At 67.7% G+C, this 91480-nt stretch carries 89 protein-coding genes, 1 tRNA gene, 1 pseudogene and 1 riboswitch; of the genes and pseudogenes, 39 read left to right on the top strand and 52 right to left on the bottom strand.

What is annotated here, in order from left to right; genetic code table 11:
* Positions 1-1102, top strand: a pseudogene (locus ACCC97_RS09750) (excinuclease ABC subunit A); the annotation flags it as partial.
* A gap of 36 nt (positions 1103-1138) precedes the next feature.
* Here ACCC97_RS09750 and ACCC97_RS09745 read toward each other — a convergent pair.
* From ACCC97_RS09745 to gabT, 7 genes are read right to left on the bottom strand one after another with little or no spacing between them, the layout of a single operon-like run.
* Positions 1139-2617, bottom strand: coding sequence for an NAD-dependent succinate-semialdehyde dehydrogenase (locus ACCC97_RS09745; protein WP_413332518.1), 1479 nt, complete (start codon positions 2615-2617; stop codon positions 1139-1141).
* A 37-nt stretch (positions 2618-2654) separates the two neighbouring features.
* Entirely contained in the window at positions 2655-3614 is a 960-nt protein-coding gene (gene speB, locus ACCC97_RS09740) for an agmatinase (protein ID WP_413332516.1), read from the bottom strand.
* A gap of 14 nt (positions 3615-3628) precedes the next feature.
* Positions 3629-4447, bottom strand: a complete 819-nt coding sequence (locus ACCC97_RS09735; RefSeq protein ID WP_007827888.1) for an ABC transporter permease — start codon at positions 4445-4447, stop codon at positions 3629-3631.
* A gap of 22 nt (positions 4448-4469) precedes the next feature.
* Positions 4470-5693 (bottom strand): ABC transporter permease, encoded by a 1224-nt coding sequence (locus ACCC97_RS09730; protein WP_413332513.1) that lies wholly within the window; start codon positions 5691-5693, stop codon positions 4470-4472.
* A gap of 54 nt (positions 5694-5747) precedes the next feature.
* Positions 5748-6776 (bottom strand): ABC transporter substrate-binding protein, encoded by a 1029-nt coding sequence (locus ACCC97_RS09725; RefSeq protein WP_007827892.1) that lies wholly within the window; start codon positions 6774-6776, stop codon positions 5748-5750.
* Between the two features lie 55 nt (positions 6777-6831).
* Positions 6832-7926 (bottom strand): ABC transporter ATP-binding protein, encoded by a 1095-nt coding sequence (locus ACCC97_RS09720; protein WP_007827894.1) that lies wholly within the window; start codon positions 7924-7926, stop codon positions 6832-6834.
* A 27-nt stretch (positions 7927-7953) separates the two neighbouring features.
* Entirely contained in the window at positions 7954-9246 is a 1293-nt protein-coding gene (gene gabT / locus ACCC97_RS09715) for a 4-aminobutyrate--2-oxoglutarate transaminase (RefSeq protein WP_007827897.1), read from the bottom strand.
* Between the two features lie 163 nt (positions 9247-9409).
* Here gabT and ACCC97_RS09710 point away from each other — a divergent pair, with 163 nt between their 5' ends.
* The 4 genes from ACCC97_RS09710 to ACCC97_RS09695 all read left to right on the top strand — a co-directional run bounded on the left by ACCC97_RS09710 (position 9410) and on the right by ACCC97_RS09695 (position 14158).
* Positions 9410-10822, top strand: a complete 1413-nt coding sequence (locus ACCC97_RS09710) for a PLP-dependent aminotransferase family protein (RefSeq protein ID WP_007827899.1) — start codon at positions 9410-9412, stop codon at positions 10820-10822.
* Positions 10823-10957: 135 nt separating this feature from the next.
* On the top strand, positions 10958-12007 hold the full coding sequence (locus ACCC97_RS09705; RefSeq protein WP_007827902.1) for an ornithine cyclodeaminase: 1050 nt from the start codon (positions 10958-10960) through the stop codon (positions 12005-12007).
* A gap of 7 nt (positions 12008-12014) precedes the next feature.
* Complete coding sequence (locus ACCC97_RS09700; protein WP_042672556.1) at positions 12015-13055, top strand: histone deacetylase family protein; 1041 nt, start codon at positions 12015-12017, stop codon at positions 13053-13055.
* Between the two features lie 128 nt (positions 13056-13183).
* Positions 13184-14158: a Bug family tripartite tricarboxylate transporter substrate binding protein gene (locus ACCC97_RS09695; RefSeq protein WP_007827906.1), complete on the top strand. Its 975-nt coding sequence runs from the start codon at positions 13184-13186 to the stop codon at positions 14156-14158.
* A gap of 36 nt (positions 14159-14194) precedes the next feature.
* On the opposite strand, the gene ACCC97_RS09690 is transcribed toward ACCC97_RS09695, so the two are convergent.
* On the bottom strand, positions 14195-15043 hold the full coding sequence (locus tag ACCC97_RS09690; RefSeq protein WP_413332509.1) for an HAD-IIB family hydrolase: 849 nt from the start codon (positions 15041-15043) through the stop codon (positions 14195-14197).
* A 94-nt stretch (positions 15044-15137) separates the two neighbouring features.
* Here ACCC97_RS09690 and ACCC97_RS09685 point away from each other — a divergent pair, with 94 nt between their 5' ends.
* From ACCC97_RS09685 to ACCC97_RS09675, 3 genes are read left to right on the top strand one after another with little or no spacing between them, the layout of a single operon-like run.
* A complete protein-coding gene (locus ACCC97_RS09685; protein ID WP_007827910.1) occupies positions 15138-16133 on the top strand; it encodes an ATP-binding cassette domain-containing protein in 996 nt (331 codons plus the stop codon).
* 8 nt (positions 16134-16141) lie between these two features.
* Positions 16142-16978, top strand: coding sequence for an ABC transporter permease (locus tag ACCC97_RS09680; protein WP_413332520.1), 837 nt, complete (start codon positions 16142-16144; stop codon positions 16976-16978).
* Position 16979: 1 nt separating this feature from the next.
* On the top strand, positions 16980-17783 hold the full coding sequence (locus ACCC97_RS09675) for an ABC transporter permease (protein WP_413332507.1): 804 nt from the start codon (positions 16980-16982) through the stop codon (positions 17781-17783).
* A gap of 9 nt (positions 17784-17792) precedes the next feature.
* Here ACCC97_RS09675 and ACCC97_RS09670 read toward each other — a convergent pair whose 3' ends face one another.
* From ACCC97_RS09670 to phaP, 3 genes are all read right to left on the bottom strand, one after another.
* Positions 17793-19466: a peptide chain release factor 3 gene (locus ACCC97_RS09670; RefSeq protein WP_042672558.1), complete on the bottom strand. Its 1674-nt coding sequence runs from the start codon at positions 19464-19466 to the stop codon at positions 17793-17795.
* A 111-nt stretch (positions 19467-19577) separates the two neighbouring features.
* On the bottom strand, positions 19578-21512 hold the full coding sequence (locus ACCC97_RS09665; protein WP_413332506.1) for a trypsin-like serine protease: 1935 nt from the start codon (positions 21510-21512) through the stop codon (positions 19578-19580).
* Between the two features lie 231 nt (positions 21513-21743).
* Complete coding sequence (gene phaP / locus ACCC97_RS09660) at positions 21744-22235, bottom strand: TIGR01841 family phasin (protein ID WP_007827921.1); 492 nt, start codon at positions 22233-22235, stop codon at positions 21744-21746.
* 197 nt (positions 22236-22432) lie between these two features.
* A riboswitch (S-adenosyl-L-homocysteine riboswitch) is annotated at positions 22433-22501 on the top strand.
* A gap of 65 nt (positions 22502-22566) precedes the next feature.
* Here phaP and ahcY point away from each other — a divergent pair.
* The 4 genes from ahcY (at position 22567) to ACCC97_RS09640 (ending at position 26329) form a co-directional block, all read left to right on the top strand.
* Positions 22567-24006, top strand: a complete 1440-nt coding sequence (gene ahcY / locus ACCC97_RS09655) for an adenosylhomocysteinase (protein WP_007827922.1) — start codon at positions 22567-22569, stop codon at positions 24004-24006.
* Between the two features lie 10 nt (positions 24007-24016).
* Positions 24017-24811, top strand: coding sequence for a TlyA family RNA methyltransferase (locus tag ACCC97_RS09650; RefSeq protein WP_007827924.1), 795 nt, complete (start codon positions 24017-24019; stop codon positions 24809-24811).
* Between the two features lie 10 nt (positions 24812-24821).
* Positions 24822-25646, top strand: coding sequence for a methylenetetrahydrofolate reductase [NAD(P)H] (metF, locus tag ACCC97_RS09645; protein ID WP_056595584.1), 825 nt, complete (start codon positions 24822-24824; stop codon positions 25644-25646).
* A 62-nt stretch (positions 25647-25708) separates the two neighbouring features.
* Positions 25709-26329 (top strand): septal ring lytic transglycosylase RlpA family protein, encoded by a 621-nt coding sequence (locus ACCC97_RS09640; protein WP_413332502.1) that lies wholly within the window; start codon positions 25709-25711, stop codon positions 26327-26329.
* Positions 26330-26341: 12 nt separating this feature from the next.
* On the opposite strand, the gene ACCC97_RS09635 is transcribed toward ACCC97_RS09640, so the two are convergent.
* Positions 26342-27292 (bottom strand): 23S rRNA (adenine(2030)-N(6))-methyltransferase RlmJ, encoded by a 951-nt coding sequence (locus tag ACCC97_RS09635; protein ID WP_007827944.1) that lies wholly within the window; start codon positions 27290-27292, stop codon positions 26342-26344.
* Between the two features lie 197 nt (positions 27293-27489).
* On the opposite strand from ACCC97_RS09635, the gene rplM reads away from it, so the two are divergent.
* The 4 genes from rplM (at position 27490) to mdtD (ending at position 30412) form a co-directional block, all read left to right on the top strand.
* On the top strand, positions 27490-27921 hold the full coding sequence (gene rplM / locus ACCC97_RS09630; RefSeq protein ID WP_007827946.1) for a 50S ribosomal protein L13: 432 nt from the start codon (positions 27490-27492) through the stop codon (positions 27919-27921).
* Between the two features lie 12 nt (positions 27922-27933).
* A complete protein-coding gene (gene rpsI, locus ACCC97_RS09625) occupies positions 27934-28326 on the top strand; it encodes a 30S ribosomal protein S9 (protein WP_007827948.1) in 393 nt (130 codons plus the stop codon).
* A gap of 215 nt (positions 28327-28541) precedes the next feature.
* Entirely contained in the window at positions 28542-28907 is a 366-nt protein-coding gene (erpA, locus tag ACCC97_RS09620) for an iron-sulfur cluster insertion protein ErpA (protein WP_007827949.1), read from the top strand.
* Between the two features lie 80 nt (positions 28908-28987).
* On the top strand, positions 28988-30412 hold the full coding sequence (mdtD, locus tag ACCC97_RS09615; RefSeq protein ID WP_413332500.1) for a multidrug transporter subunit MdtD: 1425 nt from the start codon (positions 28988-28990) through the stop codon (positions 30410-30412).
* A 6-nt stretch (positions 30413-30418) separates the two neighbouring features.
* Here the strand turns inward: mdtD and ACCC97_RS09610 are convergent, their stop codons facing one another.
* Together ACCC97_RS09610 and ACCC97_RS09605 are read right to left on the bottom strand one after the other, a co-directional pair.
* Positions 30419-31543 carry an anhydro-N-acetylmuramic acid kinase gene (locus ACCC97_RS09610; protein WP_007827953.1) on the bottom strand — a complete coding sequence of 375 codons (1125 nt, stop codon included), beginning with the start codon at positions 31541-31543 and terminating at the stop codon, positions 30419-30421.
* A 44-nt stretch (positions 31544-31587) separates the two neighbouring features.
* A complete protein-coding gene (locus ACCC97_RS09605) occupies positions 31588-32934 on the bottom strand; it encodes a M23 family metallopeptidase (RefSeq protein ID WP_007827955.1) in 1347 nt (448 codons plus the stop codon).
* 184 nt (positions 32935-33118) lie between these two features.
* On the opposite strand from ACCC97_RS09605, the gene tyrS reads away from it, so the two are divergent.
* Complete coding sequence (gene tyrS, locus ACCC97_RS09600) at positions 33119-34327, top strand: tyrosine--tRNA ligase (protein ID WP_007827958.1); 1209 nt, start codon at positions 33119-33121, stop codon at positions 34325-34327.
* A gap of 8 nt (positions 34328-34335) precedes the next feature.
* Here tyrS and ACCC97_RS09595 read toward each other — a convergent pair whose 3' ends face one another.
* Both ACCC97_RS09595 and ACCC97_RS09590 read right to left on the bottom strand, forming a co-directional pair.
* The gene (locus ACCC97_RS09595; protein WP_007827959.1) at positions 34336-34956 is read right to left on the bottom strand and encodes an OmpA family protein; all 621 of its coding nucleotides are present in this window, start codon (positions 34954-34956) and stop codon (positions 34336-34338) included.
* Positions 34953-35501: a FecR domain-containing protein gene (locus ACCC97_RS09590; protein WP_413332497.1), complete on the bottom strand. Its 549-nt coding sequence runs from the start codon at positions 35499-35501 to the stop codon at positions 34953-34955. Before ACCC97_RS09590 ends, ACCC97_RS09595 begins: the two co-directional genes overlap by 4 nt.
* A gap of 152 nt (positions 35502-35653) precedes the next feature.
* Between ACCC97_RS09590 and ACCC97_RS09585 the strand changes: the two genes are divergently transcribed.
* A complete protein-coding gene (locus ACCC97_RS09585) occupies positions 35654-36571 on the top strand; it encodes a cation diffusion facilitator family transporter (RefSeq protein WP_007827964.1) in 918 nt (305 codons plus the stop codon).
* A complete protein-coding gene (dtd, locus tag ACCC97_RS09580; RefSeq protein ID WP_007827966.1) occupies positions 36568-37011 on the top strand; it encodes a D-aminoacyl-tRNA deacylase in 444 nt (147 codons plus the stop codon). The genes ACCC97_RS09585 and dtd overlap by 4 nt, the downstream gene beginning before the upstream one ends.
* 10 nt (positions 37012-37021) lie before the next feature.
* Here the strand turns inward: dtd and ybeY are convergent, their stop codons facing one another.
* Positions 37022-37489 carry an rRNA maturation RNase YbeY gene (ybeY, locus tag ACCC97_RS09575; protein ID WP_007827968.1) on the bottom strand — a complete coding sequence of 156 codons (468 nt, stop codon included), beginning with the start codon at positions 37487-37489 and terminating at the stop codon, positions 37022-37024.
* Between the two features lies 1 nt (position 37490).
* Positions 37491-38438 (bottom strand): PhoH family protein, encoded by a 948-nt coding sequence (locus tag ACCC97_RS09570; RefSeq protein ID WP_042672571.1) that lies wholly within the window; start codon positions 38436-38438, stop codon positions 37491-37493.
* Between the two features lie 29 nt (positions 38439-38467).
* On the opposite strand from ACCC97_RS09570, the gene ruvA reads away from it, so the two are divergent.
* Positions 38468-39040 (top strand): Holliday junction branch migration protein RuvA, encoded by a 573-nt coding sequence (ruvA, locus tag ACCC97_RS09565; RefSeq protein WP_007827972.1) that lies wholly within the window; start codon positions 38468-38470, stop codon positions 39038-39040.
* A gap of 87 nt (positions 39041-39127) precedes the next feature.
* Here ruvA and ACCC97_RS09560 read toward each other — a convergent pair whose 3' ends face one another.
* From ACCC97_RS09560 to ACCC97_RS09530, 7 genes are all read right to left on the bottom strand, one after another.
* On the bottom strand, positions 39128-39715 hold the full coding sequence (locus tag ACCC97_RS09560) for a YdeI/OmpD-associated family protein (protein WP_007827974.1): 588 nt from the start codon (positions 39713-39715) through the stop codon (positions 39128-39130).
* Positions 39712-40668 carry a phosphatidate cytidylyltransferase gene (locus ACCC97_RS09555; protein WP_007827976.1) on the bottom strand — a complete coding sequence of 319 codons (957 nt, stop codon included), beginning with the start codon at positions 40666-40668 and terminating at the stop codon, positions 39712-39714. Before ACCC97_RS09555 ends, ACCC97_RS09560 begins: the two co-directional genes overlap by 4 nt.
* The gene (locus ACCC97_RS09550) at positions 40665-41375 is read right to left on the bottom strand and encodes a lysophospholipid acyltransferase family protein (protein ID WP_007827978.1); all 711 of its coding nucleotides are present in this window, start codon (positions 41373-41375) and stop codon (positions 40665-40667) included. The genes ACCC97_RS09555 and ACCC97_RS09550 overlap by 4 nt, the downstream gene beginning before the upstream one ends.
* 124 nt (positions 41376-41499) lie before the next feature.
* The gene (locus tag ACCC97_RS09545) at positions 41500-41946 is read right to left on the bottom strand and encodes a hypothetical protein (protein ID WP_413314847.1); all 447 of its coding nucleotides are present in this window, start codon (positions 41944-41946) and stop codon (positions 41500-41502) included.
* Entirely contained in the window at positions 41936-43285 is a 1350-nt protein-coding gene (locus ACCC97_RS09540) for a phosphatase PAP2/dual specificity phosphatase family protein (RefSeq protein WP_007827982.1), read from the bottom strand. Before ACCC97_RS09540 ends, ACCC97_RS09545 begins: the two co-directional genes overlap by 11 nt.
* Entirely contained in the window at positions 43282-45048 is a 1767-nt protein-coding gene (locus ACCC97_RS09535) for a bifunctional alpha/beta hydrolase/class I SAM-dependent methyltransferase (protein ID WP_007827983.1), read from the bottom strand. Before ACCC97_RS09535 ends, ACCC97_RS09540 begins: the two co-directional genes overlap by 4 nt.
* A 32-nt stretch (positions 45049-45080) precedes the next feature.
* Positions 45081-45698 (bottom strand): CDP-alcohol phosphatidyltransferase family protein, encoded by a 618-nt coding sequence (locus ACCC97_RS09530; RefSeq protein WP_007827985.1) that lies wholly within the window; start codon positions 45696-45698, stop codon positions 45081-45083.
* Between the two features lie 99 nt (positions 45699-45797).
* On the opposite strand from ACCC97_RS09530, the gene ruvB reads away from it, so the two are divergent.
* The 3 genes from ruvB to ACCC97_RS09515 all read left to right on the top strand — a co-directional run bounded on the left by ruvB (position 45798) and on the right by ACCC97_RS09515 (position 48830).
* The gene (ruvB, locus tag ACCC97_RS09525) at positions 45798-46862 is read left to right on the top strand and encodes a Holliday junction branch migration DNA helicase RuvB (protein WP_042672563.1); all 1065 of its coding nucleotides are present in this window, start codon (positions 45798-45800) and stop codon (positions 46860-46862) included.
* A gap of 5 nt (positions 46863-46867) precedes the next feature.
* Positions 46868-47836, top strand: a complete 969-nt coding sequence (gene dmeF, locus ACCC97_RS09520; protein WP_413332493.1) for a CDF family Co(II)/Ni(II) efflux transporter DmeF — start codon at positions 46868-46870, stop codon at positions 47834-47836.
* A gap of 124 nt (positions 47837-47960) precedes the next feature.
* Entirely contained in the window at positions 47961-48830 is an 870-nt protein-coding gene (locus ACCC97_RS09515) for a UDP-2,3-diacylglucosamine diphosphatase (protein ID WP_413314841.1), read from the top strand.
* 9 nt (positions 48831-48839) lie between these two features.
* Here ACCC97_RS09515 and ACCC97_RS09510 read toward each other — a convergent pair whose 3' ends face one another.
* Complete coding sequence (locus tag ACCC97_RS09510; RefSeq protein WP_413332492.1) at positions 48840-49076, bottom strand: hypothetical protein; 237 nt, start codon at positions 49074-49076, stop codon at positions 48840-48842.
* Between the two features lie 255 nt (positions 49077-49331).
* Here ACCC97_RS09510 and ACCC97_RS09505 point away from each other — a divergent pair, with 255 nt between their 5' ends.
* The gene (locus ACCC97_RS09505; protein WP_413332490.1) at positions 49332-50444 is read left to right on the top strand and encodes a CaiB/BaiF CoA transferase family protein; all 1113 of its coding nucleotides are present in this window, start codon (positions 49332-49334) and stop codon (positions 50442-50444) included.
* A gap of 34 nt (positions 50445-50478) precedes the next feature.
* Positions 50479-51627 (top strand): acyl-CoA dehydrogenase family protein, encoded by a 1149-nt coding sequence (locus tag ACCC97_RS09500; protein WP_413332488.1) that lies wholly within the window; start codon positions 50479-50481, stop codon positions 51625-51627.
* Between the two features lie 9 nt (positions 51628-51636).
* On the opposite strand, the gene ACCC97_RS09495 is transcribed toward ACCC97_RS09500, so the two are convergent.
* From ACCC97_RS09495 to ACCC97_RS09480, 4 genes are all read right to left on the bottom strand, one after another.
* On the bottom strand, positions 51637-52014 hold the full coding sequence (locus ACCC97_RS09495) for a hypothetical protein (protein ID WP_056595518.1): 378 nt from the start codon (positions 52012-52014) through the stop codon (positions 51637-51639).
* A gap of 73 nt (positions 52015-52087) precedes the next feature.
* On the bottom strand, positions 52088-52876 hold the full coding sequence (locus tag ACCC97_RS09490; protein ID WP_413314837.1) for an AP2 domain-containing protein: 789 nt from the start codon (positions 52874-52876) through the stop codon (positions 52088-52090).
* A gap of 155 nt (positions 52877-53031) precedes the next feature.
* Entirely contained in the window at positions 53032-53838 is an 807-nt protein-coding gene (locus ACCC97_RS09485) for an AP2 domain-containing protein (protein WP_413332486.1), read from the bottom strand.
* A 210-nt stretch (positions 53839-54048) separates the two neighbouring features.
* Positions 54049-56718 (bottom strand): LuxR C-terminal-related transcriptional regulator, encoded by a 2670-nt coding sequence (locus ACCC97_RS09480; protein ID WP_413332484.1) that lies wholly within the window; start codon positions 56716-56718, stop codon positions 54049-54051.
* A gap of 102 nt (positions 56719-56820) precedes the next feature.
* Here ACCC97_RS09480 and ACCC97_RS09475 point away from each other — a divergent pair, with 102 nt between their 5' ends.
* Together ACCC97_RS09475 and ACCC97_RS09470 are read left to right on the top strand one after the other, a co-directional pair.
* On the top strand, positions 56821-57603 hold the full coding sequence (locus ACCC97_RS09475; protein ID WP_007828886.1) for an SDR family NAD(P)-dependent oxidoreductase: 783 nt from the start codon (positions 56821-56823) through the stop codon (positions 57601-57603).
* 32 nt (positions 57604-57635) lie between these two features.
* Positions 57636-58814 (top strand): acetyl-CoA C-acetyltransferase, encoded by a 1179-nt coding sequence (locus ACCC97_RS09470; RefSeq protein ID WP_413332481.1) that lies wholly within the window; start codon positions 57636-57638, stop codon positions 58812-58814.
* Positions 58815-58845: 31 nt separating this feature from the next.
* Here ACCC97_RS09470 and ACCC97_RS09465 read toward each other — a convergent pair whose 3' ends face one another.
* From ACCC97_RS09465 to ACCC97_RS09445, 5 genes are all read right to left on the bottom strand, one after another.
* Complete coding sequence (locus ACCC97_RS09465) at positions 58846-59871, bottom strand: serine hydrolase domain-containing protein (protein WP_413332479.1); 1026 nt, start codon at positions 59869-59871, stop codon at positions 58846-58848.
* A gap of 108 nt (positions 59872-59979) precedes the next feature.
* Positions 59980-60819: a dienelactone hydrolase family protein gene (locus ACCC97_RS09460; RefSeq protein WP_413314831.1), complete on the bottom strand. Its 840-nt coding sequence runs from the start codon at positions 60817-60819 to the stop codon at positions 59980-59982.
* Between the two features lie 54 nt (positions 60820-60873).
* Positions 60874-61023 carry a hypothetical protein gene (locus tag ACCC97_RS09455; protein ID WP_413332477.1) on the bottom strand — a complete coding sequence of 50 codons (150 nt, stop codon included), beginning with the start codon at positions 61021-61023 and terminating at the stop codon, positions 60874-60876.
* A 235-nt stretch (positions 61024-61258) separates the two neighbouring features.
* A complete protein-coding gene (locus ACCC97_RS09450) occupies positions 61259-62053 on the bottom strand; it encodes a phosphodiesterase (RefSeq protein WP_007828896.1) in 795 nt (264 codons plus the stop codon).
* Between the two features lie 57 nt (positions 62054-62110).
* Positions 62111-62782, bottom strand: coding sequence for a nitroreductase (locus ACCC97_RS09445; RefSeq protein WP_007828897.1), 672 nt, complete (start codon positions 62780-62782; stop codon positions 62111-62113).
* A 123-nt stretch (positions 62783-62905) separates the two neighbouring features.
* Between ACCC97_RS09445 and ACCC97_RS09440 the strand changes: the two genes are divergently transcribed.
* Complete coding sequence (locus tag ACCC97_RS09440; RefSeq protein ID WP_413332475.1) at positions 62906-64546, top strand: 3-(methylthio)propionyl-CoA ligase; 1641 nt, start codon at positions 62906-62908, stop codon at positions 64544-64546.
* A 361-nt stretch (positions 64547-64907) separates the two neighbouring features.
* On the opposite strand, the gene ACCC97_RS09435 is transcribed toward ACCC97_RS09440, so the two are convergent.
* The 3 genes from ACCC97_RS09435 to ACCC97_RS09425 form a co-directional block, all read right to left on the bottom strand.
* Positions 64908-65354 carry a hypothetical protein gene (locus ACCC97_RS09435; protein ID WP_413332473.1) on the bottom strand — a complete coding sequence of 149 codons (447 nt, stop codon included), beginning with the start codon at positions 65352-65354 and terminating at the stop codon, positions 64908-64910.
* A gap of 399 nt (positions 65355-65753) precedes the next feature.
* Positions 65754-65830 (bottom strand) — tRNA-Met (locus ACCC97_RS09430).
* Between the two features lie 54 nt (positions 65831-65884).
* Complete coding sequence (locus ACCC97_RS09425) at positions 65885-67399, bottom strand: VWA domain-containing protein (RefSeq protein WP_413332471.1); 1515 nt, start codon at positions 67397-67399, stop codon at positions 65885-65887.
* Positions 67400-67534: 135 nt separating this feature from the next.
* Between ACCC97_RS09425 and ACCC97_RS09420 the strand changes: the two genes are divergently transcribed.
* The gene (locus ACCC97_RS09420; RefSeq protein ID WP_413332470.1) at positions 67535-68200 is read left to right on the top strand and encodes a sigma-70 family RNA polymerase sigma factor; all 666 of its coding nucleotides are present in this window, start codon (positions 67535-67537) and stop codon (positions 68198-68200) included.
* On the top strand, positions 68197-69399 hold the full coding sequence (locus tag ACCC97_RS09415; protein WP_413332468.1) for a hypothetical protein: 1203 nt from the start codon (positions 68197-68199) through the stop codon (positions 69397-69399). The genes ACCC97_RS09420 and ACCC97_RS09415 overlap by 4 nt, the downstream gene beginning before the upstream one ends.
* 21 nt (positions 69400-69420) lie before the next feature.
* Here ACCC97_RS09415 and ACCC97_RS09410 read toward each other — a convergent pair whose 3' ends face one another.
* From ACCC97_RS09410 to ACCC97_RS09395, 4 genes are all read right to left on the bottom strand, one after another.
* Positions 69421-70200 carry an enoyl-CoA hydratase gene (locus ACCC97_RS09410; RefSeq protein WP_413332466.1) on the bottom strand — a complete coding sequence of 260 codons (780 nt, stop codon included), beginning with the start codon at positions 70198-70200 and terminating at the stop codon, positions 69421-69423.
* 106 nt (positions 70201-70306) lie between these two features.
* The gene (locus ACCC97_RS09405) at positions 70307-72133 is read right to left on the bottom strand and encodes a M61 family metallopeptidase (protein ID WP_413332465.1); all 1827 of its coding nucleotides are present in this window, start codon (positions 72131-72133) and stop codon (positions 70307-70309) included.
* A complete protein-coding gene (locus tag ACCC97_RS09400) occupies positions 72133-72855 on the bottom strand; it encodes a DsbC family protein (RefSeq protein WP_007828910.1) in 723 nt (240 codons plus the stop codon). Before ACCC97_RS09400 ends, ACCC97_RS09405 begins: the two co-directional genes overlap by 1 nt.
* A gap of 40 nt (positions 72856-72895) precedes the next feature.
* Positions 72896-74023, bottom strand: a complete 1128-nt coding sequence (locus ACCC97_RS09395) for an FAD-dependent monooxygenase (protein ID WP_007828912.1) — start codon at positions 74021-74023, stop codon at positions 72896-72898.
* A 117-nt stretch (positions 74024-74140) separates the two neighbouring features.
* Here ACCC97_RS09395 and ACCC97_RS09390 point away from each other — a divergent pair, with 117 nt between their 5' ends.
* Positions 74141-75022 carry an MOSC domain-containing protein gene (locus ACCC97_RS09390; RefSeq protein ID WP_413332463.1) on the top strand — a complete coding sequence of 294 codons (882 nt, stop codon included), beginning with the start codon at positions 74141-74143 and terminating at the stop codon, positions 75020-75022.
* 22 nt (positions 75023-75044) lie between these two features.
* On the opposite strand, the gene rbsD is transcribed toward ACCC97_RS09390, so the two are convergent.
* The 6 genes from rbsD to ACCC97_RS09360 all read right to left on the bottom strand — a co-directional run bounded on the left by rbsD (position 75045) and on the right by ACCC97_RS09360 (position 81196).
* Positions 75045-75446 (bottom strand): D-ribose pyranase, encoded by a 402-nt coding sequence (gene rbsD / locus ACCC97_RS09385; RefSeq protein ID WP_007828915.1) that lies wholly within the window; start codon positions 75444-75446, stop codon positions 75045-75047.
* Positions 75443-76408: a ribokinase gene (rbsK, locus tag ACCC97_RS09380; RefSeq protein ID WP_413332461.1), complete on the bottom strand. Its 966-nt coding sequence runs from the start codon at positions 76406-76408 to the stop codon at positions 75443-75445. The genes rbsD and rbsK overlap by 4 nt, the downstream gene beginning before the upstream one ends.
* Positions 76405-77502, bottom strand: coding sequence for a LacI family DNA-binding transcriptional regulator (locus ACCC97_RS09375; protein WP_007828917.1), 1098 nt, complete (start codon positions 77500-77502; stop codon positions 76405-76407). Before ACCC97_RS09375 ends, rbsK begins: the two co-directional genes overlap by 4 nt.
* A gap of 36 nt (positions 77503-77538) precedes the next feature.
* Positions 77539-78534 (bottom strand): ABC transporter permease, encoded by a 996-nt coding sequence (locus tag ACCC97_RS09370; RefSeq protein ID WP_007828919.1) that lies wholly within the window; start codon positions 78532-78534, stop codon positions 77539-77541.
* Positions 78531-80126: a sugar ABC transporter ATP-binding protein gene (locus ACCC97_RS09365; RefSeq protein ID WP_413332459.1), complete on the bottom strand. Its 1596-nt coding sequence runs from the start codon at positions 80124-80126 to the stop codon at positions 78531-78533. The genes ACCC97_RS09370 and ACCC97_RS09365 overlap by 4 nt, the downstream gene beginning before the upstream one ends.
* Before the next feature lie 125 nt (positions 80127-80251).
* Complete coding sequence (locus tag ACCC97_RS09360; RefSeq protein ID WP_007838312.1) at positions 80252-81196, bottom strand: sugar ABC transporter substrate-binding protein; 945 nt, start codon at positions 81194-81196, stop codon at positions 80252-80254.
* Positions 81197-81404: 208 nt separating this feature from the next.
* Between ACCC97_RS09360 and ychF the strand changes: the two genes are divergently transcribed.
* Entirely contained in the window at positions 81405-82496 is a 1092-nt protein-coding gene (gene ychF / locus ACCC97_RS09355) for a redox-regulated ATPase YchF (RefSeq protein WP_007838310.1), read from the top strand.
* A gap of 187 nt (positions 82497-82683) precedes the next feature.
* Complete coding sequence (locus tag ACCC97_RS09350) at positions 82684-83358, top strand: glutathione S-transferase (RefSeq protein ID WP_007838308.1); 675 nt, start codon at positions 82684-82686, stop codon at positions 83356-83358.
* On the opposite strand, the gene ACCC97_RS09345 is transcribed toward ACCC97_RS09350, so the two are convergent.
* On the bottom strand, positions 83359-83823 hold the full coding sequence (locus ACCC97_RS09345) for a YqaA family protein (protein ID WP_007838306.1): 465 nt from the start codon (positions 83821-83823) through the stop codon (positions 83359-83361).
* Between the two features lie 175 nt (positions 83824-83998).
* Here ACCC97_RS09345 and dusB point away from each other — a divergent pair, with 175 nt between their 5' ends.
* The 3 genes from dusB to purH are packed head-to-tail and all read left to right on the top strand — an operon-like array spanning position 83999 to position 86965.
* Positions 83999-85063 carry a tRNA dihydrouridine synthase DusB gene (gene dusB, locus ACCC97_RS09340; RefSeq protein ID WP_056595435.1) on the top strand — a complete coding sequence of 355 codons (1065 nt, stop codon included), beginning with the start codon at positions 83999-84001 and terminating at the stop codon, positions 85061-85063.
* A 17-nt stretch (positions 85064-85080) separates the two neighbouring features.
* Positions 85081-85317 carry a Fis family transcriptional regulator gene (locus ACCC97_RS09335; protein WP_007838304.1) on the top strand — a complete coding sequence of 79 codons (237 nt, stop codon included), beginning with the start codon at positions 85081-85083 and terminating at the stop codon, positions 85315-85317.
* A 16-nt stretch (positions 85318-85333) separates the two neighbouring features.
* On the top strand, positions 85334-86965 hold the full coding sequence (purH, locus tag ACCC97_RS09330; RefSeq protein WP_413332456.1) for a bifunctional phosphoribosylaminoimidazolecarboxamide formyltransferase/IMP cyclohydrolase: 1632 nt from the start codon (positions 85334-85336) through the stop codon (positions 86963-86965).
* A 207-nt stretch (positions 86966-87172) separates the two neighbouring features.
* On the opposite strand, the gene ACCC97_RS09325 is transcribed toward purH, so the two are convergent.
* The 3 genes from ACCC97_RS09325 to thiD all read right to left on the bottom strand — a co-directional run bounded on the left by ACCC97_RS09325 (position 87173) and on the right by thiD (position 90192).
* Complete coding sequence (locus tag ACCC97_RS09325) at positions 87173-87646, bottom strand: hypothetical protein (protein ID WP_007838392.1); 474 nt, start codon at positions 87644-87646, stop codon at positions 87173-87175.
* A 169-nt stretch (positions 87647-87815) separates the two neighbouring features.
* Positions 87816-89102 (bottom strand): glutamate-1-semialdehyde 2,1-aminomutase, encoded by a 1287-nt coding sequence (gene hemL / locus ACCC97_RS09320; RefSeq protein ID WP_007838394.1) that lies wholly within the window; start codon positions 89100-89102, stop codon positions 87816-87818.
* 127 nt (positions 89103-89229) lie between these two features.
* On the bottom strand, positions 89230-90192 hold the full coding sequence (thiD, locus tag ACCC97_RS09315; RefSeq protein WP_007838396.1) for a bifunctional hydroxymethylpyrimidine kinase/phosphomethylpyrimidine kinase: 963 nt from the start codon (positions 90190-90192) through the stop codon (positions 89230-89232).
* A gap of 111 nt (positions 90193-90303) precedes the next feature.
* Between thiD and ACCC97_RS09310 the strand changes: the two genes are divergently transcribed.
* The 3 genes from ACCC97_RS09310 (at position 90304) to ACCC97_RS09300 (ending at position 91322) form a co-directional block, all read left to right on the top strand.
* Positions 90304-90474, top strand: a complete 171-nt coding sequence (locus ACCC97_RS09310; protein WP_007838397.1) for a rubredoxin — start codon at positions 90304-90306, stop codon at positions 90472-90474.
* An 84-nt stretch (positions 90475-90558) separates the two neighbouring features.
* Positions 90559-90957 carry a response regulator gene (locus ACCC97_RS09305; protein WP_007838399.1) on the top strand — a complete coding sequence of 133 codons (399 nt, stop codon included), beginning with the start codon at positions 90559-90561 and terminating at the stop codon, positions 90955-90957.
* A complete protein-coding gene (locus tag ACCC97_RS09300; protein ID WP_007838401.1) occupies positions 90957-91322 on the top strand; it encodes a response regulator in 366 nt (121 codons plus the stop codon). Before ACCC97_RS09305 ends, ACCC97_RS09300 begins: the two co-directional genes overlap by 1 nt.
* The last annotated feature ends 158 nt before the right edge of the window (positions 91323-91480 follow it).

The following is a 91480-nucleotide window of genomic DNA, read 5'->3' as shown; positions in this document are numbered from 1 at the left end:
CCACCCCAACCCTCCCCCGGGAGGGGAGGGAGCCAATGCCAATGCATGGCTCACCGTGCACGGCGCCGACCTGCACAACCTGCAGGACGTGACGGCCACGCTGCCACTGCACCGCCTCGTGGTGGTCACCGGCGTGAGCGGCTCGGGCAAGTCGACGCTGGCGCGCGACGTGCTGCTGGCCAGCGTGCATGCCATCGTGGTCCAGCGCATGACCAAGGCCGGCCGCGACGCCGATGCCGCGGGCAAGCGCCCGGCCTGGTCCGGCTGCGACCGCGTCGAGGGCTACGAGTCCATCGACCGCGTGCTCGAGGTCGACCAGACCCCCATCGGCAAGACGCCGCGCAGCTGCCCGGCCACCTACATCGGCTTCTGGGACACCATCCGCAAGCTGTTCGCCGACACGCTCGAAGCCAAGGCGCGCGGCTACGGCCCGGCACGCTTCAGCTTCAACACCGGCGAAGGCCGCTGCCCCGGCTGCGAGGGCGCGGGCGTGCGCACCATCGAGATGAGCTTCCTGCCCGACGTGAAGGTGCCCTGCGAGGTGTGCCACGGCGCGCGCTTCAACCCCGAGACACTGGCCGTGAGCTGGCGCGGCAAGAGCATCGGCGAGGTGCTGCAGATGGAGGTGGACGAGGCGGTCGAGTTCTTCGCGGCCATGCCCAACATCAGCCACCCGCTGCAGCTTCTGAAGGACGTGGGGCTCGGCTACCTCACGCTGGGGCAGCCTTCGCCCACGCTTTCGGGCGGCGAGGCGCAGCGCATCAAGCTGGTGACCGAGCTCAGCAAGGTGCGCGACGACGTCACCCGCCGCGGCCAGAAGGCGCCGCACACGCTGTACGTGCTCGACGAGCCGACCGTGGGCCTGCACATGGCCGACGTCGAGAAGCTGATCCACGTGCTGCACCGGCTGGTGAACGGCGGCCACAGCGTGGTGGTGATCGAGCACGACCTCGACCTGATCGCCGAGGCCGACTGGATCCTTGACCTCGGGCCCGAAGGCGGCAACGCGGGCGGGCGCATCGTCGCGGCGGCGCCGCCCGAAGAGGTGGTGCGGCTTGGCACGCACACCGGGGTGGCCCTGGCGCCGGTGCTGGCGCGATAGCGGGCAGGGGGGGCCGACCCCGCCCTTCCTTGCTTCTTATTTCTGGATATCGCCCAGGCAGAGGTACTTGATCTCCACGTAGTCGTCCATGCCGTGGTGCGAGCCCTCGCGCCCCAGGCCCGACTGCTTCACGCCGCCGAACGGCACATGCTCGGTGGCGATCACGCCGGCGTTGATGCCGACCATGCCGTATTCCAGCGCTTCCGCCACGCGGAAGATCCGGCCCACGTCGCGGGTGTAGAAGTAGCTCGCGAGGCCGAACTCGGTGTTGTTCGCCGCATCGATGCCGTCCTGCTCGGTCTTGAATCGGAACACGGGTGCGAAGGGACCGAAGGTTTCTTCGCGCGCGCACAGCATGTCGGAGGTGGCTTCGGCAACCACGGTCGGCTCGAAGAACTGGCCCTGCATCCGGTGGCCGCCCGCGAGCACCTTGCCGCCCTTGGCGACGGCGTCGTCGACGTGGCGCTGCACCTTGTCGAGGGCCGCATCCTCGATCAGCGGACCCTGTACCACGCCGTCCTCGAAGCCGTTGCCGACCTTGAGCGCCTTGACCTTGGCCGCGAACTTCTCGACGAAGGCGTCGTAGATGCCGTCCTGCACATACAGCCGGTTCGCGCAAACGCAGGTCTGGCCGGCATTGCGGTACTTGCTGGCCATCGCGCCATCGACTGCCGAGTCCACGTCCGCATCGTCGAACACCAGGAAGGGCGCGTTGCCGCCGAGTTCGAGCGACAGCTTCTTGACCGTCGGCGCGCACTGGCTCATCAGGATGCGGCCCACTTCGGTGGAACCGGTGAAGCTCAGGTGGCGCACGACGTCGCTCTCGCACAGCGCCTTGCCGATCGCGATGCTGTTGGCGCTGTCGGCCGTGAGCACGTTGAGCACACCCGCTGGAATGCCCGCGCGCATCGCCAGCTCGGCCGCAGCCAGTGCGGTGAGCGGCGTGAGTTCGGCCGGCTTGATGACCACCGTGCAGCCTGCGGCCAGCGCTGGTGCCACCTTGCGGGTGATCATCGCGAGCGGAAAATTCCACGGCGTGATGGCCGCGCACACGCCGATGGCCTGCTTCATCACCAGCAGGCGGCGGTTGTTGTCGAACTGCGGCAGCACCTCGCCGTTCACGCGCTTGGCCTCTTCGGCGAACCACTCGACGAAGCTGGCGGCGTAGGCGACCTCGCCCTTGGCCTCGGCGAAGGGCTTGCCCTGCTCGGCGGTCATGAGGCGGCCGAGGTCTTCGGTGTTGGCGGTCAGCAGGTCGAACCATTTGCGCAGCACGATGCTGCGCTCCTTGCCGGTCTTGCCGCGCCAGGCGGCGAGCGCCTTGTCGGCAGCGGCAATGGCGAACTCGGCGTCCGCGCGCGTGAGGTTGGCCACGTCGACGAGCTTCAGGCCGGTGGCCGGGTCGTTCACGTCGAAGCGGCTGGCGCCCTTTGTCCATTCGCCGGCGATCAGCGCATCGGTCTTGAGCAGGGTCGGGTCGTTCAGCAGCGAGAGAGGGGAAGTCTTCGTGTCCATGGTGTCGTGTTGTCCTGGGAGAAATGAGTAGCCGGTGTCAGCGGAAAGGTACACCGGGGAGTACGCAGAGCATTTCGTAAAGGAGGTTGGCCCCGAGCAGCGCAGTGTTTCCACTCGTGTCGTAGGGCGGACTGACCTCCACCAGATCGGCGCCCACCACGTTCAACCCGCGGCAGCCGCGCACGATCTCCAATGCCTGCGGCACGGTGAGCCCGCCGATCTCCGGAGTGCCAGTGCCGCCAGCAAACGAAGGATCGATGCCGTCGATGTCGAAGCTGATATAGACCGGCTGAGTCGGCCCGATGCGCTCGCGCACCTGCGCCATCAGCGGCGCGAGCGACTGGTACCAGACCTCGTGCGCCTGCACCACCGTGAAGCCTTGCTCGCGCGGCCAGTCGAAATCGTCCGCCGCATAGCCGGTGCCGCGCAGGCCGATCTGCCAGACCTTGTCGCAGGCCAGCAGGCCCTCCTCGACGGCGCGCCGGAACGGCGTGCCGTGCGCGATGCGCTCGCCGAACATGTCGTCGTTCACGTCCGCATGCGCATCGACGTGCACCAGCGCGACCGGGCCGTGCTTGCGCGCCACCGCGCGCAGGATCGGCAGTGCGATGGTGTGGTCGCCGCCCAGCGTCAGCGGCGCGCAGCCGGCGGCCAGTACCGAGTCGTAGAAGGTCGAAATGATGTCGATCGACTTTTCGAGCGAATAGGTGTTGATCGGCACGTCGCCCAGGTCGGCCACGTTCAGCCGGTCGAAAGGCGCCGCGCCGGTGGCCATGTTGTAGGGGCGCAGCAGCGCCGATTCGGCGCGGATCTGGCGCGGCCCGAAGCGTGCACCCGGACGGTTGGAAGTGCCGATGTCCAGCGGCACGCCGATGAACGCCGCGTCCAGCCCCTCCGGCGAAGTTGCGGCCGGCAGCCGCATCATCGTGCCGGGGCCGGCGAAGCGCGGCATGGTGTTGCCGCCGAGCGGCTGGTTCGGTGTCGTGGTGATCGGCATCGTGTGGAGCGGGTTCAGCGCCGCCGGCCGCGCAGCCATTCGAGCGCGAGCAGCAGCGTGGTGGTGAAGATGATCAGCAGCGTCGCCACGGCGGCGATGGTGGGCGAGATGTTCTCGCGGATGCCGGTGAACATCTGGCGCGGCAGCGTGACCTGGTCGGGCCCCGCGAGGAACAGCGTGACCACCACTTCGTCGAACGAGGTGGCGAAGGCGAACAGTGCGCCCGAGATCACGCCCGGCGCAATCACCGGCAGCGTGACGCGCATGAAAGTCCTGAACGGTGTCTCGCCCAGGCTCAGCGATGCGCGCACCAGGTTCTGGTTGAAGCCGGCCAGCGTGGCGAGCACCGTGGTCAGCACGAAAGGTGCGCCCAGCGCCGCATGCACCACGATCAGCCCAAGGTAGGTGTCGGCCAGGCCGAGCGGCGCGAAGTAGAGGTACGTGGCGACGCCCACCACCACGATCGGCACCACCATCGGCGAAATCAGCACGCTCATGAGCAGGCCCTTGAAGGCGAAGCTCGTGCGCGACAACCCCACCGCCGCCAGCGTGCCCAGCACGGTGGCCAGCACCGTGGCGGCCGGCGCGACGATGAAGCTGTTGCGCGCCGCACGCGCCCACTCGGGCGATTCGAAGAGGTTGCGATACCACCGCAGCGACCAGCCCGGGATCGGGTAGGCCAGGAACGAACTGTCGGAGAACGACAGCGGAATCACCACCAGGATCGGCGCCAGCAGGAAGGCTAGCACCGCGACGCAGCCGGCGCGCACCAGCCACCAGCCGAGCTTGTCGGCGAAGGTGGCATAGGCCGGGAATTGGGGAAGCTTGAACATGTTCGTCTGTCTTTCGTGCGGCTCATCCGAGGCTCAGCTCGGCCTTGCCGATGCGGCGGTAGACGGCATAGAGCACCAGCGTGGCCACCAGCAGCACGGCGCCCAGCGCGCACGCCATGCCCCAGTTGATTTCCACGTTGGTGTAGCGCGCGATGTAGTAGCTCAGCATCTGGTCGTCCGCGCCGCCGAGCAGCGCCGGCGTCACGTAGTAGCCGATCGCCAGGATGAAGACCAGCAGCGCGCCGGCGCCGATGCCCGGATAGGTCTGCGGCACGTACACGCGGAAGAAGGCCGCCAGCGGCGAGCTGCCCAGCGAGACGGCTGCGCGCAGGTAGGTGGGCGGCACGCTCTTCATGACGCTGTAGAGCGGCAGGATCATGAAGGGCAGCAGGATGTGCACCATCGCGATGATCACGCCGGTGCGGTTGAACAGCAGCGCCAGCGGATGGTCGGTCAGGCCGATGCCCATGAGGCCCCGGTTGACCAGCCCCTCGGACTGCAGCAGCACGATCCAGGCAGCCACGCGCACCAGGATGGAAGTCCAGAACGGCACCAGCACCAGGATCATCAGCACGTTGGCCTTGCGCGCCGGCAGCGTCGACAGCCACCACGCCAGCGGATAGGCCAGCAGCAGGCAGAAGAAGGTGACGACGGCGCTGATCTGGAAGGTGCGCAGCAGGATGCCGGCAAAGGCGCGCTGGTCGGCGGGCATGCGCTCGATCTCGCCGGCCACGTCGCGCCGCAGGTCGACCGAGGCGAGCAGGTAGTCGGGCGTCCAGCGCGAGCCGTTCTTGGCGATCGCCTGCCAGTACGGCGCCTCGCCCCAGCGCGGGTCGAGCTCCAGCATGCGCGCCTTGACTTCTTCCGGCGTGCCGGCGATCGGCAGCGCCCGGAAGGTGCCCATCACCAGCGAGCGGGCGCCTGCAATCTCGGTGTTGAGGCGGCGCGCCAGGGCGCCCGCGTCGGAGCTGTCGGGCAGCTGGGCGAGATCGGCTGCTATGGCCGCAAAGGCCGCTGGCGCGGGCGCCTCCTTGCGGTTCCAGCCGTCGAGCGCACGCACGGTGCGCGGCAGCGCGTTGGCCACCTCGGGGTTCTCGACCGCGCGCTGCAGCAGCGCCACGATGGGCACCAGCAAGGTCAGCAGCAGGAACACCAGCAGCGGCACCGTGAGCGCAAAGGCGCGCCATTTGCGGCGGGCTTCGGCGCGCCCCAGCGCACGCCGAAGCTCGCCGGGCGGAGCCTGCATCGAAACCTGGGGGACAGACGTTGCCGCGTGCATGGCCTTCTTCGCGCCGCTCGTTTACTGCGTGGCCCAGGACGCGAAGCGCTTCTCGAGCGCCTCGCCCTGGTCGGCCCAGAAGCCGACGCTGAACTGCAGTGCATCCTTGGCGTTGGCCGCCGAGGTCGGCAGGTCGGCGAGCACCTTGGGGCTGAGCGAGGCCAGCGCCTTGGTGTTGGTGGGGCCGTAGGCGATGCTCTGGGCATAGACCGCCTGGTTGGCCGGCTGCATCGTGAACTGGATGTATTTCAGCGAGGCTTCCTTGTTCGGGGCGCCCTTCGGGATCACCAGGTAGTCGAGGTCGTAGATGCCGCCCGGCCAGTAGATCTTGAGGTCGCGGCCTTCGCGGTTGGCCGCGTCGATGCGGCCGTTGTACACCGTGGTCAGCACCACGTCACCGGCCACCAGGAACTGCGGCGGCTGCGCACCGGCTTCCCACCACTGGATGTTGGGCTTCAGCTCGGTGAGCTTCTTGAACGCGCGGTCGGCGCCTTCCTTGGTGGCGAGCACCTTGTACACGTCGGCCGGCTTCACGCCGTCGGCCATGAGCGCGAACTCGAGGTTGTAGCGCGCGCCCTTGCGCATGCCGCGCTTGCCGGGGATCTTCTTCACGTCCCAGAAGTCGGCCCAGCTGGTGGGCGCGGTCTTGAGCTTCTCGCCGTTGTAGGCCATCACGGTCGACCACACGAACAGGCCCACGCCGCAGTCGGTGACCGCGGCCGGCAGGAAGTCGGCCTTGCTGCCGATCTTCGAATAGTCGAGCTTCTCGAACAGGCCCTCGTCGCAGCCGCGCACCGCGTCGGGCGATTCGACTTCGACCACGTCCCAGGTGACCTTCTTCGTTTCGACCATGGCCTTGATCTTGGCCTGTTCGCCGTTGTATTCGACCGGGATGATCTTGGTGCCGGTCTTCTCGTAGGGCTCGTAATAGGCCTTCTTCTGGGCATTGGCGTTGGCGCCGCCGAAGTTGACCACGGTGAGCTGCTGCTGGGCGAGGGCCGGCAGCGCGAAGCTGGCGGCGACGATGCAGGCGAGGAATGTCTTTTTCATGATGGAAATCTTCCTGGGTGATGAAAGGAAACGAGGGAACAACAACGGACCGGGATCAGGGGGCATAGATGCGCGCGTGCGCGGTGGGGAATTCGAGCACCACCGCTTCGCCGGCCCGCGGCGCAGCGGCGCCGTCGAGGCCGTCCAGCGGCAGCTTCACGGTGGCTTCGGTCTGGCCGCCGCCGACGCTGCACAAGAGCCGCAGATGGTCGCCGTAGTAGATGACGCGCGCCACCTCGGCGGCGAGCATGTTGGTGCCCTGCGTCTCCGGCCGGCGGTGCAGCACCACGCGCTCGGGGCGGATGCAGGCCTCCACGGCCGCACCCGCGGCCGCGCCGCCGACGTTGAGCCCGCGCAGCACGCGGCCGTCGGGCAGCTTCATCTCGGCGTGCTCGCCGCCGCGGTCCAGCTGGCCCCTGAGCACGGTGCTGTCGCCGACGAAGCCGGCCACGAAGCGGTTGGATGGCGTCTCGTAGAGCCGGTCGACCGTGTCCAACTGCTGGATCACGCCTTCGTTGAACACTGCCACGCGGTCGCTCATGGTGAGCGCCTCGCCCTGGTCGTGCGTCACGTAGACGAAGGTCACGCCGAGCTGGCGGTGCAGGTCCTTGAGCTCGAGCTGCATGTGCTCGCGCAGCTGCTTGTCGAGCGCGCCGAGCGGCTCGTCCATCAGCACCAGCTGCGGCTCGAACACCAGCGCGCGCGCCAGCGCCACGCGCTGCTGCTGGCCGCCCGAGAGCTGGCCGGGCAGGCGGTCGGTCATGCCGCGCAGCTGCACCATGTCGAGCGCGCGCTGCACGCGGCGCTGCTGCTCGTCTTTCGAAACCTTGCGCACGGTGAGCGGGTAGGCCACGTTCTGGCCCACGCTCAGGTGCGGAAACAGCGCGTAGTTCTGGAAGACCATGCCGAAGTTGCGCTTGTGCGGCGGCGTGCGGGTGATCGGCTTGCCGTCGAGCAGGATCTCGCCCGAGGTCGGCGACTCGAAGCCCGCCAGCATCATCAGCGTGGTGGTCTTGCCCGACCCCGAAGGCCCGAGCAGGCTCAGGAACTCGCCGCGGTGGATGTCCAGGTCGAGCTGGCGCACCACCAGGTGTTCGCCGTCGTAGGTCTTCTGGACGCGCTGGAAGCGCACCAAGGGTTCTGCTGTCATGGAGGATTCCGGGAAAGGATCGGTCGATCAGCGCAGCGCGGCGAAGCTGTCCGCGAGAAGCGCCAGGCCTTCGTCCACAAGCAAGTCGGATGCCGTGAGCGGCACCAGTACACGAATTACATTGCCGTAGGTGCCGCATGACAGCAGGATTAACCCGCGCCGCGCCGCCTCCGCGACCACCTGGCGGGTCAGTGCGGCATCGGGCCGCGCGGTATCGCCCTGCTCGAACAGCTCGATGGCCACCATGGCGCCGAGCCCGCGCACGTCACCAATGGCCGGCTCGCCGGCCGCGATGCGGCGCAGGCCGGCCGTGAGCCGTTCGCCCAGCGCCCGGCTGCGCGCGAGCAGTTGCTCGTCGTCGAACACCTTGAGCACCGCGAGTGCCGCGGCACAGCCGATGGGGCTGCCGGCATAGGTGCCGCCCAGGCCGCCAGGCGCGGGAGCGTCCATCACCTCGGCGCGGCCCACCACGCCGGAGATCGGGAAGCCGCCCGCCATCGACTTGGCGGTGGTGATCAGGTCGGGCGCCACGGGCCACTGCTCGCTGGCGAACCAGGTGCCGGTGCGGCCCGCGCCGGTCTGCACCTCGTCGGCAATGATGAGGATGCCGTGGCGGTCCGCCAGCGCGCGCAGGCCTTCGACGAAGTCGTTGGGCGCCACGTAGAAGCCGCCCTCGCCCTGCACCGGCTCCAGGATGAAGGCCGCCACGCGCTCGGGCTCGATGTCGTTCTTGAACAGCAGCTCGACCGAGTGCAGGGCGTCGTCCACGCTCACGCCGTGCAGCGCGTTCGGGTACAGCGCATGGAACACCTCGCCCGGGAAGGGGCCGAAGCCGATCTTGTAGGGGGCGACCTTGCCGGTCAGGCCGAGCGTCATCATCGTGCGGCCGTGGTAGCCGCCCGTGAATGCGATGACGCCGGGGCGCCGGGTGTGGGCGCGGGCGATCTTGACCGCGTTCTCCACCGCCTCGGCACCGGTGCTCAGGAAGATCGACTTCTTCGCGAACGCGCCCGGCGCCAGTGCGTTCAGGCGCTCGGCCAGCTCCACATAGGGCTCGTAGGCCACCACCTGGAAGCAGGTGTGCGAATAGAGATCGACCTGCGCCTTCACGGCGGCACTGATCTCCGGGTGGCAGTGGCCGGTGTTGAGCACCGCGATGCCGCCGGCGAAGTCGATGTAGCGGCGGCCCTCGACGTCCCACAGTTCAGCGTTGGCGGCGCGGGCGACGAAGATTTCATGGGCCTGGCCCACACCGCGGGCGACGGCCGCGCTGCGGCGGGCCATGAGGGCGGCATTGCTGAGATTGGGTTCGCGTTGCATGGTACGACCTGTGCTTTGAAGGAGGAATGCCGGCACTCTAGGTCGCGCGAATCGATCCAGCCATGTACACCGGAAGTGATCGCCCGGAAGACTGTACTGGTCTTGTATCCTGTACATACTTTCCTCAATATGGTGCAGCCCGGACTGCCGGAGACGCCCCCCGATGCTCATTCTTCGCCCCGAACAGCCGACGCCGCTGGTAAGCCAGATCGTGGAAGGGCTGCGCGGACTGATCGGCTCCCAGAAGCTCAAGGCCGACAGCAAGCTGCCGTCGATCCGCGCCTTTGCCGCGGCGCACGGCGTCAGTGTTTTCACGGTGGTCGAGGCCTATGACCGGCTGGTGGCCCAGGGCCTGCTGGTCTCTCGCGCCAACGCGGGTTTCTTCGTCAAGCGGCGCAGCGACGAGAGCGCCGCCGGCGCGGCCAGCACGCCCCGCCCGGACCCCCGCTTCGACGCCCGCTGGTACCTTCAGCAGATCTTCGAAAACCGCAACCTGCCGCTCAAGCCCGGCTGCGGCTGGCTGCCGCACGACTGGCTGTTCGAGGACGGCATGCGCCGCAGCCTGCGCCACCTCGCCTCCGAAGGTACCGACATCGGCGGCTACGGCCTGCCCTTCGGCCACATGGCGCTGCGCATGGCGACGGCCGAGGCGCTGTCGGAGCAGCAGATCGTGGTCGATGCCGCCCAGGTCCTGCTGACCCAGGGCTCCAGCCAGGCCCTTGACCTGGTCGCGCGCCGGCTGCTCAAGCCGGGCGATGCGGTGCTGGTGGACGACCCCGGCTATCCGAACCTGATGTTCATGCTGCGCTTCCTGGGCGTGGAGATCATCGGCGTGCCGCGCATCCCTTCGGGCTACGACATGCCCGCGCTCGAGGCGCTGCTCGCTCAGCACCGGCCCAAGGCCTTCTTCACCCAGCCCCGGCTGCAGAGCCCGACCTGCTCGATGGCTTCGCTGCCGCAGCTGGTGCAATTGCTGCAGCTGGCCCAGGCGCACGACTTCACGCTGGTCGAGAACGACATCTACGCCGAGATGGACGCGTCGATGCGCCCCTCGCTCGCCAGCCTGGGGCAGCTGCGCCGCGTGGTCTACGTGGGCAGCTATTCGAAGACCATCTCGCCGAACATCCGCGTGGGCTACGTGGTCGCGCAGCCGGAGCTGCTCGATGAGCTGGCGCAGCTCAAGATGGTCTCGGGCCTCACCTCCTCCGACATCACCGAGCGCCTGGCCTTCGGCACCGTCACCGACGGCCGCTGGCGCAAGCATCTCAAGGCGCTGCGCGACCGCCTCGCGCAGGCGCAGGGCAGCGTCGCGAGGCGGCTGGACGCGCTGGGCTTCGAGCTGTTCCATGAGGCCGCGGCCGGCATGTACCTGTGGGCCCGGCACCCCGACATCGCCGACAGCTCCGAGCTCTCGCGGCGCGCCGCGGCCGAGGGAATCATGCTCGGCCCGGGCCAGCTGTTCCTGGTCAATCCGCATCCCACCGGCTGGCTGCGCTTCAACGTGGCCTTCAGCGAGGACGAGCGGCTCTGGCGCTTCCTGGAGCGCAGCATCGAAGAACAGCGCAGGTACGACTGACGTCGCTCGCAATGTCGCGCAAGCAGGCGCACAATGGCTTCAACCCTTGGCGCAGGCGCATCCTGAACCAGCCATGGTGGAGTAAACATGTGAGGGGATGAAGCGCCGCGGCAGGGCTACGCAAGGAGCCATGCCATGACCCGCTTCATCGATGTTCACAGCCTGGTCCGCCTGGTGGACGAGACCGGCGTTCCGCAGTTCCTCACGGCCCTGGCCGACGCGTTGCGCGACGATTTCCTGCGGTGGCGCGAGTTCGACAAGAAGGCCCGCGTGGCCAGCCATTCGCACCTCGGCGTGATCGAGCTCATGCCGGTGGCCGACGACGGCGCCTATGCCTTCAAGTACGTCAATGGGCATCCGAACAACACCCAGCTCGGGCTGCCGACCGTCATGGCCTTCGGCGTGCTGGCGGAAGTCGACACGGGCTACCCGGTGCTGCTTTCCGAACTCACGCTCACCACCGCATTGCGCACGGCCGCCACCTCGGCCATGGCCGCCCAGGCATTGGCGCGGCCCGGTTCGCGCAGCCTCGCGCTGATCGGCAACGGCTCGCAGAGCGAGTTCCAGGCGCTGGCCTTCCATGCGCTGCTGGGCATCGAGCAAGTGCGCGTGTACGACACCGATCCGCACGCCACCGACAAGCTGGTGCGGCACCTGTCGGCGTGCACGCCGCTGGACATCGTGCGCGCGGGCTCCGTGGCGGATGCCGTGCGCGGCGCCGACATCGTCACCACCGTCACCGCCTGCCAGGGGCGCGCGACCGTGCTCACGCCCGACATGATCGAGCCGGGCATGCACATCAATGCGGTGGGCGGCGATTCGCCCGGCAAGACCGAGCTGCACCCCGACGTGCTGTACAAGGCGCGCGTGTTCGTCGAGTACGAGCCGCAGACCCGCGTGGAGGGCGAGATCCAGCAGGTGGGGGCCGACTTTCCGGTGCACGAGCTGTGGCGCGTGCTGCTCGGCGAAGTGCCCGGCCGCGAAACTCCCACACAGGTCACGCTGTTCGACTCGGTCGGCTTCGCGCTGGAAGACTACACGGCGCTTCGCTACATACAGCGCCTCGCCACCGAGCGCGGCATCGGCCAGCAGATCGCGCTGGTGCCCGAGCTCGACGACCCGAAGGACCTGTTCGGCCTCACGGCCTCGGGCCGGCGCCGGGCGGTGCTGCGGCGTGCGGCATGATGGCGGCATGCTCACGATCTACAACGACCAGCACGTTCTTCACCAGGGCAGAGTCGAAATGTTCCGCGGCGAACTCGTGCCGTGCTTCGAGGTTCCGGCCCGCGTCGACCATGTGAAACACGAGCTGGAGCGCCGCCGCCTCGGCGCGCTGCAGGCGCCCGATGCCTTCGACGAGGCGCTGCTGGCCAAGGTGCATGCGCCGCGTTACCTGGACTTCATCGCGCATGCGTGGGATGAGTGGGTGGCGCTCGACCCGTCCAACGTGTCGCGCGATGCGCTGCCCTCGTACTGGCCCACGCGCGGCATGCGCACCGATGTGCTGCCGAAGAGCTTTCCGGCGCGCATGGGGCTGTTCTCGTTCGATGCCGGCACGCCGCTGATGGCGGGCAGCTGGGCCGCGGCGCGCCATGGCGCGGCCTGCGCGTGGACCGCGGCGCAGCGCGTCGTTGGCGGCGAGCGCGCCGCCTTCGCGCTCACGCGGCCGCCGGGCCACCATGCGGGCGCCGATTTCTTCGGCGGCTACTGCTTTCTCAACAACGCCGCGGTCGCGGCGCAGGCGCTGCGCGATGCGGGCGTCGAGCGCGTGGCCGTGCTCGACGTGGACTACCACCACGGCAACGGCACCCAGGCCATCTTCTACGAGCGCAGCGACGTGCATTTCGCCAGCCTGCACGGAGATCCGCTGACCGACTATCCGTACTACCTGGGCCATGCCGACGAGCGCGGCGCGGGGAGGGGCGAGGGCTTCAACCATAACCTGCCGCTGCCGCGCGGCACGGACTTCTCGGCGTGGCGCGCGGCGCTGAAGACCGCGCTCGAGCGCATCGCGGCGGTGAAGGCCGGCGCGCTCGTGCTCTCGCTCGGCGTCGACACCTTCGAGGGCGACCCGGTCGCGGGCTTCAGGCTCGGGAGCGACGACTACCTGCGCATGGGCGAAGACCTCGCGCGCGCGGGCCTGCCCACGGTGTTCGTCTTCGAGGGCGGCTATGCGGTGGCCGAGGTGGGCATCAACGCCGTCAACGTGCTCGAAGGCTTCGAGCAGGCGTAGCTGACGCGCGGGCGTCTCGGATGTGACGATGGCCCGGGTTTCCCCGTGGAAATCAGGGGAGCCCCGATTGCCTTCGCCAACGGGGCAAGGCCCAATTGGCGGTTTCAAAGTCAGGACCCCCGTCAGCCATGCTCCGCCGCTCCACCTTCCTCCGTACCGCCGCCACGCTCGCTGCCTGCAGCCTCGCCTTTCCGATAGCGGCCTTCGCGCAGGGCTTTCCCACCAAGCCCATCAAGCTGATCGTCGCGTTTCCGGCCGGCGGCCCGACCGACATCACCATGCGCCAGCTCGCCGACAACGCGAGCAAGATCCTCGGCCAGCCGGTGATCGTCGACAACAAGCCCGGCGCCGCCGGCACGCTGCCCGCGCAGGCGCTGCAGACCTCGCAGCCCGACGGCTACACCGTCGCGCAGATCCCGCTGGGCGTGTTCCGCATGGGCTACACCACCAAGATCAACTGGGATCCGCTCAAGGACATCACGTACGTCATCAACGTCACGGGCTATGCCTTCGGCATCGTCGTGCCTGCCAACAGCCCCTTCAAGACCTGGGCCGACTTTGTCGCCTACGCCAAGGCCAACCCCGGCAAGCTGACGTACGGCTCCACCGGCAACCTCACCAGCCCGCACCTGACCACCGAGATCGTCGCGCAGAAGGCCGGCATCGAGCTGCAGCACGTGCCCTACAAGGGCAGCGCCGACCTGATGCTCGCGGTGGTCAGTGGTCAGCTCATGGCTGCCGCCGACAGCACCGGCTTCGCGCCGCAGGTCGAGGCCGGCAAGCTGCGCGTGCTGAACACCTGGGGCGAGAAGCGCCTCGCGAAGTTCCCCGACGCGCCGACGCTGAAGGAACTTGGCTACGACGTGGTGCAGAACTCGCCCTTCGGCATCGGCGCCCCCAAGGGCACGCCACCCGAAGTGGTGAAGAAGCTGCACGACGCGTTCAAGCAGGCGATGGAAGAGCCGAGCTACGTAGCGGCGCTGGGGCGCTACGACATGCTGCCTAACTACATGAGTTCGGCGCAGTACACCAAGTTTGCGCAGGACACGGTGGTGCGGGAGAAGGTGGTGATCGAGAAGCTGGGGTTGGCCAAGGAGAAGTAAGCCTGCGGCTTTCATCCAGATTGCCCGTCGGCCCGGTCAGCCAGTGTCGAGGCCAGGGCGCGCCAAGATGATCGCGCGCGCTGCTTCGGCAAACCCCGCACCGCGCTCGCCCTGCGTCACATAGCGCGGCAGGTGTTCCAGCTGCGGCACGAAGCGCGCCACGTTCGCCACGCCGATGCTGTGCGCGAAGGTGCGGAACATCAACTGGTCGTTGGTGGAGTCGCCCACGTAGGCCCAGCGGTCCATCTCGTCGTCGAGGGCGCGGCCCCACAGCTCACGCGTGATCCAGCGCGCGCCTTCGAGCTTGTCGTTGTCGCCATACCAGCCGTTGATGTGGATGCTGCTCACGGTGGCGTGCATACCCTCGCCGCGCATCAACGCCACCACCTGCGCGATCGTCGCGTCGCTCAGCTGCACGAACTCGCTGTGGTCGATGGCGATGTCGGTCTCGCGCCCCGGCGAGTCGGTGGCGCGCCCAACGCCCGGGATCTCGCGTTCGATGCGCGCCAGCACGGCCTGCATGCGCGCGAAGTTGGCGGCGCGCGTGGCGGCGTCCTGCTGGTAGCGCTTCTCGACGCGGCCGTCGGCCGAGGGCAGCAGCGCCACAGCGCCGTTCTCCGCCACGATGGCGTCGATGGGCCAGGTGTTGACGAAGGGCAGGCTCCAGCCCACCGGCCGGCCGGTGATCGCCACGACGCAAAGGCCCGCGGCCTTGAGGTCGCCCAGCGCCTGCAGCGCATCGGGCGTGATCGCGCCTTCGTGGGTCAGTGTGTCGTCGATGTCGGTGAAGACGCCCACGAGTGCGCTGCGCGCGGCCGCCGGCCACTGGGCCAGCGGCAGCAGGTGATGGGGCGGGGAGGGCAAGGGAGGCGACTGCGATGGCATGGCGTGCATCTTTTGGGGAGTCGGTGATCGTAGCGGCGCTTTCGTGTAGCATCCCGCCCCCTGCCGCGCCATCGAGGCCGGAGCGGCGCCTTCCATGCCTCACATCCTCGTCGACCACCTCCGCAAGACCTATCGAATCTCCGAGCGCGATCCCGGCGTGATGGGCGCACTGCGCGGGCTCGTGCAGCGCCGGCACCGCACGGTGGAGGCGCTGTCGGGCGTGTCGTTCGCGCTGGAGAGGGGCGAGCTGCTGGGCTTCATCGGGCCGAACGGCGCGGGCAAGTCGACCACCATCAAGATCCTCGCGGGCATCCTGCGGCCCGACGGCGGGCGCGTGGAGATCGACGGCCGCGATCCCTTCGCCGACCGCGAGCGCCACGTGGCGCGCATCGGCGTGGTCTTCGGTCAGCGCACCCAGCTGTGGTGGGACCTGCCCGTGGGCGACGGCTTCGACCTGCTGCGCGACATCTACCGCGTCGACCCGCAGCGCTACCGCCGCACGCGCGACGAACTGGTCGCGCTGCTGCACCTGGAACGCGTGCTCGACCAGCCGGTGCGGCAGCTCTCGCTGGGCCAGCGCATGCGCGCGGAGATCGCTGCGGCGCTGCTGCACGAGCCCGACATCCTGTTCCTCGACGAGCCGACCATCGGGCTCGATGCACCGTCGAAGCTGGCGGTGCGCGACTTCGTGCGCCGCGCCAACCGCGAGCGCGGCACCACCGTGCTGCTGACGACGCACGACATGCACGACATCGAGGCGCTGGCCCGGCGCGTGATCATCATCGGCCACGGCCGCGTGCTGGCCGACAGCCCGGTCGAGGCGCTGCGCGCGCAGGTGATGGCGGAGCGGCGGCTGGTGGTCGACTTCGCGCAGGACGTCGAGCTGCCCGAACGGGTGGCCGGCGCGAGGATGCATTCGCGCGACGGGCAGACACTGGTGCTGGACTTCGATCCGGCCGTGACCACGGCGCCCGCGCTGATCGCGCGCATCGCGGCCACGCATGCGGTGGAGGACATCCGCCTTGAAGGCCTGGCGATCGAGGCCGTCATCGCACGCTTTTATGCGATGCATGGGGCGGCCGAAGCGTGATGATGCCGATGCCCGTGCGCGAACTGGTGCGCCCCTACGTCGCGGCCTTCGCGTCTCGCTTCCTGCAGATGCTGCAGTACCGCACGGCGGCGCTCGCGGGCTTCGGCACGCAGTGCTGGTGGGGCGGCATCAAGGTGATGGTGCTGGCGGCCTTCTACGGCGGCGCGTCGATGGCCGGCACGCCGATGTCGCTCGCGCAGGCGATCACCTACAGCTGGCTCTCGCAGGGCTTGCTCGTGCTGGTGCCGTGGCTCGGCGACCCGGAGGTGGCGCAGGCCGTGCGCACCGGCGCTGTGGCTTACGACCGGCTGCGGCCGGTGGATGCCTATGCGCTGTGGTTCGTGCGCAGCGCGGGTTGGATTGCGGCCCGCGTGCTGCCGCGCGTGGCGCTGATGGCCGCCTTCGCGGCCGTCGCGCTGCCGCTGGCCGGATTGGGCGATTGGGCCTGGCAGCCGCCGGCGAGCCTTGCCGCCGCGGTCGCGTTCCTCGCATCGGCCGTCCTCGCACTGTTGCTGTCGACCGCGATGGTGATGCTGCTCAACATCGCGACGGTCGCGGCGCTCAACGAGCGAGGCATCAACGCACTGGCGGGCCCGGTCGTCATCGTGTTCTCGGGCAACCTGCTGCCGCTGGTGCTGCTGCCTGACGCCTGGCAGGCAGCGCTGCTGATGCAACCCTTCGCCGGCGTGGTCGACATTCCCGCGCGGCTCTACTTCGGGCTGATGAGCGGACCGCATGCGCTGGCCGGGCTCGGACTGCAGTGCTTCTGGATCGCGGTGCTGGTCGCGCTGGGCCATGCCGCCATGGACCGCACGATGCGCAGGCTGGAAGTGCAGGGCGGCTGACATGGGGTCCATCGCGCTTCTTGCTCGCCTTGTGAAGGCTTCGCTCGGCGGCCAGGCGCGCTACCCGGCCTCGGCGCTGATGCTGACGCTGGGGCAGTTCCTCGGCACCGGCATCGAGGTCATCGCGGTGTGGGCGCTGTTCCACCGCTTCGGCGAAGTGCAGGGCTGGCGCCTCGGGGAAGTGGCGCTGTTCTACGGGCTCGTGAACTGCATGTTCGCGGTGGCCGACGCGCTGGGCCGCGGCTTCGACACGCTGGGCACCGAGTTCCTTCGCACCGGCGCCTTCGACCGGCTGCTGCTGCGCCCGCGCCCGGTCGCGTTGCAACTGATGGGGCACGACTTCCGCATCAGCCGCGCGGGCCGGCTGTTGCAGGGCGGCCTCGTGCTGGCGTTCGCGACGGTGCAGGCGGACATCGGCTGGACGCCGGCCGCAGTGGGCATCGGATTGTTCGCGCTGGCCGGCGGCGTGGCGCTGTTCCTCGGCATCCTGGTGCTGCAGGGCACGCTGTCGTTCTGGACCGTGGAGAGCCTGGAGATCGCCAATGTGCTGACCTACGGCGGCGTGCAGGCGGCGCAATACCCGCTGGCGCTCTATGCGCAGTGGTTCCGCCGCGTGCTGACCTTCATCGTGCCGCTGGCCTGCGTCGCGTACTACCCGGCGCTCGCGATCCTCGGTAAGCCCGACCCGCTGGGCGCGCCGGCCTGGGTGGGCATGGCGTCGCCGCTCGCCGGTTTCGTGTTCCTGGCGGCGGCATTCGGCGCATGGCGCATCGGGCTGCGCCACTACGCCTCGACCGGCAGCTAGCTCGCCGGTTCAGCCCGCCTTCTGCAGCGCCAAACCCGCGTGCTCGCGCAGCGGATGGAAGTGGATCTTCGGAAAGCGCTCCTGCGCCAGCCGCACGTCGTAAGGCGAGGTGCACAGGAAGGCCAGCGTGTCCGCCGCATCCTTGGCCATGCGCACCGGATAGGCGTTGACGAACTCGCGCAACTCGGCCGGCGTGTCGGCCGTGATCCAGCGCGCGCCCGTGTACTGGCAGCCTTCGAGCCGCACGTCGGCGTCGTACTCGGCCTTCAGGCGGTGCTGCACCACTTCGAACTGCAGCTGCCCCACGGCACCCAGCAGCATCGGCCCGCCGACCTCGGGGCGGAACACCTGGATCGCACCTTCCTCGCCGAGCTGGGCCAGGCCCTGCTGTAGCTGCTTGGTGCGCAGCGGGTTCTTGAGGATCACGGTCATGAACAGCTCGGGCGCGAAGAAGGGCAGCCCGGTGAACTGCAGGCTCGCGCCGTCGGTGATGGTGTCGCCCAACTGCACGCCGCCGTGGGTGGTGAAGCCCACGATGTCGCCCGCGTAGGCCTCTTCGACCGCCTCGCGGCGCTGGCTCATGAAGGTCACGACGCTGGTCGGGCGCAGTTCCTTGGCCGTGCGCTGCACCTTGAGCTTCATGCCCGGCGTGTACTTGCCCGAGGCCATGCGCACGAAGGCGATGCGGTCACGGTGGTTGGCGTCCATGTTGGCCTGCACCTTGAAGACCACGCCCGCGAAATCCTTGTCCTCGGGCTGGATCTCCTTCACCACCGGCTGGCGGTTGACCATCGTGGTGCTGGTGCGTGACTGCGGCGAGGGCGCGAGGTCGACCAGCGCGTCGAGCACTTCCATCACGCCGAAGTTGTTCACGCCGGAGCCGAAGAACACCGGCGTCTGCTTGCCGGCCAGGAAGGCTTCGCGGTCCCAGGTCGGCGAGGCGCCGGTGGCCAGCTCCATGCTTTCCATGGCGTGCTCGAAGTCGGCGCCGAAGCGCTTGACCAGCGTGTCGCGCTCGCTCAGTGGAATGGTCTCGAAGTCCTGCGGCAGCCGCTCGCTGCCCGACTCGAACACCGTCATCGCCTGCGTGCGCAGGTTCATGATCCCGCGGAAAGACTTGCCCTGGCCGACTGGCCAGGTCATCGGCACGCAGGGCATGCCGAGCTCGCGCTCCACTTCGTCGAGGATGTCGAGCGGCTCGCGCACTTCGCGGTCCATCTTGTTGACGAAGGTGATGATGGGCGTGTCGCGCTGGCGGCAGACCTCGATCAGCCGGCGCGTCTGCGCTTCCACGCCGTTGGCGGCGTCGATCACCATCAGGGCCGAATCGACGGCCGTCAGCACGCGGTAGGTGTCTTCGGAGAAGTCCTTGTGGCCGGGCGTGTCGAGCAGGTTGATCACATGGTCGCGGTACAGCATCTGCATGACCGACGAGGCCACCGAGATGCCGCGCTGCTTTTCGATTTCCATCCAGTCGGAGGTCGCATGGCGCGAGGCCTTGCGCGCCTTCACCGAGCCGGCGATCTGGATCGCGCCGGAGAAAAGCAGCAGCTTTTCGGTCAGCGTGGTCTTGCCGGCATCAGGGTGGGAAATGATCGCGAAGGTGCGGCGGCGGCGGGTTTCGGCTAGGAAGGGGGATGACACGGGAACTCCAGGGAACCCGCGATTTTCGCAGATGTGCATCTGCCAGCGGCGAGCCCGTGCTGGATTCCCAGCTCAAGGCCTGCCGTGGCAGTGAATTTCATGATCGAACACCCGATCCGGTGGTGCCGCGTAGCCGCGGCGCTACATGGATCAGAGGTTCGTCCAACCGAAATACGCAACCCCTTCGTAGGTGTACATCGGAAGATTCTGCTGGACGCTGTCCCGCTCGCTTGCGTTGATTGTGTAGAAGTGAGTTTGGACCTTCGTCTGGTAGAACCGGAACATCGGGGTGGCACCGCCGGTCTGCGAGGTGTTGGCGTACCAGGCCACGCCCTCGTACGAATACCAGGGCATGGTGGCCTGCACATTGGCGCGCTCCTGCTCGCTCATCGTGTAGAAGTGCGCGCCAGTGCGCGTGTTGTAGAACCTATAAACCGGGCTGGTGCCTGCTGCTGCAGCACCAAACGCGAAGAAGGCAGGGCCTTCGTAGTTGTACCCATGCAGCCTTGTGATGACGAGGTCGCGCTCCGGCACGTTGGAGGTATAGAAGTGCGCGCCTGTTCCAGTGTTGTAGAAGCGGTAGATGGCCGTGCGCACCGTCGTGGAAGGTGCGTTGAGCCACGGCTGCAGCGCGGCGTTGAAGGGGAGATCGAAGCGCCCGTAGAAGTCATACCCGCCGGGCTGGCTGCACGAAGACGCTCCGCCCAACAATTGCCCGACGAGATAGTCTTTGCCATTGAGTCTCCGGAACAGCCCCGACCCGCTGCTGCCGCCCTCGGTCACGCCCCGATTCCATCTCACTGCCAGAAACTTGGCGTTGCTTCCGGTTGAAGAAGAGCAGTTTGAACTTGTACAAGCCGCAGTTCCGAGATAGTCGCCTTCACTGTACTTCTGCAAATCGCCTCTAGGGTGATGCACGCCATAGACGCCCTGAATGCCGTCAAATGAACTGGGGTCGAAGGGGCTTGAACCGGCAAACAGCGCACCGGCCGGCGGTTGCGAATTCAGCCGCATGAAGGACGTGTCGGTCGTCGGCTCCGCATAGAGCAGCGTGGCGCCGGAGGTCATGGCGGTCAGCGCAGGGCTGACCTGGGTGCTGTTGCAGCTGGCGGACTTGTAGGACCAGTAGGTGTAGAGAGTCGATGCGACCGTCTGGTTGGAAATGCAATGGTTTGCGCTCAGGAAATATGGCGTGCCGGTCGACATGCGGTCGTTGAGCAAGGTGCCGGTGCATACATAGTTGCTCCCGTTGTCGATGAAGTCCATCAACGCAACGGACTTGCTGAGGGTGTCGTATTGGGAGGCACAGGTAACGTCCTGATTGCATGAGCCGGCTTCACCCACTTTCTCAAGTGAGTCCTGCTTGGTGATGTCGATGGAAACATGCGACAGCATGGGCACCGCCACCTTGACCGCTTCGAGCACGGCGTTGGGTGGGGCCTCGATCTCGACGGTGAGGGCTTCACCGCCCATGTTGGGCGACCAATAGGTGCGCGCGTTGTCGCTCGAATCGCCTGCATCGAGATTGCGCTGAATGACCGTGAGGATTTCCTGCGCGGATACCTCGTAGATCTTTGGGCTCGCGTCGCCGTAGAAGCGCACCATGGTGCCCGGGGGAAGGCTCTCGACACGCAGGCCGATGCGAACACCTTTCGCATTCGGTGATGCGAATCGCAAAGCGGCCACTTTGCCTCCCCGTTCCGAAGGCGTCCAGCTCATCATGCTGGACACCGCCTGGACGTTCGCAGTTTCAGCGATCCGGCGTGCAACACCGACCTTGGTTGGAGTGCCAAAGATCGCGGGGGCCGACTTCTGGAGAACGGCGCTCTCTGGCGGAAGTGCTGGCAGAACCACATGCCGTGGCGTCGGGGCACGCCCCACGGGACGATCCTTGAAGGGGCTGACGTCGGTTGCCGCGAGTTCCGGCGACTGCACCCTCGACTCGATCAGTACGGGGGCAGCGCTGGCGGGAGGGCTCGGCTCCGCAGTCTTGACTGCCGTTTCGGTGCCCGACACCGCGGCGGATGGAACAGATCCACCGCCGCTGCCTGATCCTCCACATGCGGTCAGCAGAACTGACAACATGACCGTGCTCAAACTTATTCCGACGCTTGCGCGCATACCTTGCCTCCCTGGACGTTACGTATTGACACGCAATTGTCCGGTAAGGCAAGGCCTTTCTTTAAAATTCGCCGTGCGTCTGCTGTGCAAATGACGCGGAAATGCGAAATTCCGCCACAAATCAGCGCATGGATTGCCCGATCAGGTGGCGTTGTCTAAAAAGAATCAAAACTAAATAATTACTACGCCAAGTTTCTATTTGCGCTGGAGCATCTTGGTTACCTCGTCCACATTGGCCTGGATGCGCTGGCGCACCAGCTCGAAGGCATCGGCCTGCGACTTGGCGGCGAGATTGGCCAGTTCCTTGATGTCGTCGATGGCGCGCTGGAACGATTGGCGCCCGAGTTCGTCGAGCTTGGCGAGGTTGGCCTTGGCATCCTTGCCGGGCATTTCCTTGGCGGCCGTCTGCCACTCGGCGATGGCGCTCTTGATCATTTCCGTCTGCCGCTGCACCACGGTCTGCAGGCCCTGGTAGGACTTCTCATTTGCCTGCATCAGCGCCTGGAGGTCCTTTTGCCCGCTTTCGAGCAGCTTGCTCGCGCCACCGGTCAGGTTGAGGTCCTGCAGGCGGTCGGTCATGGCCTTGAGGTTCTTCAGTGGGTTGAGCATCTCGGCGGCATTGGGGGCCTCCTTGGTGCTGCTGCTGGCAGTGGTCTTCTTCGCGGCGGCTTTCTTGGCAGTGGCCATGGGCGCTATCTCCTGGTGTCGTGTGAACGGTAAGGGGTGACAAGGACCGGTGCCACGATACGCCGGGCGGGCATCGCAGAGGGGCCCGTCCGGAAAATTTGCCTGCGGGATTTCCCTTGGTCGTGGCGAAACTTGCCTTCCGGCATGCGGGATACCCGCGCGGTTGGCTGGCCCTGTTGCCCCCGTCTACAATCCGCCGTTCCGAGGAGCGTTGCAGCGCCGTCAGGCGTGAGGCTCGGACCACATCGCAACCACGCTCACCCGCTGTTCTCGCGGTGAGTCTTTCCCCGTAGGCAGTGGCATCTTTCAAACCAGTTTTGTTGGAGTTCCCATGAGCGCCGTTCTCAAGCCCACCCCCGTTTCGACCGCCGACCAGGCGATTGCCGACCTGTCCCTCGCTGCCTGGGGCCGCAAGGAAATCAAGATCGCGGAAACCGAGATGCCCGGCCTGATGGCCATCCGCGAGGAGTTCTCGAAGGCACAGCCACTCAAGGGCGCGCGCATCACGGGCTCGCTGCACATGACCATCCAGACGGCCGTGCTGATCGAGACCCTGCAAGCCCTGGGCGCGACCGTTCGCTGGGCCTCGTGCAACATCTTCTCGACGCAGGACCACGCCGCCGCGGCCATCGCCGCTGCGGGCACGCCGGTGTTCGCCATCAAGGGCGAGTCGCTGAAGGACTACTGGGACTACACCCACGCCATCTTCGACTTCGGCCCCAAGGGCTCGAAGGGCGAAGGTCCGAACATGATCCTGGACGACGGCGGCGACGCCACGCTGCTGATGCACCTGGGCCAGCGCGCCGAGAAGGACCTGGGCGTGCTCGCCAACCCGACCAGCGAGGAAGAGCGCATCCTGTTCGCCGCCATCAAGGCCAAGCTGGCCGCGGACGACACCTGGTACACCCGCAAGTCGGCCGAGATCATCGGCGTGACCGAAGAGACGACCACCGGCGTGCACCGCCTGAACGAGATGAGCGCCAAGGGCACGCTGCTGTTCCGCGCCATCAACGTGAACGACTCGGTCACCAAGAGCAAGTTCGACAACCTGTACGGTTGCCGCGAATCGCTGGTCGACGGCATCAAGCGCGCGACCGATGTGATGATCGCCGGCAAGGTGGCCTGCGTGGCCGGCTACGGCGACGTGGGCAAGGGCTCGGCACAAGCGCTGCGCGCGCTGTCGGCGCAGGTGTGGGTGACCGAGATCGACCCGATCAACGCGCTGCAGGCCGCGATGGAAGGCTACAAGGTCGTGACGATGGAATACGCCGCCGACAAGGCCGACATCTTCGTGACCACCACCGGCAACAAGGACGTCATCACGCATGACACGATGGTCAAGATGAAGGACCAGGCCATCGTCTGCAACATCGGCCACTTCGACAACGAGATCGACGTCGCGTCGATCGAGAAGTACGAATGGGAAGAGATCAAGCCGCAGGTCGACCACATCACCTTCCCGGACGGCAAGAAGATCATCCTGCTGGCCAAGGGCCGCCTCGTGAACCTGGGCTGCGGCACGGGCCACCCGAGCTTCGTGATGTCGTCGTCGTTCGCGAACCAGACCATCGCCCAGATCGAGCTGTTCACCAAGCCCGACGCCTACCAGGCCGGCAAGGTCTACGTGCTGCCGAAGCACCTCGACGAGAAGGTCGCGCGCCTGCACCTGAAGAAGGTCGGTGCCATGCTCACCGAGCTGACGGACGCACAGGCCGCCTACATCGGCGTGAGCAAGAACGGTCCGTACAAGCCGGACACGTACCGCTACTGATCGACAGCGCATGCGCGCCGATCAACTGTTGGTAGAGCGCGGCCTGGCCGCGTCGCGTTCGCAGGCTGTGCGGCTCATCGCCGGCGGCTTGCGCTGGCGCGACGCGGGCACCAGCGACGCGTGGCGTTCCGTCGCCAAAAACAAGGACGACGTGCCCGAATCGGCCGAGCTCGAGCTGGTCGATGCGGCCGAGGCCCGGTATGTGTCGCGCGGCGGGCTCAAGCTCGAAGGCGCGCTCGCCGTGAGCGGTGTCGATCCCTCCGGCAAAGTGTGTCTCGACGTGGGCCAGTCGACCGGCGGTTTCACCGACTGCCTGCTGCAGCGCGGCGCCGCCAAAGTGGTCGGCGTGGATGTCGGCCACGGGCAGCTGCATGCGAAGCTGCGCGAGGACGAACGCGTGGTCCCCATCGAAGGCGTCAATGCGCGCGCGCTCTCGGCTGACGACTTGCAGGAAGAGGGCGGGGAACCATTCGATCCACGCTTCGACCTGATCGTCGGCGACCTGTCGTTCATCTCGCTCACGCTGGTGCTGCCGGCGGTCGTCGAGTTCCTGGCCGACGACGGCCACCTGCTGATGTTGGTGAAACCGCAGTTCGAGCTGCAGCCCGGCCAGGTCGGCAAGGGCGGCATCGTGCGCGACGAGTCGATGTACGCGGTGGTCGAGAAGCGCTTGCACGATGCCTGCAAGGCGCTGGGCCTGCGGGTGCTGCAATGGTTCGACAGCCCGATCGCCGGGGGCGACGGCAACCGCGAGTTTTTCATTCACGCCGTTCGCGCTGTTCACGGCGCTAACGACGGTTCCTAAGGAGACGCAGGTGCGCCTTCCGTTGAGTTTCGAATTCTTCCCGACCAAGACGCCCGAGGGCGCGGTCAAGCTGCGCGCCGCGCGCCAGCAGCTGTATGTGCGCAAGCCGCAGTTCTGCTCGGTCACGTACGGCGCGGGCGGTTCCACGCACCAGGGCACTTTCGGTGCGGTGCAGGAGATCCTGTCCGAAGGTGTGGACGCTGCGAGCCACTTCTCGTGCATCGGCGCCACCCGCGCCACGGTGCGCGAGCAACTCGCCGAACTCAAGGCCATGGGCGTCAAGCGCCTCGTGGCCCTGCGCGGTGACCTGCCGAGCGGCTATGGCATGGGCGGCGAGTTCCTGTACGCGAGCGACCTCGTTGCCTTCATCCGCGAAGAGACCGGCCGCGACTTCCACATCGAGGTGGCTTGCTACCCCGAGGTCCATCCGCAGGCACGCTCGCCCGAAGCCGACCTGCAGGCCTTTGCCACGAAGGTGAAGGCGGGCGCCGACTCTGCGATCACGCAGTACTTCTTCAGCCCCGAGGCCTACTTCCGCTTCGTCGACGACGTGCGCAAGCTGGGGCTCGACACGCCGATCGTGCCGGGCATCATGCCGATCACGAGCTCGACGCAGCTCATGCGTTTTTCCGACGCCTGCGGCGCCGAGATTCCGCGCTGGGTCCGTTTGCGGCTGCAGGGCTTCGGCGACGACACGGCGTCGATCAAGGCCTTCGGTCTCGACGTGGTCACCGACCTGTGCGCGCGTCTGCAGGAAGGCGGCGCGCCGGCGCTGCACTTCTACACGATGAACCAGTCGGCGGCCACGCTGGCTGTGCTGGAGCGCCTCGATTGAGTGGGCGCGCGGGGCTTCGTGCAGCGCTCGTCGCTGCGACCTGCGTTCTCGCGGGTTGCGCCATGCCACCTGCGACCGACGCCGAAGGCGGGGCGTCGGCGAAGCTGACGCCCTTGCCTCGCGCCATCGCGGTGCCTCCGGGCGCGGCGGCGCGTTCGAGCGTGCCGTCGGTGCGCTATGACCTTGCGGTGTCCGGCACGGGCGAACTGCCGCCGGACGACGGCGTGCCCGGCGATGAGGGCACGCGGGAAATCTTCGAGCGCGGCGGTGCCTCCTGGTACGGCATTCAATTCCATCAGCGCAAGACCGCCAGCGGCGAGCGCTTCGACATGGCAGCCATGACGGCGGCCCACAAGACCCTGCCCTTCAACACGCGCGTGTGCGTGCGCAGCCTCGTCAACGGCAGCGAGGTGCTGGTGCGCATCAACGACCGCGGGCCGTACGCGGCAGGTCGCGTGATCGACCTGAGCCGCGCGGCGGCCGACCGCATCGGCCTGACGAGCATGGGCATCAAGCAGGTGGCGTTGACGGTCGTCGATCGCGAGGGGATGCGTTGCGGCGGATTGCCGGTGGAGGCGGGCGACGTGCTGGCGTCCGCAACAGTACCGGCTGCGCCGCAACGGGCGAGGTCGCCGGCGCCCGCACGCCGCAAGGCGGTCGTGCCGCCCCGCCGCCGGAGATAGGGGCCGGAAGGCTCAGCCGCCCGAATCGAGCGAGAAGGCGGCGTGCCGGTCTTGTGCCAGGCGCTCCGCCAACTGCGGCAGGGCGGCCGCCAGCAGCGGCTTCAGCGTGTACGGCGGGTTGATCAGGAACATGCCGCTGGCCGGCAGCCCCGGCCGGTGCGTTTCGCCCGATGCGTCCGTCGTGATCTTGCTGGACTTGACCGTCAGCGTGGCGTGCAGCCAGGACTTGCCGGCTTTCGTCGCCATGGTCTTGAGCCGGCGCGGCAGGTCGTGCGCCTCGGGGCGCGGAATGATCGGATACCAGACCGCGTAGGTGCCGGTGGCGAAACGCTTGAGCGCCTCGGCCGCGAAGTCGAGCACGCGGCCGTAGTCGGTCTTCATCTCGTAGCTCGGGTCCATCAGCACCAGCGCGCGGCGCGAGGGCGGCGGCAGGAACTTGGTGGCGCTGCCGAAGCCGTCTTCGTTCAACACGGCGATCTGGCGGCCGGCCTCGAGCTGGGCGATGTTGGCGCTCAGCGCGCGGCCGTCGGTCGGGTGCAGCTCGAACAGCTTGAGCCTGTCGTGGTCGCGCAGCAGGTGCTGCACGATGAATGGCGAGCCGGGATAGACGCGGGCTCCGCCGTTGGGGTTGAAGTCGTGAATCACTTCCAGGTAGCGCGCAATGGCGTCGGCGACTGGAATTTCGGCTTCAGGTGCTACTTTTTTGGTAGCGGACTTCGCGGCGGGGGCTGGCGCATCGGGTATTTTCTTGCCCGAAAGAAGCCGCAGGATGCCGTCGGCCGCTTCACCGCTGGTGCCGGCGTAGTCGCCGTCGAGCCGGTACAGGCCGGCGCCGGCGTGAGTGTCGACGACCGTCAGGGCCGCCTCTTTTTCAAGCAGATGGTCGAGCGTGGCAATCAGCACCGTGTGCTTGAGCACGTCGGCGTGGTTGCCGGCATGGAAGGCGTGGCGGTAACTGAACATAGGGGGAGGATGGTAACGGTGTTGGGCCCTGCATATGCAAATTTGCCAGCACAGGGCCATTCTTTATATAATCGCGGGCTTCGCAGCGTTTTTGTGGCCCCGCGGCGAGGACTTTAAACCCGCCTAAGAGATTCCCGTCAGAGGAACGCCGACCGTGGAAAAGGGCCCGCCAAACCCTCTTTTCAAGAGAAAAACTCATGACCAAAACGTTCAGCGCCAAGCCCGCTGACGTGACGCACGAGTGGTTTGTGATTGACGCGACCGACAAGGTCCTCGGACGAGTAGCCAGCGAAGTTGCTCTCCGTTTGCGCGGCAAACACAAGGCCATTTACACGCCTCACGTCGATACCGGTGACTTCATCGTCATCATCAACGCCGCGCAACTGCGCGTCACCGGCGCCAAGTCGATCGACAAGGTGTACTACCGTCACTCGGGCTACCCGGGCGGTATCACGGCGACGAACTTCCGCGACATGCAGAACAAGCACCCGGGCCGCGCCCTGGAAAAGGCTGTCAAGGGCATGCTGCCCAAGGGCCCGCTCGGTTACGCGATGATCAAGAAACTCAAGGTGTACGGTGGCGCTGAGCACCCGCATACCGCCCAACAGCCCAAAGTGCTGGAACTGTAAGGAGCCTTGAGAATGATTGGTGAATGGAACAATGGCACCGGCCGTCGCAAATCCAGCGTCGCCCGCGTGTTTCTGAAAAAAGGCACCGGCAAGATCACGGTCAACGGCAAGGACATCCAAGAGTTCTTCGGCCGCGAAACCTCGATCATGATCGCCAAGCAGCCGCTGGCGCTGACCAACAACCTCGAAGCTTTCGACGTGATGGTCAACGTGAACGGTGGCGGCGAATCGGGTCAAGCCGGCGCCACGCGCCACGGCATCACCCGTGCGCTGATCGACTACGACGCGACGCTCAAGCCCGTGCTGAGCCAAGCCGGCTTCGTGACGCGCGACGCGCGTGAAGTCGAGCGTAAGAAGGTCGGTCTGCACTCCGCCCGTCGTCGCAAGCAGTTCAGCAAGCGCTGATCTGTTCACTGCGAACACAAAGCCGCCTTCGGGCGGCTTTTTCGTTACCGGGGCCGCCTTCGGGTGCCTTTTCGCTGGAGCTGCCCCTTGGTGCGGGGGGCGTCCGACCCCACTTGCATTGGGGTGCACGCCACACCCGGCCTGCCGGGAATGCGGCATTGCAGTAGCATTCGTTTCATTGGCCGCATGTCCGGCCCCCTAGGAGTTATCACCCCATGAGCGCCGTTGCCGAAAACATCCAGACCCAGATGCCCGAGCCGATCGTCTTCACCGACAGCGCGGCCGCCAAGGTCGCCGACCTGATCGCCGAAGAGGGCAATCCCGACCTGAAGCTGCGCGTGTTCGTGCAGGGCGGCGGCTGCTCCGGCTTTCAGTACGGTTTCACCTTCGATGAAATCACCAACGAAGACGACACCACCATGACCAAGAACGGCGTCTCGCTGCTGATCGACGCCATGAGCTACCAGTACCTGGTCGGCGCCGAGATCGACTACAAGGAAGACCTGCAGGGTGCCCAGTTCGTGATCAAGAACCCGAATGCCACCAGCACTTGCGGCTGTGGATCGAGCTTCTCGGCCTGATGCCTGGATGCTGCTGACCCAGCTTCCCCCCAAAAGCCGCCTCCGGGCGGCTTTTTAGTTCCTGCTTCATTCCCTTGCCCATGACCTTCAAGGCCGATGCCGCCGCCGATCCCGTTCAAAAGAGCCTGCTGTGGCTCGTCGCGGTCGGCTTCTTCATGCAGACGCTGGACGCCACCATCATCAACACGGCGCTGCCGGCGATGGCCGCGAGCCTCGGCGAAAGCCCGCTGCGCATGCAGTCGGTGGTGGTGGCCTATGCGCTCACCATGGCGATGCTGATTCCCGCCTCGGGCTGGATCGCCGACCGCTTCGGCACCCGGCGTGTCTTTTTCTCGGCCATCGTGCTGTTCGCCGCCGGATCGGTACTGTGCGCGCTCTCGCGCGGGCTGGGCCAGTTGGTGGCTGCGCGGGTGGTGCAGGGCCTGGGCGGCGCGCTGCTGCTGCCCGTGGGGCGCCTGGCGCTGCTGCGCACCGTGCCGCGCGGAGGGTTCCTGCAGGCGATGAGCTTTGTCGCCATCCCGGGGCTCATAGGGCCCCTGCTGGGCCCCACGCTGGGCGGATGGCTCGTGCAGTACGCCTCGTGGCACTGGATCTTCCTGATCAACGTACCCGTGGGGTTGCTGGGCTGCATTGCCACGCTCAAGTACATGCCCGACCTGCGCGGTGCCGTGCAGAAGCGCTTCGACAGCGTTGGCTACGCGATGCTGGCCTTTGGCATGGTGGCGATTTCGCTTTCGCTCGACGGCGCGGGCCTGCACCAGGGCGGCGTGATGGTCGTGCTGATCTTCGGTTTCGCCAGCATCGCCGGCTACTGGCTGCGCGCCGCGCGCACGCCCGAGCCGCTGTTCGCGCCCTCGCTCTTCCATGTGCCCACGCTCAGCATCGGCCTGATCGGCAACCTGTTCTCGCGGCTGGGCAGCAGTTGCATGCCCTTCCTGGTGCCGCTGCTGCTGCAGGTGTCGATGGGCTATTCGCCGGTGCGCGCCGGTCTGATGATGCTGCCGATCGCCCTGGCGGGCATGGCCATGAAGCGCTTCGCCACGCCGTTGATCACGCGCCACGGCTACCGCAAGGTGCTGGTGACCAACACCATCCTCGTGGGCTGCACGATGGCCAGCTTCGGCCTGACGGCGCCGGGCCAGCCGATGGCGCTGCATGTGCTGCAGCTGCTGGCTTTCGGCGCGGTCAATTCGCTGCAGTTCACCGCGATGAACACGATCACGCTGAAGGATCTGGATGGCAGCATGGCCAGCAGCGGCAACAGCCTGCTGTCGATGGTGCAGATGCTCGCAATGAGCCTGGGCGTTGCCGCCGCGGGCGCCGTGCTGACAGGCTACAACGGCATTTTCGGCACTGAGACGCCGGCGCACACGCTGGATGCTTTCCAGGCCACTTTCGCAAGCATGGGGCTGATCACGGTGGCTTCTGCGCTGATCTTTTGGCATCTGCCCTCAGAAGTGCGCGCGACGCGCCCTGCGCAGCCGGAGGTTTCCGGCCAGGGCTGATCCGTTTCAGGCAGGGTAGATCGCGCCGAGCACCCGCGGCCCGCGGGCGCCGGTTACGCTGGCCAGGTTGCCCGCCTCGCGCCGGATGGTGGCGCGGGCCAGCCATGCAAACGCAGCCGCCTCGACCTGCTGGGGCGGCAGGCCGTGTTCGGTCGAGGCCGCCACGTCGACGCCGGGCAGCAGCGCGCGCAGGCGGTCCAGCAGGTGGTCGTTGAGGGCGCCGCCTCCGCACACGATCAGCAGGTTGCTATCTTTTCCATAGCCACTTACATCTGCTGCGCAGGCACGAGCGGTCAGTTCGGCCAATGTCGCCTGTACATCGGCAGGCGCCATCGCCACCGTGCCCAGCTGCGCGGCCAGCCAGGTCGGATTGAACAGATCGCGCCCGGTACTTTTCGGGGGGGCCTTGGCGAAGTACGGGTCCGCCAGCATTTGCGCCAACAGATCGGGCAGCACCTGTCCGCTGGCGGCCCATTGGCCGCCACGGTCGAAGGGCTGGCCCTGGTGGGTCTGGCACCAGTGGTCCATCAGCGCATTGCCCGGACCGCAGTCGAAGCCGAGCACGCTGATGCCGCTGGCCGCATTGGTGGCCGGCAGCAGGCTCAGGTTGGAGATGCCGCCGACGTTCAGCACCGCGACCGTCTCGTCGGCCTGTGCGAACAGCGCCTGGTGGAAGGCCGGCACCAGCGGCGCGCCCTGGCCGCCGGCTGCGAGGTCGCGGCTGCGGAAATCGCCTACCACGTCGATGCCGGCCAGTTCGGCCAGCAGCGAGGGATTGTTGACCTGGAGGGTGTAGCCGACCTCGTCGAACTCGAGCGGCTGGTGGCGCACCGTCTGGCCGTGCGCGCCGATGGCGGCGACGGCGCTGGCGTCGATGCCGCTGTCCGCCAGCAACTGGGCGACGACGCCGGCGTACGCCCGGGCCAGTCCGTTGCCCGCAAGTGCCGCACGGTGCAGTTCGTTGTCGCCGGGCGTGTTCAGCGCCAGCAGTTCGGCGCGCAGGGCCACGGGAAATTGCGCCGTGGCATAAGCCCGCACCGCGATGCGGCCGCCGGAAAAGTCGGCCAGCACACCGTCGACGCCGTCGAGCGAGGTGCCCGACATCAGGCCGATGAAGAGTTTGGCGGCCATCTCTGGATCGGGTCTCGAGAGAGGTCGCCTGCCGCGCGGCGGAATCAGTCGGCGCTGGCCTGGATGACCGAGAAGGCGGCTGCCAGCTCGGTGCGCGCGCCCACGGCGATGCGTTCGAAGGCCGGCCGCAGTGCCGCGGTGATCGGCGCGCCGCCTTCCTGGGCGATGGATGCCGGGTCTTGATAGACGCCGCCCACGCGGAATTCAAAGTGCAGGTGCGGGCCGGTGGCCCAGCCGGTGGAACCCACCGCGCCGACCGTCTGGCCCTGGCTCACCGCCTGCCCTGCCTTGACGTCGATGCGGCTCAGGTGCGCATAGGCCGTCTGCTGGTTGTTGCGGTGATTGATGATGACGATGTTGCCGTAGCCGTTCTGCGTGCCGGCGAAATCGACCGTGCCGTCGCCGACCGAGCGCACCGAGGTGCCCGTGGGCGCCGCGTAGTCGACGCCGTTGTGCTGGCGCCAGCTGTTCAGGATCGGGTGCATGCGCATCGCGAAGCCGCTGGACACGCGCGAGAACTCGACCGGCGTCGCCAGGTAGGCCTTGCGCAGGCTGTCGCCGTTCGGGCGGTAGTAGCTGCCCTTCTGGCCCGCGCCCGGAGGCTGGAACCAGACGGCCTGGTGGATCTTGCCGTTGTTCTCGAATTCGGCCGACAGCACGCGGCCGCTGCGCAGCGCCTGCCCGTCGGCCTCGAAGGTCTCGTACACCACGGCGAAGCGGTCGCCCTTGCGCAGCGCACGCACGTCGACGTCGCCCGCGAAGATGTCGGCCAGCTGGCTCGCCACCGCATCGGGAATGCGCGAGTCGTCGGTGGCGGCGAACAGCGAGGTGCGGATGGTGCCGCTCGCCAGGCGCGTACCCGGCGTGAGCGTGTCGCGCTCGGTCACGCCGGCGAAGCCGGTGGGCGTGCGCTCGATGACGAAGCGCTTGAAGCCGCCGTCGCCGTCGGGAATCCAGCGGGCGCTGAGTTTCTTGAGCTGGTTTTCCTGCGTCGCCTCGGCCGTCACGGTGCGGCCGGCGCGCGAGAACAGCGCGTTGCGGGCTTCGACGCTGCCGCGCACGAAGGCGGTGGCGGCGGGGTCGGAGATGCCGAGGCGCTTCATCAGGGCTTCGGCCGTGTCGCTCGAACGGGTAACGTCGGTGCGGAACAGGGTGAAGCTGAAGTTCTCGAGCGATTCACCCTGGTCGGCGAACGACACCGGCGCCGTCGCTTCGAGGATCTGGTGGACCGGGAGGTCGGAGGCGTCGGGGCCCAGCGATGCCACCGCAAGGGTGCCGGCGCTCAGCAGCGCCGCCGCGATGAGCGCGGTGATCTGCTTGGGATACGTCCGGAATGTATAGGCCACGCGAGAAGCAAGTAGCTCCTCGGCGGCAAGAATGCCGTTGATCAAACTGTGAATTCCAGCTCAGGTTCTGCAAATCCGTGCTGCAAGGCCCAGTACGTTCAGGGCGGCAGCAGACGGTGCGGAAAAAAGCGCCGCTTAGAATCCGGCGCTTGAAAAGTCGGGCTGAGTATAGCTTCGGCACCCCCAAAGTCAGCTAAAAAAGCCCGTAAAGGCCGAATCTGTTACATCCATGAGCCTCTCAAATAGTGTAGGACGCGCGCTAGAAATATCCCTCCGCGGCGCTGACGAGCTGCTGCCGCAGGACGAGTGGGTGCGCAAGCTCCAGCGCTCCGAAGCCACCGGGACCCCCCTTCGCATCAAATTCGGTCTGGACCCGACGGCACCGGATATTCATCTGGGTCACACGGTGGTTTTCAACAAGATGCGCCAGTTGCAAGACCTGGGCCACACGGTGATCCCGCTGATCGGCGACTTCACCACCACCATCGGCGACCCGTCCGGGCGCAACAGCACCCGGCCGCCGCTGACCCGCGAGCAGATCGAGGCCAATGCGGCGACCTACTTCGACCAGCTGCGCCTGGTGCTGAACGTCGATATCGCCGAAGTCCGCTACAACTCCGAGTGGAGCGACCCCCTGGGCGCGCGCGGCATGATCCAGCTCGCCGCCAAGTACACGGTGGCCCGGATGATGGAGCGCGACGACTTCAACAAGCGCTTCAAGGGCGGCCAGTCGATCTCGGTGCACGAATTCCTCTACCCGCTGATGCAGGGCTACGACTCGGTCGCCTTGAAGAGCGACCTCGAGCTGGGCGGCACCGACCAGAAGTTCAACCTGCTCGTCGGCCGGCATCTCCAGCAGGAATACGGGCAAGAGCCGCAGTGCATACTCACTATGCCGCTGCTGGAAGGGCTCGATGGCGTCGAAAAGATGTCCAAGAGCAAGAACAACTACATCGGCATCAGCGAGGACGCCAACACCATGTTCGCCAAGGTGCTGTCGATCTCCGACGACCTGATGTGGCGCTGGTACACCCTGTTGAGCTTCCAGTCGCTGGAGCAGATCGCGGCGCTGAAGGCCGAGATCGAGGGCGGCCGCAATCCGAAGGACGCCAAGGTCGCGCTGGCGAAGGAAATCACTGCGCGCTTCCACAGCGCGGCGGCGGCAGATACGGCCGAACAGGATTTCATCAACCGCAGCAAGGGCGGCGTGCCGGACGAGATTCCCGAGGTGTCGCTGCCGGGCGCGCCGCTGGGCATTGCCCAGCTCCTCAAGCAGGCAAACCTCGCTTCTTCGGCGTCGGAAGGCAACCGCCTGATCGACGGCGGCGGCGTGCGCATCGATTCCGCCGTGGTCAGCGACAAGGCCCTGAAGCTGCCTGCGGGCAGCTACGTGGTTCAGGTCGGCAAGCGCAAGTTCGCCCGCGTGACCTTGAGCTGAGCGCCCGCTCAGCGCACCTCGATGGTGACGCGCCGGTTGCGCGGCTCGTCCACCTCGTCGGCGGTGGGAATGGCCAGGTCGCGCTCGCCTCGGCCTACGGCCTCGATGCGGTTGGCCGGGAACTGGCGCTCCACGAAGAGCTGGACCACTTCCTGCGCGCGGCGGCGCGACAACTGGTCGTTCTGCTCGCCGCTGCCCTTGGTGTCGGTGTGGCCCGTGACCACGATGTCGCCGCCGCTGCGCGCCAGGGCAGCGGCCAATGCCTCGGTCATGATCTGCTGCGATGCCGGGGTCAGCGTTGTGCCACCGATATCGAAATACACCGTGTAGCGCTGCGGCGGGGGCGGGCGCATGTCGAAAAGCGGCTTGTTTTCAGCCTGTACCTTGGCCGGATCGACCTGGTCGACCGCCGGGGCGCCGCTTGCGCCCACTGCGGCCGTGGCGCGCTGGTAGGGCTTGGAGAGCACTTCCTCGCCATCCTTGGCGCGCACCACCACCGCCGATGGCTTGCCGTCGGCCTGCGGCAGCAGCACCACCCGCGTACCCGGCGTCGAACAGGCGGCAAGAAGCGCGGCTGCCAGCGTGGCGATGAAGAGCGATGCGGGGCGGGACCTGGAGGAGATCGTCATGGCTTGCCGTCGGCTTGCACGATGAAGTCAGTGCCGCGGATGCCGATGGTGGCCGTCTGCGTTTCGACCCGGACCGCGTCGGGGTTGGTCTTGCCGATCAGGCCCGTGATCATGCGCATGGAGCCGCGCAGCAGCGAGACCAGCATGCCGCCCTCGTACGTCGTGCCGTCGAAGTGGAATTCCTTCAGGTCGAGCCGCGACGAGGGACCGACCACCAGCGTCGTGTCGTCGCGCAGCACCACGGAGGCGGACGAATCGGGGCCGGTCACGATGCGGTCCACGGTGCCCAGTGCATCGCCCGGGCTGGCGGGGCGCGTGGCACCGGTGCCGTTGAGCAGTTGCACGTTGCCGCGCACGGATTTCACGAAGCCCGCCTGGGGATCGGCCTTGGCCGGGGCCGCAGGCGCAAGCGCGGGTGTGGGTGCGGGTGCGGGCGAGGCAGCGGGAACCGCCACCGGGGCGGTCGAAGGAGTCTGGGCCTGTGCCAGCGCGGCCGAGCCCACAATGGCCAGGCCGCTCAAGGCGGTCACGAGTTTTTTCATCATCAAGGGGCTCTCTGCGAAACGGTGTTCCGCAATGGTCGCGAATATTAATGCGAAGGCGTTACATGAAGACACGGGGCCGATAATTCAGGCAGTTCTTGCGGCCTTTTACCGCTTTTCGTGTGGCCTATTGCCCAATTTCCGATGATTTTTACATGACGTTTACCCCTAAGACGCTGCTGCGCGTTTCCGTCGCCGTGGCCTTGATCACGATCGTGCTCAAGGGCCTGGCAGGCTACGTGACCAACTCGATGGGCCTGATCTCCGACGCGATGGAGTCCTTCGTGAACCTGGCGAGCGCCATGTTCGCGCTCGCCATGGTGACCATCGCCGAGCGGCCAGCCGACGACGACCATCCCTACGGCCATCACAAGGCCGAGTACTTCTCCTCGGGCTTCGAGGGCATCCTGATCGTCGGCGCGGCCATCGCGATCCTCTGGGTCTCGGTGCAACGCCTGCTGACGCCACAGCCGCTCGAGCAACTGGGCTGGGGCCTGGCGCTGTCGGTGATCAGTTCGGGCTTCAATGCCGGCCTGGCCTTCCTGCTGTTCCGCGCGGCCCGCACGCATCGCTCGATCGCGCTGGAGGCCGACGGCCGCCACCTGATGACCGACGTGTGGACTTCCGCCGCGGTGGTCGTCGGCATCGTCTGCGTGCAATTCAGCGGCTGGCTCTGGCTCGACCCGGTGCTGGCCATCGGCGTGGCGCTCAACATCGTGCGCGAGGGCGTCAAGCTGGTGTGGCGCTCGTCGCAGGGTCTGATGGACGAAGCGCTCGACGCCGAGACCCTTGCCACCGTGCGCGCCACGCTCGACGCGTTTGCCGCCCGCATGCCCGAAGGCACGCGGCTGCGCTTCGACGACATGGTGACGCGCAGCGCCGGCCAGCGCCGCTTTGCCGACCTGCACATGCACGTGCCCGGCCACTGGACCCTGCAGCACGCCGCCAGCATGCGCGACGAACTGGAGCAGGCCCTGATGGACGCGGTGCCCGGCCTGCGCGTCACGATCCAGCTCCTGCCCCTGACCATGGAAGCCCGCGCCACCCAGGCCGGCGAACATCACCCCCTATGAAGGCTGTTCTTCAACGCGTGGCGAATGCGCGCGTCGATATTGCGGGCCGCACCGTCGGTGCCATCGATTCGGGCCTGCTCGTGCTGCTGTGCGCCGAGCGCGGCGACACCGATGCGCTGGCCGACCGCATGCTCGCCAAGATCCTCAAGCTGCGCATCTTTTCGGACGACGCCGGCAAGATGAACCTCAGCGTGCAGGACATCGGCGGCGGCCTGCTGGTGGTGAGCCAGTTCACGCTGGCGGCCGATTCCAGCGCCGGTAACCGCCCCAGCTTCACTCAGGCCGCGCCGCCCGATGAGGGACGCCGGCTCTACGAGTACTTCGTGGCGCAGGCACGCGCCGCGCACCCGGTGGTGGCCACCGGCGAGTTCGGCGCCGACATGCAGGTGCACCTGCTGAACGACGGGCCCGTCACCATCCCGCTGCAGATGGCGGCGTAGCGGACGCCATCTACTTGCCGTACGGGCTGCGGATGCCCAGCCCCGCGAGGATCTCGATCTCGTAGGCTTCCATCTCGTCGGCGTCGGCCTCGCTGGTCTCGTGGTCCCAGCCCTGCGCATGCAGCGTGCCGTGCACCAGCAGGTGCGCGTAGTGGTCGGCGAGCGTCTTGCGGTTTTCCTTCGCCTCGCGCGCCACCACCGGCGCGCACAGCACGAGGTCGGCCATCACCAGCGGGCTTTGCGCGTAGTCGAAGGTCAGCACGTTGGTCGCGTAGTCCTTGCCGCGGAACTCGCGGTTCAGGCGCTGGCCCTCGTCGGCATCGACGATGCGCACGGTGATCTCGCCGTCGATGTCGAGCGCATGGCGGATCCAGCGCGTCACGCTGTGGCGCGGCAGCGCGGCGCGGTGGCGTTCCACGCCCTTGAAGCGCCCGAACTGCAGCGAGAGCGAAAGTGCGGGGAGCCTGGAGGCGGCCATCTCAGTGGCCTCCCGCGCGCTTGCGCTGGCCGTCGTAGGCATCGACGATCTTCGCCACCAGCGGATGCCGCACCACGTCCGCACTCGTGAAGTGCGTGATCGCGATGCCGTTCACCCGCTTGAGCACGCGCTCCGCATCGATCAGGCCGCTCAGCTGCTGCTTGGGCAGATCGATCTGGCTCACGTCGCCCGTCACCACCGCCTTGGCACCGAAGCCGATGCGCGTGAGGAACATCTTCATCTGCTCGACGGTGGTGTTCTGCGCCTCGTCGAGGATCACGAAGGCGTTGTTCAGCGTGCGCCCCCGCATGAAGGCCAGCGGCGCGATTTCCAGCGCGTTGCGCTCGAATGCCTTCTGCACCTTCTCGTAGCCCATCAGGTCGTAGAGCGCGTCGTACAGCGGGCGCAGGTAGGGGTCGACCTTCTGCGTCAGGTCGCCAGGCAGGAAGCCGAGCCGCTCGCCCGCTTCCACCGCGGGCCGCGTCAGCACGATGCGCTGCACGGCGGCGCGCTCGAGCGCATCGACCGCGCAGGCCACTGCAAGATAGGTCTTGCCGGTGCCGGCCGGCCCGATGCCGAAGGTAATGTCGTGCTTGGCGATGTTGTCGAGGTACAGCGCCTGCGTGGGCGTGCGCGCGCGCAGGTCGGTGCGGCGGGTGACGAGCATCGCGAGGTCGTCGTCGCCGTCGAGCATCGAGCCGTCGCCGGCCAGCGTGAGCTGCACCACGGCCGGATCGATGACGCGCTGGGCGATTTCGTACAGCGCCTGCAGCACGTCCATTGCGCGCTGCGCGGAGGCCTTGGGGCCGTCGACCTTGAACTGTTCGTGGCGGTGCGCGATCTTCACGCCCAGCGCTTCCTCGATGCGGCGCAGGTGCGCGTCCAGAGGTCCGCACAGGTGGCCGAGGCGCGAGTTGTTCAGTGGGGTAAAGGTGTGTCGCAGAATCACGCCGGACATTTCAAGGAAAAAGGGCACCCATGATAGGCAAACTGACCGGCACGCTCGCTGAGCGCAATCCGCCGCAGGTGGTGGTGGACTGCAACGGCGTCGGCTACGAGGTCGATGTGCCGATGAGCACGTTCTACAACCTCCCCGGCACCGGCGAGCGCGTGTCGCTGCTCACGCACTTCGTCGTGCGCGAGGACGCGCAGATTCTCTATGGCTTCGGCACGGCCGAGGAGCGGGCGGCTTTTCGCCAGCTCATCAAGATCACCGGCGTGGGGCCGCGCACGGCCCTGGGCCTGCTTTCGGGCATGAGCGTGGGCGAACTGTCGCAGGCGATCACGACGCAGGAACTGGGCCGGCTCGTGAAGATCCCGGGCATCGGCAAGAAGACCGCCGAGCGGCTTCTGCTGGAACTCAAGGGCAAGCTCGGTGCCGACATCGGCCTGCCTGCGCACGCGGCGTCGGACGCGCAGGCCGACATCCTCCAGGCGCTGGTCGCGCTCGGCTATAGCGATAAGGAAGCTGCGCTCGCACTCAAGGCGCTGCCGAAGGATGCGACCGTGAGCGAGGGGATCAAGCTGGCGTTGAAGTCGCTGGCGAAGTGAGCGTGATTCAGGGCGCGCTCACGCCGACGGGGGGCATTCGTGGAGGGGAGCACCCGGTGGCCTTCGCACGCGCCCCAGAAGGGGCACTCAGGGATGGATCTTCTCGCCCTTGGCCAGCATCTCCACGAACTGCGCAATGCGCCGCGCCCGCGTCTCGGGCTTCTTCGCGCCCTGGGTACGGAACAGCACCGCGAAGCGGTTGCGCGAATCGAGCGTGGCGAAGAACTTCGCGGCCTTCTTGTTCGCATCGAGCGCAGCCTGCAGGTCGGGCGGTACCGTCGCCGCACTGACGCCCTCATAGGCCGCATCCCAGCGGCCGTCGGCCTTCGCGCGCTCGATCTCGGCATGGCCGGCCGGTTGCATGCGGCCTTCGTCGATGAGCTTCAGCACCTTGGCGCGGTTGATCTGCGACCAGATACTGCGCCTGGTGCGCGGCGTGAAGCGCTGCAGGAAGTACTGCGCATCCTCGCTCTTGCGCTGGCCGTCGATCCAGCCCCAGCACAGCGCTTCTTCCAGCGCGGCGGGATAGTCGATGGAGGCGATGCCGCTCTCCTTCTTTGCGATGCGCAGCCACACGCCGGCGGCGCTGGCGTGGTGGCGCTTGAGCCAGCGCGCCCACGACGCAGCGCTGCTGCACTCGATCGGCGTGTCGTGCGGAACGCGTTCCGTGCTCACGGCACCCACCAATAGCGCAGCGCGTGGAAGTAGATCGGCGCCGCGAAGATCACCGAGTCGAGCCGGTCGAGCATGCCGCCGTGGCCCTCGATCATCGAACCCCAGTCCTTCACGCCGCGGTCGCGCTTGATGGCCGACATGACGAGGCCGCCGAAGAAGCCCATCAAACAGATGGTGAGCGCCATCAGCGCCGCCTGCCACGGGTTGAACGGCGTGGCCCAGTAGAGCGCCGCGCCCAGCGCGGTGGCGCTTGCCACGCCGCCGACCAGGCCTTCCCAGGTCTTGGAAGGCGACAGCTCGGGCGCCACCTTGCGCCTGCCGAAGAGCTTGCCCCACACGTACTGCAGCACGTCGCTGCCCTGCACCACGATCACGAGGAACGCGATCAGCAGCAGGTTGCGGCCCTCGAAGCCCGGAATCTGCAGCGTGAGCAGCGCGGGCACGTGGCTGATGCAGAACACGCACACCATCAGCCCCCACTGGATCTTGGAGGTGCGCTCCAGGAAGCGCTGCGTGTCGCCGCCCATCGCCGCCAGGATGGGCAGCAGCAGGAAGGCATAGACCGGGATGTAGATCGAATACAGCCCGTACCAGTCGATCCAGATCAGGAAGTACTGCCCCGGCAGCGCGACGAAGAAGGCCAGCGCGATCGCCGCGTGGTCGCCGCGCCGCGTGTAGGCCAGGCTGATGAACTCGCGCAGCGCGTAGAACGAGATCAGGTAGAACAGCACGATCACGCCGCCCTTGCCGAAGGCGAAGGCAATGCCGATCACCGCCACCATCACCCACCATGCATTGACGCGCGAGTTGAGGTTGTCGATCACCGAATGCGGCTGGCCGCTCGCCACCCGCCACTTGAGCAGCGCGCCGATGGACGAGGCCAGCACCAGCACGCCGAAGACGCCACCGAAGAGCCTGAGCGTGGTCCACGCGAAAGGAGAGAGCTCGATCATGCGGCCGTCCCTCCGTCCTGCCTGCTGTTGGGTTCGAGGCGGTCGTATTCGGGGCGCAGGTCGAGCATTGCCGCGCGCGCGCGGGCCAGGAACGACACCTTCTCTTCCCCTTCCGCCAGCGTGATCGGCGTGCCGAAGCGCACCGTGCAGGCCAGCGGAATCGGCACCAGCACGCCCTTGGGCAGCACGCGCTTCAGGTTCTCGATCCACACCGGCACCAGCCGCACGTGGGGGCAGGCGCGCGCCAGGTGGAACAGCCCGCTTTTCAGCGGTAGCAGGATGTCTTCGCCCGTGTTGCGAGTGCCCTCGGGGAACATGATGAGCGAGTCGCCGCCCTCCAGCGCGTCCTTCATCTGGTCGACCGGGTTGCCGCCCTGGCCCGAGCCGTCGCGCCGGATCATCAGCGCGTTGAACACGTCCTTGCCGATGAAGTTGCGCAGCTTCGAGGCTTCCCAATAATCCTGCCCCGCCACCGGCCGCGTGAGTCCGCGCAGGTCGGGCGGCAGCGTGGCCCAAAGCAGCACGAAGTCGCCGTGGCTCGTGTGGTTGGCGAAGTACAGCGTCTGCTCGGCCTTCGGCGTGGTGCCCGACCAGATGGCGCGCACCCCGGTCAGCAGCCCGGCGGCGCCGATGATGAGCTTGCCGGCCACGACGGCGAGGCCGCGCCGCAGCACCGTGCTGTCGGGCTTTTCTGTCCTGTCGCTCAAAGTGCTGCCTCCGGCGTGCGCGCTTGGTTCGGTGCGCACCGCGGAACCGGCTTCGCCGGGCCGCCGGTGCGGCCCCCGGCGAGGGGGGAGGAGGCCACACGCAGTGGGCAAGCCTGGGGGAGAGTCATGACAAGTCCTGTGTCATCAAGGCAAGTAGGAACAGGGCGCTCTGGCAGGCCACCACGATGGCGTGGCGCTGCATGAGCTGGCGGGTGCCCTGCACGCGGTCGTCGAGCGGGCGGGGGGCGTGCTGCGACGGCGGCGGCTCGCGCAGCCCGAGGGCCGAGAGCGCGCGATCGAGCGCATCGAGCGAGGCGACGGTGCCGCGCGCGAGGCCGTCGAACAGGGCCTCGTCGAAGCGCAACCGGAACGCGAAGTAGCGCTCCAGCGCGCCGAGGATCACGACCGCGCCGAAGCCCATGGTGGCTGTGGTCGAGAGCGAGCGCAGCGTCAGCGCGAGCACCAGCGCCGAGATGCAGGTGAGCGCGAAGCCCCAGAGGGCCAGCAGCGCGATGGCGCGCAGCAGGCCTGCCAGCGCGGCGCAGGTGGTTCGTTCGTTGTCATCGGTCATGGGGCGGCACCTCCGGCAAAGGCTTGAAGGGCTCCAGCGACAGGCGCCACGCACCTCGCAGCACGATCTGCGGCCGTGCGCGGCGCACCGCGTCCTCGGCCTGGGCAGCACCGCCGGCCGCGCCGTAGCGGCCCAGCCAGGCGATCGCCGCGGCCGCGCTGCGCGAGAAGCCGAGCGCGCAGCAGACCCACACTGTCGCACCATCCGCGCTGCGCCGCTGGCCTTCGATGACGGCCGCCGCGCGCTGCAGGCGCACGGTGGGCGGCACTGTCAGGTCGAGCAGCGGCACGCAGCGCGCATGCGGCACGACGGCCGGCATCTGCAACTCGGCGCACAGGCTCACCAGCCGGGGCTGCCCGGCGGCCAGCCATTCGGCGTGCGTCGGGCGGCGGCCGAGCCGCAGGCCGGGCACCACCTCGACCGAGGCAGGCAGCCTGCGCGTCCAGAGCCAGGCGTTGACGGCGGCGCCGAGCCGGTAGGGCGCCAGCATCCAGCGCGCTGCCCAGGCCATGCGGCCATGGCCGTCCATTTGAAAGCCGCGGGCGCCGAAGCCGGCGTAGTTCAGCGCCACCAGCGCGAGCGATGCGGCCGGCCATGCGAGCCACAGCGCGACGCCGCCGCCACGCAGCGCGGCAGCCAGGAGCAGCGCCGCGCCGGCCGCGTAGAACCCCGCCAGCTTCCAGCGCTGGGCGTCCCGCGTGCAGCACCATGCGCGCGGCATCGACACCACGCGCTCCAGCGGCCACAGCCACACGCAGAACAGGCCGAGCAGCGCGCCGGTCGGAATGTCGATGAAGTGGTGCTGCCACGTCGTGAGCACCGAGGCGCAGATGGCGAAGGCCCACAGGTGCAGCACCAGCCGCGCCCACAGGGGCCGAATGAACTGGCGGTACCAGTCCCACAGGATGACCGCCAGCGCGATGTGCAGCGAGGGCGCCTGGTTGAACGGCTGGTCGAAGCCGCGCAGCGCATTGAACAGGAAGGCTGGTGCCCCCTCGACCGGCGGCTGCCCGAAGCTGAAGTGCAGCGGCCAGACGATGAAGCAGCTGCAGGCGATGAGCGTGGCCGTCACCAACCGCAGCGCATGCCGGTCCAGCGTGTGCCGGCTGCGCGCGAGGAACAGCGACAGCGCGTAGAAGACGTTGATCGTCCAGTACGGGAAGATCGTCCACGGCCAGAAAGGCACCTGCCGCTCCCACTCGAAAGCCATCGACGGAACGTTGGCGCGCGTGGTGGCCCACCAGTTGGCGAGGCCGTAGGTCGCATAGAACAGCGGCCCCAAGAACACCAGCCATGCGGCCGCGCGCTTCCAGGGCCGTCGTGCCGCAGAGGCGGTCATTGCGCGACGCGCACCGCCAGCGACACGGTGAAGATGCCCCACTCGTCGACCCGCTGGTCGATCTTGCGGAAGCCCGCTTCTTCCACCAGCTGGTCCATCTCGTGCTGCGTGCGGCGGCGCATCACCCAGGCTTCGCCCTGGCGGTGGCTGGTGAGGGCGCGCGCGATCATCTCGAGCTGCGGGTGCCAGGGCTGACCGGTGTAGACGAGATAGCCGCGGTCTTCCACCGCATCACCCACGCCCGCGAGCGAGCGGCGCACCATCTCGTTGTCGGGGAACAGCTCGTACAGGCCCGACACCACGGCCAGCGTGGGGCGCGGCGCCACGGTGGCGAGGCTCATGCGGTCGAAGGCGTCGGCCTGCACGAACTGCGCGACGTCTTCCAGGCCCTTCTCGGCGATGAGTGCGCGACCGTCGCGCACGTTGATGTCGCTGTAGTCGCGCAGCAGGATCGAGCTGGCCTTCACGGGGCTTGCGAGCACCGCATCGAGCACGTAGCGGCCATGGCCTGCGGCGATGTCCATCACGCGCACCTCGCGGTGCATTTCGGCCAGGCGCTCCATGGCGACGCGGATCAGCTCCTCGACATGGATCTTGCGCTGGCGGATGCCGCGCCAGCCGATGGAGTTCAGGTAGGTGTTGTCGATGGAGCGGCCGATGGCCGAGCTGCCCTGGGGGTGGTTGCGGTACACGTAGTCGAGCGTGCTGCCGGAGTCGAAGCCGGTGGCGTGGCCCAGCTTGATGCCTTCGGACATCGTGCCGCCCAGCTTCAGCCCGGCGCGGGTCATCGCCCAGTAGGCGCCGCGCGGCGACAGGGGCGACAGCGGCTCGGCCAGTGCGCGCGATTCGTCGGCCGTGTCGCCGCTCAGGTGCGCCTCGCGGCGGTCGACCGGCACGGCCGGCTCGTCGAAGCGCTGCAGGATGAATTCGCGGATCGAGGCCACCGCCGGCGCCCGGTCTTTCTCACCCAGCGTGTCGTGGAAGAAGCCCGGCAGCTCGGTCTTGGTTTTCACCGCGCTGCCCAGGCGCTCGAAGAACTGGTGCTGCGGCTTGTGGTGCACCACCCAGTCGGCGCCCGAGATCAGCAGCTGCACCGGTAGCGTGATCGCATTGGCGTCGGTCACCACGCGGTCGGCCGCCTCGTACAGGCCCAGCAGGATGTTGACCGCGATGGGTCGGGAGATCAGCGGGTCGCTCTCGTAGCTTGCGATGCGTTCGGGGTCGTGCGTGAGGAACTTCGCCTTCACGTAGCTGTTGACGAAGAACAGGCCGCGCAGCTTGTGCATCAGCCCGAGCCCGGCGCGCGCGAACGGCACATACAGCTTCACCTTGAAGGCCGGCGAGGCGAGCGTGAGACCGCGCACCTTGGGTGCGTAGTCGTGCGCCCAGGTGGCGATCAGCACCGCGCCCACGCTCTGCGCGACGACGTGGATGTCCTGCTCGGGCACGCCGTGCGCGCTGCCGATGTGCTGCACGAAGGTCTGCACGTCGCGCACCGAGGTGCCGAAGCTGGGGCTGTAGCCGCGCTGCCCGGGCGAGCGGCCGTGGCCGCGCGCGTCCCAGGCGAAGAAGTCGAAGTCGGGCAGCTCCAGCTCGTCGACCAGATGCGCCATGCGTGCACCGTGCTCATGGCCCCGGTGGAACAGCGCGATGGCGCCGCGCCGCGTGGCGCCGGTGGCCGGCCAGTGGCGGTAGAAGAGCGATTCGCCGTCGTGCGTCTGGAAGTGATGCTCGGCGGCAAGGCGTGGAGTGGTGTCGTTCATTGAATCCCTGTGATCCTTGGATCTTGTCTTGTTCAGTGGCGGCCGGCCGCGTCGGCTTCGGCCAGCGCGCGGCGGATGCGGTTGACGGTGGTCCAGGCCACCAGCGCGGCCAGCAGCGGCATCAGCCAGGCCGTCCAGCCCGGCAGCGGCCAGCCCAGCGCCACGTACAGGCCGAGCGCGCCGAACACGAAGGCCCGGTCGCTCTTGCCCAGCGGGCCGTCGTAGCGGCGCGAGGCGCCTACCGTGGGGCCCAGCGCACCGGCGAATTCGCTCAGCCCGGCCAGCACGATCACCGCGCCGACCCAGAACGGGCTGAACGGCGCCACCAGCGCAAAGGGCAGGTAGAGCGCTGCGTCGGAGACCACGTCGGTCAGTTCATTGAGAAAGGCGCCCAGCCTGCTCTGCTGGTTGTGCTCGCGCGCCAGCATGCCGTCGATGGCGTTGAAGGCCATGCGCAGGAACATCCACAGCGGAATGAGCGCGAAGGCACGCAGAGAAGGCGCCGTGAAGAAGAGCCGGAGCCCGAGCGCGACCGACACCACGCATGCCGCCAGCGTGACCTGGTTGGCGGTGACGCCCATCGCATGCAGGCGGACCACCAGCGGCCGCAACAGGGCCTGGAAACGCGGCTTCAGTTCGTAGATCGACACGTGCTGGCTTCTCCTCGCTTGTTATATGGCCGGATACACGGCCGGAGCATTCTGCCAGTGTGGCAGGCACTAAACTCGCCGTCGAAGAACCCCCTCGCAATGACCATCCAGACCGACGACTTCGCGCCCGCCCCCCAACGCGTGGTGTCCGCTGCCCCCGCTTCGCCCAACGAAGAGGCGATCGAACGGGCCCTTCGACCGAAGCTGCTCGACGAGTACGTCGGCCAGGCCAAGGTGCGCGAGCAGCTCGAAATCTTCATCGGCGCCGCGCGCAAGCGGCAGGAAGCCCTCGACCACGTGCTGCTGTTCGGCCCGCCGGGCCTGGGCAAGACCACGCTGTCGCACATCATCGCGGCCGAGCTCGGCGTGAACCTGCGCCAGACCTCCGGCCCCGTGCTCGAGAAGCCCAAGGACCTGGCCGCGCTGCTGACCAACCTTGAGCCGAACGACGTGCTCTTCATCGACGAGATCCACCGCCTGAGCCCGGTCGTCGAGGAAATCCTGTACCCCGCGCTGGAGGACTACCAGATCGACATCATGATCGGCGAGGGGCCGGCCGCGCGCAGCATCAAGCTCGACCTGCAGCCCTTCACCCTGGTGGGCGCCACCACCCGCGCCGGCATGCTGACCAACCCGCTGCGCGATCGCTTCGGTATCGTCGCGCGGCTGGAGTTCTACACGCCCGAAGAGCTGGCGCTGATCGTGCATCGCAGCGCGGGCCTGCTCAAGGTCGAGACCGACACGGCCGGCGGCTTCGAGATCGCCCGCCGCTCGCGCGGCACGCCCCGCATCGCCAACCGCCTGCTGCGCCGCGTGCGCGACTACGCCGACGTGAAGGGCAATGGCCGCATCACCGAAGACATCGCACACAGGGCGCTCGCCATGCTCGACGTCGACCCGCAGGGCTTCGACCTGATGGACCGCAAGCTGCTCGAAGCCGTGATCCATCGCTTCGACGGCGGCCCGGTGGGGCTCGACAACGTCGCGGCCAGCATCGGCGAGGAGCGCGACACCATCGAGGACGTGATCGAGCCCTACCTCATCCAGCAGGGCTACCTGCAGCGCACGCCGCGCGGGCGCATCGCCACGCTGGCGGCGTACCGGCACCTGGGCGTGGCGCCGCCTTCGGGCCGCGCCGAGGGGCCCGATCTTTTCGGAGCTTGAACCTTATGCACACCCATGACCTGAGCGCCTGGCAGCACGATCATCATTTCGGCGCCGACACCTCTTCGGCCGAGCGCAGCACGCGCCTCGTGATGTGGATCACCGCCGCAATGATGATGGTCGAGATCGGCGCCGGCTGGTGGTTCAATTCGATGGCGCTGCTGGTCGACGGCTGGCACATGAGTTCGCATGCGCTGGCCATCGGGCTGAGCGCGTTCGCGTATGCGGCAGCACGCCGTTATGCGCGCGACCCGCGTTTCGCCTTCGGCACCTGGAAGATCGAGGTGCTCGGCGGCTTCGCGAGCGCGCTGGTGCTGCTGGGCATCGCGGTGCTGATGGTGGCCGGCTCGCTGGAGCGGCTGTGGTCGCCTTCGGCGATCCTCTACCCCGAAGCCATTTCGGTGGCAGTGCTGGGGCTGGTGGTCAACCTGGTCTGCGCGCGGCTGCTGGGCGGGGCGCATCACCACCATCATCACGGGCACGACCACGGACATGGGCACGACCACGACCACGACCATGCACACGGCGATCACGGCCACGATCTGAACCTGCGCTCTGCCTACCTGCACGTCGTCGCCGACGCCGCCACCTCGGTGCTGGCCATCGCGGCGCTGCTCGGCGGCTGGTTCTACGGCTGGGCCTGGCTCGACCCGGCGATGGGCATCGTCGGCGCGGTGCTGGTGGCGGTCTGGGCCAAGGGGCTGCTGAAGCAAACCGGCAAGGTGCTTCTCGACCGCGAGATGGACCACCCCGTCACCGGAGAAATCCGCGAAGGCGTCGAGACGATGCTGACCGGTTCGAAGACGCGCGTGGCCGACCTGCATGTGTGGCGCGTGGGGCGCGACGCCTATGCCTGCGCGCTGACGGTGGTGACGCATTCGCCCACGCTGACGGCCGACGAGGTGCGCGCCTGCTTCTCGATGCACGAGGAAATCCGCCACTCGACGGTCGAAATCCAGCGCTGCGTGGATTGAGTGGGTCTTGCTCCTTCCCGTTCCGGGGGAGGGAGAAATGCGAAGCCAAGGGCCAGTCACGCGTCACCGGAGTGTCACGGCAGCGCCATCATGCGGTCACGCCGCGGTGGGAGCCTACCCGTCCATGCAACGCGACGACGCTTTCCTTCGCGCATGGCGCGACACCGCGACCCGGGCCCTCGACCCGGAGGACGACGATCGCGCTCGTCCACCCCTGCAATTCCGTACCCTGTGGATCTCCGACCTGCACCTGGGCACGCCCGGCTGCCAGGCGCGTGCGCTGCTCGACTTCCTGAAGCACACCGAGTGCGAAACCCTGTTCCTGGTCGGCGACATCATCGACGGCTGGCAGCTCAAGCGGCACTGGTACTGGCCGCAGGCGCACAACGACGTGATCCAGAAGCTGCTGCGCAAGGCGCGCAAGGGCACGCGCGTGATCTTCATTCCGGGCAACCACGACGAGTTCGCGCGCAAGTACCTGCACCACAACTTCGGCGGCATCGACGTGGCCGATGAATGGATTCATGAAACCGCCGACGGTCGCAAGCTGTGGATCATCCACGGCGACCTGTTCGACGGCGTGATCCAGTGCGCCAAGTGGCTCGCCTACGTGGGCGATTCGCTCTACGAATTCACGCTCAAGCTCAACCGCCACCTCAACTCGCTGCGCGCACGCATGGGGTTGCCGTACTGGTCGCTTTCGAAGTACCTCAAGGGCAAGGTCAAGCGCGCGGTGAGCTACGTGGGCGACTTCGAAATGGCCGTGGCCCGCGAAGCCCGCAAGCGCGGCGCGCAGGGCGTGGTCTGCGGCCACATCCACCACGCCGAGATGCGCGACATCGACGGCATCCTCTACTGCAACGACGGCGACTGGGTCGAGAGCCTGACCGCGCTGGCCGAGCATGCCGACGGCACGCTGGAAATCATCGACTGGGCAAAGCACATGCCCGTGCCGGCGAAGGCCGTGCCGCAGCGCGAACCCGTCGCGACCTGAACGACGCGCTCAGCCCTTGCGGGCCGGGCCGTCCGCCGTACGGCCGAGCTGGTCGCGCCAGGTGTCGTAGTGCCTGAACATGCTCTTGCCCAGTTCGTCCATCCACAGCCACCAGGCCAGGGCGAGGTTCTCGGGCCCAGGAGGTTCCGCCGCTTCCCGCAGCGCAGGGGTCGGTGGTTCGGGCAGTTCGTAGTCGCACAGCCGTTCGACGCTGGCGTGCGAGAAGCCGGGAATGACAGAGCTCAAGGTTGCTTCCTTCGAAGGTGGCGCACTTTTTCTGTGACGCCCGGAACGACTCCCGTACGAATTGAAACATCTGCCGGCGCGGCGGGATATCGGACTATCCCGAGTAAATGAAAACAAAAGTCTGCGCTAGTGATTGGCGCGAAGCGCGGCTCATCGCGTGCGCATTCGTCGCTTCCGACGATGCCTGCGGGGCGCCTGGGCGCCAAGATGGCTCCACACGGCAGGCGTTCCACGCGGAGCCGAAGGAGACGAGGCATGGCGGGTCCACTGCAGGGGTTGCGGGTCATCGAGATGGCGGGCATCGGCCCCGGCCCGTTCTGCGCGATGCTGTTCGCCGACATGGGCGCGGAGGTGATCCGCATCGCCCGCCCGGGCACGCAGCCCGATGCGCATGACATCCTCGCGCGCGGCCGCAGCACGCTGCAGACCGACCTGCGCGCGGAAGGCGCGGCGCAATCCGTGCTCGATGCCGTCGAGAAGGCCGACGTGCTCATCGAAGGCTTCCGCCCCGGCGTCATGGAGCGGCTGGGCCTCGGCCCCGCGCCCTGCCATGCGCGCAATCCGCGCCTGGTCTACGGCCGCATGACCGGCTGGGGCCAGCACGGCCCGCTGGCGCATGCCGCGGGGCACGACATCAACTACATCGCCATCAGCGGCGCACTGCATGCCATCGGCCGCGCGGGCGAGCCGCCCGTGCCGCCGCTCAACTACGTGGGCGACTTCGGCGGCGGCGCGATGCTGCTGGCCTTCGGCATCCTCGCCGCGCTGCACGAGGCGAAGCAGTCGGGGCAAGGGCAGGTGGTCGATGCCGCCATGGCCGATGGCGCGGCGCTGCTGTCGGCCATGATGTACGGCCTCAAGTCGGCCGGCCGGTGGAGCAACCAGCGCGGCGAGAACATGCTCGACGGCGGCGCGCATTTCTACGACACCTACGCCTGCGCCGACGGCAGGTACGTGGCCGTGGGCGCCATCGAGCCGCAGTTCTACGCGCTCCTGCGCGAGCGCTGCGGCATCGCCGACGACCCCGCCTTCGACGCGCAGATGGACGCCGACCGCTGGCCGCTGCTCAAGCTGCGCATGGCCGACCTGTTCCGCACCCGCACGCGCGACGAGTGGTGCGTGCTGCTCGAGGGCAGCGACGCCTGCTTCGCGCCCGTGCTCGATTGGGACGAGGCCCCAGAACATCCGCACAACGTGGCGCGCGGCACCTTCGCCAACGTGGGCGGCGTGGTGCAGCCCGCGCCCGCGCCGCGTTTCAGCCGCACCGCGCCGGTCGTGCCTCCGGCCGCCGCGCGCGACGACGGCGAGACCGTGCTGCGCCGCTGGGGCGTGGCGGCCCACGCCATCGCACCGCTGTGCGCTTCCTGACGAAGCAAGCCGACGACAAACGAAGAAAGGCGACATGGCCATCGATTTCCGCCGCTCCTGGAGCGATGAAGACCTGGAGCTGTACCGCGACAACGTGGTGCGCTTCATCGAAACCGAAGTGCTCCCGCACGACGAGGAAGCCCGCAGGCGCGGCCACGTGGGCCACGAGGTCTGGCGCAAGGCCGGCGCGCTCGGCCTGCTGTGCGCGGACATTCCCGAGCAATACGGCGGCGCCGGCGGCGACTTTCGCCATGAAGCCGTGTTCTACGAGGAGATGTCGCGCCGCGCGCTCACCGGCATGGCCAGCTCGGTGCACAGCATCGTGGCGCACTACTTCCTCAACCACGGCACCGAGGCGCAGAAGCGCAGCTACCTGCCGCGCATGGCGCGCGGCGAGCTGGTCGGCGCCATCGCCATGACCGAACCCGGCGCAGGCTCCGACCTGCAGGGCGTGCGCACGCGCGCCGAGAAGAAGGACGGCGGCTATGTCGTCAACGGCTCCAAGACCTTCATCACCAACGGCTTCCTGGCCGGCGTGGTGCTGGTGGTGTGCAAGACCGACCCGACGCAGGGCGCCAAGGGCACCTCGATCCTCATCGTCGAGACCGAGGGTTGCAAGGGCTTCCGCGTGGGCCGCGTGCTCGACAAGATCGGCATGAAGGCGCAGGACACCTCCGAGCTCTTCTTCGACGACGTGCGCGTGGGCGCCGACGCGCTGCTCGGCGGCGTTGAGGGTCAGGGCTTCTTCCAGCTCATGAGCGACCTGCCCTATGAGCGCACCATCATCGGCCTGAGCGCGCTGGCCACCATGGAAGGCGCCTACCAGGCCACGCTGGACTACGTGCGCGATCGCAAGGCCTTCGGCAAGCCGATCGCCGAATTCCAGAACACCCGATTCAAGCTGGCCGAGATCGCCACGCAGATCAAGGTGGGCCGCGCCTTCATCGATCGCTGCGTGGAAGACCTCGTGGCCGGCAGGCTCGACACCGCCACCGCCTCGATGGCCAAGCTCTGGGGCTCGGAGGCGCAAGGCCGCGTGGTCGACGAGTGCCTGCAGCTGTTCGGCGGCTACGGCTTCATGAACGAGTACATGGTGGCGCGCATGTACGCCGACGCGCGGGTGCAGCGCATCTACGGCGGCACCAACGAGATCATGAAGGAGGTGATTTCGAGGGCGCTGTGAGCAGTGCGTTCAGGACAGCCGTCGGATCTCCGCCCGCGCAATTTCGCGGTGGTGGTACGACGGCGAGAGGCCGATGAACTGCGTGTACTTCTCGCGCGCCGCATCGGGATGGCCCGCGTCTTCCAGCTCCAGCGCTTCCAGCGTGAACTGGGTGAAGAGCCGGTTGGCATCGTTTTCGCGCGGCGAAGCGGCCAGCGACCCGGGCTGCAGCTCGGGCTGCGCGGTGTAGATCTTCCGCTGTACCTCGATCACCTCGATCAGCGCGCGGCCGATGCGCTGGATGTTCTCGTCCACGGGACCGAGATCGGTCGTCCGCACATCCGCCGCGGCCTGATCCAGCAGGTGCGAGGCCACGCGCAGCAAGCGGTGAAGCTGCTTGTATTTCATGGGCGGGCCGCTCCGTGCATGCGGCTGCCACCGGTCTTCGCCGCTTCCGCGCAGCCGTTTTCTTGCAGGACTCTCATCCGCCGGCCCGTTTCGCGCCGGAGGCCGTGCGCTGCGAGGCCGCAGTCGCCGCGGCTTCCTCGGTGCGCTGCTTGTCGGCGAGCTGGCGCTCCCGCTCGGCGATGGCCAGGCTCTTGGCCACGTCGGTGCCGTGCACCTTCACCGAGAACGCCTTGCTCACGCTGCCCTTGCCCGTGGTGTAGGTGATGGCCAGCCAGTAGCCGGGATGGTTCGGCTTGGGCGTCTTGAAGTGGACACCGCTCACGCCGCTGGTGTTGTTGCGCCGGGTGATCTCCGACTTCGAGCGCTTGGCCGTGCGCGGCCCGGGCGCATGGGCCGACAGCCCCATGCGGATCGCCTCCTCGGCCGGGTGTATGCGCGCCAGCCCCGTCATGCGCTTGAGCTGCTGCGCGCGCTCCTGGACCGCCAGCGCCTGCGCGGCGTCGCCCAACTCCGCGACGGGGAAGTCGGTGCGAAGGATTTCGTCCGGTGCGATGTAGGTCTTGGCCATCCACGCCCGCACCCGGCCGCCCGGTGCCAGGTGGTGGAACACGCCTGGCACGCCGGTGCTGTTGTTGGCGCGGCGCTTCTCGGCCCGCACGCGGCGCGCCTGTGGCGGCACGTTGCGCACGATGAAGTCGCGCCAGTCCTGCGCATGGAGCAGCGCCTGCTCCGCGCCGCCATAGCTGGCCTTGCCGAACAGCCTGTGGTGGCGAACACCGTTGCGTACGATGGAAACTTCGAAACCCCAGGGCCTGGAGTAAATGCCGTACATGGCTGCCGGATTGGGGATTCCTTTGGGCATTCTCGACGTGATGCTGCTCTCAGCGGTGCTGATTCCGATGGACTCCCCGAGTTGCCTGCCGCTCGTTGGCGCACGCATTTCGCAGCTATTTTGGCCGAAGCGCAATGACAACTCCGCGGAGGCAGTCATGCACCGAAAAATGCAGAAAAAGGGCCTCACCGCTGCGGCCTCGCCTCGACGGCGGCCTGGCCGTGCCGGCTGGCTTCCCGCCGAAGGGAAGGGGCGAGCGTGCCGGTGTCAGGCATCAGCTTCTGCTCGAGTTGGCGCTCGCGCTCCTCGATGGCCAGCAGCTTGGCCTTCTCGGGGCCGTGCTCCTTGATGGAGAAAGCCTTGCTCACGCTGCCCTTGCCCATGGTGTACGTGATGGCGAGCCAGTAGCCCGGGTGGCCGGGGTTGGGCGCCTTGAAGTGCACGCCGCTCACGCCGCTGGAATTGGTGCTGCGCTTGATCTCGGACTTCGAGCGCTTGGGCGACAGCAGCCCGGCGGGAAAGGCCGGCGGGCTCTTGCGGATCGTTTCCTCGGCCGGATGCAGCCTGGCCAGCCCGGCCATGCGTTCCAGTTGCCGTGTCCGCTCCTCGACGGCCAACTCCTGCGCGGCCTCACCCACCGCGTTCACCGGAAAGTCGGTGCGCAGGATCTCGTCGTGCCCGATGTAGGTCTTGGCGACCCAGGCCCGCACCCTGCCGTCCGGGGCGACCTGGCAGAAGACGCCGGACACGCCGGTGGTGTTGTTGATCCGCAGCTTCTCGGCCCGGGTGCGCCGCGGCACCGGCGGCACGCTGCGCACGATGCCGTCGCGCCAGTCCTGCGCCTGCAGCAGCGCCTGTTCCTCGCTGCCGTAGCTGGCGCGGCCGAACTGCTTGTAGTAGCGCGTGCCGTTGCGCACGATCGACACCTCGAAGCCCCAGGCACGGCGATAGATGCCGTACATGGCGGCAGGATTCGGGGTTCCTTTGGGCATGGTGGCTCCGGCTTTCGCCGCTCCCTTACTCGCTATCTGTTGCCTGCTGTCGCGGCAGTTGGAAGACTCTGACCTCTGGAGGAATCCTAGGGATTGGCCAATGGCCGGGGAATCACCGGAATCAGTAGTAATCGAGGGGCGCCGGAGTGAGTCATCCTGGACAAGGTTGCCGGCCCTGCAAAACGGCCGCGACGCACGGGCAGAGTCCGCCTAGCGGATCACCCCGAGCTTGCGCGCAATCGCCACCGCCTGCGTTCGGCTCTTCACATCCAGCTTCATGTTGATGTTGCGCAGGTGCGTGCGCACCGTGCTGTCCGACACGAACAGCTTTTCCGCCATCGCGTTGTTCGAGTACCCCTCGGCCAGCAACTGCAGCACGCGGATCTCCTTGCGGGTCAGCGGCTCCTTCATCGCATCGGCCGCGGGTGTTTCCACCTCGCCACTGCCGGCCGGCCCGGCCGCTTGCAGCAGCCGCTGCAGGTGATCGGCGAGTATCGGATCGCTGCTGCCGCGCGTGCCCTCCTGCATGGCCGCCGCATAACGGTGCAACAGCGTGCCCACCACCGGGCCTTCATCGAGGATCAGCCGCATGAATCCTTCCTGGCTCGCCGCCTGCAGCACCCCGCCGATCTGCTCGATCGCGGCGGCCGCGTCGCCGATGCGTTGCAGCGCCAGCGCGCGCAGCACCCTGAGCTTGAGCGCGCGCCGGTTGCGGGCCGAGGCCAGCGCCGCATGCAGCTCGGCGTCGAGCGCGCCCAGTGCCGCGCGCGCATCGCCGAAGACGATTTCCCAGCGGGCCTTTGCCAGCGCGAGGTAGTCGAGGTCGTGCGCAGGCAGGCGCTGCCGCCGCTCGCTGTCCCACAGCGCGGGGTCGTCGGCGCGCAGCAGTTCGTCGCGCGATGCGGGACCGTTGCCCTGCAGAAGCAGCATGCGCGAGCGCTCCAGCTTCGCGCCCGCCACCACGCGCGGCAGCTGCCGGTGGTGGCCCAGGTATTCGAGCTCGGTCAGCGCCTGGAACGCGGCGTCGATGTCGCCCGCATGGAACGCGAGCCGCGAGCGCATCACGTGGCTCAGGATCATGTGGTCCGGCAGGCCCACGTCGCGCGCCAGCGGCAGGTACACGTTCAGCAAATGCTCGGCCTGCACCAGCTGGTTGGTTTCGTACACGGCGCCCGCGTAGAGCACGCCCGCCCACGCATTGCCGTGGCTGTGGTTGTACGACACCGCATGCGTCGAATCGACCGCCATGCGCAGCCGCGCGGTGGCCTGCCGCAAGCGGCCTTCCTGCAGGTCGAACAGCCCGGCCAGCGACTCGGTGTACATGCGGTTGAAGGTGCTGTTGCCCTGCTCGCGCCGCGCCGCGTCGAGCAGGCGCCGCGCCTCGTGCGGGTCGCCGCGCACGGCCAGGATGTGGGCCATGGCGTTGAGCAGCACGCTGTCGGCGAAGGCCAGGCCGGTGGGCAGGCGCGCCAGGCTCTGGCGGCCGGCCTCGTAGGCCTCGTCGTGGCGGTCCTGCATCGCCAGCAGCAGGGGCACCAGCGTGTGGGCGCTTGCACGCACCTCGGCGATGGGGCTGTCGAGGCAGCCCGACTTTTCGAGCTGGCGCATCGCGTCCCACGGGCCGTGCGTGAAGCAGGTGGCCCACAGCGAGATGGGCTGCAGGAACGGATGCTCGCGCAGCTGGTGTTCGGGAATGGCGGAGAACCAGCGTGCCAGCATGCGCATGCGGCCCTGCTCCAGGAACTGCGTCGCGTAGCTGTCGAGCAGGGTCAGCGCATACGGATGGTCGCCGCCTTCGATCGCGTGGTCGATGGCGGGCACGGGGCGGTCGTGCGACTCGTACCAGCCCGAGGCCGCGAGGTGCAGGCGCTCCAGCTCGCCGGGCAGTTCGCGCGCCAGCTGCGCGCGCAGGAAGTCGGCAAACAGGCTGTGATAGCGCCACGCACCGCCGTCGCCGCTCACGGGTGTGAGGAACAGGTTCGACGCGGCCAGCCGTTCGAGGATGGCTGCACAGTCCACGCGCGGGCACAGCGCCTGGCACACCGATGCATCGAGCTGCCGCAGGATGCTGGTGCGCAGCAAGAAGTCGCGGATGTCCTTCGGCTGGTGCGCGAGCACGTCTTCGGCCAGGTAGTCGGCCACGGCGCGGTCCGAGCCCGAGAAGCGTTCGACAAAACCGGTCCCGGTGCCATGCCGCTGCAGCGCCATCGACGCGAGCCAGATCGCGGCCACCCAGCCTTCGGTCTTGCGGTGCAGCTGCGACAGCATCTCGGCCGGCAGCACCTGGGCCGCATGCAACTGGCGCAGCCCGAAGAAGGCGCTGGTCTCCTCGAGGCTGAAGCGCAGGCGGTCGGTGTCGATCTCCATCAGCTGGCCGCGCGCGCGCAGCCGCCCCAGGCCCAGGTCGGGCAGGCTGCGCGAGCCGATCACGATCTGCCCGCCGCGCGGCAGGTGCTCGACGATCTCGCGCACCACGCCCAGCACCGCCGGCTCCTGCACCCTTTCGAAGTCGTCGAGGAACAGTGTGAAAGGCGAGTCGTGCGCGGCCAGTGCGGCCACCGCATCGAAGGGCGCGTTGGCGCGCGGCTCTTCCACGCCCATGCGCTGCACGGCTTCGGCCAGGCAGTGGAGAAAGCGCGAGACGTCGTTGTCGGCGCGGTCCAGCGTGAGCCATGCCGTGGCCACGCCCTGCGCCTCCCTGCGCTCGCGGATCTGCGCCATGGCCGTCGTCTTGCCGAAGCCGGCCGGCGCCCGCACGAGCACCAGCTTCACGGCCGCCGCAGCGATCTCCTCGCCGATGGCCGTGCGCGGCACCTGCGTGGCGACGAAGGCCGGTGGGTTGAGCTTGGTTTCGAGAATCCGGGGTGTGGGGGACTGCATGCGGAGGCGAAATCCCGTCGTTTCCGACGATGTGTGCGGTCGATTCTGCTTCCTAAACTGGCGGGGGACAAACCCGCAAAGACACCTCAAGGACACCCAGAGATGCAACTCGATTCCAGCATTGGCGCCGTTGTCACCGGCGGTGCCTCGGGCCTCGGCGCCGCCACAGCGCGCCGCCTTGCCGGCCATGGCGTGAAGGTCGCGCTGTTCGACCTCAACGCCGAACAGGGCGAGGCCCTGGCGAAGGAACTGGGCGGCGTGTTCTGCAAGGTCGACGTCACCTCCGAAGAGCAGGTCGATGCAGCGTTCGCCAGGGCGCGCGCGGCGCATGGCCAGGAGCGCGTGCTCGTCAACTGCGCCGGCACCGGCAATGCGGTGAAGACCGCGAGCCGCGACAAGACGACGGGCGAGATCAAGCACTTTCCGCTCGCGAACTTCGACCGCATCATTCAGATCAACCTCGTCGGCACCTTTCGCTGCATCGCCAAGTCGGCGGCCGGCATGCTCACGCTCGACATGCTGGAAGACGGCGAGCGCGGTGCCATCGTCAACACCGCCTCGGTGGCTGCGCAGGACGGGCAGATGGGACAGGCCGCCTACACCGCATCGAAGGCCGGCATCGTCGGCATGACGCTGCCCATCGCGCGCGACTTGATGGGCGAGGGCATCCGCGTGAACACCATCCTGCCGGGCATCTTCGACACGCCGCTGCTGCAGGGCGCACCCGACAACGTGAAGGCCGCGCTGGCGGCATCGGTGCCGTTCCCCAAGCGGCTGGGCAAGCCGGCGGAGTACGCCACGCTGGCGGAGCTGATGATCACCAACGGCTATTTCAACGGCGAGAGCGTGCGGCTCGATGGGGCCATTCGCATGGCGCCGCGCTGACCCGAACCAGCTTGCGAACACAGGAGAACCCCATGCCCGAAGCATTCATCGTCGCCGCCGCGCGCACCGCCGGAGGCCGGCGCAACGGCCGCCTTGCCGGCTGGCACCCGGCCGACCTCGCCGCGCAGGTGCTCGACGCCCTGGTGGCGCGCACCGGTGCCGACCCCGCGCTGGTCGAGGACGTCATCATGGGCTGCGTCGGCCAGGCCGGCGAGCAGGCATCGAACGTCGCGCGCAACGCGGTGCTGGCCTCGCGTCTGCCCGAGTCGGTGCCGGCCACCTCGGTCGACCGGCAGTGCGGCTCGTCGCAGCAGGCGCTGCATTTCGCGGCGCAGGCCGTGATGTCGGGCAGCATGGACATCGTCATCGCCGCCGGCGTGGAAAGCATGACGCGCGTGCCGATGGGCCTGCCCACCACGCTGCCGCTGAAGAACGGCCTGGGCTTCTACATGAGCCCTTCGATGCAGAAGCGCTACCCCGACGTCCAGTTCAGCCAGTTCACCGGCGCCGAGATGATCGCCAGGAACTACGGCATCGAGAAAGACGAGCTCGACCGCTATGCTCTCGAAAGCCACCGGCGCGCCATCGCCGCCACCCGGGCCGGCCACTTCGAGCGCGAGATCGTGCCCGTGGCGGTGCGCATGGCCGACGGTTCCGAAACCGGCGAGCAGCACACCACCGACGAAGGCATCCGCTACGACGCCACGCTGGAGAGCATCGCGGCCGTCAAGCTCATCGCCGAAGGCGGGCGCTGCACGGCGGCCACCGCCAGCCAGATCTGCGATGGCGCGAGCGGCCTGATGGTGGTGAACGAGCGCGGCCTGAAGACGCTGGGCGTGGAGCCGCTGGCGCGCGTGCACCACATGAGCGTGATGGGCCACGACCCGGTCATCATGCTGGAGGCGCCGCTGCCCGCCACGCAGCGCGCGCTGAAGAAGGCGGGCATGAAGATCGACGACATCGATCTCTACGAGGTAAACGAGGCCTTCGCGCCGGTACCGCTGGCCTGGCTGCAGGTGCTGGACGCCGACCCGGCCCGGCTGAACGTGAACGGCGGCGCGATCGCGCTGGGCCATCCGCTCGGCGCGTCGGGCACCAAGCTGATGACCACGCTGGTCCATGCGCTGGGCCAGCGCGGCAAGCGCTATGGCCTGCAGACGATGTGCGAAGGCGGCGGGATGGCCAATGTGACCATCGTCGAGCGGTTGTGAACCTGGGGCGAGCGCATCGCCTGGCAGCCATTCATTCGGACACGCATGCGTTGAGCCATCGAATGGCGGGATGCGCGCCGGGCAGGGCGCATGCCGCGGCCTCGCGCATCAACCGCAGCCCCTTGTTGCTGTTGGCGAGCAGTACGACGGCCGACTGCTCTGCCATGCTGCCCATGGCGAACGCACGGGTGCCATCCATCTTCCCCCATTGGAAGAAGGTGCCGTGGTTCGGCTCCAGCCCCCAGCCGAGGCCCCAACCTACCTCGGGATCCAGTTCGGTTTCCGTGGGCTGGCCGCGCAGGCGCTCCGCGCTCTCCTTGGGTACATGCGCATGGCAGGTCAGCCATGCGCAGTGGGTGGCTTCCTTCAGCCGCTCGCCGCGCAGCACTGCGCCGAGAAAGGCGCCGTAGTCTGCCGCCGTCGTGTGCAGCGAAAAAGAGGCGCTGGCTGGGTAGCGCGGCACGTCCACGGGTGCTTCGCCTTCGTGCGGGGCAGCGAGGTTGTCCTGGAAGCTGGCCGACTGTTCGAGGCTCGACGACTGCATGCCCAGCGGATCGAACACCAGTTGCCGCATCGTTGCCTCGAGCGGCTCACCAGTGATCGCCGTCATGACGGATTGAAGGTAGTTGAAGCCGACGCTGGAATAGCTGAACCACTCGCCGGGCCGGAAGTGGACTTGCAGCGGCTGGTTCTTCGCTCTCAGGTTGGGCAGGCCGCAGGTGTGCGTCAGCAGATGACGCGCGGTAATAGCCGCGAATGCAGCATCGCCGGGCAGCACCGTCGGAACGAAGTGCGCCAGCGATCCGTCTAGCGTCAGTTCGCCGGCGTCCACCAGCTGCAGTGCGGCGTAGGCCACGATCGGCTTGGTGAGCGACGCGGCCTGGAACACGGTCTGAATGTTGACGGGTGCGTTGTCGATCGTGTTCCTGACCCCGAGGGCGGCCAGCGCGTCTACTTTTCCGTGGCGCAGCACGGCCATCGACACGCCCGGGATGCCTGCGGTTTCCATTAGGGGCTGCAGCCGGCCTTCGAGTGTTGTCGAAGTGATGGAATTCATTCGCGGTTCCGTTCGCATGCCGCATGCGGCTCTGACTAGATGGCATTGACAGCTTTGGCCAGCACCCGATCGTCATGACCGGGTTCCGCGGTGATCCGGGTGCTGCGATCACTTCGCAAGATACGCCTCGACCGCCGGGCCCCACAGCCCTTGCTGCACGATCAGCATGTGCCCGTTCGTGCCGGGCTCCAGCGCATAGGTCTCGAAGGTGCCCTTGCCGCCAGCTGCCGTGAAGGCTTCGAAATTCTTCCGGCTGTGCGCCATCGCATAGAAGCTGTCTTTCTCGCCGTACAGCCAGAGCGTGGGACGGGGAAAGGCGGCGCCGCGCGTGAAGCTCACGGGGTTGATCGCATCCGCGGTGCCATCGGGGCACTGGTCGCTCATCCAGCCGCCGACGAAATTGATGGCGCCCTGGAACACGCCGGGTCGCGTGCCGGCATAGGCGATCGCGAGGATGCCGCCGCGCGAGTGGCCGGCGATCTCCATGCGCTTCGTGTCCACGTCGGGGTTCTTCTGCAGCGATGAGACGGCGGCGTCGACATCGGCAAGCGCGTGGTCGAAGCCGGCCAGCGACAGGGCCGGGTCGCAACTGTAGTGCTCGCGCTTGGGGGTGAAGCCTTCGTCATACAGCCCGTCCGACTGGCCACGTCCGCGCCGCTGTGGAAACGCCACAAGCCAGCCTCGCTGCGTGAACCACTTGGCGAGGCGCTCGGGCGCCCAGGTGTCCTTGAACAGCGCCGGCTTGTTGCCCATGCCCGTGGAGCCGTGGTTGAACACCACTGTAGGAAAGGGCCCTGCGCCTTCGGGCTTGTAGATCACCATCTCCAGCGTGACGGGCGCACCGCCTTCAATGAAGGGCGTGGGCACGCGAACCGTGCTGCGCTCCTGTGCCCAGCAGGATGCCGCGGCGAAGGCGAGCGAGGCGGCAAGGAGAATGAGCTTTTTCATTGGCGTGCACGTCCCTGGTGTTTCGCCGCATTCTGCCCGTGCCGCCTGAAGCCTCTATGCCGATGGCCGCGCCGCCTCCTTCGCGCCCCATCGAGCCACACCACTCGCCAGCACGATCCCCGGCACCACCAACGCCAAAGCCAGCAGCACCGCACCGGTGACCGGCTCGTTCATGCAGGCCGCCGCGCCCAGTGTGGTCAGCAACGGCACCAGCGCCGCCGATAGCGAGGCGCGTGGCCAGCCATGTGCCGTCGCCCGAGCGTACGTCGAGCACGGTGCGGCCTGCCGGGAAAATGATGCGTCGCGATTCCAGGGTGTAGGGCGCGCTCCAGTCAGGTCCCTGCTGCGCATGCGAACGCACGTGCTCGACCGTGAATTCGTGTCCGGTGTAGAGGAGGGTGCGTTCCTGGGGCATGGCGGGATTTTGCGCGCCGAGCCATCACGCAAACGGAAACGGTCCGTCCATCGTCCCGATGTGGCTCACATGGCTCACCATGCCGTGCGCTTCGCTCCACAGATGCAGCATGCAGCCCGGTCGGCCCATGTACGAGGCAGGCGCCGCGCTGGCGTCCAGCTGCAGCGCGATCTCCGTCGTGCTGCTCGGGCACGAACACACGACCGTACCCGCCCAGCGCCGCAGCATGGTGCGGTGCACGTGGCCGCACAGCACCAGCTCGATGTTGTCGACGCTGCGCACGATGGCTTCGAGCGGCGCCGTGTCCATGCAGCGGTACGCGTCCATGTAGGGAATGCCGCTCACGAAAGGCGGGTGATGGAGCATCAGCAGCGTCGGCTTGATGCGGTTGGCTTCGAGCGTGCGGCGCAGCCACGCCAGGCCCCGCGCATCGACATTGCCATGGTGAAGCCCGGGAACGCATGAATCCAGCGCCACGATGCGCACGGGATGGTCGTCAATGCAGTAGTGCAGCGCGCCTTCGGACGGCAGGTAGGCATGGTCCGCGAAGGCTGCACGAAAGTTCTCGTGGTGGTCGTGGTTGCCGGGGATCACGAGATACGGAATCGACAGCTTCGCGAGCAGGCGCCGCACCTGCGCGTATTCCTCGGGCCGGCCTTCGTCGACGAGATCGCCTGTCAGCAATATCAGGTCGGGCCGGCGATCGAGCGCGTGCAGGTGGTCGATGGCTTCCTCGAACATGCGGTTCGAATCGGCCACGCCCTGGTAGAGCTGGCCGGCGGGGCGGACGTGGGGGTCGGAGATCTGTGCGATGAGCATGCGGCGCCTTGCTTGCGGATGCCACATCATCAAGCACGATCCGCTCCCCCCGCGGATTCAGATACCGACGAACTCCGCCACGTCGGCCAGCGGCGCGCGTTCGGTCACCAGCGCATCGAGCGGCCGGCTGCGGTCCGCGTAGCCGATGGCCATGCCCGTGAACAGCATGCGTTCGGGCGGCAGCGCGATGAAGCGGCCCACGGTCTGCGGGTAGATCGCCCAGCATTCCTGCGGGCAGCTGTCGAGCCCTTCGCCGCGCAGCAGCAGCATCACGTTCTGCAGCATCATTCCCAGGTCCGACCACTGCGGCGGGCCCATGCGGCGGTCGACGCTGCAGAACAGCGCGAGCGGCGCGCCGAACAACTGGTAGTTGCGTGCAAACCATTCGCGGCGCGCGGCCTTGTCCTCGCGCGGAATGCCCAGGCGCGCATACATCGCCTCGCCCACGGCGAAGCGGCGGTCGCGGTAGGGCGCGACAAGCTCGCGCGGGTAGATGTCGTACTCGCTGCCTTCGCCGGCAGGTGCTTCCTGCACGCGCGTGCGCATGATCGCCTTGAGTTCGGCAAGCCTCTCGCCGCCCACCACGTGCAGGTGCCAGGGTTGCAGGTTGCCGCCCGAGGGCGCGCGCAGCGCCTGTTCGACAACGCGGCGGATGACGTCGCCGGGCACCGGCGTATCGAGAAAATCGCGCACCGAGCGACGGGTGGCGATGGCGTCCTGAACGTTCATGCAATGGTCCTCTTGAGGGAGATGCTAGGGGCAACCTTCGCGGGTCCTCAATCGTCCGTTTCGACGATGCGTCGCGGCAAGGCGCCTGCCTAGCATCGCCCCAGCGTACAGGAGACAAGACCCATGTTCGGATTGATGCAAGACCGCCCGCTGCTGATCTCGTCGCTCATCGACTACGCAGCCACCTTTCATCCGAAAGCCGAAGTCGTCGGCCGCACCGTGGAGGGGCCGGTGCACCGCACCAACTACGCGGAGATACAGCGCCGTGCCAAGCAGGTGGCCAATGCGATGACGGTGCTGGGCATCGAACCGGGCGACCGCGTCGGCACGCTCGCGTGGAACACATGGCGCCACCTCGCGCTGTACTTCGGCGTGTCGGGTTCGGGCGCGGTGCTGCACACGGTGAATCCGCGGCTCTTTCCCGAGCAGGTCGACTACATCGTCAACCATGCCGAAGACAAGGTGCTGTTCTTCGACACCACCTTCGCGCCGCTGGTCGAAAAGCTCGCGCCGGCGCTGAAGTCGGTGCGCGCCTTCATCGCGATGACCGACCGCGCGCACATGCCGGCCATCGACGTGCCCAACCTGCTGTGCTTCGACGAGCTCGTGGGCTCGCAGAGCGAGCAGTACGAGTGGCCCGAATTCGACGAGCGCACCGCCTCGTCGCTTTGCTACACCTCGGGCACCACGGGCAATCCGAAGGGCGTGCTGTATTCGCATCGCTCCACCGTGCTGCACTCGCTGATGGAGTGCGCGCCCGACACCTTCGGCGTCAACTCGCAGATGACGCTGCTGCTCGCAGTGCCGATGTTCCACGCCAACGCATGGGGCATGCCTTATGCGGCGGCGATGACCGGCATGAAGCTGGTCATGCCCGGCCCGCACATGGACGGCCAGAGCCTGTACGAGCTGATGCGCGACGAGAAGGTCGGCTTCTCGCAGGCCGTGCCCACCATCTGGCTCATGCTGTTCCAGTACTTCGACGCCCACCCTGAAATCGACACCCGCGCCATCGGCCTGAAGCGCATCGGCGTGGGTGGCGCGGCCACGCCGCGCAGCATGATCGAGCGCTTCGAGCGCGACTTCGGCGCCGACTTCGTGCAGGGCTGGGGCATGACCGAGACCAGCCCCATCGGCGTGATCGGCAACCTGCTGCCCAAGCACCTGTCGATGCCGAAGGAAGAGCAGACGCGCGTGAAAATGCGCCAGGGCCGAGGCGTGTGGGGCGTGGAGCTGAAGATCGTCGGCGAGGACGGCCAGCGTCTGCCGCACGACGGCAAGGCCTTCGGCCACCTGCACGTGCGCGGCCCGTGGATCGCGAGCGGTTACTTCAAGGGCGAGGGCGGCCCGGTGCTCGATGCCGAAGGTTTCTTCCCGACCGGCGACGTCGCCAACATCGACGAGGACGGCTACGTGCAGCTGGTCGATCGCGCGAAGGACGTCATCAAGTCGGGCGGCGAATGGATCTCTTCCATCGAGCTCGAGAACGCCGCGAGCACACACCCGGCCGTGGCCGAGGCGGCGGTGATTGGCATCGCGCACCCGAAGTGGCAGGAGCGACCGCTGCTCATCGTGGTCAGGCGCGCGGGTGTCGAAGTCACTCGCGAGGAACTGCTTACTTTCCTCGCGGAGCGCGTCGTGAAGTGGTGGCTACCGGATGACGTGGCTTTCGTCGACAGCCTGCCGCATACAGCCACCGGCAAGCTGCTGAAGACAAGGCTGCGCGAACAGTTCAAGGGCTACGTCGCGACGACATCTCTTTGACAGTTCGATGACTTGTTCGGGTTTTCTGTGGACAACTCTGTGAGTTGTGGGTGGAGGCGAAGAGGCGAAGCGAGAGCTGGCGTGGGTTCCCATCACGTTGCCTGTTGAATAGGCATCGCGCTGGCGGGGAAGGGGAAAGGGCGTGGATGTATGCAAAGAGAGACGGGCATGCGAGGGGCGATGCGCGCGGCGTTAGGCATTTCGTACTGATTCGACGAGGAGGGCTCGCGCCACCGCCTTCGATTGACAGCGGATGCCACTCACCGGACATCGCTTCGGCGGCTCCTGAGCGCTTCGCTTGGGATGCTGCGCGCCGGCATCGAAGGCTGATGCGGCCCTGCGTATTCCCGATGCCGCGAAATTACTTGGTGCCCCGCGCAAGCTGCGCCCGCCCGAACGGCGTGATGCGCCGGATCACCGCCAGCTCCTGCGGCTCGCTGCTGCTCTTCCACGCCAGCGCGGGGCTGATCGCCGCATCGACGAACCCGGCCTGCTTCAGGGCCTCGATGCAGTTGATCTCCTGCGGGTCCTGCACGCGAAGCGGGAATGTCGATCGTTCGATCGTGCGCAGGTAGTCCAGGGGCTCCGGGCCTGTTCTTGCGGACTTCGGTGCGGCCCCGACCCTGCCGCGGCCGCGCAGGTTGCCGATCTCGGCATGCCCCTCGTCGGTGATGCAGACCACCAGCGCCGCCTGCGCCAGCCTGTAGCTGCCCCCGGTGTCGAAAGCCGGGTCGATGGAGGCCTCGATGAGGCCGGTCGCTTTCAGGACGGAAACGCGTCGCACGTCCTGCGCGTCGGTCACATGCATCGGCAGGCGAGCATGCTCCAGCTGGAGAAGGTAACTGAGTGGCACCGAAGACCCCCTGTCTACGTCCCCTCTGCTATCGATGCCGCGTCATGCCGCCCAGCCGAACAGGGACCGCAAGAACTTCCCATGATTCCTGGACAACTCAGGCGCCCCCGAACACACCACCCCCTCCGGAAGGGAGGTGGCCGAGAAGGGTGTGATTGTGAATATTTATTCTTTCCGGCGATTCTTGTGGACCGCCCGGGCGGGCGCCATCACCGAAACTGGGTATGCCCATTGGCCAGATGGCGGGCGTATCCGGGGAGGGCCCGCGCCGGCGCTGCCGGGCTGGAGAATCAGGCGCGCCCACAAGGAAAAAAGCCTTGCAAGTCGTTGACTTGCAAGGCTTTTTCGTTTTGTTGGTGGCTCTTCACGGACTCGAACCGCGGACCTGTGGATTATGATTCCATCGCTCTAACCGACTGAGCTAAAGAGCCGTCAGTGCAGTTTTGCACCGAGCCCAAAATTATAGCCCAGGCTGAGGGCCCAGTTCAACTACCCGCCGGCAACTTGCCCAATTCTTCGGAAACGAGCCTCACGATCAGCTTGTCCAGCGTCTGCACCGAGTAGTTGCCGACGTCGTGCACGGTCTGCGTTCCGGGGCCGCTGGCCGGGTTCGCCGCCTCCTTGTAGGTGAGGAACACGAAGCGCCCGCCGGTGTACTGCGCGATCTGGCGCTGGATGTATTCGCCCTGCCGGTCGAGCCCCGAGGCGCCCACGCTGAACACCTTGATGCCCTTGCCCAGCGCGGCGACCATGTCGTCGTCGTACTGAGGGCCGCCGTAGTCGAGGTGCGGCGGCGCATCGGCCAGCAGCACCACGAGGCGGGTGGTGCCGTTGCCGCGCCAACTCAGCTTGTGGACCGTTTCGTTCAGGGCCTCGTTCATCGCCTCGGGGTAGTCGCCGCCGCCCGCGGCGCGCAGGGCGTCGAGCACGCCCTGGAAGGCGTTCAGGTCATTGGTGAAGTCATGGCGGCGCACCAGGAAGTCGTCGGTGCGGTCGCGGTACGCCACCAGGCCGAAGCAGGTGTCGGGGCGGCTCGGCAGCCTGGCCACCTGGTCGGCGATGGTGCGCAGGGTGGTCTTCAGCTTGGCGATCTCGTCGTCCATCGAACCAGTGGCGTCGATCAGGAAGACCAGGTCGAGCCGGGCGCGCGCGGGTGCGGCGCCCGGCTTGCCTGGGAGCACGACGTCGACGGCATTCTTCTGGCCGCGCTGCAAGAAGGCGGTGCTCTGGCGGCCGTTCTTGCGCACGGTCACCTCGTACACCTCGCTGCGGGCCTTGTCGAAGGCGTTCGGGTGCAGCCACGCGCGCCCGCCCGCGTCGGTGCGCGCCCACATGGCGGCGCCGTTCGCGGCCTGCACGGCCACTTCGGCATCGGGCACGACGGCGCCGCGCGCATCGCGCACCTGGAGCAGGTAGCGCGCGCTGATGTCGCGTTCACGGTGGGCGACCTGGGTGCGGCCGCGGAAGGCGAGGTATTCGCCGAAGTCGGCGTTGTCGTCGACCATGCCGGCGGTGACGGGCTCGCTGGCCGGGCGCGGTGCTTGCGCCGGCGGCTGGACGGCGATGCGGGGAGCGGCGGATGCGGCGGGAGAGGGCATCGCCATCGCCGCGGGCGGGGCCTCGGCGATCGGCGCGGGAGAGGCGGCCAATGCGCCCGCGACTTCTGCGCGCGACGGCTTGCGCAGCGCATCCGGCGGCGTGGCCGCGTCGGCGAGCGCGCGTCTTTCCCGCAGGGCGTGCCCTTCGAACTGGGCGTTGCGCTGCAAGCCCGGCGTCTCGTGCGTCTGGATCGGCCGGGCGCAGCTGGTGGCCGATGGCGCCTCGAAATTCGGCACGGCAAGCGTTGCCTGCGTGCGGCTGTCGGGCGCGGGCGTCGGCCATCTGACAGGGCCGTCGGCCATGGCCGAGGGCTCGGTGGCGCCGCAGGCCGTCAGGAGCAGTTGGGCGCACAGCAGCACGACGAGCGGCCGGCGGAAGCGGGGAGCGAAGGCGTGGATCATGGAAGGACTCCGGGTGGTTGGGTGCAGGCTGATACGGCGGGCCGCCGCCAACGGGGTTGAGCCCCGCCGCTTTTTTTGCCACCCTGAACCCCGATGCCTTCCGCCGCCCGTACAAGCTCGGGTGAAAATCCGCCGATGTCCGCGCTTCCCCGCGCCCCTTCCGCCAAGAACGCCCCCGAGCGCCAGGCCATGCCCGACGACCAGTTGATGCTGGCCTATGCGCAGGGCGACGCCGCCGCGTTCGACGTGCTCTACGCGCGCCACGAAGGCGGGCTGTTCCGCTTCGTCAAGCGGCTGCTGGGCGCGCGGCTGGCGGCGCAGGCCGACGAGGTGTTCCAGGACACCTGGGTGCGGATCATCTCGGCGCGCGAGAGCTTCTCGCCGCAGGGCGCGACCTGGCGCACCTGGGCCTTCACCATCGCGCACAACCTCGCGATGGACCGGCTGCGCGTGAGCGGGCGCGAAGTGGCGCTCGATGCGCATGCGGACGACGACAGCGATCCCGTCCCCACGCTCGACCGCGGTGTGCGCGGCGCTGTCGATGCGGCCGCGCATCCGTCGGCCGAAGAGCTCGCGTTCTGGCGCGCCGCGGGCCGCCGCCTGCTGGCCTGCCTCGACGAACTGCCGCCCGAGCAGCGCGCCGCGTTCCTGCTGCACCATGAAGACGGCCTGACCGTTGACGCGCTGGCCGCGAGCCTGGAGATCGGATTCGAGACCGTGCGCAGCCGCCTGCGCTACGGCCTGCAGAAGCTGCGCGCCTGCATGGAGCGCTACCTGTCGGTGCTGGAGCAACGGGCATGAGCGGCAACACCACCGGTTTCGAAGACGGCCGCGACGACGACCTGCGCGACCCGGCGCTGCGCCGTGCGCTGGACCACGCGCCCGACGGCGAGGCCACGCCCGATCCACGCACGCGCGACGCGATCCTGAAGATGGCGCACAACCTGGCTGCGGCGCCGGCGCCGGCGTCGACTGCGGGCACGGCCGCCAACAGCGCGAGTGCTCGGCCGTGGTGGCGCCGCCTGTTCGGCGGTGGCGCAGAGCCGCATCCGCGCATGCCGTGGAATGCGGCCTTCGCAACGGTACTGGTGGCCGCGTTCATTACCGTGCTGTGGCGCAGCGAACCGGTGCCCGATGCGCGGCTTGACGGGGAGGCGCGTGTCGGCGGCGCCGCCGCGCCCGCGGCCGAAGCCCCCGCGGCTCCTGCGGCGCCTGCACCCGCGACGGCTGCCGCACCCGAACCCGCGGGGGCGCCGCCGGCCGCGGCGAAGCAAGCCCCGCCGACACCGGCCGCGCCTGCTGCCGAACAGCGCGCCAAGGTGCCGCGCGACACGGCGCCTATCAAGGAAGCGGCACGCGCCCAGCCATCGCGCAGGGAGGCGGTGCCCGCGCCCACGCCCGTGGCGCCGGCGCCTCCCGCCATCGTCGCCGAGCAGGCCGCCCAAGCCCCCGCGCAGGACGAGCGTCGCGAAGAGCGCATGGAAAGCGAACGCCGGCGCGCCTACGCCCCCGCACCGGCCGCGCCCGCTCCATCCGTTGCATCGCCGCCGGCCGCCGCCCCGCTCTCCCGCCAGTCGCAGGACGCCTCGGCGCTTGCCAGCCAGAGCGGTGCCAGCGGGCAAGCCTCCGGTGCGTTGCAGGACGCTTCGCCGCGTGCGGCGAAGGCTGCGGCGTCTCGAGCCGACGGGCCGCCGTCCTTCTCCGCGCTGGAGCGCTGGACATCGTTCAGTTCGGACGCCGGCGCGCGGCGCGCGCGGGGCGACGTCGAAGGCTTGCCTGCCCTGGTGGGCACGGTGGCGCGCTCGGCCACCACACCCGATGCGCCCTTCGGTGCCCCGGTGGAGGCGCGACTGTCGCTCTATCGCGGCGACACGCTCATCGCCGTGCTCGAGATTGCGGGCGACCAGGTGCGCTGGACGCCGCACCCCGGCGGCACCGCGCTGGTCGGCACGCCGCCGGCGCAGGCGCTCGCTGCGCTGCGCGCGCTGCTGGCGCGTTGAACCGGAGGCCCGATCGGGCGATCAGGCGTTCTTGAAGTCCGGTGCGCGCTTGTTCAGGAAGGCGTCCATGCCTTCCTTCTGGTCGGCCGTGGCGAACAGCGCGTGGAACAGGCGCCGCTCGAACATCACGCCGTCGCTCAGGCCGCCCTCGAAGGCGCGGTTGACCGATTCCTTGGCCGCCATCACCGAGACCTGCGAGTAGCCGCAGATGATCAGCGCCGCGCCCAGCGCCTCGTCGGCGAGCTTCTCGAACGGCACCACGCGGCTTACGAGACCGGCGCGCTCGGCTTCCGCGGCGTCCATCATGCGGGCGGTGAGCACCATGTCCATGGCCTTGCTCTTGCCCACCGCGCGCGGCAGGCGCTGCGTGCCGCCGGCGCCGGGGATCACGCCGATCTTGATTTCGGGCTGGCCGAACTTGGCGTTGTCGGCCGCGATGATGAAGTCGCACATCATCGCCAGCTCGCAGCCGCCACCCAGCGCAAAGCCGGCCACCGCGCCGATCACCGGCTTGCGGATCGAGCGGATGGTTTCCCAGTTGCGCGTGATGTAGTCGCCCTTGTAGGTGTCGATGAAGCTGTACTTGGCCATCGCCGCGATGTCGGCGCCGGCCGCGAAGGCGCGCTCGCTGCCCGTGAGGATGATGCAGCCGATGGCGTCGTCCGCATCGAAGGCCTTGAGCGCCTGGCCCAGCTCGGTCATGAGCGCGTCGTTCAGCGCATTCAGGGCCTTCGGGCGGTTGAGGGTGATGATGCCGACCTTGCCAGCTTCGGTCCGCACTTCGATGTTTTCGTAGCTCATGGTGTCTCCGGGGGAAGGAAAAAACGCGCTTCACTATACCCAGCATGGCCCGGAGTTCCCGATGCGAGAACGCCGACCCAGCGCGGGGGGAGGACAAAGAGGCGAGTTAACTGCCCAGCCAGTTCGCCACCTTGGCGGCGTCGTGCGAGAACAGGCGCCAGGTGGTCGCCCCGACGGGCAGCACCAGCGGCAGCCTGACCAGTTTGCGGTCGCGCGCCACGATGGCCGTGCACTTCGCCGCATCGCCCAGGTACAGCGCGAGGTCGTCGAGCTTGGCGATGCGCCAGGCCTGCGCCGGCCGCTGCTGGCCCTTCCTGCCGACAGCGGGCAGCTCGATGCCGATCCACTCGTCGTGCGCGGAAAAACCGGCCTTCTCGGCCGCGCCACCACGCAGCACCACCTTCACCTGCACGCCGCCATTGGCCTCGGCCACGCGCAGGCCCAGCGCCTGCGCCTGCTGCGAGGGGTCTTCGAGCGTGGCCACGCCGTGCGCGCGCAGCAACTGCGCGAGCGGCAGCTCCTCGGTCGAATGCACCCAGCGCGCGAGTTCCGCCGCATACGAGCGGCCGCTCACGGCCTCGAGCGCGGCGGCAATGTCGGCCTCGCTGATCGGCCCGCCGCCGCTGTGCGTCCACAGGTGGCGCATCACGTCGTCGAGCGAGCCCTTGCCTTCATGGCGCAGCGTGAGGTCGAAGCACAGCGCCACCAGCGCGCCCTTGGTGTAGTAGCTCACCGTGCTGTTGGGCGTCTGCTCGTCCTGGCGGTAGTACTTGACCCAGGCGTCGAAGCTCGCGTCGGCCACCGGCTGCACCAGCCGGCCCGGCGTCTGCATGACCTGGTTGATGGTCTTGTTGAGCAGGCGCAGGTAGGCCGCATCGTCGATGCGCCCGGCGCGGCGCAGCAGCAGGTCGTCGTAGTAGCTGGTGAAGCCTTCGAAGAACCACAGCAGCTGCGTGTAGTTTTCCTGGCTGTAGTCGTAGCGCGCGAACTCTGCCGGCCGCATGCGCTTGACGTTCCAGGTGTGGAAGTACTCGTGGCTGATGAGTCCCATCAGCGTGGTGTAGCCGTCGGGCTGCTTCTTCTTCTCGCCGCGCTGCGGCAGGTCGCGGCGGTTGCAGATCAGCGCGGTCGAATGGCGGTGTTCGAGCCCGCCGTAGCCGTCGTCGACCGCGTTGAGCATGAACACGTAGCGGTCGATCGGCGGCTTCGGCCCGCCGCGCTTGCCGACCTTTTCGCCGTGCCAGAAGCGCATCTCTGCTTCGCAGATGGCCTTGGTGTCGGCGATCAGCTTGTCGCCATCGAACGAGGCCGCGGCACCCGCGATCACGAAGCGGTGCGGTACGCCGCAGGCTTCGAACTCGGCGCTCCAGAAGGCGCCCAGCTCGACGGGGCTGTCGGCCAATTCATCGTAGCCCGAGGCCTGGTAGCTGCCGAAGCCGTGCTTGTCGGCCTTCAGCGGCACCAGGGCAGTGGCGCACGACCAGCGCGCAGCGTCATCGGCCAACACGGGCGCGACGATCTCCAGCGCATGCGGCGCCTCGGTCTGGCCTTCGACGCGCAGGCACACGCTGGTGCCGTTGAAGAAGCCGCGCTCGGCATCGAGCCAGGCGGTGCGCACCGAGTTGTCGTAGGCGCAGACCCGGTAGTGCAGTTCCAGCGGCTGCCCGGGCGTGCACTCGACGAGCCAGCTGCATTTGTCGAGCTGCGTGAGCGCCGGCTTGCGTCGACCCTGCGTGGCGCGCAGGCCCTGCAGGTTCTTGGCGAACTCGCGCACCAGGTAGCTGCCCGGAATCCACACCGGCAGCGACACGCGCTGCTGCGCCGTGGGTGCGTCGATGGTGAGCGTGATGTCGAAGAGGTGTGCGTGAAGATCCGCACATTCGACGCGATAGCGCACGCCTGCGGCGCGCTGCGCGGGAGCCTTCGCCGCCATCAGCTGGACGAAGCGGCGAGTTGCTTCTCGACCTGCTCTGCGGGAATGGCGCCGGGCGTGCGGGTGCCGTCGCTGAAGATCAGCGTCGGCGTGCCGGTGATGTTGTACTTGCGGCCGAACTCGACGTTGCGCTGCAGCGCGGTCACGTCGCAGCTGCTGGCCGCGGTGGCGGGTTTGGTGCTGGCTTCCATCCAGTCGCCCCAGGCCTTGCCCTTGTCCTTGCTGCACCAGATGTCGCGCGACTTGACGTTCGAGTCGGGGCCCAGCACCGGGTACAGGAACAGGTACACGGTGACGTTGTCGACCGTCTTCATGTCCTTCTCGAAGCGCTTGCAGTAGCCGCAGTTCGGGTCTTCGAACACCGCGAGCTTGCGCTTGCCGTTGCCGCGCACGATCTTGATCGAGTCCTTCAGCGGCAGCTGGTCGAAGGCGACGGCGCTGAGCTTTTCCACGCGCTCTTCGGTCAGGTTCTTGCGCGATTTCACGTCGATCAGGTTGCCCTGGATCAGGTAGTTGCCCTGCTCGTCGGTGTAGAAGATCTGCGCGCCGTTCACGCGCACTTCGTAGACGCCCGGGATCGGCGACTTCGAGACTTCGTCGATCGCCGGGAACTGCGGAATGCGCGCCGGCAGGTTCTTGCGGATCTCGGCTTCGCCGGCGGTGGCGGCCACGACCGCGCCCAGCGTGCAGGCAGCGAATAGGAGGTTGCGTACGAGTGTCATCGGGGGATCCGTTGGTTCGATTCGAGAATAAGTGGGCGCGTCAGGCCTTCAGGCCCATGGCTTGCGCCGTGATCCAGTGCTTGACGAGGCGCGTGCGGTCGAAACCGCGCATGCCCCAGTTGCGCAATGCAGGAAGCGGGCCGAGGTTGTGCGAGAAAAGCTGCTGCAGTCCATCGGTTGCGAGGCTCATCTGCAGCACGTCGGCACGGCGGGCGCGCTCGTAACGGCGCAGCAGGCGGGCATCGCCCACGCTGCGCCAGTAATCGCGGTTCCTGATCACCTCGGCCAGCTCGGCCGCATCGGCCAGGCCCAGGTTCAGGCCCTGGCCGGCCAGCGGGTGCACCGTGTGGGCGGCGTCGCCCGCCAAGGCCCAGGAGCGGGTCGGCTGGCCGGGCATGGCGCCGGTCCAGCGGTCGGCGATGGCGCGCGCCAGCGGCCATGCGCCGCGCTCGCTCGTGAGCTTGAGCGCGCCGAGCGCGTTGTGGCTGGCCTCGGTGACGGCGGCGTTGAATTCGTCGTTGCCCTGTGCGAGCAGGTCGGGCGCGCGCAGCTGGTCGACCGACCACACCAGTGCGACCGTCTTGCCGTGCGTGCCGCCGAGCGGCAGCAGCGCGAGCACTTCGCCCCTGTCGTTGAACCATTGGCGCGCGATGCCGTCGTGCGACTGCTCGGCCTCCATGCGCGCCGCGATCGCGTGCTGCGGATAGCGCGTGACCTCGTAGCTCACGCCAAGCGCTTCGCGCGTGGTGCTGGCCTTGCCTTCGCACACCACGGTGAGCGGGGCGACGACGGGCTCGGCCACGACCTCGATCTGGGGCTGGAAGCGCACCGCGTCGGCCAGCTGCTGCTCGAGCGCGGGCACGTCGACGATCCAGGCCAGCGCATCGACTTTCTGGCGTGCGGCGCTGAACTGCACCCGTCCGCCTTCGTCGCCGTGCACCAGCATTTCGCGCACAGCGGTGGCGTGGACGGCGTCGGGCCAGGCGCGCAGCGATTCGAGCAGCGCGCGCGAGGCGGTGTTGAGCGCATACGCGCGGATGTCTTCCTTGCCCTGCGTGGCCGGCGGCACCACCAGCGCGACGCGCACACGTTCGCGCGCGAGCAGCAGGGCCAGCGTGCGGCCGACGATGCCGGCGCCACGAATGCAAACTTCTGGGGGGAGAGCCATCGAACGATTGTAGGAGTTGCCCGTCCAGGGCGGGGCGTGGGCCTTTTCCTGCGGCGGGGAGTTTTCGGGGCGCCTCGATGCCGGACAATTGCCGCCGAATTCCAAGGAACCCCCACCGTGTCCCAGCCTGCTTTCGACCTCGAAGCCACCATCGCGCGCCTGTTCATCTACCCGGTCAAGTCCTGCGCCGGGGTCGAGCTTCCCGAAATGCTGCTGACCGAGACCGGGCTGGAGTTCGACCGGGCCTGGATGGTGGTCGACGCGCAGGGCGAGTTCGTCACCCAGCGGCAGCTGCCGCGCATGGCGCTGATCAAGCCACAGATGAAGCAGATGGAAGTGGTGCTGCGCGCCCCTGGCATGCTGGCGCTGCACCTGGCCTTCGACCGGGTCGAGAAGCCGGTGCGGGTGCGCGTATGGAAAGACGAGGTGCCCGCCTACGACATGGGCGACATCGCCGCCCAGTGGTTCAGCGATTTCCTCTCGGAGCCCGGCAGGCCGCAGACCCTGCGCCTCGTGCGCTTCGACCCCGAGCACAAGCGCCTGTCGAGTATGAAGTGGACCGGCGGCGTCGAGGCGCAGACCCAGTTCGCCGACGGCTACGCGCTGCTGGTGGCGAGCGAGGGCTCGCTGGCCGAGCTCAACGAACGCCTTGCGGCACAGGGCCACGGGGCCGTGGGCATCGAGCGCTTCCGCCCCAACATCGTGCTCGCGGGCATCGAGTCGCACGACGAGGACCGCATCGACGCGCTGCACATCACGACCGGTGAAGGCGAGGCCGAACTGCGCCCCGTCAAGCCCTGCACGCGCTGCCCGATCCCGGATATCGACCCGGCCACCGCCCTCAGCAGCCCCGAGGTCGGCGACACGCTGCGCACCTACCGCGCCGACGCGCGCGTGGATGGCGGCATCACCTTCGGCATGAACTGCATCGTGATCCAGGGTGTGGAGCACATGCTCAAGGTCGGCCAGTCCGTGGGCGCGAACTACAAGTTCGAATGAGCGAAGGCGCTCCAGCGGCGCCTCAGAACTTCACTCCGGCGATCAGGATGATGTTCGCGTAGGGCGTGCATTCGCCCGTGCGCACCATGGCGCGGGCCTTGGCGGTGCGGCGCTTGAATTCCTCGTGCGACACGGTCTGGGGCTCGATGCCCAGCGACTGCGGATACCAGCCCGGCAATTTCTTCGTGTCGCCATCGCCGTCGAGCGCCTCGTCGGCGATCACGATGCCTTCCACCTGCATCTCCGACAGCACCGCCTGCAGCACGTCGTCGAGTTGCGGCACGCCGCGCGCCACCGCGAGGTCGATGCGGCGCGGACCATCGGGAATCGGCAGGCCGGCGTCGCCGAGCACGAGCATGTCGCCGTGGCCCAGCGAGGCGATCACATGGGAGAGTTCGGCGTGCAGCAGGGCGGTGCGTTTCACAGCGTGATCCAGTCGGGAGGCAAGGGACTGCGCAGCACGGCGTCGCGCTGCGGGATGGAAGGTTGGGCGCCGGGCTGCTGGATGCACAGCGCCGCGGCGCGAATGCCCAGGCGCACGGCCTCGTCGAAGGAGTGGCCTTCGCCCAGCGCGACCGCGAGCGCACCCAGGAAGGTGTCGCCGGCGGCCGTGGTGTCGACCGCCTGCACCTTAGGCGCGGGATGATGGCGCGCGCCGTCGGCATCGACGGCCACGGCGCCGCGCGAACCCAGCGTGACCACCACGCGCGCGATGCCCTTGGCGCGCAGCGCCTGGCCGGCCTGCGCCGCTTCCTGCGGGCTGTCGGCGGACTGGCCGCACAGCGTCTGCGCCTCGATCTCGTTGACCACCAGCGTGTCGATCAGCGGCCACAGCGGCTCGGCGATCGCCTGCACCGGCGACGGGTTGAGCAGCACCTTGCAGCCCGCGCCATGCGCCACCGCGATGGCGCGCGCGACCTGGTCCATGGGGGTCTCGAATTGCGTGACGAGGAAGGCCGCGCCCTGCACCTGCTGTTTCAGCGCGGCTTCGTCCACCTCTACCCGGGCGTTGGCGCCGGGAATCATCACGATGCGGTTCTGCCCACTGTCTTCCACGAGGATCAGCGCCGTGCCGGTGGGCTCGTCGGCCACGGTGCGCAACGCGGCGGTGTCGATGCCGTCGTTCTGCAGCGCGTTGCGCAGAGCCGTGCCATACGCGTCGCCGCCGACGCAGCCGATCATCTGCACTTGTCCGCCTTCGCGCGCACAGCTCACCGCCTGGTTGGCGCCCTTGCCGCCGGGAATGGTGGCGATCGAATGGCCGAGCAGGGTTTCTCCCGCGGCCGGCGCATGCGGTACGCGCAGCACCAGGTCCATGTTGAGGCTGCCGAGCACCACGATGCGCGGCGCCGGGGAGGGGCTGCTGGAAGAAGGCTTCGGGCTCACGGGGTGCGGGACTTTCGGGTTTGCGTTGCAGGCGTTTCGGTCGCAAGGGGCGCGGCGGGCTCGCGGAAGCTCGCATGCCGCGCGGTCGAGGCGCGCACGCGCAGCTCGGGCTGCAGCACCACCTTGCGTGCGTCGCGCCGCTTGCCGCCTACGCGTTCGAGCAGCATGTCGACCGCCAGCGCGCCGATGCGCTCCTTGGGCTGCGCCACGGTGGTGAGCGGGGGGCTGGTGTAGGCGGAGAGTTCGATGTCGTCGAAGCCGACGATCGAGAGTTCGTCGGGTACGCGCACGCCGCTTTCATGCGCCGCGCGCAGCGCGCCGATGGCCATCAGGTCGTTGCAGACGAACACGGCCGAGGGCTTGCGCTCGGTGCGCAGGATGGCGTGCATGGCCTCGTAACCGCCCTGGCTGGTGAAGCCGCCGCGCCACAGCAGTGCGCTGGCGTTCGCGATGTCGGGCGTCGCGCCGGTCTCGGCCAACGCCATGCGCCAGCCTTCGATGCGCTGCTCGCTCGGCATCACGCCCGCGGGCCCGCCGATGCAGGCGATGCGCTTGTGGCCCAGCGACAGCAGGTGCCGCACCGCGAGCAGGCCGCCCTGCATGTGGGCGGTTTCCACCAGGTCGCAGGCCGGGTCGTCGATCTCGCGGTCGACCAGCACGGTCGGCACGCGCAGGCCGTGCAGCTGCTTCGCCAGCGAATCGTCGTCGGCGGTGCCCGCGCCGGTCGACACCACGATCAGCCCGTCGATGCGGCGCTCGGCCAGCACCTTCAGGTAGACGCTCTGGCGGTGCGGTTCGTCATCGGTGTTGCACAGCACCAGCGTGTAGCCGGCGCCGAAGCAGCGGTCTTCCACGATGCGCACGATCTCGGCGAAGTAGGGATTCGAGCTGTTGGGAATCAGCATGCCCAGCGTCGAGGTGGTGTTGCTCTTCAGGCTTCGCGCCATCGCGTTGGGCACGTAGCCCAGTTCGCGGATGGCGAGCTCCACGCGCTCGCGCACCTTGGCGCTCACGTGGCGCGTGTCGTTGACCACGTGCGACACGGTGGTGACGGACACATCCGCCTTGAGTGCGACGTCCTTGATGGTGGCCATGGCTTTTCCTGTTCCTGGTGGGGCGGGATGCTGTCGTCAGGCCAGGCGGCGGTCGGCACGGCGCTGGCGCAGCGTGTCGATGATGACGGCCACCACGATCACCGCGCCGGTGATGATGCGTTTGCTCGGCTCGCTGGCGCCCACCTGCGCCAAGCCGGCTTCGAGCACCGCGATGATCAGCACGCCGAAGAAGGTGTTGATCACCGAGCCGCGCCCGCCCATGAGGCTGGTGCCGCCGATGACCACGGCCGCAATCACCTGCAGCTCGATGCCGACGCCGGCGTTGGGGTCGGCCGCTTCGAGCCGGGCCGACTGCATCAGGCCCGCGAGCCCGGCCAGCAGGCCGGTGGCGGCGAACACGATGATGCGGATGGGGCGTGGGTCCACGCCTGCCAGGCGCATTGCTTCTTCGTTGGTGCCGATGCCCACCACGTGGCGTCCGAACACCGTGCGCGTGAGCACCATCTGCGCGATGACCACCAGCACCACCGCGAGCACGAAGGCGGCCGAGATGCCGCCGATCCACGGCGCGGCCAGGCCCGAGATGGCGTCGCCCACGTACTGCGTGCGCGAATCGGTCACGAGGTAGGCGCCGCCGCGCACCGCTTCGAGCATGCCCAGCGAGACGATGAAGCTCGGCAGCCGCCAGGCGACCGACACCGCGCCGGTGACCGTGCCGCAGACGAGCCCTGTCGCGAGGCCGAGCACGGCGGCCAGCGGCACCGAGAGCTTCCATTCGAGGATGGCGGCCGCCGTGACCGCGGCGCTCAGCGCCAGCACGGAGCCGACGGACAGGTCGATGCCCGCGATGATCAGCACGAAGGTCATGCCGACGGCCATCACGGCCAGGGCGGGGATTTCATTCGCGATGGAGACGAAGGTCTCGCGCGTCAGGAAGTATTCGCTGAGCGTTCCGAACAGCGCGATCATGCCCACGAGCACGACCGTCAGGCCGAGGTAGGTGCCGAGCTGGCCTTTGAGTGCGGAGGGCGAGGCCGGCGGGTTTTGTTTGGTGGAGGCTTCGGCGTTCATGGTGTGTCGGCGGTGACCGGGGTCGAATCGGAAACGGGAGATACCGTCGGCGGGCTGGCGGCGCGTCCTGTCGCGTCGCTGAATGCGGCGGCCAGCAGCGATTGTTCGGTCCACGCGCCGCGCTCGAACACCGCGACCAGCCGGCCGGCGCTCATCACGCCGATGCGGTCGCACATGGCCATCAGTTCGCGCAGGTCGCTCGACACCATCAGCAGCGCCTTGCCGGCGTCGGTCATGCGGTCGAGTTCGGCGTACAGGTCGGCGCGCGCGCCCACGTCCACGCCGCGCGTGGGTTCGTCGAGCAGCAGCACCTTGCATTCGCGGTGCAGCCAGCGCGCGAACACCACCTTCTGCTGGTTACCGCCGCTGAGCGTGGCGACCGGTTGTTCGATGCTGCGCGAGCGGACACGCAGCAGCTCCACCAGCCGCTGCGCAATGCCGCGCTCCTTGGCGCGCTGCAGCCAGCCGGCATGGGAGATGGCGCCGAGATCGCTCAGCGTGGCATTGACGCGGATCGACTGCGGCAGCAGCAATCCTTGCGACTTGCGGTCTTCGGTGACCAGCCCGATGCCGGCGCGGATGGCCTGCATCGGCGAGCGCCAGCCCTTGTGCGCGTGCTGCGTGGGCTGGCCGTTTTCATAAAGGGAGATCTCGCCGCGGTCCGCGCGGTCGGCGCCGAACAGCAGGCGCACCAGTTCGGTCCGGCCCGAGCCGACGAGGCCGGCCAGGCCCATGACTTCGCCCGCGCGCAGGTCGATGTCGACGTCGCGCACGACCTGCGCCCGGCCGATGCCGCGCGCGCTCAGCAGCACCGGGCCCGCCACGCGGCGGTCGCGGCCTTCATGTTCGTGCACCGCGCGGCCCACCATGCGCTGCACCAGTTCGGATTCGCGCACGCCGGCCATGGCGCGCACGTCGACCAGCCGGCCGTCGCGCAGCACCGCCACGCGGTCGGCGATGCGCTGCAGCTCTTCGAGGCGGTGCGACACGTAGACGATGGCCACGCCGCGCGCCTTCAGCAGGTCGATCTGCTCGAACAGGTGCGCGGTTTCGCGCGGCGTGAGCATGGCGGTGGGCTCGTCGAGCACCAGCACGCGCGTGTCGTCCTGCAGGTTGCGCGCGATCTCGACCATCTGCTGCTGGCCGATGCCCAGCCGCGCCACGGGCGTGGCCGGGTCGATGTTCTGCATGCCGATCTTGGCCAGCTGCTGCGCGGCCAGCTCGTGCAGCTTGCCGCGGCGGATCCAGCCGGTCTTGTTGGGCAGCCGGTCGAGCAGCAGGTTCTCGGCCACCGACAGCGTGGTGACGAGCCCGAGCTCCTGCATGACCATGCGCACGCCCAGCCGCTCGGCGTCGCGGCGCGAGGTGGGCGCAAAGGGCTTGCCGTCGAGCAGCATCTGGCCGCGCGTGGGCTGCACCAGGCCGCAGACGATCTTCGACAGCGTGCTCTTGCCGGCACCGTTCTCGCCCGTGAGGGCCAGCACTTCGCCGGGGTTGAGCACGAGCGAGACGTCGTCCAGCACCGGCGCCGCATAGTCCTTGCCCATGGCGCTCAGCGAGAGCACTGGCGTACTTCGATCGTTGTCAGCCATCGATGGGCAACCTCATTCATTCATTCCAGAAACACCACGGAACCGGCTTCGCCGGGCCGTTGGTGTTGCCCCCGGTAGGGGGAAGGCGCGCGCGACACGAAGTGCGCGAAGCCTGGGGGCGAGCATTATTTCGTGACCAGCACCACGTCGGTCTTCACTTCGGCGGGCATCTCCGACTGCTTCTTCTTGTCGGCGATGGCCTTCAGCGCGGTCTCGATGCCGAACACGGCCTGCTTGGCGGCGAACTGGTCGGCGGTGGCGAGCACGCGGCCGTCCTTGAGCATCGGCTTGATGGCGCCGATGTTGTCGTAGCCCACCACCAGCACCTTGCCGGTCTTGCCCGCGGCCTTGACCGCAGCCACGGCACCCAGCGCCATGCTGTCGTTGCCGGCGAGCAGGGCCTTCAGGTCGGGGTGCTCGCGCATCATGCCGGCGGCCACCGTGTTGCCCTTGTCGATTTCCCACTGGCCCGACTGCACGCCCACCACCGTTGCGCCGGCAGCCTTCATGGCATCTTGATAGCCCAGCGTGCGCTGCTGTGCATTGAAGGTGGTCGACACGCCTTCGATGATGCCGACCTTGTCGCCGGCCTTCAGCTCCTTGGCGAGCGCATCGCCCACCAGCTTGGCGCCGGCGCGGTTGTCGGGGCCGACGAACGGCACCTGGATGCCCTTTTCCTTGAGCGCGGCCGCGTCGAGCTGGTTATCGATGTTGACCACCAGGATGCCCTTGTCGATGGCGGCCTTGATCACCGGTACCAGCGCCTTCGAATCGGCCGGGGCGATCACCAGCGCGTTGATCTTCTGCGCCACCATCTGCTCGACCATCTTGATCTGGGCGGCGGTGTCGGTCTCGTCCTTGATGCCGTTGGCCACCAGCGTGTATTCGGAGGCATGGGCCTTCTGGTGCGCCTTGGCGCCGTCTTCCATGGTGCGGAAGAACTCGTTGGCCAGCGACTTCATGACCAACGCGACCTTGGGCTTGTCCTGTGCGAAGGCGGGGGTTCCGGCAATGGCGCCCAGCAGCATGAGGGCGGCAGCGCTTTGCAGGGTACGGCGGGTGAACTTCATGGGAATGTCTCCTGGGATGGTTGATCAGAGCGGTACGCCGGTCTTTGCCGGGGGCTCCGATGTTAGCCGAGGGAAACGTTTGCGCAAACGTTTGCTAATCGGGGCTAACCCTGATGTTTTTGGGTAGGGAAGGAGGGGGTGAAGCCCTGCCCGGACCGGCCTGCAATCCCGCTCGCCTAAAATTGGCGGTTACCCAAGAGGACCCCCCATGAGTTTGCAATGCGGCATCGTCGGCCTGCCCAACGTCGGTAAATCCACCCTTTTCAATGCGCTGACCAAGGCCGGCATCGCGGCCGAGAACTATCCGTTCTGCACCATCGAGCCCAACGTGGGCGTGGTGGAAGTGCCCGATCCGCGGCTTGCGCAACTGAGCGAGATCGTCAAGCCCGAGCGCATCGTGCCCGCCATCGTCGAGTTCGTCGACATCGCTGGCCTGGTGGCCGGTGCCAGCACGGGCGAAGGCCTGGGCAACAAGTTCCTGGCGCACATCCGCGAGACCGACGCCACCGTCAACGTGGTGCGCTGCTTCGACGACGAGAACGTGATCCACGTGGCCGGCAAGGTCGACCCGATCTCCGACATCGAAGTGATCCAGACCGAACTCTGCCTGGCCGACCTCGCCACGGTCGAGAAGGCGCTGCACCGCCACACCAAGGTGGCCCGTTCGGGCGACAAGGACGCGCAGAAGCTCGTCGGCCTGCTCGAGCGCTGCCAGGCCGCGCTGAACGAGAACACGCCGGTGCGCGCGCTCGAGTTCACGAAGGAAGAGCAGCCGCTGGTGAAGAGCTTCACGCTGATCACCGCCAAGCCCGCGATGTTCGTGGGCAACGTGGCGGAAGACGGCTTCGAGAACAACCCCTACCTCGATCGCCTGCGCGAATACGCCGCCAAGCAGGGCGCGCCCGTGGTCGCCATCTGCGCCAAGATCGAAGCCGACCTGGCCGAGATGGATGACGAAGACAAGAAGATGTTCCTCGCCGAGATCGGCCAGGAAGAGCCCGGCCTGAACCGCCTGATTCGCGCCGCCTTCAAGCTGCTGGGCCTGCAGACCTACTTCACCGCCGGCGTGAAGGAAGTGCGCGCCTGGACCATCCACATCGGCGACACCGGCCCGCAGGCCGCAGGCGTGATCCACGGCGACTTCGAGAAGGGCTACATCCGCGCCCAGACCATCGCGTTCGAGGACTACATCGCCTTCAAGGGCGAGCAGGGCGCGAAGGACGCGGGGAAGATGCGGTCGGAAGGCAAGGAATACGTCGTGAAGGATGGCGACGTGATGAACTTCCTGTTCAGTTCGTAATAGGGCTCGCCCCCAGGCTGCGCGCACTTCGTGTCGCTTCGCCTTCCCCCTACCGGGGGCGACACCTGAGGCCCGGCCGAGCCGGTTCCTCGGTGTCTCGCGAAAACGCGGTTCGCGGGTTTTGCATGTTGTTGGGTAGACTCCGCGCGCCCGAATCGCTCGATTCCTCCTGACAAGGCCCGCCTCCATGCTCACCGTCCACCACCTCAACAACTCTCGCTCGCAGCGCGTGCTCTGGCTGCTCGAAGAACTCGAGCTGCCCTACGAGATCGTCCACTACCAGCGCGATCCGCAAACCAGTCTGGCGCCTGCTTCGCTGCGGGCTGTCCATCCGCTGGGCAAGTCCCCGGTCGTCACGACGCAGGACGGGCTCACGCTTGCGGAGTCGGGCGCGATCATCGAGACGCTCATCGAGCGCCATGGCAACGGCCGCCTCGCGCCCGCGGTGGGTTCGCCCGAGGCGCTGCGCTATCGCTACTGGCTGCATTTCGCCGAAGGCACGGCGATGTCGCCGCTGCTGCTGAAGCTGGTGTTCGACCGCATCGAGACGAGCAAGATGCCCTTCTTCGCGAAGCCCATCGCCAAGGCCATCGCGGCAAAGGCGAAGTCGGCGTTCATCAACCCGAACATCGCGAATCACCTGAACTACATGGAGGCCGAACTCGGCAAGAGCGAGTGGTTCGCGGGCGATGCCTTCACAGGCGCCGACATCCAGATGAGCTTCGTGGTCGAAGCTTCGCAGGCGCGCGGCGGGCTCGATGCGAAGCGGCCGAAGCTGATGTCGTACCTGGAGCGCATCCACGCGCGTCCCGCGTACAAGCGCGCACTCGAGCGCGGCGGCCCCTACGCTTTGTTGAACTGATCAGAAGACCTGCAGCAGCGCCACCGTCATGGTGATGTAGCGCAGGAATTTCCCGATCGCCATGTAGGCCACGCAAGGCCAGAACGGCAGCTTGAGCCAGCCCGCCACCGCGCACAGCGGATCTCCCACCAGCGGCAGCCAGCTGAGCAGGCAGGCCTTCGGGCCGAGCCGCTCCAGCCAGCCCAGAACCCGCACATGGTGTTTCGAGTGCGAGTATTTGTCGGCCACCTTGTGCGCGCCGTAGCCCATCCACCAGTCGACCGCGCCCCCCAGCGTGTTGCCGATGGTGGCCACCGCGATGGCCGGCCAGAACATGTCGGGGTTGAGCTTGAGCAGCCCGAAGAGAAAGGGCTCGGAGCCCACCGGCAGCAGCGTGGCCGAGACGAAGGCCGCGACGAACAGGGTCGACAGGCCGTATTGCGGCAGCGCCAGCAGCGCCATGAGGGAGTCGAGCCACGCTTGCATAAGGTGGGCGAAGTATAGGCAGTGCTCACCTCGCAATTCCGTGGGAGAAAGCCCCGGATCGCACCGGTGTTTACACGGGTACCCGGACCGCAAATCGTTTCAGTCGCTGAAATGCGGCGTGGCTACAATCGTGCCTCATTTTTCAGCAGCCGAACGCGCACCGCTCCCCTTCCAAATGACCTTGCAGATCGGCACCCACACGCTGGAAAACCGCCTGTTCGTCGCGCCCATGGCCGGCGTGACGGACCGGCCCTTCCGCATGCTGTGCCGCCAACTCGGCGCTGGCTACGCGGTCAGCGAGATGGTCACGTCGCGCAAGGAACTCTGGGGCACGCTCAAGACATCGCGCCGTGCGAACCACGACGGCGAACCGGGCCCCATCGCGGTGCAGATCGCCGGCACCGACGCGGCCATGATGGCCGAGGCCACGGTCTACAACATCGAGCGCGGCGCGCAGATCATCGACATCAACATGGGCTGCCCGGCCAAGAAGGTCTGCAACAAGTGGGCCGGGTCGGCGCTGATGCGCGACGAACCGCTGGCGCTTGAAATCGTGCAGGCCGTGGTCGATGCCGCGCAGCCTTTCAACGTGCCGGTCACGCTCAAGATGCGCACCGGTTGGAGCGAAGAGCACCGCAACGCGGTGAAGCTCGCGCGCGATTTCGAATCGGCCGGCGTGCAGATGCTCACGGTGCACGGCCGCACGCGCGAGCAGGGCTACAAGGGCTTTGCCGAGTACGACACCATCGCGGCGGTAAAGGCCGCGGTGCGCGTGCCGGTGGTGGCCAACGGCGACATTCGTTCGCCGGAGAAGGCGCGCGACGTGCTTGCGGCCACCGGCGCCGACGCGGTGATGATCGGCCGCGCCGCGCAGGGCCGGCCGTGGATCTTCCGCGAGATCGCGCATTTCCTGGAGACCGGTACGCACCGCGCGCCGCCGCTGGTGGCCGAAGTGCGCCGCTTGCTGCTCGACCACCTGGTGGAGCACTATGCGCTGTACGGCGACTACAGCGGTGTGCGCACGGCGCGAAAGCACATCGGCTGGTATGTGCGCACGCTGCCCGACGGCGAAGCGTTCCGCGCACGCATGAACACCATCGAGGACTGTGCCGAGCAGCTGCGCGCGGTCGGCGGCTATTTCGACGGGCTGGCGGACCGCATGGACCGCATGCCCGTGCAGCACCTGGCGGACGAAGAGGCGTCGTCGGGTGAAGAGGAGGCGGCTTGCGCCGTCGATTGAGAAAAAGAGAAGAAGCAATGAGCAAGAAACATATCGAGGACTGCGTACGCACCAGTCTGGACAGCTACTTTCGCGACCTGCGCGGCACCGAGCCCGACGGCATGTACGAAATGCTCGTGCGCGTGGTCGAGAAACCCCTGCTCGACGTCGTCATGACGCGCGCGGAAGGCAACCAATCCAAAGCCGCGCAATGGCTGGGCCTGAATCGCAACACGCTTCGCAAGAAGCTGGTCGAACACAAACTTTTGAAATAACTCCACGGCATATCCCATGGCCCAGACCGCACTCATCTCCGTTTCCGACAAAACCGGCATCCTCGAATTCGCCCAGGCGCTGCATGCGCTGGGCATCAAGCTGCTGTCCACCGGCGGCACCGCCAAGCTGCTGGCCGATGCCGGCCTGCCCGTCACCGAAGTCGCCGACCACACCGGCTTCCCCGAAATGCTCGACGGCCGCGTGAAGACGCTGCACCCGAAGATCCACGGCGGCCTGCTCGCGCGCCGCGACCTGCCCGCGCACGTGGCGGCCATCAAGGAACACGGCATCGACACCATCGACCTGCTGGTGGTCAACCTGTACCCGTTCGAAGCCACGGTGGCCAAGCCCGGCTGCACGCTCGAAGACGCGATCGAGAACATCGACATCGGCGGCCCGGCCATGGTGCGCAGCGCGGCAAAGAACTGGAAGGACGTGGGCGTGCTGACCGACGCATCGCAGTACGCCGTGGCGCTGGCCGAACTGAAGGCCGGCGGCAAGCTCAGCGACAAGACCAAGTTCGCGTTCTCGGTCGCCGCGTTCAACCGCATCGCCGACTACGACGGTGCCATCAGCGACTACCTCTCGGCCATCGACTTCGACGCCAGCATCGGCCAGCCCGCGCCCAAGCGCTCGCTGTTCCCCGCGCAAAGCAACGGCCGCTTCGTGAAGGTGCAGGACCTGCGCTACGGCGAGAACCCGCACCAGCAGGCTGCGTTCTACCGCGACCTGTACCCGGCGCCCGGTTCGCTCGTGTCGGCCAAGCAGCTGCAGGGCAAGGAGCTCAGCTACAACAACATCGCCGACGCCGATGCCGCATGGGAATGCGTGAAGAGCTTCGACGTGCCCGCCTGCGTGATCGTGAAGCACGCCAACCCGTGCGGCGTCGCCATCGGCAAGGACGCTGCCGAGGCTTACGGCAAGGCCTTCAAGACCGACCCGACCTCGGCCTTCGGCGGCATCATCGCCTTCAACCGCCCTGTGGACGGCGCGACCGCACAGGAAATCGCCAAGCAGTTCGTCGAAGTGCTGATGGCGCCGGGCTACACGCCCGAGGCGCTCGAAGTGTTCCAGGCCACCAAGGCCAAGCTCAACGTGCGCGTGCTCGAGATCGCGCTGCCCGCGACCGCAGGGTCGCCTGGCTCCCGTGGCGGCGCCACCGACTGGGACAACGGCCGCAACGCCATGGACGTGAAGCGCGTCGGCTCGGGCCTGCTGATCCAGACCGCCGACAACCACGAGCTGGCCGCCAGCGACCTCAAGGTGGTCAGCAAGAAGCAGCCCACGCCGCAGCAGCTGCAGGACCTGCTGTTCGCCTGGAAGGTCGCGAAGTACGTCAAGAGCAACGCGATCGTGTTCTGCGCCAACGGCATGACCATGGGCGTGGGCGCGGGCCAGATGAGCCGCCTCGATTCGGCGCGCATCGCAAGCATCAAGGCCGAGCACGCCGGCCTGTCGCTGAAGGACACGGCCGTGGCGAGCGACGCCTTCTTTCCGTTCCGCGACGGCCTCGACGTGGTGGTCGATGCGGGCGCGAGCTGCGTCATCCAGCCGGGCGGCTCGATGCGCGACCAGGAAGTGATCGACGCTGCCGACGAGCGCGGCGTGGTGATGGTGCTGTCGGGCGTGCGGCATTTCCGCCACTGACGACGCTCCCTTCCAGAACACCGCGGAACCGGCTTTGCCGGGCCGCTGGTGTTGCCCCCGGTAGGGGGTTGGCGAAGCGACACGAAGTGCGCGCGGCCTGGGGGCGAGCCAAGGGCTACCGCGGAACCGGCTTTGCCGGGCCGCTGGTGTTGCCCCCGGTAGGGGGTTGGCGAAGCGACACGAAGTGCGCGCAGCCTGGGGGCGAGCTCATTCCCCGAACCGGTATTTCAGCTGCAAGGTGAGCGCGCCGTACAGCCGGTTCTTGATCGTCGGCACGTAGGCGATGTTCAAGCCCCAGTGCCTGCCTTCGATGGCGGCCACCGGAAGGATGGCCGGGAACCAGTTGCTGTTGCGGTAGTTGGGGTAGCCGTCGAAGCCGCCGACCACGGCGCCGAACTTCACGCCGTAGAACTCGAAGGGCAGCACGTACAGTCCGAGGTAGTTCGATTGCCTGCGGTCGCTGTTGTGGAAGGTGCCCGCCGTGATGCGGTACGTGTCGTTCAGCGGGTACTCGACGCCAAGGCCCTGGTTGACGTTCTCCAGCCCCTTGCTGCGGTCGAAGTGTGCCGAGTAGAAGCCGGGGTTGACCCAGATGTTCTTCGGCTCGAAGGCGTCCTGTGCGCACGCGAGTGCCGGAAGAAGAAGGGCCGCCAGCATCGGCAGCGTGCGCAAGGGGATCATGGGCCGGAACGTCTTCGGTGTCTGTGCGTGCGGGCCGCTTCGATGGCGGGCGCACTTTTCTTGGAATCCCCTGGTGCCGCAACCCGTGAAGCCGCCTTCGCCAAGTGCCGGCGCAATATACCCGGCGCAATCACGAAATTCGTGACACCGCGCCGCGATTCGCGCGGCCTCAGCGCTTCCTGAAGATGTCCTGCGCGGCCTCGACGGTGGCGGCGATGTCGTCGTCGGTGTGGGCCGCGCTCACGAAGCCCGCTTCGTAGAGTGCCGGCGCGATGTACACGCCGCGGTCGAGCAGGCCGTGGAACAGCGCATTGAATTTGGCGTTGTCGGTGGTCATCACGGTGGCATAGTTTTGCGGCAGGTCCTTCATGAGGAAGAAGCCGAACATGCCGCCTTCGCTGTCGGCATTGAAGGGCTGGCCTTCGGCCGCGGCTGCGGCCTTCAGGCCGTCGACCAGCGAGCGTGTCTTCTTGCCGAGCGCTTCATAGAAGCCGGGCCTGGCGATCTCCTTCAGCGTTGCAAGGCCGCAGGCCGTGGCCACCGGATTGCCCGACAGCGTGCCTGCCTGGTAGACCGGGCCCAGCGGCGCGAGCTGCTCCATGATCGCGCGCGGACCGCCGAAGGCCGCGAGCGGCATGCCGCCGCCGATGACCTTGCCGAGCACCGTGAGGTCGGGCTTGATGCCGAGCACGCCCTGTGCGCCGTGCAGGCCCACGCGGAAGCCGGTCATCACTTCATCGAATATCAGCAGTGCGCCGTGCTGGGTGCACAGCTCGCGGCAGCGCCGGGCGAACTCGGGTGTCGCGCGCACGAAGTTCATGTTGCCTGCGATGGCCTCGATCATCAGGCAGGCGATGTCGTTGCCGTGCAGCGAGAAGGCTTCTTCCAGCTGCTGCAGGTTGTTGTACTCGAGCACGATGGTGTGCTGCACCACCTCGGGCGGCACGCCGGCGGAGGTCGGGTTGCCGAAGGTGGCGAGGCCGGAGCCGGCCTTCACCAGCAGTGCATCGGCATGGCCGTGGTAGCAGCCTTCGAACTTGACGATGCTCTTGCGGCCGGTGGCGCCGCGCGCGAGGCGCAGCGCGCTCATGGCGGCCTCGGTGCCCGAGCTCACGAGCCGCACCATTTCCATCGACGGCACCAGCGCGAGGATGGCTTCGGCCAGCTCGATCTCGCGCTCGGTCGGCGCGCCGTACGAGAAGCCTTCGAGCACGGCCTTCTGCACCGCCTCGACCACGGCGGGGTGGCCGTGGCCCAGGATCATCGGACCCCAGGAGCCGATGTAGTCGATGTAGCGCTTGTCGTTGGCGTCCCAGAAATAGGCGCCATGCGCGCGCTGGATGAAGCGGGGCGTGCCGCCCACGGCCTTGAAGGCGCGCACGGGCGAGTTCACGCCTCCGGGGATCACGGCGCGGGCGCGCTCGAAGAGGGTGTTGTTGCGGTCAGTGTTGGGCATCGGAGGCAAGTGGGTGGTTATTCAGTGGAGGGCCGCCGCGCACGGCCGCCCGAAGCGGCCGGCACGCCCCCGGTAGGGGGTAGGCGAACCGACACGAAGTGCGGGCTGCCTGGGGGCGAGCAACATGTCAGTGCCGGGTGTCGTGGGGTGGGAGGGCGAAGTCCGGTTCGGCGCCCGGGTCTTCATCGTCATCGTCGTCCTCGGGCTCGGCCCAGAACAGGCGGTCGGGCAGCACATGGCCCATGCCGGGGCGGAAGCCCGCGTCGAGGCATCGGTCCATGTAGGCCAGCGCTTCGCTGGTTGCGGCCACGAGGTCGGTGCCGCTGGCGAGCAGGGCGGCCAGCGCGGCCGACAGGGTGTCGCCGGCGCCGGCGAAGACGGCCTCGAGCCGCTCGTATTTTTCGCTGGCGAGCACCGACTGCGGGGAGGCCAGCACGTTGTCGATGAACTGCTCGGGCAGCATCAGGCCGGTCACGAGCGTATAGGGCACGCCGAACTCGCCGGCGGCCTTGGCAATGTCGCGCGCAGTGGGCGGACGCTCCCCGTTCCAGTCCGGAAGCAGCCAGCGCCACAGCGTACTGTGGTTTCCTACCAACACTGTGGTTTGCGGCAAAACAAGTTCCCGAAAAGCGTCCAGATAGGGCTCGATCAGGTTCTCGTCCCACCACGAAAGGTTGGGCATGTAGGCCACCACGGGCACCTCGGGATAGTCGGCGGCGGTCTCGGCGATGGTGCTCAGGGCCTCGGTGGTGCCGGCAAAGCCCACCTTGATCAGCTGGACTTCCACGTCCTCCAGGATGGCGCGCGCCTGCTCGGCGATGGCCTCTTCATCGAAGGGAAAGTGATCGAAAATCTCGGCCGTGTCCCTGGCGTAGGCCCCTGTGACAACGGGCAGGATGTGTGCGCCCACCGACGCCATGGCGAGGGCGTCGGCGCCCAGTCCGCCCGCCCCGCTGGGATCGCTGGCATTGAACACCAGCACGCAGGGGGGATTCAGGTCGTGTTCGGCGACCGATTCGTCGTCCTGCGAGGGGTCGTTAAGATCGCCCGGTTTGCGGGTGTTGTCTGCGGAATGTAAGTAGATGGTCATAAGCCGGGCGGAATCCCCTGGATGGTGGCATAGGCGCGACGTTTACCGTCCGTCAGTGAGATACGCATAGATACACTCGTTGCATTTAATGAACAAGGACTTTAAGCTCCGATGAATACGAAAACTTGGATGTGCCTGATTTGTGGGTGGATCTATGACGAAGCAGTGGGTGTACCGGAAGACGGCATCGCGGCAGGCACGGCCTGGGCCGATGTGCCGATGAACTGGACCTGTCCTGAGTGCGGTGCGCGCAAGGAAGACTTCGAAATGGTTGAAATCTGAAAGCATGGCATAGATAGAGCTACGCGGTCTGCGTCGGTGTTCGGCGCGGCGGGCTTCCAAGTCTCATGAGCAGGAGCATTTGCAATGGGCCCGAATGGATCAGGTTACAAGGTGCTTGTCATCGACGACAGCAACACCATCCGGCGCAGTGCCGAGATTTTTTTGAAGCAGGGTGGGCATGAGGTTCTTCTCGCGGAGGACGGCTTCGACGCGCTCTCGAAGGTCAATGACCACAAGCCGCATCTGATTTTCTGCGACATCCTGATGCCGCGGCTCGACGGCTACCAGACCTGCGCCATCATCAAGCGCAACGCCAATTTCTCCAACGTTCCGGTCGTCATGCTGTCCTCGAAAGACGGTGTATTCGACAAGGCCCGCGGCCGCATGGTCGGTTCGCAAGACTACCTGACCAAGCCTTTCACCAAAGACCAGCTGCTGCAGGCCGTGCAGCAGTTTGGCATCGTTCAACAGGAAGCGCAGTAATGCCCATTCGAAAAATCCTCGTCGTCGACGACTCCAAGACGGAACTGATGTTCCTGACCGACCTCCTCCAGAAGAACGGCTTTGCCGTGAAGACGGCCGAAAACGCCGACGACGCCATGCGCCGCCTGGAGGAAGAGCAGCCCGACCTGATCCTCATGGACGTCGTGATGCCCGGCCAGAACGGCTTCCAGCTCACGCGCGCCATCGCCCGCGACCCGAAGTACGCAGCCATCCCGATCATCCTGTGCACCAGCAAGAACCAGGAAACCGATCGCGTCTGGGGCATGCGCCAGGGCGCACGCGACTACATCGTGAAGCCGGTCAACGCGACCGACCTGATGTCCAAGATCAGCGCGTTGGCCTGAGCGGAAGTCTGCTGAGCCCATGGCGAATCGCGACGCTCTGAGAGCCTTCCAGTCCCGGCTGGGGGGCCCCCGGGCGGGGGCGCCCCCCCCCGGGGGGGGCCCCCCCGGGGGGGGGGGGGGGGGCGGGGGGGGGGCAAAAAACATAACCCCGGGGGCCC

This window comes from Variovorax sp. Varisp85, assembly GCF_047304045.1.
Classification (GTDB): Bacteria; Pseudomonadota; Gammaproteobacteria; order Burkholderiales; family Burkholderiaceae_C; genus Variovorax.
The sequence above is the reverse complement of the archived record's forward strand: the minus strand, read 5'-3'. Positions and strand labels throughout refer to the sequence as shown.

Bases quoted from the DNA above. Each gene is read 5' to 3' on its own strand.
- ACCC97_RS09745 (WP_413332518.1), bottom strand. From the start codon at position 2,617: ATGGACACGAAGACTTCCCCTCTCTCGCTGCTGAACGACCCGACCCTG.
- speB (WP_413332516.1), bottom strand. From the start codon at position 3,614: ATGCCGATCACCACGACACCGAACCAGCCGCTCGGCGGCAACACCATG.
- ACCC97_RS09735 (WP_007827888.1), bottom strand. From the start codon at position 4,447: ATGTTCAAGCTTCCCCAATTCCCGGCCTATGCCACCTTCGCCGACAAG.
- ACCC97_RS09730 (WP_413332513.1), bottom strand. From the start codon at position 5,693: ATGCAGGCTCCGCCCGGCGAGCTTCGGCGTGCGCTGGGGCGCGCCGAA.
- ACCC97_RS09725 (WP_007827892.1), bottom strand. From the start codon at position 6,776: ATGAAAAAGACATTCCTCGCCTGCATCGTCGCCGCCAGCTTCGCGCTG.
- ACCC97_RS09720 (WP_007827894.1), bottom strand. From the start codon at position 7,926: ATGACAGCAGAACCCTTGGTGCGCTTCCAGCGCGTCCAGAAGACCTAC.
- gabT (WP_007827897.1), bottom strand. From the start codon at position 9,246: ATGCAACGCGAACCCAATCTCAGCAATGCCGCCCTCATGGCCCGCCGC.
- ACCC97_RS09710 (WP_007827899.1), top strand. From the start codon at position 9,410: ATGCTCATTCTTCGCCCCGAACAGCCGACGCCGCTGGTAAGCCAGATC.
- ACCC97_RS09705 (WP_007827902.1), top strand. From the start codon at position 10,958: ATGACCCGCTTCATCGATGTTCACAGCCTGGTCCGCCTGGTGGACGAG.
- ACCC97_RS09700 (WP_042672556.1), top strand. From the start codon at position 12,015: ATGCTCACGATCTACAACGACCAGCACGTTCTTCACCAGGGCAGAGTC.
- ACCC97_RS09695 (WP_007827906.1), top strand. From the start codon at position 13,184: ATGCTCCGCCGCTCCACCTTCCTCCGTACCGCCGCCACGCTCGCTGCC.
- ACCC97_RS09690 (WP_413332509.1), bottom strand. From the start codon at position 15,043: ATGCCATCGCAGTCGCCTCCCTTGCCCTCCCCGCCCCATCACCTGCTG.
- ACCC97_RS09685 (WP_007827910.1), top strand. From the start codon at position 15,138: ATGCCTCACATCCTCGTCGACCACCTCCGCAAGACCTATCGAATCTCC.
- ACCC97_RS09680 (WP_413332520.1), top strand. From the start codon at position 16,142: ATGCCCGTGCGCGAACTGGTGCGCCCCTACGTCGCGGCCTTCGCGTCT.
- ACCC97_RS09675 (WP_413332507.1), top strand. From the start codon at position 16,980: ATGGGGTCCATCGCGCTTCTTGCTCGCCTTGTGAAGGCTTCGCTCGGC.
- ACCC97_RS09670 (WP_042672558.1), bottom strand. From the start codon at position 19,466: ATGCACATCTGCGAAAATCGCGGGTTCCCTGGAGTTCCCGTGTCATCC.
- ACCC97_RS09665 (WP_413332506.1), bottom strand. From the start codon at position 21,512: ATGTTGTCAGTTCTGCTGACCGCATGTGGAGGATCAGGCAGCGGCGGT.
- phaP (WP_007827921.1), bottom strand. From the start codon at position 22,235: ATGGCCACTGCCAAGAAAGCCGCCGCGAAGAAGACCACTGCCAGCAGC.
- ahcY (WP_007827922.1), top strand. From the start codon at position 22,567: ATGAGCGCCGTTCTCAAGCCCACCCCCGTTTCGACCGCCGACCAGGCG.
- ACCC97_RS09650 (WP_007827924.1), top strand. From the start codon at position 24,017: ATGCGCGCCGATCAACTGTTGGTAGAGCGCGGCCTGGCCGCGTCGCGT.
- ACCC97_RS09640 (WP_413332502.1), top strand. From the start codon at position 25,709: ATGCCACCTGCGACCGACGCCGAAGGCGGGGCGTCGGCGAAGCTGACG.
- ACCC97_RS09635 (WP_007827944.1), bottom strand. From the start codon at position 27,292: ATGTTCAGTTACCGCCACGCCTTCCATGCCGGCAACCACGCCGACGTG.
- rplM (WP_007827946.1), top strand. From the start codon at position 27,490: ATGACCAAAACGTTCAGCGCCAAGCCCGCTGACGTGACGCACGAGTGG.
- rpsI (WP_007827948.1), top strand. From the start codon at position 27,934: ATGATTGGTGAATGGAACAATGGCACCGGCCGTCGCAAATCCAGCGTC.
- erpA (WP_007827949.1), top strand. From the start codon at position 28,542: ATGAGCGCCGTTGCCGAAAACATCCAGACCCAGATGCCCGAGCCGATC.
- mdtD (WP_413332500.1), top strand. From the start codon at position 28,988: ATGACCTTCAAGGCCGATGCCGCCGCCGATCCCGTTCAAAAGAGCCTG.
- ACCC97_RS09610 (WP_007827953.1), bottom strand. From the start codon at position 31,543: ATGGCCGCCAAACTCTTCATCGGCCTGATGTCGGGCACCTCGCTCGAC.
- tyrS (WP_007827958.1), top strand. From the start codon at position 33,119: ATGAGCCTCTCAAATAGTGTAGGACGCGCGCTAGAAATATCCCTCCGC.
- ACCC97_RS09595 (WP_007827959.1), bottom strand. From the start codon at position 34,956: ATGACGATCTCCTCCAGGTCCCGCCCCGCATCGCTCTTCATCGCCACG.
- ACCC97_RS09590 (WP_413332497.1), bottom strand. From the start codon at position 35,501: ATGATGAAAAAACTCGTGACCGCCTTGAGCGGCCTGGCCATTGTGGGC.
- ACCC97_RS09585 (WP_007827964.1), top strand. From the start codon at position 35,654: ATGACGTTTACCCCTAAGACGCTGCTGCGCGTTTCCGTCGCCGTGGCC.
- dtd (WP_007827966.1), top strand. From the start codon at position 36,568: ATGAAGGCTGTTCTTCAACGCGTGGCGAATGCGCGCGTCGATATTGCG.
- ybeY (WP_007827968.1), bottom strand. From the start codon at position 37,489: ATGGCCGCCTCCAGGCTCCCCGCACTTTCGCTCTCGCTGCAGTTCGGG.
- ruvA (WP_007827972.1), top strand. From the start codon at position 38,468: ATGATAGGCAAACTGACCGGCACGCTCGCTGAGCGCAATCCGCCGCAG.
- ACCC97_RS09555 (WP_007827976.1), bottom strand. From the start codon at position 40,668: ATGATCGAGCTCTCTCCTTTCGCGTGGACCACGCTCAGGCTCTTCGGT.
- ACCC97_RS09545 (WP_413314847.1), bottom strand. From the start codon at position 41,946: ATGACCGATGACAACGAACGAACCACCTGCGCCGCGCTGGCAGGCCTG.
- ACCC97_RS09540 (WP_007827982.1), bottom strand. From the start codon at position 43,285: ATGACCGCCTCTGCGGCACGACGGCCCTGGAAGCGCGCGGCCGCATGG.
- ACCC97_RS09535 (WP_007827983.1), bottom strand. From the start codon at position 45,048: ATGAACGACACCACTCCACGCCTTGCCGCCGAGCATCACTTCCAGACG.
- ruvB (WP_042672563.1), top strand. From the start codon at position 45,798: ATGACCATCCAGACCGACGACTTCGCGCCCGCCCCCCAACGCGTGGTG.
- dmeF (WP_413332493.1), top strand. From the start codon at position 46,868: ATGCACACCCATGACCTGAGCGCCTGGCAGCACGATCATCATTTCGGC.
- ACCC97_RS09515 (WP_413314841.1), top strand. From the start codon at position 47,961: ATGCAACGCGACGACGCTTTCCTTCGCGCATGGCGCGACACCGCGACC.
- ACCC97_RS09505 (WP_413332490.1), top strand. From the start codon at position 49,332: ATGGCGGGTCCACTGCAGGGGTTGCGGGTCATCGAGATGGCGGGCATC.
- ACCC97_RS09500 (WP_413332488.1), top strand. From the start codon at position 50,479: ATGGCCATCGATTTCCGCCGCTCCTGGAGCGATGAAGACCTGGAGCTG.
- ACCC97_RS09495 (WP_056595518.1), bottom strand. From the start codon at position 52,014: ATGAAATACAAGCAGCTTCACCGCTTGCTGCGCGTGGCCTCGCACCTG.
- ACCC97_RS09490 (WP_413314837.1), bottom strand. From the start codon at position 52,876: ATGCCCAAAGGAATCCCCAATCCGGCAGCCATGTACGGCATTTACTCC.
- ACCC97_RS09485 (WP_413332486.1), bottom strand. From the start codon at position 53,838: ATGCCCAAAGGAACCCCGAATCCTGCCGCCATGTACGGCATCTATCGC.
- ACCC97_RS09480 (WP_413332484.1), bottom strand. From the start codon at position 56,718: ATGCAGTCCCCCACACCCCGGATTCTCGAAACCAAGCTCAACCCACCG.
- ACCC97_RS09475 (WP_007828886.1), top strand. From the start codon at position 56,821: ATGCAACTCGATTCCAGCATTGGCGCCGTTGTCACCGGCGGTGCCTCG.
- ACCC97_RS09470 (WP_413332481.1), top strand. From the start codon at position 57,636: ATGCCCGAAGCATTCATCGTCGCCGCCGCGCGCACCGCCGGAGGCCGG.
- ACCC97_RS09465 (WP_413332479.1), bottom strand. From the start codon at position 59,871: ATGAATTCCATCACTTCGACAACACTCGAAGGCCGGCTGCAGCCCCTA.
- ACCC97_RS09460 (WP_413314831.1), bottom strand. From the start codon at position 60,819: ATGAAAAAGCTCATTCTCCTTGCCGCCTCGCTCGCCTTCGCCGCGGCA.
- ACCC97_RS09450 (WP_007828896.1), bottom strand. From the start codon at position 62,053: ATGCTCATCGCACAGATCTCCGACCCCCACGTCCGCCCCGCCGGCCAG.
- ACCC97_RS09445 (WP_007828897.1), bottom strand. From the start codon at position 62,782: ATGAACGTTCAGGACGCCATCGCCACCCGTCGCTCGGTGCGCGATTTT.
- ACCC97_RS09440 (WP_413332475.1), top strand. From the start codon at position 62,906: ATGTTCGGATTGATGCAAGACCGCCCGCTGCTGATCTCGTCGCTCATC.
- ACCC97_RS09435 (WP_413332473.1), bottom strand. From the start codon at position 65,354: ATGCATGTGACCGACGCGCAGGACGTGCGACGCGTTTCCGTCCTGAAA.
- ACCC97_RS09425 (WP_413332471.1), bottom strand. From the start codon at position 67,399: ATGATCCACGCCTTCGCTCCCCGCTTCCGCCGGCCGCTCGTCGTGCTG.
- ACCC97_RS09420 (WP_413332470.1), top strand. From the start codon at position 67,535: ATGTCCGCGCTTCCCCGCGCCCCTTCCGCCAAGAACGCCCCCGAGCGC.
- ACCC97_RS09415 (WP_413332468.1), top strand. From the start codon at position 68,197: ATGAGCGGCAACACCACCGGTTTCGAAGACGGCCGCGACGACGACCTG.
- ACCC97_RS09410 (WP_413332466.1), bottom strand. From the start codon at position 70,200: ATGAGCTACGAAAACATCGAAGTGCGGACCGAAGCTGGCAAGGTCGGC.
- ACCC97_RS09405 (WP_413332465.1), bottom strand. From the start codon at position 72,133: ATGGCGGCGAAGGCTCCCGCGCAGCGCGCCGCAGGCGTGCGCTATCGC.
- ACCC97_RS09400 (WP_007828910.1), bottom strand. From the start codon at position 72,855: ATGACACTCGTACGCAACCTCCTATTCGCTGCCTGCACGCTGGGCGCG.
- ACCC97_RS09395 (WP_007828912.1), bottom strand. From the start codon at position 74,023: ATGGCTCTCCCCCCAGAAGTTTGCATTCGTGGCGCCGGCATCGTCGGC.
- ACCC97_RS09375 (WP_007828917.1), bottom strand. From the start codon at position 77,502: ATGGCCACCATCAAGGACGTCGCACTCAAGGCGGATGTGTCCGTCACC.
- ACCC97_RS09370 (WP_007828919.1), bottom strand. From the start codon at position 78,534: ATGAACGCCGAAGCCTCCACCAAACAAAACCCGCCGGCCTCGCCCTCC.
- ACCC97_RS09365 (WP_413332459.1), bottom strand. From the start codon at position 80,126: ATGGCTGACAACGATCGAAGTACGCCAGTGCTCTCGCTGAGCGCCATG.
- ACCC97_RS09360 (WP_007838312.1), bottom strand. From the start codon at position 81,196: ATGAAGTTCACCCGCCGTACCCTGCAAAGCGCTGCCGCCCTCATGCTG.
- ychF (WP_007838310.1), top strand. From the start codon at position 81,405: ATGAGTTTGCAATGCGGCATCGTCGGCCTGCCCAACGTCGGTAAATCC.
- ACCC97_RS09350 (WP_007838308.1), top strand. From the start codon at position 82,684: ATGCTCACCGTCCACCACCTCAACAACTCTCGCTCGCAGCGCGTGCTC.
- ACCC97_RS09345 (WP_007838306.1), bottom strand. From the start codon at position 83,823: ATGCAAGCGTGGCTCGACTCCCTCATGGCGCTGCTGGCGCTGCCGCAA.
- dusB (WP_056595435.1), top strand. From the start codon at position 83,999: ATGACCTTGCAGATCGGCACCCACACGCTGGAAAACCGCCTGTTCGTC.
- ACCC97_RS09335 (WP_007838304.1), top strand. From the start codon at position 85,081: ATGAGCAAGAAACATATCGAGGACTGCGTACGCACCAGTCTGGACAGC.
- purH (WP_413332456.1), top strand. From the start codon at position 85,334: ATGGCCCAGACCGCACTCATCTCCGTTTCCGACAAAACCGGCATCCTC.
- ACCC97_RS09325 (WP_007838392.1), bottom strand. From the start codon at position 87,646: ATGATCCCCTTGCGCACGCTGCCGATGCTGGCGGCCCTTCTTCTTCCG.
- hemL (WP_007838394.1), bottom strand. From the start codon at position 89,102: ATGCCCAACACTGACCGCAACAACACCCTCTTCGAGCGCGCCCGCGCC.
- thiD (WP_007838396.1), bottom strand. From the start codon at position 90,192: ATGACCATCTACTTACATTCCGCAGACAACACCCGCAAACCGGGCGAT.
- ACCC97_RS09310 (WP_007838397.1), top strand. From the start codon at position 90,304: ATGAATACGAAAACTTGGATGTGCCTGATTTGTGGGTGGATCTATGAC.
- ACCC97_RS09305 (WP_007838399.1), top strand. From the start codon at position 90,559: ATGGGCCCGAATGGATCAGGTTACAAGGTGCTTGTCATCGACGACAGC.
- ACCC97_RS09300 (WP_007838401.1), top strand. From the start codon at position 90,957: ATGCCCATTCGAAAAATCCTCGTCGTCGACGACTCCAAGACGGAACTG.